The 113,554-nt window shown below is 70.8% G+C and carries 97 protein-coding genes and 15 pseudogenes (1 of these 112 running past the window's edge); 43 read left to right on the top strand and 69 right to left on the bottom strand.

Annotated features, from left to right (window positions below):
• Positions 1–771 precede the first annotated feature (771 nt).
• The 6 genes and pseudogenes from ACIGFK_RS04580 to ACIGFK_RS04555 all read left to right on the top strand — a co-directional run bounded on the left by ACIGFK_RS04580 (position 772) and on the right by ACIGFK_RS04555 (position 5,796).
• A complete protein-coding gene (locus tag ACIGFK_RS04580) occupies positions 772–1,863 on the top strand; it encodes an endonuclease/exonuclease/phosphatase family protein (protein ID WP_376655882.1) in 1,092 nt (363 codons plus the stop codon).
• A 628-nt stretch (positions 1,864–2,491) separates the two neighbouring features.
• Positions 2,492–2,803 (top strand): pentapeptide repeat-containing protein, encoded by a 312-nt coding sequence (locus ACIGFK_RS04575; RefSeq protein WP_376655907.1) that lies wholly within the window; start codon positions 2,492–2,494, stop codon positions 2,801–2,803.
• Positions 2,804–2,886: 83 nt separating this feature from the next.
• Positions 2,887–3,086, top strand: a pseudogene (locus ACIGFK_RS04570) (transposase); the annotation flags it as partial.
• 285 nt (positions 3,087–3,371) lie between these two features.
• Positions 3,372–3,635, top strand: coding sequence for an ABC transporter permease (locus ACIGFK_RS04565; RefSeq protein ID WP_376655883.1), 264 nt, complete (start codon positions 3,372–3,374; stop codon positions 3,633–3,635).
• A gap of 13 nt (positions 3,636–3,648) precedes the next feature.
• Positions 3,649–4,401, top strand: coding sequence for a hypothetical protein (locus tag ACIGFK_RS04560; RefSeq protein WP_376655884.1), 753 nt, complete (start codon positions 3,649–3,651; stop codon positions 4,399–4,401).
• Between the two features lie 6 nt (positions 4,402–4,407).
• Positions 4,408–5,796 carry a hypothetical protein gene (locus ACIGFK_RS04555; protein WP_376655885.1) on the top strand — a complete coding sequence of 463 codons (1,389 nt, stop codon included), beginning with the start codon at positions 4,408–4,410 and terminating at the stop codon, positions 5,794–5,796.
• A 68-nt stretch (positions 5,797–5,864) separates the two neighbouring features.
• On the opposite strand, the gene ACIGFK_RS04550 is transcribed toward ACIGFK_RS04555, so the two are convergent.
• From ACIGFK_RS04550 to ACIGFK_RS04535, 4 genes are all read right to left on the bottom strand, one after another.
• Positions 5,865–6,950, bottom strand: a complete 1,086-nt coding sequence (locus ACIGFK_RS04550) for a M14 family metallopeptidase (protein WP_376655886.1) — start codon at positions 6,948–6,950, stop codon at positions 5,865–5,867.
• A gap of 10 nt (positions 6,951–6,960) precedes the next feature.
• Positions 6,961–7,278 (bottom strand): hypothetical protein, encoded by a 318-nt coding sequence (locus tag ACIGFK_RS04545; protein WP_376655887.1) that lies wholly within the window; start codon positions 7,276–7,278, stop codon positions 6,961–6,963.
• Positions 7,279–7,335: 57 nt separating this feature from the next.
• On the bottom strand, positions 7,336–8,073 hold the full coding sequence (locus ACIGFK_RS04540; RefSeq protein ID WP_400050505.1) for a TetR/AcrR family transcriptional regulator: 738 nt from the start codon (positions 8,071–8,073) through the stop codon (positions 7,336–7,338).
• Positions 8,074–8,779: 706 nt separating this feature from the next.
• On the bottom strand, positions 8,780–10,006 hold the full coding sequence (locus ACIGFK_RS04535) for a saccharopine dehydrogenase family protein (protein ID WP_386463857.1): 1,227 nt from the start codon (positions 10,004–10,006) through the stop codon (positions 8,780–8,782).
• A gap of 113 nt (positions 10,007–10,119) precedes the next feature.
• Between ACIGFK_RS04535 and ACIGFK_RS04530 the strand changes: the two genes are divergently transcribed.
• Positions 10,120–10,830, top strand: a complete 711-nt coding sequence (locus tag ACIGFK_RS04530) for a TetR/AcrR family transcriptional regulator (RefSeq protein ID WP_376655890.1) — start codon at positions 10,120–10,122, stop codon at positions 10,828–10,830.
• A 524-nt stretch (positions 10,831–11,354) separates the two neighbouring features.
• Here ACIGFK_RS04530 and ACIGFK_RS04525 read toward each other — a convergent pair.
• From ACIGFK_RS04525 to ACIGFK_RS04515, 3 genes and pseudogenes are all read right to left on the bottom strand, one after another.
• On the bottom strand, positions 11,355–14,825 hold the full coding sequence (locus tag ACIGFK_RS04525; protein WP_400050502.1) for a protein kinase: 3,471 nt from the start codon (positions 14,823–14,825) through the stop codon (positions 11,355–11,357).
• Positions 14,826–14,911: 86 nt separating this feature from the next.
• Positions 14,912–15,172: pseudogene (locus ACIGFK_RS04520) on the bottom strand (NUDIX domain-containing protein); the annotation flags it as partial.
• An 8-nt stretch (positions 15,173–15,180) separates the two neighbouring features.
• Positions 15,181–15,650, bottom strand: a pseudogene (locus ACIGFK_RS04515) (XRE family transcriptional regulator); the annotation flags it as partial.
• A gap of 75 nt (positions 15,651–15,725) precedes the next feature.
• Between ACIGFK_RS04515 and ACIGFK_RS04510 the strand changes: the two are divergent.
• Positions 15,726–15,950, top strand: a complete 225-nt coding sequence (locus ACIGFK_RS04510; RefSeq protein WP_386463958.1) for a GNAT family N-acetyltransferase — start codon at positions 15,726–15,728, stop codon at positions 15,948–15,950.
• A gap of 527 nt (positions 15,951–16,477) precedes the next feature.
• Here the strand turns inward: ACIGFK_RS04510 and ACIGFK_RS04505 are convergent.
• From ACIGFK_RS04505 to ACIGFK_RS04455, 11 genes are all read right to left on the bottom strand, one after another.
• A complete protein-coding gene (locus ACIGFK_RS04505; RefSeq protein ID WP_400050500.1) occupies positions 16,478–17,224 on the bottom strand; it encodes a hypothetical protein in 747 nt (248 codons plus the stop codon).
• A 422-nt stretch (positions 17,225–17,646) separates the two neighbouring features.
• Positions 17,647–18,141 (bottom strand): hypothetical protein, encoded by a 495-nt coding sequence (locus tag ACIGFK_RS04500; protein WP_376655893.1) that lies wholly within the window; start codon positions 18,139–18,141, stop codon positions 17,647–17,649.
• A 395-nt stretch (positions 18,142–18,536) separates the two neighbouring features.
• Positions 18,537–21,038, bottom strand: coding sequence for an RICIN domain-containing protein (locus tag ACIGFK_RS04495; RefSeq protein ID WP_400050499.1), 2,502 nt, complete (start codon positions 21,036–21,038; stop codon positions 18,537–18,539).
• Between the two features lie 163 nt (positions 21,039–21,201).
• A complete protein-coding gene (locus ACIGFK_RS04490) occupies positions 21,202–22,038 on the bottom strand; it encodes a ketose-bisphosphate aldolase (protein WP_386463844.1) in 837 nt (278 codons plus the stop codon).
• Entirely contained in the window at positions 22,019–22,951 is a 933-nt protein-coding gene (locus ACIGFK_RS04485; protein ID WP_400050497.1) for a 1-phosphofructokinase family hexose kinase, read from the bottom strand. Before ACIGFK_RS04485 ends, ACIGFK_RS04490 begins: the two co-directional genes overlap by 20 nt.
• A complete protein-coding gene (locus ACIGFK_RS04480) occupies positions 22,948–23,937 on the bottom strand; it encodes an ROK family protein (RefSeq protein ID WP_400050496.1) in 990 nt (329 codons plus the stop codon). The genes ACIGFK_RS04485 and ACIGFK_RS04480 overlap by 4 nt, the downstream gene beginning before the upstream one ends.
• The gene (locus ACIGFK_RS04475; RefSeq protein WP_376655898.1) at positions 23,930–24,892 is read right to left on the bottom strand and encodes an SIS domain-containing protein; all 963 of its coding nucleotides are present in this window, start codon (positions 24,890–24,892) and stop codon (positions 23,930–23,932) included. The genes ACIGFK_RS04480 and ACIGFK_RS04475 overlap by 8 nt, the downstream gene beginning before the upstream one ends.
• Before the next feature lie 79 nt (positions 24,893–24,971).
• Positions 24,972–26,771 (bottom strand): beta-galactosidase, encoded by a 1,800-nt coding sequence (locus ACIGFK_RS04470; protein WP_376655909.1) that lies wholly within the window; start codon positions 26,769–26,771, stop codon positions 24,972–24,974.
• Positions 26,772–26,821: 50 nt separating this feature from the next.
• On the bottom strand, positions 26,822–27,727 hold the full coding sequence (locus ACIGFK_RS04465) for a carbohydrate ABC transporter permease (protein WP_400050495.1): 906 nt from the start codon (positions 27,725–27,727) through the stop codon (positions 26,822–26,824).
• Positions 27,724–28,542 (bottom strand): carbohydrate ABC transporter permease, encoded by an 819-nt coding sequence (locus tag ACIGFK_RS04460; protein ID WP_386463834.1) that lies wholly within the window; start codon positions 28,540–28,542, stop codon positions 27,724–27,726. Before ACIGFK_RS04460 ends, ACIGFK_RS04465 begins: the two co-directional genes overlap by 4 nt.
• Before the next feature lie 272 nt (positions 28,543–28,814).
• On the bottom strand, positions 28,815–30,110 hold the full coding sequence (locus tag ACIGFK_RS04455; protein WP_400050493.1) for an ABC transporter substrate-binding protein: 1,296 nt from the start codon (positions 30,108–30,110) through the stop codon (positions 28,815–28,817).
• A 232-nt stretch (positions 30,111–30,342) separates the two neighbouring features.
• Here ACIGFK_RS04455 and ACIGFK_RS04450 point away from each other — a divergent pair, with 232 nt between their 5' ends.
• Positions 30,343–31,377, top strand: a complete 1,035-nt coding sequence (locus ACIGFK_RS04450; RefSeq protein WP_376655903.1) for a LacI family DNA-binding transcriptional regulator — start codon at positions 30,343–30,345, stop codon at positions 31,375–31,377.
• A 748-nt stretch (positions 31,378–32,125) separates the two neighbouring features.
• Here the strand turns inward: ACIGFK_RS04450 and ACIGFK_RS04445 are convergent.
• Entirely contained in the window at positions 32,126–32,299 is a 174-nt protein-coding gene (locus ACIGFK_RS04445) for a hypothetical protein (protein WP_386463826.1), read from the bottom strand.
• A gap of 97 nt (positions 32,300–32,396) precedes the next feature.
• Positions 32,397–32,744 carry a hypothetical protein gene (locus ACIGFK_RS04440; RefSeq protein WP_400050598.1) on the bottom strand — a complete coding sequence of 116 codons (348 nt, stop codon included), beginning with the start codon at positions 32,742–32,744 and terminating at the stop codon, positions 32,397–32,399.
• Positions 32,745–32,780: 36 nt separating this feature from the next.
• Here ACIGFK_RS04440 and ACIGFK_RS04435 point away from each other — a divergent pair.
• Positions 32,781–32,909: pseudogene (locus tag ACIGFK_RS04435) on the top strand (IS701 family transposase); the annotation flags it as partial.
• 148 nt (positions 32,910–33,057) lie between these two features.
• Positions 33,058–33,394, top strand: a pseudogene (locus ACIGFK_RS04430) (transposase family protein); the annotation flags it as partial.
• Between the two features lie 65 nt (positions 33,395–33,459).
• Here the strand turns inward: ACIGFK_RS04430 and ACIGFK_RS04425 are convergent.
• Complete coding sequence (locus tag ACIGFK_RS04425; RefSeq protein ID WP_400050595.1) at positions 33,460–33,999, bottom strand: SMI1/KNR4 family protein; 540 nt, start codon at positions 33,997–33,999, stop codon at positions 33,460–33,462.
• A gap of 841 nt (positions 34,000–34,840) precedes the next feature.
• Here ACIGFK_RS04425 and ACIGFK_RS04420 point away from each other — a divergent pair.
• On the top strand, positions 34,841–34,987 hold the full coding sequence (locus ACIGFK_RS04420; RefSeq protein WP_400050490.1) for a hypothetical protein: 147 nt from the start codon (positions 34,841–34,843) through the stop codon (positions 34,985–34,987).
• A 230-nt stretch (positions 34,988–35,217) separates the two neighbouring features.
• Here the strand turns inward: ACIGFK_RS04420 and ACIGFK_RS04415 are convergent, their stop codons facing one another.
• The 24 genes and pseudogenes from ACIGFK_RS04415 to ACIGFK_RS04300 form a co-directional block, all read right to left on the bottom strand.
• Positions 35,218–36,441, bottom strand: coding sequence for an alpha/beta hydrolase family protein (locus tag ACIGFK_RS04415; protein WP_376658380.1), 1,224 nt, complete (start codon positions 36,439–36,441; stop codon positions 35,218–35,220).
• 385 nt (positions 36,442–36,826) lie between these two features.
• The gene (locus ACIGFK_RS04410) at positions 36,827–37,639 is read right to left on the bottom strand and encodes a DUF4253 domain-containing protein (protein WP_400050489.1); all 813 of its coding nucleotides are present in this window, start codon (positions 37,637–37,639) and stop codon (positions 36,827–36,829) included.
• 181 nt (positions 37,640–37,820) lie between these two features.
• Positions 37,821–38,253: pseudogene (locus ACIGFK_RS04405) on the bottom strand (leucine zipper domain-containing protein); the annotation flags it as partial.
• A gap of 109 nt (positions 38,254–38,362) precedes the next feature.
• Positions 38,363–40,291 carry a S41 family peptidase gene (locus ACIGFK_RS04400; protein WP_400050487.1) on the bottom strand — a complete coding sequence of 643 codons (1,929 nt, stop codon included), beginning with the start codon at positions 40,289–40,291 and terminating at the stop codon, positions 38,363–38,365.
• A gap of 405 nt (positions 40,292–40,696) precedes the next feature.
• Positions 40,697–40,915: a hypothetical protein gene (locus ACIGFK_RS04395; protein WP_376658378.1), complete on the bottom strand. Its 219-nt coding sequence runs from the start codon at positions 40,913–40,915 to the stop codon at positions 40,697–40,699.
• 1,137 nt (positions 40,916–42,052) lie between these two features.
• Complete coding sequence (locus ACIGFK_RS04390) at positions 42,053–43,006, bottom strand: NAD(P)/FAD-dependent oxidoreductase (RefSeq protein ID WP_400050485.1); 954 nt, start codon at positions 43,004–43,006, stop codon at positions 42,053–42,055.
• Positions 43,007–43,168: 162 nt separating this feature from the next.
• Positions 43,169–45,193 carry a LodA/GoxA family CTQ-dependent oxidase gene (locus tag ACIGFK_RS04385; protein ID WP_400050484.1) on the bottom strand — a complete coding sequence of 675 codons (2,025 nt, stop codon included), beginning with the start codon at positions 45,191–45,193 and terminating at the stop codon, positions 43,169–43,171.
• Between the two features lie 226 nt (positions 45,194–45,419).
• Positions 45,420–45,515, bottom strand: a pseudogene (locus tag ACIGFK_RS04380) (helix-turn-helix domain-containing protein); the annotation flags it as partial.
• A gap of 247 nt (positions 45,516–45,762) precedes the next feature.
• Positions 45,763–46,743, bottom strand: a complete 981-nt coding sequence (locus tag ACIGFK_RS04375; protein ID WP_400050482.1) for a hypothetical protein — start codon at positions 46,741–46,743, stop codon at positions 45,763–45,765.
• Positions 46,744–46,751: 8 nt separating this feature from the next.
• A complete protein-coding gene (locus tag ACIGFK_RS04370; RefSeq protein ID WP_400050481.1) occupies positions 46,752–48,662 on the bottom strand; it encodes a ferritin-like domain-containing protein in 1,911 nt (636 codons plus the stop codon).
• Between the two features lie 15 nt (positions 48,663–48,677).
• The gene (locus ACIGFK_RS04365; RefSeq protein ID WP_400050479.1) at positions 48,678–50,141 is read right to left on the bottom strand and encodes a radical SAM protein; all 1,464 of its coding nucleotides are present in this window, start codon (positions 50,139–50,141) and stop codon (positions 48,678–48,680) included.
• A complete protein-coding gene (locus ACIGFK_RS04360; protein WP_376658372.1) occupies positions 50,138–51,562 on the bottom strand; it encodes a hypothetical protein in 1,425 nt (474 codons plus the stop codon). The genes ACIGFK_RS04365 and ACIGFK_RS04360 overlap by 4 nt, the downstream gene beginning before the upstream one ends.
• 33 nt (positions 51,563–51,595) lie before the next feature.
• Complete coding sequence (locus tag ACIGFK_RS04355; RefSeq protein WP_400050477.1) at positions 51,596–52,825, bottom strand: Dyp-type peroxidase; 1,230 nt, start codon at positions 52,823–52,825, stop codon at positions 51,596–51,598.
• Entirely contained in the window at positions 52,822–54,087 is a 1,266-nt protein-coding gene (locus tag ACIGFK_RS04350; protein ID WP_400050475.1) for a hypothetical protein, read from the bottom strand. Before ACIGFK_RS04350 ends, ACIGFK_RS04355 begins: the two co-directional genes overlap by 4 nt.
• 116 nt (positions 54,088–54,203) lie before the next feature.
• A complete protein-coding gene (locus ACIGFK_RS04345; RefSeq protein WP_400050473.1) occupies positions 54,204–56,231 on the bottom strand; it encodes a S8 family serine peptidase in 2,028 nt (675 codons plus the stop codon).
• Positions 56,232–57,054: 823 nt separating this feature from the next.
• Positions 57,055–57,342: a helix-turn-helix domain-containing protein gene (locus ACIGFK_RS04340; RefSeq protein WP_400050594.1), complete on the bottom strand. Its 288-nt coding sequence runs from the start codon at positions 57,340–57,342 to the stop codon at positions 57,055–57,057.
• Positions 57,343–57,395: 53 nt separating this feature from the next.
• Complete coding sequence (locus tag ACIGFK_RS04335; protein ID WP_376658367.1) at positions 57,396–58,061, bottom strand: response regulator; 666 nt, start codon at positions 58,059–58,061, stop codon at positions 57,396–57,398.
• Positions 58,058–59,245: a sensor histidine kinase gene (locus ACIGFK_RS04330; protein WP_386463787.1), complete on the bottom strand. Its 1,188-nt coding sequence runs from the start codon at positions 59,243–59,245 to the stop codon at positions 58,058–58,060. Before ACIGFK_RS04330 ends, ACIGFK_RS04335 begins: the two co-directional genes overlap by 4 nt.
• 7 nt (positions 59,246–59,252) lie before the next feature.
• Entirely contained in the window at positions 59,253–59,915 is a 663-nt protein-coding gene (locus ACIGFK_RS04325; protein ID WP_386463784.1) for a DUF998 domain-containing protein, read from the bottom strand.
• A 275-nt stretch (positions 59,916–60,190) separates the two neighbouring features.
• Complete coding sequence (locus ACIGFK_RS04320; protein WP_400050471.1) at positions 60,191–60,364, bottom strand: hypothetical protein; 174 nt, start codon at positions 60,362–60,364, stop codon at positions 60,191–60,193.
• Between the two features lie 453 nt (positions 60,365–60,817).
• Positions 60,818–61,300 (bottom strand): lamin tail domain-containing protein, encoded by a 483-nt coding sequence (locus ACIGFK_RS04315; RefSeq protein ID WP_400050593.1) that lies wholly within the window; start codon positions 61,298–61,300, stop codon positions 60,818–60,820.
• A 496-nt stretch (positions 61,301–61,796) separates the two neighbouring features.
• The gene (locus ACIGFK_RS04310) at positions 61,797–62,231 is read right to left on the bottom strand and encodes a hypothetical protein (protein ID WP_400050469.1); all 435 of its coding nucleotides are present in this window, start codon (positions 62,229–62,231) and stop codon (positions 61,797–61,799) included.
• Positions 62,232–62,292: 61 nt separating this feature from the next.
• Positions 62,293–62,646, bottom strand: coding sequence for a VOC family protein (locus ACIGFK_RS04305; protein ID WP_386463780.1), 354 nt, complete (start codon positions 62,644–62,646; stop codon positions 62,293–62,295).
• Between the two features lie 73 nt (positions 62,647–62,719).
• Positions 62,720–63,823, bottom strand: coding sequence for a Glu/Leu/Phe/Val dehydrogenase dimerization domain-containing protein (locus ACIGFK_RS04300; protein ID WP_400050468.1), 1,104 nt, complete (start codon positions 63,821–63,823; stop codon positions 62,720–62,722).
• 78 nt (positions 63,824–63,901) lie between these two features.
• On the opposite strand from ACIGFK_RS04300, the gene ACIGFK_RS04295 reads away from it, so the two are divergent.
• The 5 genes and pseudogenes from ACIGFK_RS04295 (at position 63,902) to ACIGFK_RS04275 (ending at position 66,203) form a co-directional block, all read left to right on the top strand.
• On the top strand, positions 63,902–64,360 hold the full coding sequence (locus ACIGFK_RS04295) for an Lrp/AsnC family transcriptional regulator (protein ID WP_376658360.1): 459 nt from the start codon (positions 63,902–63,904) through the stop codon (positions 64,358–64,360).
• A 79-nt stretch (positions 64,361–64,439) separates the two neighbouring features.
• Positions 64,440–64,721: pseudogene (locus tag ACIGFK_RS04290) on the top strand (XRE family transcriptional regulator); the annotation flags it as partial.
• Positions 64,722–65,007: 286 nt separating this feature from the next.
• Positions 65,008–65,412 (top strand): annotated as a pseudogene (locus ACIGFK_RS04285) (glutamine synthetase); the annotation flags it as partial.
• Positions 65,413–65,524: 112 nt separating this feature from the next.
• Positions 65,525–65,920 (top strand): hypothetical protein, encoded by a 396-nt coding sequence (locus ACIGFK_RS04280; protein ID WP_376658359.1) that lies wholly within the window; start codon positions 65,525–65,527, stop codon positions 65,918–65,920.
• Positions 65,921–66,068: 148 nt separating this feature from the next.
• Positions 66,069–66,203, top strand: a complete 135-nt coding sequence (locus ACIGFK_RS04275; RefSeq protein ID WP_400050466.1) for a hypothetical protein — start codon at positions 66,069–66,071, stop codon at positions 66,201–66,203.
• 321 nt (positions 66,204–66,524) lie between these two features.
• Here the strand turns inward: ACIGFK_RS04275 and ACIGFK_RS04270 are convergent, their stop codons facing one another.
• Both ACIGFK_RS04270 and ACIGFK_RS04265 read right to left on the bottom strand, forming a co-directional pair.
• The gene (locus ACIGFK_RS04270) at positions 66,525–66,818 is read right to left on the bottom strand and encodes a putative quinol monooxygenase (RefSeq protein WP_400050464.1); all 294 of its coding nucleotides are present in this window, start codon (positions 66,816–66,818) and stop codon (positions 66,525–66,527) included.
• 321 nt (positions 66,819–67,139) lie between these two features.
• Positions 67,140–67,445, bottom strand: a complete 306-nt coding sequence (locus ACIGFK_RS04265) for a hypothetical protein (protein WP_376658356.1) — start codon at positions 67,443–67,445, stop codon at positions 67,140–67,142.
• A 302-nt stretch (positions 67,446–67,747) separates the two neighbouring features.
• On the opposite strand from ACIGFK_RS04265, the pseudogene ACIGFK_RS04260 reads away from it, so the two are divergent.
• Positions 67,748–68,623: pseudogene (locus tag ACIGFK_RS04260) on the top strand (IS5 family transposase).
• 70 nt (positions 68,624–68,693) lie between these two features.
• Entirely contained in the window at positions 68,694–69,353 is a 660-nt protein-coding gene (locus tag ACIGFK_RS04255; RefSeq protein ID WP_376658354.1) for a hypothetical protein, read from the top strand.
• Positions 69,354–69,822: 469 nt separating this feature from the next.
• On the opposite strand, the gene ACIGFK_RS04250 is transcribed toward ACIGFK_RS04255, so the two are convergent.
• The 3 genes from ACIGFK_RS04250 to ACIGFK_RS04240 all read right to left on the bottom strand — a co-directional run bounded on the left by ACIGFK_RS04250 (position 69,823) and on the right by ACIGFK_RS04240 (position 73,035).
• A complete protein-coding gene (locus ACIGFK_RS04250) occupies positions 69,823–70,371 on the bottom strand; it encodes a DUF1062 domain-containing protein (RefSeq protein WP_400050463.1) in 549 nt (182 codons plus the stop codon).
• A gap of 478 nt (positions 70,372–70,849) precedes the next feature.
• The gene (locus ACIGFK_RS04245; RefSeq protein ID WP_400050461.1) at positions 70,850–72,292 is read right to left on the bottom strand and encodes a carotenoid oxygenase family protein; all 1,443 of its coding nucleotides are present in this window, start codon (positions 72,290–72,292) and stop codon (positions 70,850–70,852) included.
• 164 nt (positions 72,293–72,456) lie between these two features.
• Positions 72,457–73,035, bottom strand: a complete 579-nt coding sequence (locus ACIGFK_RS04240) for a hypothetical protein (RefSeq protein WP_400050601.1) — start codon at positions 73,033–73,035, stop codon at positions 72,457–72,459.
• Between ACIGFK_RS04240 and ACIGFK_RS04235 the strand changes: the two genes are divergently transcribed.
• Positions 72,928–73,377 carry a hypothetical protein gene (locus tag ACIGFK_RS04235; RefSeq protein WP_400050592.1) on the top strand — a complete coding sequence of 150 codons (450 nt, stop codon included), beginning with the start codon at positions 72,928–72,930 and terminating at the stop codon, positions 73,375–73,377. The two genes, ACIGFK_RS04240 and ACIGFK_RS04235, sit on opposite strands and share 108 nt — an antisense overlap.
• 49 nt (positions 73,378–73,426) lie before the next feature.
• Positions 73,427–73,681, top strand: a complete 255-nt coding sequence (locus ACIGFK_RS04230) for a hypothetical protein (protein WP_376658347.1) — start codon at positions 73,427–73,429, stop codon at positions 73,679–73,681.
• A 59-nt stretch (positions 73,682–73,740) separates the two neighbouring features.
• Here the strand turns inward: ACIGFK_RS04230 and ACIGFK_RS04225 are convergent, their stop codons facing one another.
• Together ACIGFK_RS04225 and ACIGFK_RS04220 are read right to left on the bottom strand one after the other, a co-directional pair.
• On the bottom strand, positions 73,741–75,822 hold the full coding sequence (locus ACIGFK_RS04225; RefSeq protein ID WP_376658346.1) for a SpoIIE family protein phosphatase: 2,082 nt from the start codon (positions 75,820–75,822) through the stop codon (positions 73,741–73,743).
• 213 nt (positions 75,823–76,035) lie between these two features.
• Positions 76,036–76,501, bottom strand: a pseudogene (locus tag ACIGFK_RS04220) (class I SAM-dependent methyltransferase); the annotation flags it as partial.
• A gap of 753 nt (positions 76,502–77,254) precedes the next feature.
• Here ACIGFK_RS04220 and ACIGFK_RS04215 point away from each other — a divergent pair.
• Positions 77,255–77,992, top strand: a complete 738-nt coding sequence (locus ACIGFK_RS04215) for a protein kinase (protein ID WP_400050459.1) — start codon at positions 77,255–77,257, stop codon at positions 77,990–77,992.
• 916 nt (positions 77,993–78,908) lie between these two features.
• Positions 78,909–79,136, top strand: a complete 228-nt coding sequence (locus tag ACIGFK_RS04210) for a hypothetical protein (RefSeq protein WP_400050458.1) — start codon at positions 78,909–78,911, stop codon at positions 79,134–79,136.
• Positions 79,137–79,284: 148 nt separating this feature from the next.
• On the opposite strand, the gene ACIGFK_RS04205 is transcribed toward ACIGFK_RS04210, so the two are convergent.
• The 4 genes from ACIGFK_RS04205 to ACIGFK_RS04190 all read right to left on the bottom strand — a co-directional run bounded on the left by ACIGFK_RS04205 (position 79,285) and on the right by ACIGFK_RS04190 (position 85,509).
• The gene (locus ACIGFK_RS04205; protein ID WP_376658344.1) at positions 79,285–80,454 is read right to left on the bottom strand and encodes a tetratricopeptide repeat protein; all 1,170 of its coding nucleotides are present in this window, start codon (positions 80,452–80,454) and stop codon (positions 79,285–79,287) included.
• A 32-nt stretch (positions 80,455–80,486) separates the two neighbouring features.
• Positions 80,487–84,281 (bottom strand): hypothetical protein, encoded by a 3,795-nt coding sequence (locus ACIGFK_RS04200; RefSeq protein ID WP_400050456.1) that lies wholly within the window; start codon positions 84,279–84,281, stop codon positions 80,487–80,489.
• A 2-nt stretch (positions 84,282–84,283) separates the two neighbouring features.
• The gene (locus tag ACIGFK_RS04195; protein WP_376658342.1) at positions 84,284–84,754 is read right to left on the bottom strand and encodes a hypothetical protein; all 471 of its coding nucleotides are present in this window, start codon (positions 84,752–84,754) and stop codon (positions 84,284–84,286) included.
• 92 nt (positions 84,755–84,846) lie between these two features.
• Complete coding sequence (locus ACIGFK_RS04190) at positions 84,847–85,509, bottom strand: NADPH-dependent F420 reductase (protein WP_376658341.1); 663 nt, start codon at positions 85,507–85,509, stop codon at positions 84,847–84,849.
• Positions 85,510–85,775: 266 nt separating this feature from the next.
• Between ACIGFK_RS04190 and ACIGFK_RS04185 the strand changes: the two genes are divergently transcribed.
• A complete protein-coding gene (locus tag ACIGFK_RS04185) occupies positions 85,776–86,255 on the top strand; it encodes a hypothetical protein (RefSeq protein ID WP_376658340.1) in 480 nt (159 codons plus the stop codon).
• A gap of 55 nt (positions 86,256–86,310) precedes the next feature.
• On the opposite strand, the gene ACIGFK_RS04180 is transcribed toward ACIGFK_RS04185, so the two are convergent.
• The 8 genes and pseudogenes from ACIGFK_RS04180 to ACIGFK_RS04145 all read right to left on the bottom strand — a co-directional run bounded on the left by ACIGFK_RS04180 (position 86,311) and on the right by ACIGFK_RS04145 (position 94,847).
• Positions 86,311–86,676 carry an iron chaperone gene (locus tag ACIGFK_RS04180; RefSeq protein ID WP_376658339.1) on the bottom strand — a complete coding sequence of 122 codons (366 nt, stop codon included), beginning with the start codon at positions 86,674–86,676 and terminating at the stop codon, positions 86,311–86,313.
• A gap of 113 nt (positions 86,677–86,789) precedes the next feature.
• Positions 86,790–86,969 carry a DUF6480 family protein gene (locus ACIGFK_RS04175; protein WP_386463745.1) on the bottom strand — a complete coding sequence of 60 codons (180 nt, stop codon included), beginning with the start codon at positions 86,967–86,969 and terminating at the stop codon, positions 86,790–86,792.
• A gap of 23 nt (positions 86,970–86,992) precedes the next feature.
• Positions 86,993–87,721, bottom strand: coding sequence for an SDR family NAD(P)-dependent oxidoreductase (locus ACIGFK_RS04170; protein ID WP_400050454.1), 729 nt, complete (start codon positions 87,719–87,721; stop codon positions 86,993–86,995).
• Between the two features lie 7 nt (positions 87,722–87,728).
• Positions 87,729–88,268 (bottom strand): DUF4383 domain-containing protein, encoded by a 540-nt coding sequence (locus ACIGFK_RS04165; protein WP_400050453.1) that lies wholly within the window; start codon positions 88,266–88,268, stop codon positions 87,729–87,731.
• A gap of 196 nt (positions 88,269–88,464) precedes the next feature.
• The gene (locus ACIGFK_RS04160) at positions 88,465–88,962 is read right to left on the bottom strand and encodes a DUF427 domain-containing protein (protein WP_400050590.1); all 498 of its coding nucleotides are present in this window, start codon (positions 88,960–88,962) and stop codon (positions 88,465–88,467) included.
• A gap of 39 nt (positions 88,963–89,001) precedes the next feature.
• Positions 89,002–89,568, bottom strand: a pseudogene (locus ACIGFK_RS04155) (YihY/virulence factor BrkB family protein); the annotation flags it as partial.
• Between the two features lie 567 nt (positions 89,569–90,135).
• Positions 90,136–90,402, bottom strand: a complete 267-nt coding sequence (locus ACIGFK_RS04150; RefSeq protein ID WP_400050452.1) for a hypothetical protein — start codon at positions 90,400–90,402, stop codon at positions 90,136–90,138.
• A 323-nt stretch (positions 90,403–90,725) separates the two neighbouring features.
• Positions 90,726–94,847 (bottom strand): hypothetical protein, encoded by a 4,122-nt coding sequence (locus tag ACIGFK_RS04145; protein WP_400050450.1) that lies wholly within the window; start codon positions 94,845–94,847, stop codon positions 90,726–90,728.
• 1,119 nt (positions 94,848–95,966) lie between these two features.
• On the opposite strand from ACIGFK_RS04145, the gene ACIGFK_RS04140 reads away from it, so the two are divergent.
• The 4 genes from ACIGFK_RS04140 (at position 95,967) to ACIGFK_RS04125 (ending at position 98,929) form a co-directional block, all read left to right on the top strand.
• On the top strand, positions 95,967–97,031 hold the full coding sequence (locus tag ACIGFK_RS04140; protein WP_400050448.1) for a helix-turn-helix transcriptional regulator: 1,065 nt from the start codon (positions 95,967–95,969) through the stop codon (positions 97,029–97,031).
• Positions 97,032–97,212: 181 nt separating this feature from the next.
• Complete coding sequence (locus tag ACIGFK_RS04135) at positions 97,213–97,344, top strand: hypothetical protein (RefSeq protein ID WP_376658332.1); 132 nt, start codon at positions 97,213–97,215, stop codon at positions 97,342–97,344.
• Between the two features lie 57 nt (positions 97,345–97,401).
• Positions 97,402–97,794, top strand: a complete 393-nt coding sequence (locus ACIGFK_RS04130) for a hypothetical protein (RefSeq protein ID WP_376658331.1) — start codon at positions 97,402–97,404, stop codon at positions 97,792–97,794.
• 373 nt (positions 97,795–98,167) lie between these two features.
• Complete coding sequence (locus tag ACIGFK_RS04125) at positions 98,168–98,929, top strand: maleylpyruvate isomerase family mycothiol-dependent enzyme (protein ID WP_376658330.1); 762 nt, start codon at positions 98,168–98,170, stop codon at positions 98,927–98,929.
• Positions 98,930–99,260: 331 nt separating this feature from the next.
• Here ACIGFK_RS04125 and ACIGFK_RS04120 read toward each other — a convergent pair whose 3' ends face one another.
• The 4 genes from ACIGFK_RS04120 to ACIGFK_RS04105 all read right to left on the bottom strand — a co-directional run bounded on the left by ACIGFK_RS04120 (position 99,261) and on the right by ACIGFK_RS04105 (position 100,590).
• Positions 99,261–99,644 (bottom strand): VOC family protein, encoded by a 384-nt coding sequence (locus ACIGFK_RS04120; protein WP_376658329.1) that lies wholly within the window; start codon positions 99,642–99,644, stop codon positions 99,261–99,263.
• Between the two features lie 81 nt (positions 99,645–99,725).
• Entirely contained in the window at positions 99,726–100,055 is a 330-nt protein-coding gene (locus tag ACIGFK_RS04115; RefSeq protein ID WP_400050447.1) for a hypothetical protein, read from the bottom strand.
• Positions 100,052–100,342: a hypothetical protein gene (locus ACIGFK_RS04110; protein ID WP_400050445.1), complete on the bottom strand. Its 291-nt coding sequence runs from the start codon at positions 100,340–100,342 to the stop codon at positions 100,052–100,054. Before ACIGFK_RS04110 ends, ACIGFK_RS04115 begins: the two co-directional genes overlap by 4 nt.
• Positions 100,342–100,590, bottom strand: coding sequence for a hypothetical protein (locus tag ACIGFK_RS04105; RefSeq protein ID WP_376658326.1), 249 nt, complete (start codon positions 100,588–100,590; stop codon positions 100,342–100,344). The genes ACIGFK_RS04110 and ACIGFK_RS04105 overlap by 1 nt, the downstream gene beginning before the upstream one ends.
• Before the next feature lie 882 nt (positions 100,591–101,472).
• On the opposite strand from ACIGFK_RS04105, the pseudogene ACIGFK_RS04100 reads away from it, so the two are divergent.
• The 7 genes and pseudogenes from ACIGFK_RS04100 to ACIGFK_RS04070 all read left to right on the top strand — a co-directional run.
• A pseudogene (locus tag ACIGFK_RS04100) lies at positions 101,473–101,654 on the top strand (transposase); the annotation flags it as partial.
• A gap of 226 nt (positions 101,655–101,880) precedes the next feature.
• Complete coding sequence (locus tag ACIGFK_RS04095) at positions 101,881–103,284, top strand: AI-2E family transporter (protein WP_400050443.1); 1,404 nt, start codon at positions 101,881–101,883, stop codon at positions 103,282–103,284.
• 258 nt (positions 103,285–103,542) lie between these two features.
• Positions 103,543–103,845, top strand: a complete 303-nt coding sequence (locus ACIGFK_RS04090) for a hypothetical protein (RefSeq protein ID WP_400050441.1) — start codon at positions 103,543–103,545, stop codon at positions 103,843–103,845.
• A 346-nt stretch (positions 103,846–104,191) separates the two neighbouring features.
• Positions 104,192–104,590 carry an STAS domain-containing protein gene (locus ACIGFK_RS04085; RefSeq protein ID WP_386463938.1) on the top strand — a complete coding sequence of 133 codons (399 nt, stop codon included), beginning with the start codon at positions 104,192–104,194 and terminating at the stop codon, positions 104,588–104,590.
• A gap of 402 nt (positions 104,591–104,992) precedes the next feature.
• On the top strand, positions 104,993–105,166 hold the full coding sequence (locus ACIGFK_RS04080; RefSeq protein ID WP_376658323.1) for a CsbD family protein: 174 nt from the start codon (positions 104,993–104,995) through the stop codon (positions 105,164–105,166).
• A gap of 396 nt (positions 105,167–105,562) precedes the next feature.
• Positions 105,563–106,165: a hypothetical protein gene (locus ACIGFK_RS04075; protein ID WP_400050588.1), complete on the top strand. Its 603-nt coding sequence runs from the start codon at positions 105,563–105,565 to the stop codon at positions 106,163–106,165.
• Positions 106,166–106,280: 115 nt separating this feature from the next.
• Positions 106,281–106,478, top strand: a complete 198-nt coding sequence (locus ACIGFK_RS04070) for a hypothetical protein (protein WP_386463719.1) — start codon at positions 106,281–106,283, stop codon at positions 106,476–106,478.
• Between the two features lie 156 nt (positions 106,479–106,634).
• Here the strand turns inward: ACIGFK_RS04070 and ACIGFK_RS04065 are convergent.
• Positions 106,635–106,876, bottom strand: a pseudogene (locus tag ACIGFK_RS04065) (cysteine hydrolase); the annotation flags it as partial.
• Between ACIGFK_RS04065 and ACIGFK_RS04060 the strand changes: the two are divergent.
• The 8 genes and pseudogenes from ACIGFK_RS04060 to ACIGFK_RS04025 all read left to right on the top strand — a co-directional run.
• Positions 106,843–107,184 (top strand): hypothetical protein, encoded by a 342-nt coding sequence (locus tag ACIGFK_RS04060; RefSeq protein ID WP_400050438.1) that lies wholly within the window; start codon positions 106,843–106,845, stop codon positions 107,182–107,184. The pseudogene ACIGFK_RS04065 and the gene ACIGFK_RS04060 sit on opposite strands and share 34 nt — an antisense overlap.
• Before the next feature lie 21 nt (positions 107,185–107,205).
• Positions 107,206–107,607: a flavodoxin family protein gene (locus tag ACIGFK_RS04055; protein WP_400050437.1), complete on the top strand. Its 402-nt coding sequence runs from the start codon at positions 107,206–107,208 to the stop codon at positions 107,605–107,607.
• Between the two features lie 44 nt (positions 107,608–107,651).
• Positions 107,652–108,545 (top strand): SDR family oxidoreductase, encoded by an 894-nt coding sequence (locus tag ACIGFK_RS04050; protein ID WP_386463710.1) that lies wholly within the window; start codon positions 107,652–107,654, stop codon positions 108,543–108,545.
• A pseudogene (locus ACIGFK_RS04045) lies at positions 108,542–109,528 on the top strand (PHP domain-containing protein); the annotation flags it as partial. The gene ACIGFK_RS04050 and the pseudogene ACIGFK_RS04045, both read left to right, overlap by 4 nt.
• A 123-nt stretch (positions 109,529–109,651) precedes the next feature.
• On the top strand, positions 109,652–110,212 hold the full coding sequence (locus tag ACIGFK_RS04040; protein ID WP_386463933.1) for a hemerythrin domain-containing protein: 561 nt from the start codon (positions 109,652–109,654) through the stop codon (positions 110,210–110,212).
• A 385-nt stretch (positions 110,213–110,597) separates the two neighbouring features.
• Positions 110,598–111,710 (top strand): glutamate--cysteine ligase, encoded by a 1,113-nt coding sequence (locus ACIGFK_RS04035; protein WP_386463708.1) that lies wholly within the window; start codon positions 110,598–110,600, stop codon positions 111,708–111,710.
• Positions 111,711–112,752: 1,042 nt separating this feature from the next.
• Entirely contained in the window at positions 112,753–112,971 is a 219-nt protein-coding gene (locus tag ACIGFK_RS04030) for a hypothetical protein (protein ID WP_376656368.1), read from the top strand.
• Between the two features lie 227 nt (positions 112,972–113,198).
• A protein-coding gene (locus ACIGFK_RS04025) for a hypothetical protein (RefSeq protein WP_376656369.1) crosses the window boundary here: on the top strand, positions 113,199–113,554 show its 5' portion. The gene runs 151 nt beyond the window's last position; 356 of the gene's 507 nt are visible here — the first part of the coding sequence; its start codon is at positions 113,199–113,201; the stop codon falls past the right edge of the window.

The following is a 113,554-nucleotide window of genomic DNA, read 5'->3' as shown; positions in this document are numbered from 1 at the left end:
TCCCGGGGAACGGCTGACACGGCGCCAGAATCGCTCGTGAACCGCCTGACCCGTTTGGATCGCGCGGCGGTCACCGAGTCGAGGCCGGCGCCGGAGACCCGACTGCGCCGGACGTGCTCCGCCGTACTGACCGGCCGACGACATGCTCGACTGCTGCCGACTCGGCAGGAGATGAGGGACGCCTACGTGCCCGACCCCGCCTTCGACGTCTGGTGTGCCGGATCCCGGGAGGACCACCTCTCCGAGGACGAGGACTTCCAGAACGGGCTGGAGTGGGCGCCTCCTCGTGCGCATCGCAGAGCGCCTCGCCAGGGCCCGTACGCCCGCGTCGCCTCTCGCGTTGGACCTCGAGCCACTCGGACACACGGTGGCCGTTGCCGGTTTTTCTCGGGGAGTGCGTGAGCCGGGCACCGTTCATGTCCGGTTCGATCCGGCCGTAAGGGGTTCATGTGGGTCCAGAACATCGGGGACAGCGCCCGCCGGTCGGGACGGTCAGCGTCCGGCGGGTCGGGTTGCATGCCCCCACAGTCTCTGCGCCTGCGGTCCGAGGGCCCCCGGGCCCTTGCATCCGGCCGTCATCCGCCGCGTGTAGTCCAGGTCGGAACGATCCGTGGATGCCGCCTTCGGTGATCACCACGCGTCGGGTCAGCGGACTGCCGCGACCACGTCCCGCTCCGCGGCTGACGCCCCGGGTCTGCTCCCCGGGAGCAGACCTGCTCCGTTCGACAGCCATGGCACGCCGCCGGAGAATCGGATGTGGAAGGAGGGGCCATGGGAATCCGCATAGCCACATTCAACTGCGAAAACCTCTTCCGGCGGCCCACCGTCTTCGGTATCAGGAACGACCCTATACGCGACGCCGTACTAGAGGACTTCAGGAAACTTGTCGAAATCCTCGATCACGACACGTATACAGACGACGACAGGACAAAAATCATCGAGCTCCTCAAGAAGCACAGCGTCGATGTCTCCCAGGAAGTCTCCACCCAGACGATCCTGGTGAACGAGCCGCGCGGAGGGGCCCGGCTGCTCAAGGGCGAAGGCACCAACATCGCGGTCAGGGCCGAGGTCACGGGACGGTCCGCCTGGGTCGGCTGGGCCGAACTGGTCACGGGCGACCTCAGCTGGGACGCCGTCAAGAACACCGCCAGGGTGATCGCCGAGGTGAACGCCGACATACTGCTGACGGTCGAAGTCGAGGACCGACTCACCCTGCACCGCTTCAACGAACAGGTGCTGGCAGGTCTGTTCGAAGCGGAGCCGTATCCGTTCAACATGCTGATCGACGGCAACGACATTCGCGGCATCGACGTGGGGCTGTTCAGTCGGCACCCGATCACCTCCGTACGCTCGCACATCTTCGACAAGAAGAATTCCCGGGAAATCTTCAGCCGAGACTGCCCGGAATTCGAGATCGACATCGATGGCGAACCGCTCTGGCTCCTCGGGAACCACTTCAAGAGCAAGCGCGGGGGCGGAGGCGGCGACAAGCGCAAGCTCCAGGGCGAGCGCGTCGCACAGCTCTACCAGGCCGCGCTCGAGCGCTCGGCCCATGTCGTAGTCGCCGGGGACCTCAACGACACCCCGGGCAGCCCGCCGCTCAGCTTCCTCGAGGCAACCAGCCTGAAGGACGCAATGACCCACGACAGTTACGAGGGACCGCCCGGCACCCATGGAAGGTGCACGGACCCCGACGACAAGATCGACTACCTGATGTTCTCGCCGGAGCTGTTCGCCAAGGTGGACAAAGTCGAGGTAGAGCGGCGTGGAATCTTCGAGTTCGGCACGCCGTTCGACACCGTGACCGGACCCGGTGATCAGGCTTCCGACCACGCTGCCCTCGTCGCCGAACTCGACCTGTAAAGGCAGCCCAGCGCCACTCCGAGCCACCACCGCCCGACCCGCTCCTCCTGCCGGTACGGGCCCCGCGCGCCCGCGACCTCGTTCTCAACCATGCGGGCATGCACGCCCTGGTTGCCGAGCTGGTCCTGCCCGGCGAAGCGTCGACGTACGTCACGAACGCGACGGAAATCTCCCGAGAACAGTCGACCAGCTGGGCAGCGAGAATCTGGACGTGCGGATCGGTGCTCTCCACGCTCTGTGGCGACTCGCGAACCATTCGCCTCAAGGCCGTGAGGCGGTCATCTCGATCATGGCCGCGTTGCTTCGGACTCACTTGCCATGGCCTACGCCTTGGCAGGACTCCCCGTCAGCGGGTATCGCCAAACTCCCTGCCCCCGCTGGAGACCCGTGCCGCGGATGCCCAGGTGGCGCTCACCGCCCTCAGGGGTCCTGTGCCAGGAACGCAAGCCCGACCGGCTCAACGTCAGCTACACCGACCTGCCCCGGGCCGACTGCGACGGACTGTGGGTACATCGCATCGACTTCGACGGGGCCTGCCTGGAAGCGGCGAGCACCAACCAGGTCAACCTGACCAAGGCATCGCTGATCGCGACCAACATGCGGCACGTGGGGCTCGGGACGTACGTCGATCCTCCACCCGGGCCGATGCACAGAAGCCGACCAGCGCGGCGCTCGCATGGGCAGGGCCGACCTCGGCGACGCCGACTTCTCCGACGCCGACCTGCGGGAGGCCAACCTGCGCAAGGCGCGGGGCCGCGGCACCAAATTCACCGGCGCGGACGCCGGCAACTCGAGGAACGGCAAGCGGTCCAAAGCCTTCGTCACCGACGTTGGGCCGGTCGAGACGGAGGTGCCGCGGGACCGCGAGGGGTTCTGCACACCGCGCCGTTGCGCGGTGTGTCACCGGGTCCGGACGACGGACCGCCGATGGGGGGCTTGAGTACCGGCTCACCCGAGCCGGAAGAGCTCTCCACAGCATGGATGTGGCAGCTCGGTGCCGAGGCAAGGCCGGACGAAGGCCTGATGGAGGGCCAGCACGTGATCGACACCGCCGACATCGACACATTCCTCGGCCTGGACGTCGGCAAGGGCGAACACCACGCCACCGCCGTTGCACCGGCCGGGAAGAAGGCCTTCGACAAGCGCCTGCCCAACACCGGACCAGGCTCCGCGAGCTCTTCGCCGAACTGCAGGCCAGGCACGGAACCGTGCTGGTCGCGGTCGTCAACACCCCAGGCGGCAGAACCCCAGGCGCCCCCAATCGGTGCCCCAGCCGGAGGCTTCCGCGCCTGGAGTGACCAGATGTCCAACTTGCCCGGGGTTGACCTGAATCCTGTGTGAGGTGGAGACTTGTATACACACTACGTGTGCCTCGTAGGTGTACTCCGACCCCGGCCGCACCGCTCCACTCGGCGGCGGCGCGGCCGCGGGTCTCAGGCCCGATCCCATACCCCGAGCCGGTGCCCCGCGCAGGCGGCGCACCGGCACCGTCACGAGGGGAGGCCGCTATGGCCTTCCACGCCTTCCACCACGCGAGCACGCTCCGTCCGCGTTTCTGGGTGGAGATCGCCCTGGGAAGCCTGTCCGGAGTGCTCTTCCTGATCACGCTCATCTGGCCCGACTGGATCGAGCTCGTCTTCCACGTCGAGCCCGATGCCGGGAGCGGAGCGTTCGAATGGCTCATCGTGGCTGTCACGGCCTCGGCTGCCGTCCTGTGCGCCCTCGGCGCGCGGACCGAGTGGCGCAGAGCCCAAACGTCCGGGCCGGCGTGAAAGGAGCCTTTCCATGCCTGAGGAAGACACTGCTGTCACCGCACTGATCCGGAAGGCCCCTCTGAGTTTCCTTGGTACGGTCACCAAGCTCGGAGAAGCACGGATGGAAAGCGTGTCGGCCAACGACCGGACGGCCGTGGTCCAGGTGGACGAGGTACTGCACGCGCCCGACGCCTTCAGGCGGCTCGCGGGCAGCGAGGTCACCGTACAGTTGTCGGACGAGCTGGAACCGCCGGCCATCGGTGAGGCGGATGCGTTCTTCACCCAGGGAGCGGTCTACGGCGAAGGTCTCGCCGTCAAGGAAATCGGACGGCTGCCTGCCGACGCCGTCCAGGAGCACGTCTCCCTTGCCGCCAGGACGGCAGACGCGATGCCGTTCTCGGCGCTGCAGCGCGACATCCAGGACGCGGATATGGTCGCCCACGCCGACGACGCGGACGCGGTCGTGGTCGGCGTCGTTGTAGGACTTGAGCAGGTGGTCGGCGGCCAGTTCTCGGAGCACTCCCCCGACTGGTGGCTCGCGCAGCTCGACGTGGCGCACGTGGAGCAGGGAGAGGTCTCCCCAGGGCGGATCGCCGTGCTCTACCCCAACAGCCAGGACTTCCGCTGGTACACGGTGCCCAAGCCGAAGGCCGCCCAGGAGGGTATGTGGATCTTGCACGCCACGGAGGGTGACCTGCGCGAGCAGGCCGCGTTCCAGATCCTCCATCCCGATGACTACCAGCCGGTGCAGAGGCTCGAAACACTGCAGGCCGCACGGAGGTGAGCCCGCATGCCCACTCTCAAGGTCGTCAACATCACCCCCGTCGCGCTGAGCGGCGACACAACCCAGGACGGTGAGCCCAACCTCGCGGTGAACCCCGAACGACCGACGGACATGGCCGCGACCGCGTTCACTCCCGATCCGATGGGAGGTCCCTTCGCCCCGATCTACGTCTCGACCGACGGCGGTAACACCTGGGTGCTGAGAAGCATCGTCCCTGGTGGCGACGACGGCGTAGGCACTGGGGACATCTCGGTCAGTTTCGCGTCCAAGGGAGGTGCCCTCTACGCGGGCATCCTCAACGGCCAGGCCGCCGCACAGGGCATCACGCGCATGCAGATCCTGCGCTCGCCGAGCATCGCCTCCACGTCACCCATGGTCGTCCTCGTCTCGCGGGACAGGGAGGACCAACCGTGGGTTGTGGCCGGAAGTGTCAGCGTGAACGGCTTCATCCGCGACCGCGTCTACGTCGGCAGCAACGACTTCGGGCCGGGAACCGCCCAAACCGCGACCGTGGACGTCTCGGACAACGCCCGAACGGCACCGGCTCCGGCCGGGTTCACACCCACCCCGATCGAAAGGCGCGCGACGTCCGGTCAGGACGGGCCTCCGGTACGGATCGCCCTGCACCCGGGTGGAACCGTGTACGCGGCTTTCCAGAGCTGGACGAACAGGAGCGGCAACAACGTCACCTTCGACGTCGTGGTCACCCGTGACGACAACGGGGGCGTCGGGCCGAACCCCTTCCGCGATCTCACCGATGTGGCGGACACCGCCGTAGGTCAGCGCGTGGCAACGCAGCGGTTCCTGAAGTTCGACGCGCGCATGGGCCAGGAGCGCCTCGGCGGCGACCTGTCCATTGCGGTGGATCCCACGAATGCAGGCAGCGTCTGGGTCGCATGGTGTGACCGCGTCGGCGGGCCCACGGGGACGGACTACACCCTGCACGTGCGCCACTCGGCCGACCACGGCCAGACCTGGTCCGCCGATGTCCGCACCGTCACCGACGCCAAGAACCCTGCGCTGGCGGTGAACTCGGACTCACTGCTCGGACTCGCCTACCAGCAGTTCACGCAGGCGCAGTGGGTGACGGCGCTGGAACTGACCGCCGACGCCTGGCAGACCCCGGCGGAGCGCCAGGTACTGCACCAGGCACCCGCCGGTGTGCCCACGCGGCGGGGCCTGCCTTTCTTGGGCGACTACATGCGGCTGCTCTCGATCGACCGGGACTTCTACGGCGTCTTCTCGGGGAACAACACCCCCGACCACGCCAACTTCCCGGCGGGTGTGACGTATCAGCGCCACGCCGACTTCGTGCACCACCAGTTGCTCGACCTGGACAACATCACGACGGTGCCGCCGTCGATCGATCCGTTCTTCTACCACCGGGCGGCGTAGAAGCGCACAGCAGTGGTAGGGCGCCCGGTTTCGCGGGCGCCCTACCACTGTGCCGTTACTCCTACTGCCTACGGGCTGCTGCCGTTACTCAGTGCGGTGAGACAGAACTGCACCAGCCCGGCGTCAACGTCCATGATGATCCTTTCCATCTCCTGCCACGGAGGGTGGAAGCTCTCGCCCCACTCAACGGTGAAGGAGAGGATCTTGCCCTTCTCGTGGTCGGCGATGTGCCGGGAGTACGCATAGTCGTCGCTGGTCCCACTGGTCGGGTACAGGTGGAAGGCGGACATCGGCGTGTAGGTCCGGCCGCGTACGCCCTTCAGGCCCTTGCAGAACTCCTCGGCGAGCATGGTGGCGTTGGTGGCGTCGGTCTTTGCGATGAACTCCGCGTAAGCCGCATCACCAGCTATTCCGCGCAGGCCGTTGAAGGCAGCGTTACGGAAGTTCTTGGTCGGGTCGAGGGACTGGTTCTCGTCGTCGCCCCAGACGAAGAGCATGTCCTCCGAGTAGCTGTGCACGTCGACGAACCAGCGGGTCCGCGGGAACTCGTCGAACAGCCAGCGCACGTTGCGAGTCTCGGGCTCCGAGAAGGGGTGGGGGCCCTGGTACACCTGCACATCGCCGGGGTCGGCCGAGACCCGTGGTCCGGCCAGCGGGTTGAAGGCGGTGGCGAAATCAAAAAGGAAGTCGAAGTTGCGGTTGATATCGACGCCGATGCGGGTGGGGTCGCCCCCTGAGTTAGCCGGGTTGCGGTTCTTGCGCCACATCGGGTCGACGGTTTGGCTGTAGTGCCGACCATCCGGGTTGACGAGCGGGAAGACGACGAGATCCAGGTCGTCCAGGAGGCTCTTGACCTCGGCCGAGGTGAAGCTCGCACCGCCATAGCTGAGGCCCGCACCGTCGCGGTGTGCCTCCAGCAGGTCGGCCGCGAGCTCGACGAGGATCTCGCAGCTGCCCCATTCGCGTGCGTGCACGCCCCCGATGAGCACGACGCAGTCGCTGGATCCGGCGGGGCCGGTGCCGAGCCGCAGGGCGTGGCCTGCGCGGCCCTCAACCGAGGGTTCGGGCAGGTTGATGAGCTTGCATGCGGCCGGGAACGCGGTAGCCAGGCTGGTCACGGCGGACTCGACCTCGGTGATGTTCAAGTACGGCATGGCGGCCCTCCTAGGCGTCCTTCACCTTGAGGGCGAGACCGCGCGGAACCTCTTCCTCTGGGGCGAACCGGTCGCCCTCGCCCACCTCGGCCTGGCGGGCACGTCCGGTGGCCGCGGCGTCGTCGAGTGTCGTGACGGACACGCCGTCGCGCTCAAGGGCCGAGAGCTGCTCGGGAGTGACGTAGGCGTCGATGCTGAAACTGCCGTCGTCGCCCTCGCGGGGGCGGCCGCCGACGTCGGGACGGGCCTCGCGCAGAACGGCTCGCAGGGTTTCGGCGTCCTTGGCCGTGACGAGGACGCGGAGGATCTCGTAACGAGGAGTGGACATGGCGACCCCTTTCGGGCGCATCTATGTCTGCATTTGTTCCACGTGTACCTCGTATCCTCAGGGTGCGCTTCCGCCGTAGAACGAGTCAAGGGGCGGCTCGGCGATCCGGCTCAGCAAGCCGTCCAGACCCGTGACCAGCTCCCGCTCGTCGTCGTACTCGGCGAGCCGCGGGACGAGCGTGCGCAGCCGCGGGTACTCGGCGGCGGGCAGCCGGTGCAGGCCCAGGCGCAGGATGAGGTCCGGCTCCTCGGGGTTGTCGACCACCTGACGCTTGTCCACCAGGAGGCATCCGAGGTTCCAGGCCACGAAGGCGCGGTAGATCGTCAGCGTGGTGGCGTCGTCGAAGCCGGCCCGGCCGAGCACGGCGAGGATGTGCTCGGTGAGCTGAAGCAGCGGCGTCGGGCGCCGGGCCATGGGCACGCTGAGCGGACGCGTGGCCACTACGGGCAGGATTTCGGGGTGAGCGTGCACTGCGGAGGCGAAGGCTCGGGCGATCCGGCGCAGCTCGGCGCGCCAGTCGGCACCCGGGGAGCGAGCCTCGTCGGCCCCGGCTTCGGCGGAGGTGCGCAGCCGCTCGTTGACTTCGGCGAAGAAGGCCTCGACCAGACCGTCGAGCAGCGCTTCCTTGCCTGCGGTGTAGCGGTAGATGGCCATCGGCTCGACGCCTAGATCGGTGGCCAGGCGCCGCATGGTGAGCGCGGCAAGCCCGTCCCGGTCGACCAGCGCGACGGCCGCGGCGAGCACCACTGGCCGACTCAGCCGCCTCCGCTTCCCGGGACTGTCCCGTTCAACCATGTCGCACTCCCATCGCATGGTGGGGATACAAAGTAAATATAGTCCCTAATTGTACTAAATATCCTGTTTCATTGAGATGGTCGGTGAAGCGACTGCGAGCACGTGGGACTCGGGCCTTACGGGAGGCGAATCGGCTGGCCAGTTGCTGTGACCGGGACCGTCGCCGCGGCCGTACCGACTGCGAGTCGGCGATGGCAGCGGTCGGTTCCGGATCGCGGCCAGAGTCCTCACGGACCGGGCTGCGGAGCTGGTCGTGCAACTCGGCCGGCAGCCCCTTCGCGCCCCGGTGGCGGGCGAAGGCGTAGACACGGTCCCGCGCGGGGAAGTCGCCCGGCATCGCCAGCCAGGTGATGCCGCCCGCGTCGCGCATGTACCCGCTGTCGAGAGCGATCGTCAATTGCTCGTACGATCCGGTTGGGATGCCCCTGGCCGCGCACGGCACGAACTCCTGTCGCCATATTGCGGGCACTGCCGCAAGGTGTTCGTCGCTGAGCAGGATGCCGAGCAGGTGGGCGCCCGGGGAGGCCGGCTGGTCCAGGAGCGCGCGCCAGGTCTCCAGCAGCGTGCGAGGCCTGTCGTCGAGCGCGGCTCCCCACGGACAGCACCAGGGCGGTGGCCCGGTCCGGGTGCCGGGTGGCCGGGCATGGACCCCGGGCCGGGGCCGGCAGCCACCCGCTGCCGCCGGCCCGCGACGGCGGCGCTCCGATCAGCCCTGTTCGCGGGTGCCCCACGGGGAGCCGTACGCGGTCAGCAGGTCCAGGAACGGGCGCGGCGGAAGGGCCTCCGGTCCGAGTACGCCCGGCTCCGCCCAGACGCCGGCGGCCATGAGCTCGAGCGCCACAACCGGGTTGACCGCGGTCTGCCAGACCACGGCCTGTGAACCGTACTCGCGCATCGACCACTGGTTGTCCACCACGTGGTACAGGTACACCTCGCGCGACCGGCCGTCCTTGCTGCCCTTCACCCAGGTCCCCGCGCAGGTCTTGCCCGACATCCGCTCGCCCAGCGTGGCCGGGTCGGGCAGGCACGCCGCCACGACGTCGCGCGGCGAGACCCGTACCGGTGTGCCGTCCGCGCCTCGCACCGTGACCGGTTCGGTGGAGTCCAGGCCCAGCGCGTGCAGGGTCTTCAGCTTGCCGATGAAGTCCTCGCCCAGGCCGTACTTGAAGGTGACCCGTCGAGCGTCCACCCAGCGCGGGACCAGCAGCACCTCCTCGTGCTCGACGTTGACGCACTCGACCGGGCCGATGCCCTCAGGGAAGTCGAACACCTCCGGCTCGCTGAACGGCTCGGTGGTGAACCATCCACGGTCCCGTTCGTAGACCACCGGCGGGTTCAGGCACTCCTCGATCGTCGTCCAGATGCTGAAGGACGGGGCGAACTCGTGGCCCTCGACCGTCAGGTTCGCCCCGTCGCGGATTCCGATCTCCTCGATCTCGTCGAAGAGCTCGTCGGCCGCGTAACGGGCGAAGACGTCCGACAGGCCGGGCTCCACGCCCATGCCGACCAGAGCCAGCCGCCCCGACTTCTCCCAGGCCCCGGCCCGCTCGAACTGCTCGTCGCCGAGCTTGACCCCGCACTCCTCGTAGGGCTTGCCGGGGTGCGGCCGGGACAGGGACATGGCCATGTCCACGTAGTGGCTGTCCGCCGCGAGCGCCGCCTCGAACAACGGCATCACGAACCGCGGGTCCGTGGCGTTCAGCAGTACGTCGCACTGCTCCTCGGTCAGGAGCGCCGCCACCGCCGCCTGGTCCGAGGCATCGATGCGGCGCGCGCGGAACCGGCCGCCGGCCTCGCCGAGCGCGGCGACGGCCGCCTCGGCGCGGGCCAGGTCGTAGTCGGCGACCACGAAGCGGTCGAAGAAGTCCCGGCGGGCCGCGATCCGGGTGATCGCGGTACCGACGCCGCCGGCGCCCACAAGCAGAACACGCATGACGAAACCCTCTCTCGGTGAGGTCCGCGGAGATCCGCGCCTCATGGGAGGGATGAAAGCCGGGGGCGCGAGATAAGGTCAATGGTGTTGGCATAAGGAGAAGGCGGTGTCTTATGGCGAAGCCGGTGGTCCCCGAGGAAGCCCGCAGGCGCCGGCGTCCCACCCGGCAGGGCGTCGTCCTGTCCGAGCAGCTGATCGTCGAAACAGCCCTGCGCATGCTGCGCGAACACGGCAGCGCCGGCCTGTCCGCCCGCCGGCTCGGCGCCGCCCTCGGCGCCGACCCCAGCACCCTCTACCGGTACTTCGACGGCATGGACGCCCTCACCCTGGCCATCGGTGAGGAGCTCATCGGCCGGGCACTCGACGGCTGGGCGGTCACCGGCCAGTGGCGTCACGACCTGCGCGAACTGGGGGTCCGTATCCACAGCGCCTACCTTTCGCACCCGCAGGCCGCCGTGCTGACCGCCGGCCGGGTGACCGGTCGGCCCCGCGAGATCGCCGCCGACGAGGCCGTACTCGGCATCCTGCGCACCGCAGGCTTCCCCGACCCGGAGGCGGTTCTGATCTACCACGCCTTCATCGACCAGAGCCTGGCCTTCGCAGCCCTCGACGCCGGCGCCCTCGCCCTCTCCGAGGCTTCCCGAACCTCCGACGAGGGGCAGTGGGAGTCCACCTACGCCCGGCTGCCGGCCGACGAGTACCCGCACATCAACGCCAGCAGGCGACTGCTCGCCGAGCGGATGAACCACAGCGCCTACCCGGTCGCCCTGGACATGCTGCTCGCGAGCGCGGAGACGCGCCTCCAAGCGCTGCGAGCCGGCTGACCCGGCCACTCCCCCAGGACCTGGGGCGGCTGGGCCTTCAGCAGCGGCAGCGGCAGGCGGCTCTGGCGGGTCCCGAGTGAACGCAGTGTCCGCACTGGTCTGGGCAGCCCTGCCGGAGTTCATCGGCAGCCTGAGTGCCGGGCTCGTCCTCGCATGCGGTGCCTGGCTCGCCCGCAGAACACGAGCCGCTCGCCACTCACGGCATGACGACCCCGATCCTGGCCGAGACACGAGCCGCAACGTAACGGGGTGATCACCCGCTCACCGCCGTAGCGGTCCGCTCGTCGTGTTCGCGCAACATCCGCAGGACGGCGGCGGGCGAGGGGCTCGGTCCCTTCTGCGTACTGGTGGTGATGACGAGCCGCTCGGCGATGTCTCGCAGGATCCGCTGCCCACAGCGGGCTCCTCACCCGCCGCCCGCATGGGCCGGCCTGAGTGTCTGCCCCCTAGTTCGGCGCCCTGGATGAGTACGAGCCCGAGTACGGCGACTCACGCGGTCCGGGGCGGAGGAGGAAGGTTTCCAGTTAGGCGGTCGCGCCGTCGTGCCGGTCGGCTGGTTCGCAGGTGGCGAGTTCCCAGTCCAGCTCCCATCGCCGGATGGTCCCCGCGCTGTCACCGCTGAGTACGAAGCGGCCGTCGCGGGAGAGTGCGAGGGATGTCGGGTGGGCTTTTCCGGGGAACTCGAGGGAGCGCAGGCACGTGCCGCTCGTGACGTCCCAGACGCCGATCTCGCGCGTGTGGGTGGCGACCGCGAAGCGGCCGTCGGCGGTGAACCGGGCCTGTTTCGCCCAGCCTCCGAGTGCTTCGAGTTCTCGTACGCATTCCCCGGTCGCGGTGTCCCACAGCCGGAGCGGCCAGCTCGCCTGCCCGCTCGAGAGCGCGAAGCGGCCGTCGGCGCTGAGGCACAGCGCCGATACGCTCTCCGGGAACACCGACCCGGCTGTTTCCGGCGCGCGCAAGACGTGCCGGCATCGTCCGTCGGCCAGGTCCCACAGGCGGATCATCCCCCGGTCGGCCGAGGCGGCGAGGTGCCCGTCGGACCCGACGCACAGGGCGGTGACGCGGACCTCCTCGCGGCCGCCGCGTGACGGCGCGCCGTCCCCGCCCCTGAGGGTCGTCATGTGGCGGCCGGTTTCCAGGTCCCACAGCCGTACGCCGCCATCGGCGCCTCCGACCACCGCCAGCCGCCCGTCGGCGCCGAACCCCACGTGCGCGGCGCCCACGGGCCGTTCCCCCCGTACGCACCGCCGCCCGGTGGCGGGCTCCGGCACCAGGAGGTCCGGCAGCGCGTGCGTTCCGGGGAAGGTGTGGAGGCAGTCACCGGTGTCGAGCCGCCACAGGCGCACGACGCCGCTCCAGTCGCCGGACAGCAACCGCCGCCCGTCGGGACTCAGGCTCACCGAATCCACCTGGCTCGTATGCCCAGTGAGTACGCCCGTGCACGTGCCGCCCTCGACGTCCCACAGCCGGATCGTCCGGTCGGTACCGCCGGAGACCGCGGTCCGGCCGTCACCGGTGATGTCGATGGCGTTGACGTCCCGAGTGTGGCCGGTGAGGCCCCTCAGCGGCCAGGCGGCCCGCAGCCCCGTCCGTACCGAACGGCTGCCCAGGGCCCGCCAGGCGGACAGGACGTGCGGTGCCCGTTCGTGTCCCGGGGTGTCGCGTGCCTGCCTGAGCAGGCCGAGCGCCGCCGGAAGCCGGTCGGCCGCCATAGCCCGTTCCGCCTCGGCGACGATGGTGTCCACCCGCGCCCCGAGGCGGATCAGCTCGGACTGCGGGCGGGGGCGACAGAGAACCGGCGCGGCCCGGTAGCCGTGCGGCAGGTCCCACCGGCGCACCATGTTGTCGGCGCCGATGGACAGCGCGGACCGGCCGTCCGGGCTGAGCCGGACGGCCCGTACCCCGCCCTTGTGAGCCGTGAAGGTCCGGACACAGCGGCCGGTGTACCGGTCCCAGAAGCGCAGATGCGCCCCGTGGCCGGACAGCAGGAAACGCATGTCGGCGCTGAGGGAGGCGGTGTCCCCCGCCCGGGCGTCCTCCAGGGTGCCGACGCATCGACCGTCACCGAGATCCCACAGGCGAATCGGCCCGTCGAACGTCCCGGTGATCGCGAGGCGCCCGTCGGGACCGAAACCGATGGGGTACGCCAGTCCCGGCCCGTGGCCGGTCAACTCGTTCCGGGGACGGCAGTCTTCCAGATCCCACACCCTGATGGTGGGCTCGGACCCGGGCTCGCCGATCAGCGCCCAACGGCCGTCCGGGCTCACGTACGGCGAGCGGAGCCCGCCGGAGCTCGCCAGCGTCCCCCGGATCCGGTCCTCCCGGAGGTCCCACACGTGGGATCGGCCGTACCAGTCCGAGAAGACCGCGACCCGTCCTCCCAGGCCGAAGCAGACCGCTCCGGCCTTTGCCCGAATGACGCGCAGGCACCGGCCGTCGGTCAGGTCCCACAGCCGGACGGTGTCGTCCTGACCGGCGGAGACCGCGGACATACCGCTGAGGTCGACCGACCGCACCGGCCCGGTGTGCCCGGACAGCACCGTGAGGCACTGCCCGGTGCTCAGCTCCCACAGCCGCACCGTGCCGTCCGCCTCTCCGGTCAGCGCCCGCGTCGCGTCGTGGCTGAGGCGGATCGGCAGCTTGGTGCGCGGCGGCACGTTCTGGTGCCAGGGCATCTCACGCGTGCCGACACAACGGGCGTCGGTGATCTCACCGGAGTCGAGGGCGCGCAGCGTCGCCCGCACCTCGGGCTGCTCAGGCGCGGGGCCGCCCAGGAGTTCGCGGGCCGAGGTCAGGTCGCCGCGTTCCATGTGCACTTGGGCGAGCAGGTGCCGGGCCTGCCAGGTGTCGCCGGTGTCGGTACGGATCGTCTCGATCCCGGCGATGAGGTCCTGGTCCGAGGTCGCGCCGCGCCGCCATCGCCGCACCCCGGCGTTGTAGGTCGTCTCCAGGTGGCGCGGGTCGGCCGCCAGGGCCGCCGAGAACGCCGCGTCGGCATCGGCCTCACGATCGAGGTCCAGCAGCGACAGGGCACGGTTGTTCAGTTCGTCGGCGCGCAGATCGGCTGCCGCCGGGGCCGGGCGCGGGTACGTCTCGCCCGTCACCCGCCGGTAGATGCCGGCCAGCTGGTCGGCGACCTCGTCCATCGACGCGGGTCTGTTGCCGGGCCGTTCGTCCAGGCACCGCGCCAGCAGGGTGTGCAGGTACGGCGGCATGGGGGGCAAGCCCTGGTCGGACGGCCCTTCGGCGCGGTAGAGGTCGAGTACCTCGCCCGCCACTGCCCCGACCACCCAGGTCACCCCGCCGGTGAACATCTCCAGCACCGACACCGCGAAGCTGTAGATGTCGGTCCGCCGCCCCAGGGGGCGCCCTGCGGCCTGTTCCGGGGAGGCGTACGCGGGTGTGAGGCCGCCACCGGACACCACCAGGCTGACGCCCGGCGAGCCGTCGTCCGGCGCGGCAGGGACGGAACGGGCCCGGGCCAGTCCGAAGTCGGTGACCTTGGCCGTGCCGGCACCGTCCAGGAGCACGTTGGCCGGCTTGACGTCCTGGTGCACGAGTCCCCGGTCGTGCGCGTGCGCCAGTCCCCACGCGACCTGGATCGCCGTGTCCAGGATCCGTGCCTGGACCTCCTGCCGCCCGCCCTGGTACAGCCGGCGGTCGTCGATCCATTCACGCAGGCTGCCGCCCTCGACGTACTCGGCGAAGATCCTCGGAACACCCCCCAGCGTCCGGACGTAGTGGCAGGCACACACATGCGGGTGCAGCCCCAGCGAGACCCATGCCTCAGCCTCGGTGACGAACCGTTCGCGGTCGGCGGCACCCCGGAACCGCTCGGGCCGCGGGCTCTTGACCGCCAGGTCGACATCCCAGACCCGGTGCCGGACCTTGTACACCAGGCCCATCCCACCGTGGCCGTGCACGGCGCCCACCTCATAGAGCCCGGCGACGACATCACCGACCTGCCACAACCACGGGACCTCGGACGCACGCACGCTCACAGGTTCCCCCCACCCATGCCGACGACGGATCCTGGATCCTAACGCCCTTGTATGACCGGGGAGTTGTCCGGTCGGGCCTGTACGGCACTTCGGGGGTACCCGCCGACCAGGCTCGTGATCTCCACGTCGAGCCCGGTCTCCTCCTTGACCTCGCGCACGGCGGTGCCGGGCAGGGAGTCCGTGAGGTCCATCCCGCCGCCGGGAAGGGCCCAGAGGTCGTTGTCGCGGCGCCGTTGCAGCAGGATGCGACCCCGGTCATCCGTGACCACGGCGAACGCCGCCACCACCATGCTGTTCGGCACGGGCGCGTGGGGATCGTCGTAGTACTCGGAACGGGCCATCGGGTCGCTCACGCCTCCACGGGCCGGGCCGTCTCCCGCACTGCGGCAAAGCTGTCGGCGAGGTGTCGAACACGCCTCCGGCATCGTGCCGGCACAGGTGCCACACAGGCGCACCGTACGTGGGACACCGGCCAAGTGCCGGTAGCGCATGAGACCGAGCCGGCAGCGGGATTCGGTGCCGTGCCCGAACCTCTCCTCCTGCCGGACGTTCTCGCGGTCCGCGTCACCGCTGGCGATTCGGACCGTGCAGCCGTCCTCCGCGCGTTCCCGCAGGAGATCGTTCACGCGGGGGTACGCCTCGTGCAGGAACACCGCCGCGTGGACGCGTACGTCGATCCGCTGGCGCGCCGCGGCGGTGAGATCCACGACCACGGAGACGGGCAGGCCCCCAACGCTGGCCGTACAGCGCCACCAACTCCGGACTGACGGCCCGCGCAGCACGGGCCTGCCTGAGCGCCGGCCAGCCGGCACGAACGTCCAGACGACAAATCCGTCGGCCTCGCAGTACTCGACATGGACGACGCAGAGCCACGCCAGCGCCGCCCTCGACGCTGTGGTGGACCTCGCCTTCGGCGAACTCCCGATGTATCGGCTCACGACGGAAACCCACACCGACAACGCCCCCGCGCTCGCCGTCCTTGCCAAGTCCGGCTTCACCCCGGAAGGGATCAGCCGCGCCGCCTGCCTCCACCGCGGTCGCGGCCACGACCTCGCCGTGTTCTCGCTCCTCCGCCCCGAGTGGGAAGAGCTGAAACGTCCTCGTGCCTGGGATGCCTGACCCAGTAGAGAGCTTGTCCAACACTCAGCAGCGGTTCAGCTCATTGTCGAGTGCCCGCTGCTCGGCGCAGGTCGGGTGGTACCCGTTCCAGGCCCGCAGCGCGGCCTGCGCCTTCTCCACCGGCGAATCGCCGGAACAACCTGGTTCTCCTCAACCGGCTTCCTAGCTGGGGGACCAGGAGCGCGATGTCGAGCCAGGCCGCGCCCCGGTGGGCCAGGGCCCGGTCGACCAAGCGACGCCGTGGTCGGTCATGAGGAGGTTGTCGGAGCGGATGTCGCAGTGCAGCAGGGTGTCGCAGTGCATCGCCTGGTGGTGTTCCGCGGCCCGCTCGGCAACCAGGTGGTCGGCGAGCTCCGGTGCACCCGGGTAGGGGCATGGGGTGAGCGGAACGTGGAGCGCTGACGGCGTCCAGGATGATCGGGAGGTCGGGTCAGCCGAGCGCAACGTCGGGGCGGCGTCCCTGTACGTGCTCGAAGGCGAGGACGACCCCGTCGGTAGCCTCGAGGTCGACGAGCAGCCGCGGGCCGTCAGAAGGGAGGTTCGAGATCGCCGCGGCCATCGCTGTGCGGCCCGCAGTCCCAGGGCTCCTCCTGGAAGGGTTCAATGTCGGTGACGTCGTGGCCCCATGTCTCGAGGGCCTTCCATGCAACGCGGCGGTTGGAGTCGTCGCTGCTGGTGTCCAGGATGCGGCGCGCGTGCACGGCGAGGTGATCGTGGTGCCGGCCCAGCGCGGGGTGTTCGGCGAAGACGAGCGCGGCGAGGCCCGCGGCTTCGCGCACGTCCTCGTGACCGTCCTGGAGGAAGGGCACGACGGCTCGATAGAGCATCGGGCGCAGGTCCCGGAAGGCTGCCAGCGAGGTGTCGTGGGTGAGGAAGCCAGGGAAGTACTGCTCGGTGCGGTCGACGATCTCGTCGGAGGCGTCGAAGGCCGTGGAAGCCAGCCAGTTCATCAATGTCGCGCGGATGGGGACGTTCCGATACGGCCGGAGGGTCATGGCCGCCGGGTGGGCGAGGATACCGGCGACATACATGGCGACGGGGGCAGTGGCTTCGTAGATGCTGTTCTGGTGGCCGACCAGCTCCCTCAGTTCCGACAAAGCGGTGACCTGCACCTTGGGATCAGGCTCCAGCAACCGTGCCAGGACTTCGGGAAGGCGTTCTCCGTTCCCGAAAGCCGTCTGGAGCGAACCCCAATCAGTATCCGCCAGGACTGCCTGGAAGGGCGGCACATCAGGCTCGTGGGGCGCCCCGGCCTCGGAGCTGCTGTGGTTCACAGGCCAAATCTATGGGCTGTCCCGTAAATGATCTCCCAGTCACCGCAGCGCAGTGGCGCTCGGCCCACATCAGGCCGGTCACGCGAGGCCGTCCCGGACCTCGCGGGCGAGCTGCGCGTAGTGCTGGCGTGCAGCAGCAATCTGCTCACGGGCCTCGGAGCGCAGCACCTAGCGTTCACGGGCAAGCCGGGCCCGGGCAGCACGTGCGTCCGCCATGACGTCCTGGTCCGGATCCGGCTCGGCCTCTTCCGCGGCGATCAGCGCGCTGTAGGTGCCGACGGCCCGGTCCCCGCTTCGATCGCAGCCTCGTACGCGGCTGTTTCCTCGTTCGGCCAGTCGTACGGCTGGAGCTGGGTGAGGAGATGCGTGAGGGCAGAGCCAAATCCCGATATCCCCATCGGCCCCCGTGCAGGTGACCCGTATCAAGCGACGTCACGAAAGGTCTCGCCGTATACCCGGAAGGTAGGAGGCTCATCCGGGATCGGCCTTCCGGTCAGGTAGGCCGCGCAGACCCATTGGATGTGCCGGATAACCTCCAACGCGCAGCGGCTCAGTTCCTCGTCGGACACGCGGCCCTGATTGCGGGCCATATCCCTGAGGATCGACCCGGCATCCGAGAGTCGCTGGGTACTCTCCCTGCTGCTGGGGGTGAGGATCATGGAGTGCCGGAGGACTGCGCGCCCGGCGGTGTCGACTCGCTCGTAGAACTCTCGGGTCAGGACGGGCCCGCGGTCGCGGAGGAGCTGCCCGATCGCCGCATCAGCCAGATGGGCAGCCTCCCAAACCTCGGTCGCCCCGGCTTTGGCGAACGCGAACATGTCGTCTTTGCGCTTCATTCGCCGTTGCAGGTAGAGCCCGGGCCAGCCGACCAGCGCCCCGGCCACCGCACCCACGGTTGAGCCGACCACGATCTCCATGAGCGCCATTGGTCCCCCCGGCGTCATCGGGCCAAACCACCCGCCTCATGCCCCGCTTCCTCGGACATGATGCCTCGCACTGTTAGCGCCCCGCACGTCATTGACGTCAGGCCGTGAGAGTCGCGGGCGATGGAGTCGATGGCCTCGGTCGGATTGAGGTCGCACATCGGCGGGTACCGGAAGGGCTCCGGGTCGGGACCCCGGTTCTTTCTGCGGATGGAGTCCGCCCGATCGTTCCGGCAGGCAGCGGGACCAGCTCACGGACACCTTTCGGCGGAGGCCCGGTCGGCAGAGGGGAACGCGGCTCCAGCCGCGGCGGTCGGTCGACGTGTGGCGTGCGGAGACCTGCCGGGGCACCCGGGTGGGGCCGGGACCCCGGCAGGCCTGTCAAGGCCTCAGTTGATGGTCCACTGCTGGAGTGCGGTGCCGGTGTCGGGCTGCTGGGTGACGAGTGCGCCATTGGCGGAGGAGGCGGTGGTCAGGAGCAGTCCGCTCGCGGCGGAGGCGACCGTGTGGCTGCCGTTGGCCTGCCGGGTGATGTTCCAGCGCTGGTTGGCGCCGGCGGTGCAGGTCCACTGGATGATCTTCGCGCCGGCGCTGGTGGAGCCCCCTTCGACGTCGGCGCACAGGCCGGACTCGCTGTTCTTGAGCTGGTACGAGCCGTCGGTCTGCTGGGTGAAGGCCCACCTCTGGTTGGCGCCGCTGTTGGGAGACCAGGTGATGAGCTGGGTGCCGGGGGTGGTGCTGTGGCCGGGGTTGTCGAGTGCCTTGCCTCCGGCGGTGAGGGAGTGGACTCCGCCCAGGGCGGCGGTGACCGCCCAGGTGAACGTTGCCGAGCCGGCGGCGGTGCCGGAGGCTGCGGTGACCGTCACGGTCGAGGTTCCGGCGGTGGTGGGGGTGCCGGTGATCAGGCCGCCGGAGCTGATGCTCAGTCCGGCGGGCAGGCCGGTCGCCGTGAAGGTCACGGGCTTGCCGAGGGAATCGGTTGCCTGAAGCTGGAGGGAGACGGCCTTGTCCGTGGTGCCGGCCTGGTTGCCCGGGTTGGTGACCGTCACCGTTTCGGGTGCCTGGGCGACCGGGGTCAGTGTCAGGGTCTGCTCGGCGGCCGTGCGGGTGCCGCCGACCGCGTTGCCGGTGGTGTTGGTCCAGCTGCGGGTGGGCGTGGTCTCGGCGAGGCGGGTGGAGTCCTCGGAGAGACCGATGACGAGGCCGCTGTACCGATTGACGATCTTGTACGAGCCGGTGGAGGTGCCATCGGCGGGCGAGGTGCCGCGGATGAGGAACCACTGCTGGCCGACGGTGGGCCCGCCGGTTCCGGCCGCGGTGACGGTGGGCTTGGTGCCCCAGGCGCGGGTTGCCGTGGAGGTGGCGCCCACTCCGAGGAGCTGACCGGTGCCGGAGTTGGCCACGCGGTACGAGCCGTCGCCGTTCGAAGCGAAGGTCCACGACTCGAGGCCGGACCCGGTGGCTGCGGCGTTCGAGGTGGTGGCCGAGCTGCCGGGGACCTGCGCCAGGACCCGGCCGCCGGCGCTGCTGATGCGGTAGGCCTTGGAGGTGTCGACCGGCGCCGCGGGCTCGGTCGTGTCGATCGCGAGGTTGACGTACTCGCTGCTCGCTCCGCCGGAGCAGCCGAAGGAGCAGTACGAGCGGAAGTTCTTGCCGACGATCGTGGAGCCGGTCTTGTTGCCGCTGTCGAGGAACCATCGGTACCAGGAGGCGTTCTTGTAGCTGCCCGTGTCGCCGAGACGGAACCACTTCTGGGTGGTCAGGTCGGCGGTGGCGTAGATCTCCTGGGAGGCGTTGCCGCTCTGGTCGACCGCTTGGGGCTGGCCGATGTACAGGCCGAGGTGGGCGTTGTAGGTGATGTCCATGACGAACAGCGGGGATGTCGCGGGCATCAGGCCGGCGGCGATCTGCTGGCTCACTGAGCCGCTGTTGGCCGGGTCGTACTCCTTCGACGGCGGGGTGTATCCGGTCGTGCTCCCGGAGCCGACGGGGACCATGTTGCTCTCGCGGCCGCCGACGCCCGGCTCGGACCAGGCGCCGTCGTACCACTTCTGCCAGGAGCCGGGAGCCATCTTCGCCGAGATCGGAGCGCGGGCGACGTGCCCGTAGAACGCGGCCCAGCCGCCGCCCTTGTTCACGATGCGGGAGCCGTAGAACGCGTAGAAGTACCCGGAACCTGTGTCGACGAACAGCCGCTGGTCACCGGTGCCGTAGTGGAAGGTCTGCTGCGGGAAGGCGGCGCTGTCGCCGCGCTCGGTGCTGTAGTGCGAGGTGATGACGTGGTCCTTGATGGTCCACGTGCGGCCCTGGTCCTTGGAGACGGCGTAGTCGATGCCGTCGTAGTGCAGGCCGTCGGCGAACGGCTGCGGGGTGAACTCGTTGTGCACGAGTCCGTACCAGTCGCCGGTGTCCGGGTCGACCCAGACGCCCGCGAGGTCGCAGTAGTTCCGGTGCGCGTAGCCCGACCCCGCCGGGGCGGGCGTCGATTCGAGCCCGGTCGGGCTGTTGTTGCAGCGCCAAGTGGTGTCGTTGTTCCGGTCGTTGGAATTGGCCGGGTTGACCGCGTCGCTGATGGCGCCGGACCGGGTGGCGGTGTCGAGGTTCGTCCCGGTGAAGAACGTCCACTTGCGGGGGTCGTTGGCGCCGTAGAGCGCGTGGGCCTGCTGGAAGTAGAACGTGCCGTCCTTGTCGACGTAGGTGCCGGCGGGGGTGTCGTCAGGGTGCGTCCAGGAGCCCTTGGCTCCGACGGTGACGGTGTAGGCGGGGGCGGAGGCGGAGGCAGGGGCGGTCGACGCCGCGGATGCCGTGGGCATCAGCAGCGTGCTGCCGCCGGAGGCGACCAGCGCGGCGGCGGCGAGTGCGCCGGCCAGTCTGCTTCGAGGAGTGGTCACGGGTACTCCCTGATCCGAGGAGCCGAGTGGGGCGGCTCCTTCGATGGTCCGTCGTCCTTCGGGACGGCGGTTGTGCTCGGGACCGCGGTGACACGGCCCGAGTGCGGTGCTCCCGCGCCGGGCAGGACGACCCGGGGCGCGGGGCAGTGTGGGGGGCCGGTCCTCAGACGCCCGCCAGGACGTTGAGGAGGCGCGCGACTTCCGCCGCGACCTCCTCACGGGCAGGGCCGAGGTACTTGCGGGAGTCGCTGACCGCGGGCTGACGGTGGAGTTCGCGCCGGACGGTCGCGGAGAAGATGCCGTTGAGGTGGGTGGAGATGTTGACCTTCGTCATCCCCGCCGCCACGGCCTTGGCGAGGTCGCCGTCCGAGACGCCCGACGAACCGTGGAGGACCAGCGGCACGCGGGTGGCGCTGCGCAGGCGGGCGATCAGTCCGAAGTCCAGCACGGCGTCGCGGGTGGCCATCGCGTGGGAGCTGCCGACCGCCACCGCCAGGCAGTCCACCGCGGTCGCCTCGGCGAACTCCCGGGCCTCCCGCGGGTCGGTGCGGACGCCCGGAGCGTGCGCGCCGTCCTTGCCGCCCACCTCGCCGAGCTCCGCCTCGACGAGCACGTCGGCCCGGTGCCCGTACTCGGTGACCGCCCGGGTGGCCGCGACGTTCTGCCCGTACGGCAGCTTGGAGGCGTCGAACATCACGGACGTGAAACCGAGCCGAACGGCTTCGTGCACCAGGTCCACGGACTCGGCGTGGTCCAGATGGACGGCCACCGGCACCGTCGCCTGCTCGGCCAGCGCGAGTGCGGCGCGGCCGATCGGTGCGAGGGAGCCGTGGTAGCGGACGGTGTTCTCGCTGATCTGGAGGATCACGGGCAGGTCCGCCCGGTGCGCGCCGTCCACGATGGCTTCGGCGTGTTCGAGCTGGACGACGTTGAACGCTCCGACACCCCGGTTCCGGGCGTACGCGGGACCGATGATGTCGTCAGTGGCCGTCAAGGGCATGGGGCGTCTCCACACTCACGGTCGTACGGAACTGGTCGTAGAGGTCGCGGCGGAAATCGCCCGCGAGGGGTGCCGGGACGGCGGCCGCGGACAGCGCGACGGCATCCCGCAGGAGCTCCGGCCAGGGCGATCCGGCCGCGAGACCGGCGGCGAGCGCGGCGATGCAGGCGTCACCCGCGCCGGTCGGGTTGCCGCGCAGCCGGGCGGGCGGCACGGCGCGGTAGCGCGCTTCCCGGGTGACGGCGTGCAGGCCCTCGGGGCCGTCGGAGGCGACGACCGTCCGAGCGCCGCGCGCCTGGAGTTCCGCGGCCGCTTCGGCTACATCGGACCGGCCGGTGACCTCGCGGATCTCCGCCGCGTTCGGCTTGATGACGTCCGGGCCGGCGTCCAGGGCGGAGAGCAGCGCGGCGCCGCTGGTGTCGAGGACGGTCACGGCCCCGGCGTCACGGGCCGTCGCCACCAGTCCCGCGTAGCTGTCGCACGGCGGACCTGGTGGGAGGCTGCCGGCGAGAACGACGACGTCGGCCCGGGCGGCGAGTTCGGCGAACCGCCTGGTGAAGGCCCGCCACGACCGGGCGTCGACGTGCGGCCCGGGCGGGTTGAACACCGTGGCGTCCCCGCTTCGCTCCGAGACGAGGGTGACGGTCCTGCGGGATTCACCCCGTACGGGCACCAGTGCGTCCTTCACGCCGGACGCACGCAGGTCCTCGCGGAGGATCCGGCCGGTCGTACCTGCGACCAGCCCCGTGGCGAGCACCGGGTGGCCCAGTGCCGCCAGGACGCGCGCCACGTTGATGCCCTTGCCACCGGCCCGCTCGGCGGTCCGCCGGACGCGGTGGGAGGTGTGGGGGGTCACCTCGTCGACGAAGTGGGTGACGTCGAGGGCGGCGTTGAGGGTGACCGTGAGGATCACGGAGCTCCCCCCACCCGGTCGGCCACCCGCTCGGCCGGCCTGGCGGCTGCCGGGTCGGCGTCGGCGGCCGCCCAGCCGAGCAGGCCCGCTCCGAGGCAGCCGGCCTGCGCCCCGAGAGCCGCCCGCACCAGCTCCGGTCGGCGGTGACAGCTCAGACGGCGGTCGAGCGCGACGCGCAGCGGGTCGATCAGGAGGCCGCCGGCACGGGACAGGCCCCCTCCGACCACGATCACTTCCGGAGCGAGGACCGCGGCACACGCGGCAAACGCGTCCGCCAGGGCCTCGACCGCGCGGACCCATACGTGGCAGGCCGCCGGATCGGCACGGGCCACGAGCGCCGCGACCTCCTCGGCCCCCTCGACCTCGTGCCCCGACCGGGCGCTGTAGGCGGCTGCGATCGCACGGGCCGAGGCCACTGTCTCCAGGCAGCCCCTCCTGCCGCACGCGCACTGCCCGGTCCCGGCGGCGACCGTCAGGTGTCCGAGTTCTCCGGCGTATCCGCCGGCACGGAACGGACGGCCTTCGACCAGGAGGGCGGCGGAGATACCCGTACCGATGGCCACGAACAGGGCGTCGTCGAAGCCACGGGCCGCGCCGAGCCTGCTCTCCGCCATGCCGCCGGCGCGGACGTCGTGGCCGATCCGGACCGCGAGTCCCGTCGCGTCCGTGAGCAACGCGGCCAGGGGCAGGTCGCGCCAGCCGAGGTTGACCGAGTGCACGGCGCGCTGCAAGGGCTCGTCGACGATGCCCGGGACCACTACGCCGGCCGCGACGGGTTCCACGCCGACGCAGACCGCTTCGGACGCCAGGCCGCGCATCAGCCGAGTGATCGCGTCCACCGTGGCCTCGGGGCCCTGGTGTCGCGGGGTCGCGCCGCTCAGGGTCGTCAGCGGCCGCATGGTGCGGTCGAGGAGCGCGCCCTTCATCGACGTGCCACCGACGTCCAGAGCGATCACGCAGGTGCGGGTGCCGGCACGCTCAGGCATGCTCGCCGGCCAGCACCACGGAGCGGCTCAGGGCTCGGGGCCTGTCCGGGTCGAGGCCCCGCGCGCCGGCCACGTGGACGGCCAGGCGCTGGGCCCGTACGAGGTCGGCCAGCGGGTCCACGTCTCCCACCGCGCCGCCGGATTCGGCGAGGTAGGCGACACCGGTACGGGCGACGTCGGCGGCGAGGCCGTACGGTGCGGGGCCGAAGACCCAGGTGCCCCGGCCGGGGCCGGCGATGCTGATGGGGCCGTGGCGGTACTCCATCGCCGGGTACGCCTCCGTCCAGGCGCCGGCCGCCTCCCGCATCTTCAGCCCCGCCTCCAGCGCGAGGCCGTAGGCCCAGCCGTCGCCCAGGAAGGTGATCTGCTCCGCCGCGCACATCTCCTCGGGCAGCGGTGCGGCAACGGCCCGCTCGGCATCGGCGGCGGCCTGCGCGATCGTGCGCACTCCCCGGGGCAGCGGGCCCTGGCTCTCCAGGTGGGCCCGCAGAAGGGCGAGGGCCGTCGTGGCGAACCGGGTCTGCACGACCGACTGCTCGTCTGCGTAGGCGAGTTCGACGACGCCGTCGGCGACATCGGCCACCGGGGTGCCCGCGTCGGCGGTGACGGCGGTGACCGGCGCCTGCCCCCGCAGCTTCGCCAGCAGGTCCAGGACCTCGGTGGTGGTGCCCGAGCGGGTCAGTGCCACGATGCGGTCGTAGCGGCGGCCCACGGGGAACAGGGAGGCGGCGAAGGCATCCGTCTCGCCTTGACCGGCCTGCTCGCGCAGTTCGGCGTAGGCCAGGGCCATGAACCAGGACGTTCCGCAGCCGATGACGGCCACGCGCTCGCCGGTCCGGGGCAGGACGCCCCGGTGGCCGGTGACCGAGGCGGCCGCCCTGCGCCAACAGTCCGGTTGGGAGGCGATCTCCCGAGAAGTGTGGGAGGTGTACGCGGAGTCCGGGGAAGTGGACATCGGTGCTGGATTCCTTCGAGGCGTTGCGCGGTCGCTGAATCGACCACGCGAGGTGGCAGGTGGGAGGCGCGCCGGCGGATCAGTCGAAGGTCTCGACGTATTCCTCGCAGGGCCCGAGAGCGGGCGCGTCCACGAGGTCGACGCGGTGGCCGAAGCGGTCGAGTTCGAGGATCGTCAGGATGTTGTCCCCCGTGCGCAGCAGCGGACGGGGAAGGTACAGGGTCGTCTGCGGGCCCACCTCCCAGTAGCGGCCGAGCAGGGTGTCGTTGACCCAGACGAAGCCCTTGCCGAAGCCGGGCAGGGTCAGGAAGGTGTCGGCGGGCTCCTCGACGTACAGACGTGCGGTGGCGATGCCGCGGCAGTCGGCGGCCTCGGTGGCCGCGCCGGCGCGCATGAGGTCCTCGGCGGTCCATTCGTCCAGCGGCAGGGGGTACATGGACCATCCGTGGACGAGCCGCCGCTCCACGCGGACCCCGCCCAGGATGCCCTTGCCCTGTCCGAGCAGCGGGCCGTAGTTGATGCGTCCCTGGTTCTCCACCAGCACGTCGAGCTGGATCGCCGCGCCCGTGCCGGTGACGCCGAAGGACGCCGTCGGCCGGTCCAGGACGGTGACGAGGGTGCCGTCGACGAAGACCTGTGCGCGATCGTGCAGACCGGTGACCGTCACCTCGTGGGTGCCGGGCGGGATGACCGGGTGTGCGGTGTAGAGCACGAGGCCGGCGGCTTGTCCGAGCTCCTCGAAGCTCAGCGGGTTGGCGGCGTGCACGGGCGTCGACACCGACCTCAGCGCAGCCAGCAGCGCGGATCCGCGGTGGACCGGAAGGGTGGCGGGCTCCAGGAGGGGCGGGTCGTCCGGCGGAACGGGGACGGGCCGTGTGCTGTGGGGGGCGAGCTTGTCGCGCAGCGCGTGGAACTTGGGGGTGAGCGCGCCGTGCTCGGCCACGGGGGCGTCGGAGTCGTAGCTGGTGACGGTCGGCTGGAGGGCCATGCCGTCGTGGTTGGCGCCGGCCCACAGCCCGAAGTTGGTGCCGCCGTGTGCCATGTACAGGCTCAGCGACCCGCCTTGGGCCAGGATGCCCTCGACGTCGTCGGCGGCGCTCGAAGGGGACCGGACGTGGTGCTTCTCGCCCCAGTGGTCGAACCAGCCGTTCCAGAACTCGGCACAGAGGAAGGGCTCGCCGGCGCGGCGCGAGCGCAGCAGCCCGGCGGCCTGGTCGGGGCGTGAGCCGAACGTGGCGGCCGCCAGTTCACCGGGAAGGCTGCCGCCGTCGAGCATCAGCGGTGTGGGCCCGTCCGCGGTGAACAGCAGCTCGGAGACGCCGCGCGCCGCCAGGGCGTCGCGCAGCCAGCGCATGTAGGTGTGGTCGTCGCCGTAGCTGCCGTACTCGTTCTCGATCTGCACGGCCACGACCGGGCCGTCGTACGCCGCCTGATGGTCGGCGATGAGCGGGATCAGTACGTCGAACCAGCGTCCGACCTCGTCGAGGTACGCGCGGTGGCTGCTCCTGGGGCGCATGCCGGGCTGTCCGGTCAGCCAGGCGGGCAGGCCGCCGTTGTCCCATTCGGCGCAGATGTACGGGCCGGGGCGGACGATGACGTCCAGGCCGGTCTCCTCGGCGAGCCGGAGGAACCGCGGCAGGTCACGCCAGCCGTCGAAGCGGATGTCACCGCGCGTGCGCTCGTGGAAGTTCCACGGCACGTAGGTGTCCACGGTGTTCAGGCCGAGTGCGGCGACGCGCTGGAGGCGGTCGGCCCACTGCTCCGGGTGGACGCGGAAGTAGTGCAGGGAGCCGGACAGGACCCGGTGGGGCCGCCCGTGGCGCAGGAAGGTGCCGTCGGCCCAGCTCAGCACGGGTGGCTTGACCAGCGCATCGGCCACGGGGGCGGGGCGGGCGGTGCAGGGGGACCCGGTGGTGAGGGCGGGAGAGGTCACTTGACGGCTCCGGCGGTCATGCCCGCGCGCCAGAAGCGCTGGAGCGCGAGGAAGGCGATCAGAAGCGGGGCGATGGAGACCAGTGATCCGATGACGACGAGGGACGGGGGTACGGCGACGTGGCTGGCGTTCCAGGCGACGAGACCGACGGTGACCGGCTGCAGCCGGTCGTCTCCCAGGACCATGGCGGGCAGCAGGTAGTTGTTCCAGATCTCGACGAACTGGAACAGGAAGATCGTGACGAGCGCGGGGAGCATCATCCGTACCGCGATCGTGCGGAAGATGCGGAACTCACCCGCGCCGTCGAGGCGGCCGGCTTCGAGGACCTCGTCGGGCACGCTCTGCTCGGCGAAGACGCGCGCGAGGTAGACACCGAAGGGGCTGACGACGCTCGGAAGCAGGACCGCCAGAGGGTTGTCGATCAGGTGAACGCCCGAGAACATCAGGTACAGCGGCAGCGTGAACAGCACCTTGGGCACGAGGACGGCTGCCAGGACCAGGGAGAACAGCATCCCGCGGCCGGGGAAGTCGTACTTGGCCAGGGCGTAGCCGGTCAGGGCGGACAGGGCGGTGCCGATGAGCGCGCCGATGCCGCAGTACAGAACGCTGTTGAACATCCAGCGCCAGAAGATGCCGTCGTCCTGGCTGCTGAGCCGGGCGACGTTGTCGAACAGGCCGAAGCCGTCGAACCACAGGCCGCTGCCGCTGAACTGCTCCCCGAAGGGTTTGGTCGCCGACACCAGCAGCCACCACAGCGGGAAGAGGAAGTAGAACGCGGACAGGCCCAGCAGGGCGAGTACGGTGACGCGGCCGGCGGGGCGCGTACCGCGGCGGGGGCCGATCCGGGTGGGCGCGGGGGCGGGAACGGGGGTGGGGGTGGGGGTGGGGATCACCGTGGTCATGCCTGCTCTCCTCGGCGTGTCAGCTTGAAGAAGATGAGCGACACCACTCCCACAGCGACCGCGAGCAGGACCGACTGGGCCGCCGCGTAGGGGTAGTTGCCCGCCGCGACCGCGCTCTGAGCCGACATCAGAGGCGTGAAGGCGGAGGAGATCGAACCGCCGGAGACCGGCTGCAGGACGGTCGGCTCGTTGAACAGCTGGGCCGATCCGATGATCGAGAACACCGTGGTGAGCACCAGCGCGCCCCGTACCGCGGGGATCTTGATGCTCCAGGCGATCCGCAGGGCGGAGGCTCCGTCCATGCGGGCGGCTTCGAGTACCTCGGCGGGGATGGACTGCAGGGCCGCGTAGATGATGATCATGTTGTAGCCGGCCCAGCTCCAGGTGACGATGTTGGCCACCGACCACAACACGACGTCGTCGTCGAAGAACGGGATGGTGACGGAGAGCGGTTCGAGCAGCCGGTTGAGCGGGCTGGACGTCGAGGAGTACATGAACGACCACACGAGCGCGGCGCTGACGCCGGGAATCGCGTAGGGGATGAAGCTCGTCAGGCGGAAGAATCCCCGGCCCCGCGCCGACTTGGAGTCGATGAGCAGGGCCAGCGCCAGTGCCACTGCCAGCATGAGCGGCACCTGTACGACGCCGAACAGGGCCACGCGGCCGAGCGAGGCCGTGAACGAGCCGTCGTGAACGGCGCGCACGTAGTTGTCCAGAGGGGCGAAGACCTCCGTCGGGGCGGTCAGACCCAGCCCCGACCGGCGGACGGTGAAGAGGCTGCTGTAGGCCGCGTACAGGATCGGTGCGATGTACACGGCCAGGAACAGCGCGAAGAACGGGGCGCAGAAGAGCCATGGGCCCGGTCGTCGTGGGCGCCCGGAGAGGGCTCCGCGTGCGGGCCGGGACGGCGCGGCGGCCGCCGGGCGCCGTCCGGTTGCGCGTGCCGAAGGGGAGGCTTGGGTCACGAACGGGTCCTCACTGTGGTTCGCCCCGCCGGTCGGCGAGTCAACGGCGGGGCGACTGCTTGCACTTGCTGATGACGGGGCGGGGCGGGAGGGACCTGCCGCTCCCCGCCCGGGCGGCAGTGCTACGGGGCGACGGCCAGGCCCTGCTTGCGCATTTCGGCCAGGGTGGAGTCCTGAGCGTGGCCCAGCGCCTGCGCGATGGTGCCCTTTCCGGTCCACGCCTTGCCGAGACCGTCATTGAGATCCGCGACCGTGGAGGTCATCAGCGGGCCCCAGGTCCACTCGGGGTCGACGTCGGGCGTGGCCGCGGCGAAGACCTCGTAGATCTGCTGCCCGCCGAAGTAGGGGTCGGCCTTCAGCTGCGGCAGGTGGAGCAGATCGTTCGCGGCAGGATAGAGAGAAGCCTTCTCGACCAGCGCGCCGAACGCCTGCTTGTCCGTTCCCAGCCAGTGGGCGAACTCCCACGCGGCCGCGCTGTCCTCGCAGCCCTTGAGTACGGCCGTGGCCGATCCGCCGGCGTTGCCGACCTTCTTGTCGCCCTCCTGCCACTGCGGCATGGGGGCGACGGCCCACTGCCCGTTCCCGTCCTTGGCGCCGCCCTTGATGACTCCCGCCTGCCACACCGCCCCGACGACCGTGGCGATGTCGCCGTTGCCCAGCCCCGTGTACCACGCCTGGTCGTACATGGGGGCGCTGCTGATCAGGCCGTCGTTCGCGAGGCCCTGCCAGTAGTCCGCGACCTTCTTGTTCTCCGCGGAAGCCATGCTGACCTTCCAGGCGTCCTTGTCGACGCCGAACCACTCGGCCCCCGCCTGCCAGGCGAGCCCGGCGTAGTCGTAGTCGAGGTAGGGAGAAGAGATGAACCGCTTGGGGTCGGAGGCGTGGATCTTCTCCCCCACGGCGCGGTACTCGGCCCAGGTGGCCGGCGGCTTCAGACCGAGCGAGTCGAACAGCTTCTTGTTGTAGAAGAGGGCCATGGGGCCGGTGTCCACCGGAGCTCCGTAGACGGCCTTGCCGAGACTCACCGAGTTCCAGGCGGCGCTCTGGTACTCCTGCTTGGCGGAGCCGACGTGCTTCGACACGTCCTGGAGGGCGCCCTGGGCGGCGAAGCTGGGCATCGTCTCGTACCCCACCTGGGCCAGACAGGGCGCGTTGCCCGCCTTCACGGCATTCAGCATCTTCTGGTAGCCGCCCTTCGCCCCGGGCTGCACCGTCTGGTACGTGACCTTGATGTCCGGGTGGCCGGCGTTGAAGGCGTTGACGGCGTCCTCGTAGCCCGGGGCCCATCCCCAGAATGTTATCGATGCCTTTCCGGAGGCCGATGCGGCGCCGGAGCCCGATCCCGAGCAGCCGGTGGCCGCGAGGGCGAGGGTGAGGGCACCCGCCACTCCCGCAAGACGGATGAAACTACGCTTCACAGCTCCTCCTGAGTGCCGCGGCAGGCAACGGAGACGTCCTGCACGGGGGTCGCCTGTCCGACGGTGCATACCGGCGGTGTCGTCCGCCCGGTGCGCTGATGGCCGAAACTATGGCAGAGAATGTTATCGATGCCAATAGGCGGTAGCGACTGATGCCCTGACCGGCGAAACTGCACGTGAACAGCCATGTGAGCGATACCATTGACCAGGCAGGACAAGCGAAAGGGATCCCATGGTGAAGAGCGGTGACGCCAACAGCGGAGCGCGCCCCCCGGGCATGGTGGACGTCGCCCGGGTCGCCGGCGTGTCCGCGCAGACCGTCTCGCGTGCCCTCGCCGGGCACTCCAACGTGCAGGAGAAGACGCGCGCGAAGGTCCTGGCCGCGGTCGAACAGCTCGGCTACCGCCGCAACAACGCCGCCCGGATGCTCTCGTCGGGCCGGAGCCGGACCATCGGTGTCGTGACCCTCCAGACGAGCTTCTACTCCAGGGCCGCCGTCACCTCCGGCATCGAGAAGGCCGCTCATGAGGCCGGCTACTCCGTCAGCGCCGCCACCACCGCCTCGCTGGACACCTTCGCCATCGAGAACGCGCTCTCCCGGCTCGCCGACCAGGACGTCGAAGGGATCATCCTCTCGGTGCCCCTCATCCACACCAGCAGCAGGATCGAGCAGCTCACCCGCTCCACGCCCACCGTCACCATCGACGGCTCGCGCACCGAGGCGACCGAGGTCCTCGCCATCGACCAGGTCCAGGCCGCCCGCATCGCCACCCAGCACCTGCTGGACCTCGGACACGAGACGGTGTGGCACATCGCCGGCCCGGCGGAGTGGCTGGAATCGGCCCACCGCCGCGACGGCTGGCAGTCCGCCCTCGAAAGCGCGGGCCGAGCCGTCCCGCCACCGCTGGACGGGGACTGGTCACCCGCCTCGGGCTACCGCAACGGCCTGGTGCTCGCACGGATCCCGGACGTCACCGCCATCTTCGTCGCGAGCGACGAGATGGCCTTCGGGGTGATCAGGGCCCTGCACGAGGTGGGTCGGCGCGTACCGGACGACATCTCGGTCGTCGGATTCGACGACATCGAGCTCGCCGAGTACTGCTCGCCCTCCCTCACCACCATCGCCCAGCCGTTCCAGCACATGGGCACCCTCGCGGTGACCCATCTGCTCCGCCAGATCGACGCCCCTGGCGCCGTCCCCGAGCCGCGCTCGGTCGAACCGCGCCTCGTCGTACGTTCCAGCACGACGACCGCACCCGTTCGCTGAGCCCTGGCGCCGGCGGGGGCCTGCCCGGCACTCGTGCATGCGGCAGTACCAGCATGGCGAGCACGGAGTCGTCCTGACGGACGGAGACGGAGCCGTCCCACTCGGTCGGCCTGGTCACGTCACGCTGTCCGTGCGGGCTGGGCAGGAGAGCTGATCAGTGGGTCTGCTGCCGCGGGCGGCGGGTGCCACGGCAGGAGCCGGTGGTGACCGCTTCTGGTTCTGCTCGCGGGGTGCCGTCGTCGCGTGGGTGGGAGGTCTGCCTGTACTGGCGGGGCCGCCGCCTGCACCGTTGTCGTTGTAGACGCTCTCAGGGTCGGCGCGCCGAACCCGCGCCAGTCGGCGAACCGCCGCGATTCCACCACCGTTTCGCAGCACTCATGAAGCCGATCGACGAGCAGCACATCGCGCAGCCCGGCTTGGTGGTACTGAACATCACCGGCGGGGGCGCAGAGACCGTCCGCACCCGTCATGGCCGCACTGAAGGAACGCTGGGCGACCTCGGTCATCGGCCTTGTGCGCCGAAACTCCGGTGAGCCCGGGGTCCGGGCCGGATCCATGCCGACGTCCTGCGCCCGGGCCGGGAAGGTCTGCCCTCCGATGGCCGGCCGAACCGGCGCTCGTCCGCGCCTCCCGGGCCGTCACGGACCGGATTCTCTCTCGAAGGCAGCGGCCCCCAGGACCGAGCCACCGCCCGGTCCCGGCTCACCGAACGCCAAGATCCGGCTACCTTCTCCGTCCAGCGATGCGTCTACCGGGGGTCGCGCAGGCCGGTGCGGCGGACGGCCCGCTCGCCGAGGTGCAGGAAGGTACCGACGGGCAGTGCGTACAGCTCGAGACCGTGGGTGAGGATGTTCTCCCCGAGCTCTCCGGGGCCCAGTGGGTACCCGGTGGCGGTGAAATCGTCCAGGAGCTCGGCGGGCAATAGGCGGACCTGAGGGGCGCCGAGGCGACACGTGGCCAGCGTCGATCATCTCGCCCGAGATCGCCCACGCCGTCGCGGGCGTCGGCTCCTTCTCCGTCTACCCGAGTTCACCGAGACGGAGGGCATCCCTCATCTCGCTGAGCTTCGCGGTCATGGCCGGGGTCCGCTCCTGCGCTTGTTCAGCGAGTCGGAGGGCGTCGTCAATCTCGCTGAGCTTCACGGAGGACAGGACGGCCGCCCGCTCTATCAGGTCGTCCCGGGACACGGTGGTCAGCCACGTGCACGGGGTGAAGCCTGGACGCGGGAACGCGAGCCGCAGCACGCCTTCGAACGGCACCCCTTCATCGGCACCGACGGTCACTTCGATGCCCAGACCGCTGATGTCGACGCCCGCCGGAGCGACGACCTGCATCACCCGGATTCCGGACATGTCGTCTCCCGACAGCAGTACGACCAGCCTCTGCTCGTCGAACTGGGCCCCCTGCTCGGGCGGGCCAAGTGGGACGCCGACCAGGTCCGCGACGACGTGCGGGCCTACGTGGTGGAGCATCTGCGGGTCGGCCAGGCGGTTCTGGTCGTCGACGAGACCGGCGACGTGAAGACCTCGACCGCAAGACCGTCCGGCGGTTCCGCGACACCGACCTCGACCAGGTACTGGCCTCCGCCTGCGAACGTCGGCCGGTAGGAGTGCCGGCGCCGTTCAAGACGTACTTGAACATCCGATTCACTGAAAGCCCCGGCCAGGTCAACGGCGGCCACTCTCACCCGCGCTGCCCGGCCGCACCCACGACCTGACCGCTGCCCGCGCCCACCGCATCATCCGGATCTGCGAACGCCAGGGTGTCCCCGTGCTCGCCGACCGCGCCTGCATCGGGGCCGGCCCTTGGGTAACCACACCGATCAGACGGCTTCCCGGCCGGTACCTCACCACAACCCGGCAAACGATCAACCGAGCCCTGTCAGCGGCGCGAGCACCGGTCGAACGAAGCATCGCGCGACTCAAGTCCTGGAAGATCCTCCGCCCGGGCCCACTACAGCCCCAACCGGATGACCGTCATCGCCGCAGCCATCCTCACCCTGGAACGTCAACGCTGATGAATCTCATTGCCGTTCCAGGGTGAGGGCGGCTTGGCGATGGTCGTCACCCAGCTGGAACCGTCTCACGACCAGACGAGTCGACCTTCGGTGAACCGACAGACCGGGGAGCTTCCGTCGGCGACCCTCGTCAGCGTCTCCGCCACGGAGTCGAAATACTGGGCCATCGACTCGTACTCGCCCGTAAGCGTGGGATCACCCACGAACCAGCTGCCTACACGCCCGTCCCGCACATCGATGAACTTTCCCCTCCAGCCGTCCTGGTCCGACAGGAACGGGATCCACTCGTTACGCCAGAACGGATTGTCCGGCTGGTCCGGAGGGTCGAATCCCCACGACGTGGAGCGGTTCGCGTACAGCCTCTCCATCGCCCGGATACCCAGAAAGAAGCTTCCCTCGTCGGGGAACCCGTCGAAGCCGCAGCATGCCACTTCGTCGTCGGCCTCTTCCTCCGGCAGATCCAGATTGTTCTGCAACAGCCACGTCCGCAGATCCCCATGCAGAGCGATGCCCATCCGCTCCTCTGCTGCCGCGAGCATCTGTTCCGTAGCGGGCCCTGGCAGATCCGCGTGATCGGCCGGCGCGTGCTCCCGAAGAAGACTCATCACACGCGACCAACTCTCAGCCACACTCATCGCCCTCTGCCCTCTTCTGCAGGGATGTCTCCGTCCGCCTACGCCACTGCGGAGGTTGAGAAGTGCCGGCCGGAGAACCTTGCAGGGATAGTACTTCGAGCGTGCGTTCCATTCCTCCCCGTGATCGTCTGCCGCCCCGAAGCGCAGGGTCGGCCCCTCAGCGAAGTGACCGCCCGCGTACATCGAAGCCCTCACCGCACTCGGCATGGACTGGGCCACCCGATGACTGCCGGGCCATCACTCGAGTCTCAGGTGATGGCCCGGCAATCACTGCCGCTTGGCCACCGGCGTCACTCCGTGCACGGACTACCGAACGGTCTTCGCCCTGCGCCCGAGTGCCCCTGAGCGGGCCCTGACCCGACCCGGAAAGGCCCCTGACAGGGGCGCCCCATGGTCGACCGTGCACCTAACGTGACGACAGTGCCCCGGCCGGACCCGTCCCCCTGACACAACCGCTCTCTTCATGAGGAGGATCCATCCCGTTAGCAAGGGGCAGATCCGCGCTGCGGCGCATCGCCGCGCGTCCGGCGGTCATGGCCGTGGGAGCCGCCTTGGCCGTTGTCAGCGGCCTCGCCGCCGCTCCCACGGTCCACGCGTTGCCGTCCGCCACCGGTGCCCTGCGCTGGGCACCATGTGGCGACCCGGCGAAGCCGGGAGCCGAGTGCGCCACTCTTTCGGTGCCGGTCGACTGGGCCCACCCGGACGGGCCGCGACTCGACCTGGCCGTGGCGCGTCGCAAGGCCACCGCCCCAGGCGCGCGCGTCGGCTCGATGACGAGCGGCCCACGCCTGTGCAACCGTTTCGTCTTCTCGTGCTGCGTGCGGACGTCACCGCTCGCCTCGGCGAGAAGGACACCGCGACGTCCGCGCTCGCCGAGGCCACCGCAGTCCACCTCACTCCGGAGGAACAGGAGTCCGTACGCGACGACCTCGGGCGCCTCACGCAACTGCTGGGCTGAGGAACTGGTCACGGCCACTGGGTGACGGCCGCTACGAGGACGCATCTCGTAGCGGACCGCAAGTCACGCCTGGCTCCAGCGCCTCATCGCCTCGACCGTGTCCTCCGGCGTCGTGTTGAAGCACAGCCGGGCGGCGAGCACCGCCTCGTCGACGCCCTCGGGCATCCGTCTGCAGTAGCCCACGCTACGTAGTCCTGCCGCGGGGACCGCGGTGCTGCGGTCCCCGCGCCTCAGGGGAGGAACGTCACTGCCGGGAACGCCGGGGACGGCCCGTCGAGCAGATGCCCCCGACGGTGTCGCAGGTGCTCATCGAAAAACGCGAGCGGGTACGCCTGCTGGATCTTCACCGCCTGGTCGGGATCGAGGGTGCCGATCACGTCCCGGAGCTGCTGCGCACTCCATCCGAGCAGCTTCGCCACCTGCGGGAACAGCGCCTCGTTGTCGCCGTACGAGATGTGGACGGCGCCCTGCGCCTCGATGTTCAGCCGCCAGCCCCGCAGGTGCGACCAGAATGCGGCAGCCTCGGGATCCGTGGCCCGGGTGAACTCGGCGGACATCATCATGAACGGCCGGTCCAAGTCAGCGGCCAGTGGCGGGTTCATCTGCATCGGCCCGTCGAGGCTGAGCCCGGCCCGGATGCGCTTGTCCGCGAGCATGGCGCTCGCGGTGGCCGTCCCGCCCTTCGACCAGCCGAACGCCCCAATGCACCGTGGGTCGAGGGAGCCGAGCAGGCCGGCCGGCAGTTCCCTGTGGTCGACGTCGGGGTTGCACCCGGCGGCGAGCTGCTCGACGCAGTCGAGGACGAAGCGCAGGTCAGCGGCAAAGTCTCCGGGCAGCGTCGGCGCCTGCCTGTCGCGGACCGGGACGGCGATCCGGCCGTCGGGGAACTCGGTGTACGTGTCGTACTGGTGAGCCACCGTCACGACCGCGTATCCGTGGCTGGCGAGCTCTTGGACCACGCCGGTGTGGTCGCCCTGGTGGCTGTGCGCGCCGTGCGAGAACACGACGACGGGCAGCCGTCGACCCGACCGCCGCACTGGAGCACCCACGTGGCCGGCGGTGAACGGTCTCAGGGGGGCCAGAGCGCTGAACCCCACGTCGGCGAGGAACGCCTGAAACGCGCCGGACGGCATCCAGGGCGCCAGGGGGTAGCGCTCGACGTCTCGGGCGGGGTACCAGACGGTGGCCATCAGTTCGCGGAAGTTCCCGGGGCCCGCGATGTCGTCCGGACGCGACCGGTCGACGAGGTGCAGCTGGACCGTGCCCACCGGGTACGGCCCGGTCGGCGCGGGCAGCGTGAGTCGCGTCGCGACGGGGGCGGCCTCGGCTGGGTCCGCCCACGCGGGACCGGCAACAGCGGCCACCAGCGGTAAGGCGGCCCCGGCGGCCAGCGCGGCTCCCAGCATGCTGCGGCGCGTCATGCCGTTCCGGCTGATGGACGGTGTGGTGGTCATGTGCCCTCCTGTGGTGACGGATCGCCAACTGTGCCGCACCGGTGAGTCCGTGGGCACGGCAGAAAGTTGTCACGCGCCCCTCCCCCGCAGCATCGGCCCACCGATGTATTACTCGCGAGAGCATCGGTCCACGGGTTTACGCCCCGGGGCCGTTGCGGTCGGCGGTGTCGTCCGGTTGCGAGCCGATCCCGACCCCCGTGGTGCGATCCCTCGCCCCCGTGCCGGTGCACGACACGACCCGCGGATCGCTACCATTGCCTCCCGCGCGGGGTCGGCCTGCGGCTGTAGCCGGGGGCACCCCGAGGGGAATGGCCTCGGGGGGTCACGTCAGCCCTTGAAGATCGCTTCCCACCAGACAGTTGATCGCTTGCAGGGATGGGACGGATCAGTCCCACCAGAAGTCCCAGCGGTGGGCACCGGCGATCCGGTCCGCGTACGCGGTCAGTGTGTACGGTCTGGGGCCCTGCCAGATGTTGTCCGGACAGAACGCAAAGTGCTCGGCCGCGACCAGGAGAGCATCCCGCTCGCTCACCGGCGGTGCGGCAACACTGAGGTGGAGTGTGTCGAACCCCACTGCGACGGCACGGGCGCCGAACCGATGCTCCCAGTCGTGGAGGACTGCGGAGAGCTTCGCGGTGTCGTTGTCGTAGTTGCAGGGTCCGGACCAACCCGCGACCGTCAGTGCTTCGGCGCCGGACGCTGCGGCGACCAGCCCCAGACGTGTCTGTGGGCGTTCGGCGAGGAATGCCTGCACGAATTCGGAGGCCAGTTGATCGGGGTTCATTGCCGAATCCCGACCGGGCGCGAGGTCCGGCCAGGCCTGCCCGAAGGGGGCGGTGACAGCGAGGCGCCTTTTGACGTCGAGCCTGTCGTCGTCTTCATCGGCAGCCGTGTACGTCGCCCACCACTGCGCGAGGAGGTCGGCAGGGTCGTGGCTTGCCGGGGAGGACATCTGCTCGGGGAAGACCTCCCCGGACCCCCATGGGCGGAATTCGCCATCGTTCGGATCCAGCGCGTCGAGCAGCAGCGGCCACAGGCCTGAGCGTGGATGTTCGTCACGGATCCGCGTCCACAGCTCCGCGGATACGGTCTCGTCGCTCAGCCACAGGGCTTGGTCGTCTCCGTCACCTTCGTCGGATGTGACCAATCGGCCAGGCGGGAGGGGAACGGCAATGTTCGACAGCAGCTCAGGGTTCACGGGCGGATGCTAGCTGTGGGCTCTGACATGCTCGCGATCGCCCGCTCAGCCTCGGCGGCTGGCGTCCAGCCATCCGTCGCTGTTCCACATCGCATGCGACGGATATGACTTGCCGACCTCCAGGTGGTAGGTCGTGTCCACCCAGAACTCTCCTGCTCTCGCCCTGGATGGATAGGACGTACAGCTTTTTGACGTCGATGTGGACGAGTTCGCCGGGCCGTCCCCGTTCGAAGCGGCGGACGGGCTCGCCGGTGGCACGGTCGAGGGCTGCGAGTGGCGGCAGGCCGTGTCGGGTCAGGATGCGGTGGGCGGCCGAGGGTGCGAGCCTGTGCGGGCGGCAAGCCGCAGGGGCCCGATTCGGGACGCACGCCGCAGGCGCAGGACCTGGTCTTCCGCCTCGGCCGGTGTTCGGTGGGGCTGGTGATGGGGGCGACTGGTCCGGTCACTCATTCCGGCGACACCGAGCTGTCGGTAGCGGCGGGCCCGACTTGCGGCCGTGGTGTGGCTGACCTGAAAGCGCTCGGCGCCCGGCGGACAGGCCAGCCGTCGTCCACGACACAGCGAGCGAGCCGAAGTCGTCCGGTCTCGATCAGCGGGCCATTACGGTGGACCACGAGGGCCTCCTCGGATCAATGCAGGTGTCGCAATCCACACCGAACCCGGAGGCCCTCACCCATTTCAAGAACCCAGCACGCATGTCACCAACGTCCCGCGACAGCACACCTAGTTGAACTGCGCGGTCTTGCTGGCGACCAGCTGTCCGCCCGCGAAGCCCTCCACGCGGGCGGAGCGGGCCGCGGCCGCGTCGGGGACGGTGACGTCGGCCTGACCGTCGGACAGGTCGAGGGAGGCGCGCGGGCGCTGGTCGACGTAGACGTCCAACCGGTCGATGTTGGTGGCCTTGACCTTGAGCCGCAGGGCACCGTCGGTCGCGGCTGCGTCCGTGATGGACACTGCGTGCGGTTTCAGGCTCTTGAGGAGCTGCCCGGCCTTCTCGAACAGGTCGGCATTGCCCTGCAGCAGGTCCCGGCGGGTCATCCGGTAGGGCACGTCGGGACTGATCCCGAGATCCTCCACCGGTGTGCCGGAGTTGGCGCCGACGCGGAGGGTACGGCGGATCGCCACCCGCATGCCGGCTCCCTTGGGCAGCCGGACGTATGGTGTGCCGGGATCGTTCTTGAGGGCGTTGATCAGGTCCTTGTGCTCCCAGACGTTGGCGCCGCCCGCACCGGTGCTCTCGTCGGTGCCGAGTACGGGGCCAATCTGGTGGTCCTGGAAGCCGGCGGCGAAGATGTCGGTGGCCGAATAGCAGCGGGCGTTGGTGATCAGGACGACCGGGCCGAAGTACTGCTGGCCGATCTCGTTGGCGATCTCATCCGAGATGAGGGGCACGGCACTGGAGTAGGTCGCGCCGATCTCGAGAGCCTGCTCCATGGACGGCAGCCAGGCGCCCAGTTCCTCCGGGTTCTGGCGGCAGATCCGCAGGTTGAGCGGAGTGTTGACGAACTGCGCCGGCTCGGGGTTGATGTGGCGTGGGGTGAGGGTCTGCAGGGCGAACTCGGAGTTGATGACGTAGCCGCCGCCGTTGTCGCGGACGTCCAGGATCAATCCCTGGTCCGGCATCTTGCCGAGCAGATTGAGGTACTCGGGGAGGAACTCTTGCGGGGGGTGGTGGAACGTAAAGATCCGAAGGTAGCCGAAGGGACCGGCCGACGTCTGGATCTCCTGCGCCCGAAACACGTCGGGCAGCGAAGTGGAGATCTCGCCGGCATGCACCTCAGGGGCTGCCTCGCCCGCTTGGAGTGCCTGTTGGCGGGCGACGACCTTCGGTGCGAAGAGCATCACCTTGGCACGGTTGGTCTCGTCCATGTCGAGGTCCAGGCCCACGGGCTGCGCGAGTCCCGACGGTGCTTCCCCGGTGACGAATTTCGGGCGGCTGTCAACGATCCGCCAGACCTCGCGCAGCTCGCGCGCCGCGCCGTCGGCATCGACGTAACTGACGGTCACCCACTCTTCGAACGGGGGCAGGTGCATGGCGAGCGACCGTACGGTCAGCGACTGGATGCCGCGGCTGCGGCGAGCGGCCGCGTTGCTGCCGGCGAACCGAGCGGCGTGCAGGTCGACAGCATTGGCGATGGGGATCCCGCTCCAGTGGGTGATCTCAACGCCGCGTTCAAAGCCCGGGGCGGAGAATCCCTCTGCCAGATGGGTGACCACGAAGTGCTCCCCCTGGGCGTCCTCGTACCGCTCGACAAGGAACGGCAGGAAGGCGATCTTGCCTGCGTAGGGGGCGGGAAGCAGGTAGTTGGTGTGGAGGTCCCGCACCGAGTGGAAGATTTCCGACATCTCGGCGTGGAACAGCCACTCCAGGGGCTTGGTCTCCTCGGTCTGCCGCTCCAGTCGGCGGCGCAGCAGCCGCAGCCGCTGCACCGGGTTGACGGCGTGCATCGCGGCCTTGAGCGGCAGGTGGACGTAGTTCTGATCGAGCATGAGCACTGCCTGGTCGACGATGAGCAGGCGCTCAGCCAGTGTCAGGGTGCCGGCGCCCGCGAGGAAGTCGGGCAGTGCGGCGGCCGCGGCCAGGTGTTCCCTGACGGGTTCAGCGGCATGGGGGATGAAATCCGGGGCGGTGCTGACGACGGGGTCTGCCATGGTGCCTCCCGAGGCGGCGGGGTCTCCGGGGTTTTCCACCCTCAGTTATCGGGCGGTGCCCGCGCGCTGCTGAGCTGTTCGGCACTGTTTCGCCTGAAAGGACCCTCGCACCGGGACACGCCGGGCCCCACTGCGCCTTCCGTTGCGACGCCACCTCAAGGCGGGACGGTCCCGCTGGCGGGTCTTGCCGCCCGGCCCGGTCCGTGACCACTGTCCCGGTGTCCTGGTGCACCACACACGGCGACAACGCGAATCCGATGATGGCCTGACACCGTGGCGGCGGACTCCCCTGCGCCGCGCCGGCCCAGGGGCCCCGGCGCGCCGAGACGGAGGTTGCATTCTGCTGACCGGCACCGTCCGCGACTACACGAGAATCCGCTCCGCTCGTTCGAGGACTTTCAAACGCTACGGATCCTCCGGGTGGTGTTCATGGGGCCGGACTCTGGCGTGGTGCTTCGGGCTGAACTCGGCGTTATGCGCCTTAGCCGCCTGCTCAGCCTTCTGCTTGATCTCATACTTGGCGGGCATCACGACCTCGTTATCCTCCGGGCAGAATACGTCCCAGGCGGCCTCGAGAGTGTGAGCGCCGGCCTCGGCCCGGTCCGGTTCGTCGAGTTTTGACATCAGGGATCAACTCCTCCGAAGGCACGCTCGAAGAGGCGTGTTCCCAGTGTCCGTCCGCGGTCGGTGGCCGACCACTCGGCCACACCGTCCATACCGGCTCGGTTCCACCTGATGCCAACGCCTCGTCCTTCAGCCCTTACACCCTCCTCTCGTTCGGGGAGAACACGCCACCGGATCGAGCGGCGGCCGACCTTCGCACATTTGACCGACTGGCAGGCGCGGCCGCGGCGCGTGCGCGAGAAGGCAACGGCGGTGGGATGGTGCTCGGGCCCCAGTGGAGCCGATGTGGGCGTATGCCGGCGAGGCGGTCCTTGCCGCGCCCTGCTTGTTCAGCGCACCGGCCCTCGCGGCCCGCAACCCCGCCTACTTCGTCGCGTTCGACATCCTGCAGACCGAGGCCAGGAACTGCTCCAAGCCCTGTACCGGGACCGGCGCACCCGCCTGGAGGCACTGTTCACGGACGGCCGTTGCGCGACTTTGCGAGGCTCGTGGTGCTCCGACTGGCAGTTCGGCCTCCGACACCCCCGGCGGTCTCCTACACCGGATGGTGTCTGCGGAGCGGTGGTGTCGACGCGATGGGAGCAGGACCAGCGTGTCTGGAGGCCACGGCCGAACTCGAGATCGACCGCACAGGTTCAGCGAGCCAGCCAGAGAGTGGGCCAGGTAGTTCGCGCTTCCCCTGATGGCGGCGGGTGAGCCCCGCCCGCGCCCGAGCAGAGACCTCGGCCGCGCCGCTGCGGGTCTTCGCCGGGCGCCTGGCGGTCACCATCGAGCACCGTGTCGCCGACGTGTGGCTTTGTTCACGAGACTCGCCGACAGAGCCACACACAGTCTGACCAAGGCGGGCGCGGAGCAGTTCCGTGACTTCTACCTCGGGCAGCACAATCACACCATGCGCCCGGACAAGGTGGCCGTGAACCCGAAGAACGGCAAGCGCACGCTCAACGCGAGCGCGCTTCCCCGGGCACAACTCTTCCGCTGCTTCTCGAAGCACCTGGCCCGCAACCTCGCTGAACATCATCGGCGCCGCGTGGATCCAGTTCCGGGAGAGGAAGGTGTCCGCATCCGAGAACACAGGCCACCCGGGCCTGGAAGACCTGCTGTCGCCCGAGTTGTTTCCGTAGTCAGGGGGCGGGATCACCGGCTTCTCGCCGTTCCGTGCCTTCGCGACCAGAAGGTGCGGTCGGGCCAGCGGGATTCCTGCGTGTAGGCGATCCGGTGGGCGTCTGCATAGGCGGCTCGGGCAGTGGTGATCTTGGCTGTGTAGACCTCGAGGGCGCCTGGGGTGCCACGCAGGTGGGCGTCGATCGCCTGGCCCGCGCCGAGTCCGGTGTAGAGGGCGGTGAGGATGCCCTGGGAGGACAGCGGGTCGAAGGCTACGGCAGCGTCCCCCGCCGCGATCCAGCCGTCGCCGTGGACGTGGTCCAGATGGGCGCTGTGAGCGGGGGCACGACGGAGACAGCTCATGGTGCCGAATTCGTGGAGGCGGACGGTGGGCGCCACGTACCGGGCGGTGAGAAGACCGCGGCGGAAGTCCCCGGGGGTGAACAGGTCGGGGTCGGTGAAGTAGGAGACAAGTCGGCGGCGGGAGGGCAGCAGGGTCGTGTACCACCAGCCGTCGGGAGCAGACTGGACCAGGGAATGGCCGTCGGTGTCACCCGGCAGGGCGTCGAGGGTGAGGTGATGGGCGGTCAGCCGGTCCTCGACGTGTCTGCGTGCTCCGGCGGGGACTGCGATCGCGGCGCGGCGGCCGGTGGCGTCGACGATCCAATGGCAGGTGACGGTGCGCGGTCCTGTGTCGGTGGTACGCAGGGTGAGCCGCCAGGTGCCGTCGCCTCGGCGTACGGGTCGACGTACGGCGGTGTGTTCGGCCACGTCCACGCCAGCCTGGCGCGCAGCGGCGCGCAAGGCGCGGTCGAACAGCGGGCGGTCCAGGTGCCAGCCGTGGCCGTAGGGGTCGCGGATGAAGTCGACGGTGTGCAGTGCCGCGGAGCCCCAGGCGGAATGGTTGCCGTGGCACGGCAGGTGGTCTGTGGTCAGGACGGTGTCGGCGACCTGGAGGTCGTGCAGCAGCAGGCGTGCGACCGGCACGAGGGCCTCGCCGGTCTTCGGCGGTCCGGTCGCCGAGTCGGCGAGAAGTACCGTACGGCCTGCTCTGGACAGGGTGGGCGGCCACACAACCGGCTGGGCCGCCGCCCGCGACCACGACGTCGTAGTGGTTGCGTGGCGGGCCGTGCGTCGCCGTCGGGCGGGTCACTGGAATTCGCGGAGTGGGTCGAGCTTCTCCAGATAGCCGGCGGCGATCGCCGCCTCGTCGTGGCCGGTGCTGCGCATGGCCTCGGCGATGGCCTGGGTCACCAGGGCGGCCTCCACCCGTTCGGCCGGCAGCTCCCCGCTCCAAGTGCCGGCCTCCGCCGCCAGCAGGGGGCTGGCGGCCTGCGGGACCTGGACGTTGACGAGGTTGGCGTGGTCGGGCGCCCCTCGCAGTCGTTCGCCGGGAACGGACTCAACCTGGATGGATTCCGGGAACCTGCCGTCGCCGGCCGTGTACTGGTGGGTCTCCACGATGCCGAAGTCGGACCAATCGTCGATCATCTGGCGGCGCTGCTTGTTGAAGTCGGATCCGGTGAGACCGCGCAGCCACACGGCGCGCCGTTCGAAGGCGTGCTTTCTGGACTCCAGGTCAACGCCCGGGTCATTGACGATGTCGAAGTCCTCCCGCTTCAGCACGTGGTTGGGGACCTGAGCGGGCCAGAAGGTGGGCAGGTAGGGGCTGTAGCGCGGTCCCAGACCACTCAGCACTTGGTAGCCGGAGCGGCAGCTGGCTGCATCGCACTGCCAGGGCGCGGCCATCCATCGGGTGAGGTCTCCGGGGCCCTGCGCGTGCAACGGGCCGTCCTCGGACTTGACCTGCTGGTCGCTGAGAACGGCGCCATAGTCGCGCTCGGGGCTGCCCGGTGCGCGGTGCTGGATACGAAGGGGCTCGGCGTACATGGTCTTGCTCCGCACGGGCCAGGTGACTTCGCAGCCTGGGTGGAAGGCGTCCGCCGCGCAGTTCTCCAGCGCGGCCCGGTCGAGCAGGGCCGGCTGCTCCTGGACAGGTGCTTCGTCGACGTCTTCGTGGTGCTCGCGGAGCGGGCCGGGCTGGAATCGGCCCTCCGCCCAGCGGGTGAGCAGTCGGTCTTGGGTTGGGGAGAGCCTGATGTGCTGCCGTTCCGACGTGCCCTTGCCGCTGGACATCGCGTCGCCGTAGAGCCAGGGCCACGGCAGTGGTGACGTGCTGTCCCGTGCGTAGTCGCGCATCTGGACGTAAACCTGGCGGCGCAGCTCCTGGCTGCTGCCACCCGGGTCGGCGAGGCGTGCGCGCAAAGCGGGGTCGAGGAAGTCGTGCGGGCCCTTCCAGCCGAATTGGGTCGCGAAACCGTGGTTGGTCCACTGGAGTCCGCAGAACCTGCTGAGAATCGGCTCGATGTGGTCGGCGTAGGAGACGACGTCCTCGTCCGACAGGGTTTCCTCGGTGGCGAACACATCCTGGAGTACGTCGTAGAGGGTGCGGATGGTCTTGACACCGGGTGCGTAGTGCGGCGGGGCCACCACGACCCAGGCCGGCGTCGCCTTCCTCGTCTGCCCGCCGATCGTGACCTCCGCGGTCACGGGACCGTCGGAGACGTCGTCGTACCAGGTGTCGTTGTTGGTGACGCCGGTGATCGGCTTCTCGGGCGTGGTGTACGAGGCCGACTTCCCGTTGCCGCCGACGACCAGCAGCCGGCCGGTGGTTTCGGTGGAGATGCTCCCGAGCGGGACCTTGCGGCCCATGATTGTGCCGGTGTCGAAGGTGCCCACCTCGTCCAGCGAGGCGCGGACGGTGCGGACGCCAGGGTCGATGACGAGTTTGCGGCGCTCGGCGCCGGTCACGCCGGCGTTTCGCCTGCCTCGCTGTTCCGACGTGAGGGATACCGCTTCGGGGATGTCGAGCGGGATGTGGAAGCGATACCAGGCGGCCTTCTTGTTAGCGAGGTGTACCGACCAGCGGATCTCAGTCACGTCGGACTCGCCGAGCTTCAGCTCGCGGACGACCTCGCCCGCCCGGTCGTAGCCGTAGACCCGGAATCGAGCCGCCTGCTTGATGACCGCTCCGGAGGCGTCCTTGTGGGAACCGGGGGGAAACGGTTTCTGGTGCGGTGACTCGGGGCCGATGAACGGCGTCCCGGAACTGTTGCCGACCCTGGCGATACCGATCGCCGGATGAATCTTCACCTGCACAATCTGCTCGTCCATGTGGAGCCTTTCGGTCGGACAAACCGAAGCGAACATAGCCATGGGTGTGGATCTCTTCGCTGGTGGCGGGGCCGTTGCGGGAATCGCTTCACACAGTTGGGCGAGGTATGGGCAGCGGCATCAATTCAGCAATCGCACCTGGTTGCACCTGCTGGACATCGGTGAACAGGCCGCGCTGCTGACCGACGAGGTCGGGGATCGGCTGTTGGCGTACTGTCGGTGGTTGTTGCACCAGGGGCATGCGCCGGGCGGACAGCAACACCATCTGGGCCCGCCGCCAGGTAACCACTGGCCCAGCGCCCTTCCGGCCGATCCGGAGCAGCCGTCTGCCCTGGTCGTCATCATCCGTGTCCTACAGCCTGCTGACCGAGGAGTGGGTGGCGTCGTTGAGGAGCCGCTCAGGCCATGGCCGTCGGCGGTCCGTTAGGACGATGCGGCCGTCGGCGGTGCCGCCCTGTGGGCCCGTCGGGTTGGGGCCCGGTCTGGGCCGCCGCGACGGGCTTGGCGGGGCGGGCTGCGGATTTCTGTGATGAACGTGGATGCCCGGCACTTGACGGACCGGCCCCGGTTCACCGCGCCCAGCAGGCTTCGAGCTCGTGTTGCCACGCAGGAGAGGTGAAGGCCTGCGGATAGAGCCGGGCGCAGGTGGTGAGGTGGTCGTTGAAGGCGGTGCGCAGGCGGGTGGCATAGTGGGTGAGCAGGGGATCCAGCGGTGTTCCGGTGGCCTCTGCGTGGACGGTGGCCGTGGCGAGCAGGGCAGTCCGCAAGGCCTGGGCCGTGCCGGTGCCGCTGAGCGGGTCGAAGCGGATCGCGCCGGCGCCCACCAGGAGCCGTCCGGGCGCGGCCGGGGTGCGGTGCAGACGCGGAGCGGCGGGCAGGGACACGACCGCGGCGGGGGCATGGAGCAGGACCGGGGACAGGGCCGAGTCGGCGAGGAGCCGTTCCAGCAGTTCGGCGGGGCGGGCGGCGGGGCCGGGGATCATGGCTTGGAGCAGTGCGCGCCCGCCGCCCAGCGGAGTCAGGTGCAGCCAGGCAAGGTCGGTGCAGACCAGCAGCGCGGTCGTCCCGTCAGCGTCGGGGGCCAGAGGGGCCTCCCCTGCCAGGAGGTGGCGGCGCCCCGCCGTCCAGTGGTCGGGAGGCCCGGCAGCCGTGACCGTCCACCGCGGGATGCCGGGCGCCTCGCGGAGCGCGTCGGGGTAACGGACGGAGAGGCGGCCCAGGAGACGTTCGGCGAGTCGGGCGCCGTCCACCACGACGGCCGGCTGGGGGAGCCGCCGTCCCGTCGCCCCTCCCCCGGGCCCCCAGACGACCTGGCGGTGGGCCAGGCGATGGCAGTCCGACACGGGTTCGCCGCCCCAGAGCGCGTGCAGCAGGTCCAGCGTGGGCTCGTTGAGCAGCAGCGGGCGCGCGCCGGCCGCCGGACCGGCCGACCGGATGCTCACCCGGTGCCCGCGGGCCAGCAGCAGCCAGGCGCAGGTCAGTTCGGCCAGTCCGGTGCCGGCGATCACGACCGTCGCGGACGCGGAGGGGGTGGAAGGCGGCTCCAACACCCGCGTCGTCATCGCAGGCTGAACGCCGCGACCAGGGCGCGCGCTCCCTCCTCTTGCCGGTCCATCAGCTCTTGGAGGCTGCCGTCGCCCAGCGAACGGAGCGACTGCAGGACTCCGTTGACGGCGCGCGCGACGGCCTGCGGAGCATGGCCGTTCGACCGCGACAGAGCGAACTCAGGGGCGGGCGCGCCGAAGCGCGGGGCCACTCCGCGGCCGGCGAGGCTGTGGTTGAGCTCGTGCAGGTTCCGCATGGACCGTACCGCCTGCTCCCTGCGCAGCCCGCCCGCACTGTCACCCAGCTCCAGCGTGGCGCGCAACGCCCCCAGCACCATGGCGTAGTTGAGGTCCGCCAGGCGGAGCAGCTCGGTGTCCAGTGGATCGACCGAGGGCTCCAGAGGACGCAGGTAGCTGTCCGGGTCGAGGCCGGCCAGGTGCCCCTGGACCGCCATGAACCGGTGGTAGTGGTCGTCGCCCTCGTCGATGATGAGCTTGATCAGGTGGGCCAGCCGGTCGGCCTGCGGGAAGTCCTCCGGATGGTTCAAGATGGTCTGGTGCAGCCGCACGTACATCCCGTCGATGCCGTCCGGGTCGAGTTGGGCACTCGGCTTCTCCACGGCAATGAACCACTCCAACTGCTCTGCCGTGAGCCGCTCCAGCTTGAAGGTGCGTCCGGTCTGGCGCTGGATGACGAAGTGCTCGGTGGGCGGGTCGAGTTGGAGTGGGACGCCCAGCACGCCGAGGATCTCGTTGACCCACCGCAGATGGCGCATCTCGTCCTCGGCCACCGCGAAGACCTCCTGGGCGGCTGCGAAGATCCGCCGGACCGGGACGTCCTCGGGCGTGTCCTCCGGCAGGGACAGTGGGGCGTCGAGCGAGTAGTGGGCGTACAGGTATTCGAGACAGAGCGCGTGTTCCACGGTGGCGAGGCGGGTGATCTCCTCGATGACCTTCTGCCGGGGCATCCTCTCCAGGTCGAGCGGGGCCGGTACGCCCAGGGCGTCGTCCTCGCGGCCGTTGAGCACCACGGGCAGCACGTTCCAGTTCATGATCAGATCGGGGTGGTCGAGTTCCAGCGGGCCGCGTTCCAGGATGGTGGGCAGGTCCGGGGCGGGCGGCACGGTGGTGCGATCGCGGCGCTGGAAGTTGAGGTTGCGGTACTCGCCGCCGGATGTGGAGGAGATGTCCGGTTTGGAAGCGGCCCAGTAGTAGCAGCCGCACTCGCGGAAGTCGTACTGCCAGGGCGCGCACAGGCTGCGGGTGAGGTCGCCGGGCTGGTACACCATCGGGTCGATGACGCCGTCCTCGTCCAGATAGCGGGCCCGCTCGCCGGTCAGGATGGCTACTTCCAGCGTGCCGTCGTCGGTACGCTGCACCGCGCTCCGGCCCTCCGTCCGCCAGCTGTTGAGGCCGTCGGGAACCCAGAAGGCGCCGGGCGATCGCCGGCCGGAACCCCTGCCGACGACGATGGAGATGGTCCCTGGCAGCAGGTCGTGAACCCGCCGCCACAACCCCGGGCCGTCCAGGTCGACCGCGTGGAAGACAGGCGCCTCGCCCTCCTCCTGGTCCACGGTGGTGCGACCGCATACGGCCCACAGGTACAGCCTCTGTTCGTCCTCTCCCGAGGGGTCTCCCAGGTCGGCGTCGGTCATGCCCTGATCGCCGGCGACGCCGCCAGTCACGGCGAGCAGGCGGGATCCGGTGTCGTGGTGGAAGTCCACGGTGAGGCCGGGGAAGAACGCCTTGTCGAGGTTGCGCTGGTCGAACTCCAGCCCGGGAAAGCAGTTGTCGACACCGCTCTCGGGGCGGGAGCCCGACGGGTTGCCGCGGACCACGTGGGCGGCGCGGGCGGTGAGGTTGCGGGGGAAGATCTTCCCCTCGGGCGCGGAGAGGCCGGCGTCTCCCGGGATCGGCTGGTTCATGGTCGGCTCCTTGGGTCAGCGGGCCAGCGCGGCGGGGTGGCTCGGCAGGTCTGATACGGGTGAAAGGGCGAAGAACTCCGGTGCTTCCTGCATGAGCTCGACATAGGCGCGGAGGCAGAAGTCGAGCCAGCCGCGGATGTAGTCGCAGCCGGGCCGGCCGCGCCGGGCGACCTCGTGGTAGCAGCCGCCGCCGCACAGATAGCGGGCCCAGCAGGACCGGCACGGCTCCTGCCGGTCCACGTGCCGGGCGGCCAAGTGCCGCTCCCGGGCCGACCGGTCGGGACCGGTGGCCAGCGAGCCCATGGCGAAGGCCGGGTCGTCGACCAGCCGGTGGCAGGCGTACAGGCCGCCCTCGGCGGAGGCGCTCAGATAGCCGGCGCCGGCCCCGCACGGGTAGGGGCGGTGCCCGCCGGTGTGAAGCTCGTACATAGCGGTCTGGAAGTTCCCGAACGGGTAGGGGCGGCCCGCCGACAGCTCCCGGAGTGCGGACTCACCGCACTCGACCATTCCGTCGAGGAACCTGCCGAAGGCGCCGGCGTCGATCTCGTAGGCCGGATCCGGTGCGCTGACCACCGCCGCGAAGCCGACCTCGTCGAAGCCCAGCCCGATCCCGTGCTCCAAGATGTCCGGCAGCCGGCCCGTGTACGGCGTCACGCTGACCCGCGCCGACAGGTGCCGGGGACGCCCGTGCCGGTCCAGCACGGCGAGACCCGCGTGCAGCCGGTCGTACGCGCTGCCACCGCCGGGTGCCCGCCGCAGCGCGTCGTGTCCGGCGCGGTCGCCGTCCAGGCTGACGGCGACGGTGAAGGGATGCGCCGCGAAGAGCTCGGCGTCGGCGGGCCGGACAGTCGTCAGGTTGGTGGTGAGCGCGAAGCGGACCGGGTGCCCACTGCCCTCGCCCTCCCGGACCGCGTACCGGACCACCTCGTGGATCAGGTCCCGGGCGAGGAGGGGCTCGCCGCCCATGAAGCCGACCACCACCGGGGCTCCGGCCGCGGCTTCGGAGAGGAGGCGGTCCACAGCGGCGAACGCGGTCTCGCGGGACATGGCCCGGGCAGCGCCGCCGAAGCGGCCCTCGTCGGCATAGCAATGGCCGCAGCTGAGGTTGCAGGCCTGCATCACGTTGAGCGACAGCGAGGACAGGGGCGGTACCTCGGCCGGGGTACCGTCGATGCGCGGGGCGGTCGGTCGGGGCCCGACGCCCCACACGGGAAGGCCCAGGCCGGCGGCGAGAGCGGTGTCCTGCGCGGGGTCGTGCGCACGCGCGGCCCAGTGTTCGAGACGGGCTGCGGTGGCCTCCGGCAGATCGTAGATCCGGCTGCCGTCGGCGACGAACAAGTGGGCGCCGTGGGCGCTGCGGAAGACCCGGGTCTCGGCGCCGAGGCCGAGAGGCCCGGACCCCGGCTGCGGCTGTGCCTCCGATTCCGGTTGCGGTTCCGGTTCCGGCGGGCGGCGCCCGATCTGCAACAGGACGGTCACGTGCCCTCCTCCACGTTCTCCCGCAGCGACCGGACCCAGGCCGACAGGAGGTCGTACTGGCGGCGCGTCAGGTGCATGGGGTAGGCGTCGGAGCCGCGCACCGCTACCGGCATGCGCTGGTCGTACCACTCCGACTCGTCCACGGGGTCCCGGACGATCCGCCGGAAGAGATCGGGCTGTTCCCGGAACAGGTCCTCCAGGAACTCCAGTGCCACGAACCGGCGGTGCCGCCGGCGGCCGCGCTCGGTGAGGCCGAGCACCACCCCAGGCAGCGGATCCGGCGGGCTGAAGGTGCGTGCGCGGGCCTCGTCCTCGGACAGGCCCAGGCGCCGGGCCGTGCGCACATTCTCTCGGGTCGCGCGGTCGTTCTGGGCGTCGACGTTGACCGAGTCCATGGTCTCCAGGACCCGTTCGAACAGGTCGCGCACCTCCAGCGCCGTCCGTTCGGGGTCCGCGTCGATGTACGCCGGGTCGCTCACCTCGGCCCTCTTGACCCGGTCCGCCAGCCCGTCGGCGAGGGACGTGAAGGGCCGCCGGTCGGGCGCGAAGTCCGGCGGGGTGACGACGATCCTGGCGCGTGCGGTCAGGCCGCCGAGCGTGACGCCGACGAGGCCGTCGCACACGTCGTCGACGAGGCCGAGGCAGACACCGCCGTCCAAGGGCGTCGATCCGGCGAACAGCCCTTCCGGATTGGTCCGGGAGTCGGTGGCATTGGAGAGGGTGAACTTGCACCAAGCCGCGTCCGGCGCCAGGAACAGCCGTTCCGGGGGCAGGAGGTACCTCTCGGTACGGTCCCCGAGGTTGGTGGGGCCGTACACCGCGCCGGTGGCCGGGGTGAAGCGCAGCCGCAGCTCGGGGAAGCCGCCGCCCGGCCGAGGCAACTGGACGGAGCCGAGCGGCACATGGCGCCCCGGCGGTACGAGGGGCAGGGCCACCCCCTCGGGCGCCCGCCCTTCCAGCGGGTGCGGCCGGTGGTCGTCACCCAGCAGTTCGACGGCGGCTTCGATCCGGTCACCGGGCGAGCCGGTGCACTGGTGCGCCTTGAGGTTGGCGACGTCCACCGTCCACCGCACGTCGGCCAGGCCGAGGCCGAACTCGGCGAGGACCGCGACGGTGACCGGCTCACCGGTGTGGCGCTCCCCGTCGGCCGAGGTCCAGGTACCGTGCAGTTCGAAGAAGGGGCAGATGGGCCGGAAGCCGTTGACGTCCTTGAACCGGACGCGCTCGCCCGCGTCGGGTCGACGCTCCGTCAGGGTGCCGTCCTCGGAGACTTCGAGGGTGGGTGCGGGCACCACGGTGGTCTTGCCCGTGCCCCGGGGCGACAGGTCGCTCCGGCCATAATGGTAGTTGGGACAAGGGGTGGGGGACGGGCCCAGCCGCGCGAAGGCGAGGGGCGGGTGGAGCCAGATCCGTTCGATCATCGCGTGTCTCCGTTGCTCGGTGGAAGGGCCGGTTCAGCCGAAGACCTCGGCCCCCGGGTAGGGGGCGGCGTCGCGCACCGGCGGGACCAGGTACGTACCGCCGGCCCTGACGGACAGCAGCCGCTCGGCCGACGCCCCCGGCCCGGGCGGTCCGCCGAAGTTGACGCCGCCCAGCCAGCCGCGCTGGGTGAGAACGCGCAGTGTCCGGTCGGGGCTGTCCTGGAAGCCGACGAAGTTCAGCCCCACCCGGAAACCGGGCGCGGCGGGCACCGTCTCGAAGAACTCATAACCCTGCCGGAACACGCGCAGCGAGCCGGGCTGCCCCGGATCCGCGTCACCGGTCAGGTTGGCCCGGTGCACGTGGGAGGCGGCCAGCACCGGCTCGGAGACGGGTGCCGGCTGCAGGAACTCCTCGTTGCCCGTCTCGGTCACCTCCGTGGTCCCGGCGACCGGGCAGCCCGGGGCCGGCACGGGCCGACCCGCCGCGTCGACGCCGGTCAGCGGGGCTCCGGTGAGCTTGTCCCGGCCGACCAGCAATTCCTGCGCCGCCCGCGGGAGGGTGTGCCAATGGTCGAGGTCCACGGCGATCCGCAGGAACACCAGGTAGGTGCCGCCGACGGTCCAGGTGTCCTGGCCCGCGTCGGCCTCCCCGATGGCGACGACCCCTTCCCGGTCCCTGCTGCGGAGGTTGGACACGCCGTCGTGGAAGCCGATCCAGCTGCGCCCGTCCTCTCGCTGGAAGCCCGTGTGGACTCCCGCGATCTCCAGGACCGCCGCCCGGGTGTCGGGGTCGCGGTCGCCGCGCAGCAGCTTCCACAGCTCCACGACGGCGCGCGACACGGCGAGCTGGGTGCCGGCGGTGAGCTGGAGGCAGAACTCCTCTGTGGCGTCGTTGCGCACGATGTCCGGTGCGTACGGCAGTCCGCTGCCGACCAGCAGCGGCCCGCCTCCCGTGGGACGCGGGGAGCGGAACCGCAGGCGCGGTTCGAGCCCTGCCGGGCACGCCAGTTTCGCGCCGGGGACGTCAAAGGCCTTGGGCCCGAAACCGAGCAGGACTTCCAGGTTCCCGGCGTCCACGGGATGCCCGGGCAACTCGGCGACCCGGCCCTCGGCGAGGTCGCGCAGCATGGCGTTCACCGAGCGGAGGGCGCGGTCCACGGCGTGTGCGTCGGCCTCGGGGTCGGCCCGCAGGAAGACCAGTGCGAAGTGGGCGGGCGGGCGCCGGCCGGGACCGTGGTAGATGCCGGCCTGAAGAGTGCTCACCGTACGCCGCGCACACCGCGCGAGCCGACGGGCGAAGCGGGCGGCTGATGGGCTTGGTCGAACGCCTCCTTCAGCGGCGCCACAACGTTCTGGCACACGCTCGCGTCCCGGCAGCGGATCGGCGCGGGTGAGTCCGGCAGTTCCACGAAGTCCTGCTGCGGTACGGTCCGCCCCGGGCCCAGGGCAACAACCGGGCCCACCTGCACCTGGCGGGCAACTTGGTAACCACCGGTGACCGGCTCCTCCGTGTCACCCTCCACCATCGTGATTTCGTCGAGGAAGTGCGGGTCCTCGTCCCGCGGTCCGAACTCCAGCCGCTGGTGCAGTCCCTGCTGCCCCCGGCCCAGGCGAATCCACGGGTCGGGTACGGGGCCGCCGTCGAAGAGGAACACCTCCGAAGTGAACTGGTGGATGTACATGCCCAGCGGGTCCGCGAAGGACACGGTCCGGCCCTGGAAGGCGGCACCGGCCGCGGCGAGCGCGGCGGCGGGATCGGCGTGGCGGCAGGCAAGGGCGGCGAGCCCGGGCTGCTGACCGAAGATCTGGTCACGCCCGGCCGGTTCCAGGCCGCCCCCGGCGGTCCGCCGGGCGTAGGGACGGGCACCGAACATGACGATGTAGAGCAGGTCGTCGAGGCCGTTGATGGGGTGGGCCATGAACAGCGCGTTCACCGCGTTGAGGGATCCGGCCGGTTCCGGCGGGACCCCCGCCTCGACGAGGTCCTCGTGGAATCCGTTGCCGGTCAGCTGGCGGGCGAACGCCACCCGGCGTCCGGTCGGGTCGAGCTGCCCGGGGTCGGCGACCGCAGGGCCGTACAGTTCCTGCCAGCGGGGCTCGGAGCCGAGCATCCCGGTGATGATCCCGCGCAGCCGTTCGGGGTCGTGCTCCGCCAGCATCAGGTAGTACTCGGGCAGCTCGGTGGTGATCTGGACCCGCTTGGGGCGGACCCGGCCCTCGCTGTCGGTCGCGGTGATCACCGCGTATTCGCAGTACTCGTTGTGCAGAGCGCGCCGCCCGCGGACTCCCCAGTCGGAGAGTGCGCGGGCGGTGGTCTCATCAAGGCAGAACCCGGGCTCGGCCGGGTTGCCGAACCAGGTGACCGGTACGCGTTGGGCGGTGGCGGGGTTCTCGGGCTCCAGGGTGAAGTACCTGCTTCCCTGCTGCGTCTCCTGTTGGCGGAACTGGCGGTCGATCGCCTTGTTCCACAGGTCGAGCAGCGCGAGGGGCAGATCGTCGGCCAGTCCGGGCGCGGAGAAGGGCATGGGGGCACCTCTCGTAAGCGTGACACAGCGGGCGCATGCAGTTACCTAGCGTAGCAATTCATCACGCTGAGTGCTCGCACCACGCTGTCCGAACCGGCCCGAACCAGTCGTATCCGTCAGAGAACGCGCCAGGCGACGGCGTACGGCTGGGCGAACTGGGTGATCCGGAAGGCCCTGACGACGACCTCGGCCTCGCCGGCCGGGATGCTCTGCCAGTTGACCTGCTCGATGTTGTTGACACGGTCGAAACCGGAACCCGTGCCCATGTTGCCGTGGCGTTCCTGACCGCCCGCCCGGACGATCAGATCGAGGTCGTTCTGCAGGGCCTTGCCAGGGGGGTCCGTCCAAACGAGGGTGACCTTCAGGCGGGTCGCCCCTTGCGGGACCGTGATGTGGAAGACCCGCTCTTCTCCCTGGTCCAGCTCCTTGGCGTCGGTGAAGCCCGCCCGGCCGGCGTCGGTCGGCAGGACGACGGCCTGTCGGAGGTTGACGATGCCGAAGCCCGAGTTGTTGTTGGGGGAAGGGCCCGCCTCGGTGGGGACGTACTGGCCCTTCAGCTCGTCGGCACCGTTGATCAGCATGGCCTTGATGAGCGCCGCGCTGGGCTTGGGCGTGCCGTTCTTCACCAGCGTCTCGCGCAGCACCGCCACACATCCGGCGACCAGCGGGGTGGCCATGCTGGTGCCGCTCTCGAACACGTAGTCCGGGTCCGTGGAGAAGCTTGGCTGGCCGTTGGGTGACACGCGCGAGCGCGCTGAGAGGATGAGCGTGCCGGGAGCGACGACCGTGGGCGCGATCCGGCCTTCCTGGGTCGGGCCGCGGCTGCTGAAGGCCGCCATCCCGGCGGGGTTGTCCGCCATCCGATCGCCGTGGATGGGTGCGGCGGGGAAACGGGACAGCCCGCCCCTCAGCTGGTCGTACGTGGTGGGGATCTGGGGGCGGTCGCCCTCGCTGGCGCCCACGGTGATGATGTTCTTGGCCCCGCTCTCCCCGCTGACCGACCTCAGGTTGATGAGGCCGTCTCCGTCCCGGTCCTCGCCGCTGTTGCCCGCGGCGAAGAGGATGACGAAGTCCTTGTTCTGCCACACCATCTGATCGGCCTCGAACGCGGCCTGGTTGTAGGGCAGGCCGGGCTCGACCGGGCCCCACGAGTTGGTGTGGATCCGCGCCCCGTCCTCCAGGAAGGGCGGCTCGAACAGGTCGAGCAGGTTGTCGGGGATGCCGCGGAGCAGGCCGTCCTCGGTCATCACGGACTGGAGGACCAGTCTCGCTTCGGGGGCCGTGCCGGTGACGGTGCCCATCGACGCAGACGTCCCGTCGCCGAGGACCGAGCCCGCCACATGGGTGCCGTGCCCGTCGGGATCGTCCGTCCGCGCGGGACTCGTACGGCCCAGAGCGACGAGGCGCTTGACCCGGCCGGTGAAGGCGGGGTGCACATTGGTGGTGGACCCCTTGTCGAACCCCGTGTCGGCGACGCACACGATCTGGCCCTCGCCCCGGAACTTCGTGCCGTTGAGTGACACGTGGGCGTGCATGAGGTTCCCCGCCACGGTGTTGTACAGCACCCGCTCAGGGACTTCCTCGATCTCCTTCACCTCGTCGAGCGCGGCCAGGGCGGCCAGGTCCTCGTCGCGGACCGTCATGCGGATCTTGCCGCGCTCGGGTCGTACGCCGCCGACGCTGCCACCGGCTGCCGCCGCGATCCGGTCCCGCAGCCCGTCCTCGCTCGCTTGGACGTCCTCGTGCAGGACGACGTCGACGGTGCGGACCTCGGGACTCGCCGCACCGTCCATGGGCGCGACCAGCTCGGCGAGCCCCGTACGCAGCCGCGCCGACCGGAGCGACTGGCCGATCTTGAAGCCCTTGAAGTACACGTCCGCCCAGGCCACGAAGGGCAGGGCTCGCACGGCGTCCAGATCCGTGGGCCGGAAGCCGCACAGATAGGTATCGTCCGGAACGTATTCGTGGATCACCACCCCGAGCGCCGCGAGTTCTTCCTTCTCCTCGGCTGTGGGTGGGTGTGTGGTCTGGACCAATAGGTAGTTGGACGCGGTGGCGTCCTCCGACACCAGCGAGGCGGTTTCCAGCTCGTGGGCCTGGGCAAGCGGGTCCACTGTCACGCCGTTGATGGTGATACGGGACATGCCGAACTCCCGGAGAGTGGGGGTGATGGCGAAGGCGCGCACCGGGCGGTACATGGTGGCCTGCGCCACCCCCCGTGCCGGCACCCGCGCGCCGAGAGTCGGTCCGGACCCACGGCACACCGGGCTACGCGTTACTTCCGTTCGGCCAACACGCTAGGCGCGAGACCACCCGTCGGCACGTGGAGCCCAGGGGAAGCCCCCCATCCGGGCCCGATGTTGCTCCGAAGGGGCGCTCGCCCCCGTCTGCGCTTCCGGGGGCGTAATCGCAGAGGTCGTCGGCCATGCCGCAAGAGCTCGGGACGTCAGGCGGAGGCCGGCCAGCCGGCGGGCGGTCGGACCACACCGACCTGGCCGACAAGAACCGCGGAAGCCACCCGGAGGCCGAAGGTGATCTCCCCGGCCGGTACGGCGCGCTCCGCCCACGGCGTCCGCAGCCACAGCACGGCCGTCTCGGCGGCTTCCCCCCTCCCCCAGAGCCGTAGCCGTAGCGCGCCGTCCGGTTCCACTGCCGTCCACACCCTCCCCCCGAGTGCCGGTGTCGCCGTCCGACAGCCTGCCGGCAGCTCGGCGCCGCCCACCCGCATGGTGACCGCGGGCAACCCAAAGTCCCCGCGTACGGCCAGCAGGTGGCTCATCAAGAGCGCCCGATGCGGCGGCCCACCCCTCGCCGCTCACCTCCACCACCCTCCCACCGGCGGCGGGAAGGAGACCCACGAGGTCGGCGCTCAGGAGGCTGCTCGGCGGTGCCAGTTCAAGCAGCCAGAGCGCTCCCGCAACGTCACGGGCCGCCAGCCACAGGCCGTCCGGCGCGACCACCAGGGCGCTAGGTGTGCGTCTGCCGGAGCAGCCGGTTCAGGCCCAGCCGTTTGAGGATGCGGTAAACGGCGCAACAGGCGATGTCGATGTCGTGGTACCACTTGAGGTACATCTCGATCTTCATCGGACCGAAGTGGTAGTCCTGCCGAAGACAGGCGATCTTGTCCACGATGTCGGCGTCGGTGGCGTTCGGGCTGTGGTGCGGTGCGCTGGGGCGGTCGCGCAGCCCTTCGATGCCTTCTTCCTGGTAGCGCCAGTGCCACTTGTAGAAGCAGTCGGCGAAGGGGCACGGCAGATCTCCGTCACGGTCGGAGACCCATGTGCAACCAACGTCCGGGAGTTCTGTACCTAGCCGCCGACGCGGACTAGGCCCGTCTCGTAGGCGAGGATCACCAGTTGGGCTCGGTCGCGGACGCCGAGCTTTGCGATCGCGCGGGTGACGTGGGTCTTGGCGGTGAGCGGGCTTATGAAGAGCTGTGCGGCGATCTGGTCGTTGGACAGGCCGGTTGCGATCAGGCGGGTCACCTCGAGTTCCCGCGCGGTGAGCACGGCGAGTCGTTCGGCGGTGTCGGTGGGCGCTGCCGGGCGGTGCGCGAACTGTTCGATCACCCGTCGGGTCGCGCTCGGTGAGAGCAGCGCGTCGCCGGCTGCCACTGCCCGGACCGCGTGGCGCAGGTCGTCCGGTTCGATCTCCTTGGTGAGGAAGCCGCTCGCGCCCGCACGCAGGGCCGCGAAGACGTACTCGTCGGTCTCGAAGGTGGTGAGGACGATGACCCGGCAGTCGGCCAGTTCAGGGTCTTCGACGATCATCCGGGTGGCAGTGAGTCCGTCCGTGCCGGGCATGCGGATGTCCATCAGGACGACGTCGGGGCGGACGGCGCGGACGGACCGGACCGCCTCGTCACCCGTCCCCGCCTCACCCACCACCTCGATGTCCTCGGCCCGGGCGAGAAGACTGCTGAATCCGGCCCTCACCAGGGCCTGGTCGTCGGCGAGGAGCACCTTGATCGTCATGAGTGGAAGCCTGGCACGGGGATGGCGGCTCGCACGAGCCATCCGTCGCCCTGGTTGTGCGGTCCGGCGGAGAAGTCGCCGCCGAGTGCGCGGACCCGTTCGTCCATCCCGCGCACCCCGTGCCCGACCGCCCCGGGCGTCTGCGCGGCGGACCGGCCGTTGTCGGTGACGCTCACCTCCACCCGCCCGTGGACGAGCCGGACGGTGATGTCGGCCCGTGACGCCGCCGCGTGGCGGGCCGTGTTGGTGAGCGACTCCTGGACGATGCGGTGGACGGCGAGGGAAACTGGTGCGGGGACGGCGGCGAGGTCGCCGGCCGTCTCCAGCCGTATGTCCAGCTCCGCCGAGCGCATCCGGTCGACGAGCGCGGCGACCTCGGGGACCCCGGCCGCCGGGCCTTTCGGGGCCTCCCCGGGCGCGCGCAGCACGTGTACGAGTGCGCGGAGGTCCCGTACGGCCTCGGTACGGACCTGCTGGGCGGCAGTGAGCGCGACCCGCGCCTCCTGCGGTGAGTCGTCCAGGGCCTCGGCCGCGACCCGGAGCTGGATCCCGACAACGGTGAGGGTGTGCCCGACGACGTCGTGCAGTTCGCGGGCGATGTCGAGGCGGGCCTCCGCGATCCGTCGGCCGGTCTCCGCGTCCCGTTCCCGCGCGGCCCGCAGCAGGCGCTCGTCGAGTTCGCCGCGCCAGCGCAGCCGGTTGCGGTAGGCGGTCGCGGCGGCGAGGAGCACCGCCAGCCACAGCGCCTCGGCCCCCAGGGAGACGAGGACCTCCCGCGGGGTGGCGCCCTTGGCCGATGTTTCATAGGCCGCGGCGAAGGCCAGTCCGGCGAGCCCGACGCCGGCTGCCCACGGAAGGCCGGGGCGGCCGGGCCGGTCGTCGGAGGCCAGAGTGGCGTAGGCGGCCGAGACCGGCCACACCCAGCCGCCGTCGGTGAGTCCCGAGGTACGGAAGACAACCACGGCTTGCACACTCAGCAGCAGCACGGCCAGCGGCCACCGGCGGCGCGCCAGAAGGAGCAGGCCCAGCCACAGGGCCAGCGGCAAGGCTCCCGCAGCATCCAATCGGCCGCCGAACCGGGCGGTGCCTGCCAGGACCGCGACGACGGTGCCGGCCGCGAGGAGCCCGTCGATCAGCCGCGCCACGCGGGGGCCGGCAGGGGCGGGGACGGGGGGTCGGTCCATGCGCCGATCATGCACGAGGGCCCCACCCGTCCTCGTCGCGGGGGCGCGTCGCGGCCAGGGCGAGCGCAATCCACCCCAAGTCGACGGCGAGCACGAGGCGTTCGACAAGACCGACGAGCGTGGGGGCGCCGCCCCATCCCAGCGACGGACCGCCGTCCATCACGTCGATCAGGAAGACCGCAAGCACCGCCGTGGCAGCGACCGAGGCAAGAGTGGAGGCGTTCAGCGCCGTGCGCAGGTCCGTCCGCCGGGCCACGAGCGTCCCGCGCAGCAACACAGCGGCGGCCGGCAGGGCAGCGAAGGCGAGGAAGGCGGCGCTGCCGTGTACGAGTTCGGACAAGGAGGGGCGGCTCCAGTGACCGGGCGGGTCAGCAGGGAAGAGGGCCGCGACCAGAATGCCGGCCGCCCACACCACGAGCGCGGCCCTACCTGCCCTCCGGGTGGCGGCGCCCAGCCGTACCGCGAGGCCGGCGGAGGCGGCCCCAACGGCCAGCAGTGCCGCCGGGAGCAGCCAGCCGGCCGTGCCGTGCACGTACCGGCTCAGGGTCTCGCTCACCAGGTCGTACCCCGGGTTGAGCATCTCCACCGCTGCCATCGCCGAAGCCCCGGTGCCGATCAGGATGAGCGGAGCCCGTACTCCCGCCGCCGGTGCCGTGTTCGTCGCCGTCATGCCGTCCTCCTCGGTGTCGTTCCGGTGATCCAGAACCTACGGAGGGGACGGGAGCGGCCGCGTCGTCCCGATGCGGACATCCGCTCGTACCCCGGATGGTGTCGTCGTCCGGCCGGCTGCACCGTTTGGTGTACGCACCAGGGACAGCCGGGCCGCCACCAGCACCACCGCCACGACACCAGGACCGGCGTGGAGACGCGGAAGGCGATCGCACCAGCGCCCGCGGGCACGGACTCGAGGCCGGTGGACAGACCATGTCACGGTGGCAGAGCGGTCTATACGGTCCACGCACGCGGAGCCCGGCGGGTTTGGGTGATCCAGCGGACGAGGGCTGCGTGGGTTTCGTCGTCGAGCGACGACAGGATGTAGATGGCTTCCAGGTCACCGGGGAGTGGAGAAATGCCGGCGGCGGTCAGGGCCGCCTGCAAGTCCAGTCTCCGACGGTCCATGGGCGTAATGGACCAGGCCGGCCGTGGGTCGGACAGCGGCCCGTGAGCCGCCGCATGACCCTCCCCAGCAGAAGAACACTGCCAGTCCGTGTCACCTGGACGTCTCTGCGCCGGGGCAGCGTGGTTGGTCGGCAGGTCGGTGTCTGCGCCGGGGAAACGGTAGGGGTCCAGGTCCGACTGAGGGATCGTGACCTCGGACGGATCACAGTGCCATGGCTCCACGAAAAACCTTCCTGCATCGACTGCTTCCACATCGGCTCTGGGCACCGCCTGCAGCGGCGGTGGGGGCCCGCCGGAGCCGGGCCCGTCCCCGTCGAACACGGGGGACGGCCAGGCCGACGGGGGCGTGATCCGAGCCGGCCGGGCCGCCGGGCCGCGGCTGCTTGCCGCGGCACGCCGCTGCTGCTGGTGGCCGGCAGTCACGGTCCCCGACGGTGTGGCTGCCGGGCCGGATCAGCGGGGGTCGCGGTGTCCGTGGCGGCCCCAGGTCTCGGTGTCGACGACGCGGCCGCGGTCGTCGCGGAGGGTGGCGGTGTCGCGCTCGTCCCAGATCTGGTGGCGGCGGTCCTGGTAGACGTCGCGGTGGGTGTCGCGGCCCTGGCCGGTGTGGACCTTGACGCGGGAGTGTCCCTCGAGCCGGAGCCCGGCGAAGCGGTAGCGGTTGCCGTCACGGTCGGTGAGGGTGAAGCCGTGGAGGTTGACGGAGTGGCGGCCGGTGTTCTTCACCTCGACCCACTCGCGGTTCAGGGCGCGGTTGTCGCGTCCGCGGCTGCCGTGCTGGACGTCGCCGATGACGATCGAGGCGTACGCGCCGCGGTGGTCACGCCGGTCGTCGTCGTGGGCGACGGCCGGAACAGCGGCCGCCCCGATCAGTGCGCCGGCGGCCAGGACTGCGGCGACGGTGCGGCGGGTGGCGAGGGAAGCTGACACGCAGATGACTCCTTCAACGATCAGCCGGCCCGGCCTCGTGCCGGCCGGGCGGGCTCCGTGCGGTTCCCGGCGTCCTGCCGAGGGCCCACACTCTGGCCCGCACCCGCCACCAACCGCCACAACCCATGACGCCCGTTTCCCAATGCGGACATATCCGCAACTCTCCCTTGCATGCCGCAAGCGTCAATAGCCAGTTGACGCCGTCCGCCTGCCAAGCCGGAACAGCCCTGCCCGTATCGCAAAAAGGATTTCTCAGCCAGATAAGCAGCTCATTCACGACAGCCGGTGCTGTGCGCCGAATGCGCATACAGCTCCGTAACAAGCGCCTCCATCGCTTCCTCGAACCGATTTCCGCCACGCCGCGCAGACGTACGGGCGTGGCGGCTGTCCGACCGACACCACGCGCCCAGGGCCGGGAGCATGTCCGGGAAGCGGGCCGCCGAGCTGGAGAGAAGTGAACTGGCCGCCCGGTGCAGGCGCACTCTGACCCTGTGGCCCCGGATCAGTCTCCGGTGGAGCCCCAGAAGCACAGTTCTGCCGGGCGGCTGTCGTCTTCGTAAACGATCGTGCAGCAGCCGGAGCCTCGGTCGAACGGAGGGAACCAGCCGTCTCCGGCCCGCTTCAGCGCCTGCTCGACGACCTCCCGTCCGGGATGTGCCGTCCCGAACAGTTCGACGACTTCCGCCGTTTCGACCACCCTCACGTCACCAGGTTCCTCCATGTGTTCCTCGCAACGGACCACGCGCTCGACGTCCAGCACGGAATGCGCTGGCTCCTCCTCCAGCCAACCGCTCGCCGTCAGTGCGGCCAGCGTCTCGATCCCTGCTTCCCGGTAGTACTCGGCCTCCTGGGCGAAGACCGCCTCGCGAAGATCGTCCAATGCATCCTGCTCACGGTGCCGGAAAGGCGTGAAGTACGACCATCTGCTCGCTCCCATGTCCGCGGATCCTACGCACGGGCCTGCGACAGCAGCCCATAACCCGTCACCACGGCGCGGGTCAGTAGTACTGGGACAGGCAGAATTCGTGTTCTTCGGGATCGGCCATCACGACGACCACGCCCTCGTCGTAGTCGTGGCGTTCGCCGGTGAACCGGCCGCCGAGGGCGACGACCTGGGCGATGCCCTGGTCGATGTCGTCGACCACGACGTCGAGGTGCAGGCGCGCCTTGCCGTGTTTCGGCTCTGTGACAGGCTGGAAGACGAGGCGGGGCTGTGGGTCGCCGCGGTGGCCGAGGTATACCCAGCCAGGCTGGGACGGCCCCCTCTGGCGGTCAAGGAGGACGCTCCAGAAGGCCGCCACCCGTTCCACGTCGATGCAGTCGATGGTCACTCCGCCCCAGTGGTTCGCCATGTTGTCACCACTCCTTTTGTTGTCGCGTGGGATGTCGGCGGCTCGGACCCCATCGGCCCGGCAGCCCGCAAGGTCAGGGGCAGCGCTGCGGTGCGAGTCGGGTGCGAGGTACCTGGCGCACCCGTTGCTCGGCGAGTTGCCTGGCCGCGATCGCGGGCGTGGTCCGGTGGGTGCGGGCCCTGTGGAAGACCTGCCGGAGGGTGGCGGCTATGCCCTCGATGCGCTCGGTCAGCAGTTCCTCGGATTCGTGGCGCAGTTCGACACCGGTGGCGTGGATGACTCCGCCGGAGCTGACGACTACGTCCGGCGCCCAGAGGATGTCCCGTGCCGCAAGGAGGTTGGCGGTGGCCGGTTCGTCAAGTTGATTGTTGGCCGGGCCAGCGATGGCGGTGCACCGCAGCATCGGCACCGTGCGGGCGGTCAGCAGGCCGCCGAGCGCGGCCGGCACGAGGATGTCGACCTCTGCGGTGAGGGCGTCGGCCGGATCCACCCAGGTCGCGCCCAGTTCCTCGGCCAGGCTGCGTGTGGCTGGGTTGACGTCGGTCACGACGAGCCGTGCCCCGGCCCGGTCCAGGAGCCGGGCGACGTGGGCGCCGACCGCACCGAGGCCGATCACCCCGAAGGTCCGGCCGGCGAGATCCGGTGACCCGAAGGCCTCTTCGGCCACCGCGCTCAGGGCAGCCAGAGTGCCGCGCGCGGTGTGGAGGGAGGAGTCGCCACTGCCGCCGACCTCGACGGGGCGGCAGCAGAGGTGCGTGGTGCGTTCGCCGATCACGGCCATGTCGGCCGGGTTGCTTCCCACGTCCGGGCCTGCGATGTAGCGGCCGCCGAGCGATTCGATCGCGTCGCCGAGGTCGTGGAGGAGTGCCGTGCGCTCCCCTCCGGCGGGCCGGGCTGCGGTCGGGAGGGCGACGACTGCCTTTGCGCCGCCGTGTTCCAGGCCGGCCAGCGCGTTCTTCTCGGTCATCGCTGCCGCCAGCCGCAGCGCGTCAGCGATCGCGGCGGCAGGGTCGGCGTAGTGGGCGATCCGGCACCCACCGGCTGCCGGACCGAGAGCGGTCGAGTGGATCGCGACGGCGATCGCGAGTCCGCTGCGGCTGCCGCGTACGACCTGTACCAACTCGTGTGATGGATTCGGGATGTTGAGGGACAGAGCTTGCTCAAGTGCGACTGTCATGCCGTGAAGCTAGCCGTTCCGACAAGGCTAGGGGCTATCAGGCGAATAGAATTCGGCGCAGGGGGTCATACTCGCCGCATGGACGAACTTGATTCGGCGATCGTCCGGCATCTGCAGCGCGATGCACGGCAGACCAACCGCGACCTCGCCCGCACCCTCGGCATCGCCCCGTCGACCTGCCTGGAACGCATCCGTGCACTGCGCGCCCGCGGGGTCATCACCGGCTACCACGCCGCTGTCGACTCGGCCGCCCTGAACCGTCACGTCCAGGCGCTGATCCACTTTCAGATCCGCCCCCTCAGCCGGGCGGTCATCGAGGCGTTCAAGACCTATGCCGCTGCCCTGCCTGAGGTCAGCACGGTTTATGTCGTCACAGGCGGCGACGACATGATCGTGCACGTCTCCGTACCAAGCGTTGACTACCTCCATGGCTTCCTCATGGACAAGTTCACCGAGCGCCGCGAAGTCGTCGGATTTCGTACGTCTGTGATCTACCAACACACCCACAATCAGGTGCTCGCACCCCTCACGCCTTGACCCGCCAGGCTCGCCCCCGACCTGCGCATGCTCGTCAACGAGATCCGGGCATGACCAAAGGCCCCCTGCACACCCGCCCGCCACCGCCGCCGATCAGTTCGGGGACCCGGCTGCCCGGGTGTGGGTGCGCGGGCGGGCCGCCATCGCCCTCGGATACGAGGGCGCGTCCCTCGGGGTCGCCGACGTCCGCGCCGAACAGGCCCTGGCCCTGGCCGAACGGCCCTCGCTCGGGCGGCTCAACGCCATCTACGGCAAGGCCCACGCCGCCGCCCGCCGCGGCGACCACCCCACCGCGTTCGCGCTCGACAACCGGGGGCGGCGGGTCTTCGACGCGGCCGGCTCCCACGAGCAGACCTCCGACGCTGGACGCCGATTCCCACCCCGAGGCACGACACAGGGCCCACACCCGGGTACCGGACCTCGCAGCATGCCCGAGGGCCGCCGCCCCGCGAGGCGCTGCGGCCCTCGGCCTGCCCAGCGCTACGGGGCGGGGGTGAACTCCACCTCGGTGCCGTCGCATCCAGCCGCGATGTCCAGTCCCGCTCCACCTCGTCGGCCGCGAGCCCCCAGCGGAGCTTGGTCGCGGTCCACTCTGCCCCGTACCGGCACAACGCATCCGGCGACGGCGGCAGCCACTGTGCCGGATCATGCGCCTCATGCCCGATTACGGCCGACTGACCGCGCTCGCCGCTCAGCCCGGATGGGCCTGGGCACCGGTCAACCGGTTCGGCCAAGACGGGCAGCCACAGGCGGGCTGTCACCGCACCTTCGCCGCCCGCATGGTGCGGCAAACCCATGACAGGGGCCTCACACTGCAGATGGGCTTCGAAACCGAATGGACGGTGGCCGCCTTAGCCTCCGCCGTACCCAACCCTCCAAGGCAGCCGCCGGCGCAGCCGGACCGTACCGGCCCCGGGCCCGCGTACGGTATGGCCCGTCTCGCCGAATCGGGTCCCTACCTCCTCGCCATCGTCGAAGCCCTCACCCTCCAGGCAATCGACGTGCTGCAGATCCATCCCGAGTACGAGACCGGGCAGTACGAGGTCTCCACCGCTCCCGAAGACCCGCTGGCCGCCGCCGACACCGCCGTACTCGTCCGCCGCACGCGGAAGGTGAGTACCCGCGCCCTTCCCGTTCCCCCTCGGCGACCGCAACGCTTGGGTCATGCGCCCGAAGCGACTGAATCCCACCCCTGTCCTGCTCCTGTTCGTCGTCGCCGTCTCTGCATGGGCCGGCTGGCTGGGCTGGGACCAGCACCGCGACGTGCACCCCGATGGCTCGGTGACCGGCCCCTACGAGGCGTGGCAGGTGATCGGGCTGGTCCTGACCCTGTCGGCCGCCGTGGCCTGGGCGACCCTCCGCGGTCACGCCACGAGCGCCGTTCTCGGCGTGACGGCCGGTCTGACCGTTGCCTGCGCCTACGACTGGTCGGACGACTCCAGCGGCCTCTTCGCTCTGGGCGTGGTCATGGTCATGGGAGGCACCTTCGCCGCGACCTCCGCCCTCTCGGCCCTGATCACCCACATGACCCGCAACGACGACCGCCGCGGACGAGCGTGACCAAATGGACGGTCCAGCAGGTGAGGGTGGCCGGGCTCCACAACCCGAGGCGAGGCAGCCCCGTGTTCCGCCGGAGTCAGCGCCCCGGCAAACTCGCGCCCGCCGTGACACCGACAGCAGTCTGCCGCGCGCAGCCACTTTGCGGGCGGTGTCGTCGGACGTGAACGGGACGAGCGCCATCGGCTTCGTGCCTCGCGGCGGCGGTGGTGAGGTCGGCACCCGGCGCAGCCAGGTCGGGCAGCAGGCCGCCGTAGCCGCGGGCCAGGTGTACATGCCGCCGTAGAGGTGCCGTCGGCGGCGAGGGCGGCGATCAGTAGGGCGGTCACCGCCCGGACATCGGCCGCCGTCAGGCGGGCAGGGCCGTGGATGCCGGTGTCCTGGCGGGTGGAGGTGATGTCGCCACCGTAGGCGCGCAGGGGTGCGCGTGCCGCGCAGCGGGCCGGTCGCCGTGTCGCAGCGGTGCGCGTTGTCCTGGCAGTCGGCACAGTCGAACGGGGCCGTGAGGACGACCTGGGAGACAGCAGTCCCGGGCCCGGAGGCCGACGGCCGTTTTGCAGGGCCGCGAAGAAGGTGACGGGGGCTCAGATGGGTACTGGGGTACCTGTCACTCCGCAGCGGTGAACACGTGCTCGGCCGGCGGGCCGGCCAGCAATCCCGGACCCGCCGCGAGCGCCTCGGTCAGGTGCGGGCTCGACAGGTGCGCCTCGAACGCGGCGCGGTCCTCCCACTCCTCGAACACCAGCCATGCGCTCGGGTCCTCGGGGTGGACGTACGCCTGATAGCTGATGTTGCCCGTCTCGGCCCGCGACGGAGCGACCAAGGACAGGGCCTGCTCACGGACCTTTCCCTCTGCCCCGGGGGCGGCCTTGAGCAGGGCGATCGCGGTGACCTTGGGCATGGTGCGCTCCGTTCGACGCGTGGCTGGCGGGACGCGAGAGTGTATGTCTGCGCGCCGTACGGCACAACGGGCCGCCGCCCATACCCGCGCCGTCGGCTCTCAACTACCGCAGCACGCCCGTGCCCGGCGGCGCGGAGCGGCAGCCGCGCGCGTTCGAGCGGGTCGGCATGGTCGACGTACAGCGCGACAGGCGCCGGCAGGCCGCGGCCCCCGGCCGCACAGCGTGGTAGTGCGGCGGGAGCTCCGGCATGCAGGAGAGTTCCGAGAACGTGTGTGCCCGACGAGACGGGCCGGCCTCATCCTCCTCACCTGCGCAGCCGTTCACGGGTAGCGATTCGGTTCACCCGGGCGCTCGAAGGAGAACCCGCGTGGCCCCGGGGGTTCCGCGGCACCGTCGCACAGGCACGGCTGCCCCTCGCCCTCGACGAGGCCGCTGCCGTCGAGAAGGGGTTTGCCGTCGAAGCTCCGGCCGACAGAGCCGAACAGTTGCGTCCCGCGGGCGAGCCCCATCAGGCCCGCAACGACCTGCCTCGGCGGGACGGGGAGTCCGCCCGACACCAGGGGGACGAGCAGGAAGAGGTTTCTCTTCTCACGTGCATTCGGGCCGGTCCACAGCGCGACGATCACAGCGCACCGTCGGATTCGGGGATACATCCGCGGACGTAGTACGGCCTCGCAATGGGAGCGCCGGTGTAGTGCCAGAGAGCTGCAGCGACGGCGCTCTGCGCGCGGGAGAGGCAGCCCTCGGTACAGGTCAGTTGACCCATGACGGGCACTTCTGAACGCCTCGGCAGTAGGCCGTGATGACTCCGACCATCTCCTGTGCACCGGGCGCTTCGTACCGTCGTCGTCGGTGGTTCTGGCGTAGCGGACCTTGACCACTGGGGAGTGTTGCGAAAGTCGATCAAGGTCATGGATGATCACTCGCCGTGGGACGTGGAGATCTGACGAACGGCCAGTGGGCTCGGCTGGAGCCGTTGTTACCGCAGGGCAAGAAGCCCGGGCGTCCGCCGACGTGGACGCGGCGGCAACTGATCGACGGCATACGGTGGCGGACCCGGACCGGGGCGCCGTGGCGCGACCTGCCTGAGCGATACGGGCCCTGGGACCGGGCCTACGACCTGTTCCGGCGTTGGCAGCGCGACGGCACCTGGAAGCGCATCTTCGTGCACCTACGGGCCATGGCGCGACGCCAAGGGCCTGATCACGTGGGACGTCAGCGTGGACTCCACAATCGCTCGGGCCCATCAGCACGCCGCGGGGGCGCGTAAAAAGGGGCTTCCCAGAAAGAGCCTCCCGGCGGTGTCTTCAGCGAACCGGACGACCACGGCCTCGGGCGGTCGCGCGGCGGGCTGACCACCAAACTGCACCTGGCCGTGGAGCAGGGGCAGAAGCCACTGTCGCCGCTTGTCACGGCCGGCCAGCGCCACGACAGCCCGCAGTTCCAGCCGGTCCTGGAGGGCATCCGGGTACCCCGCACCGGCCCAGGCCGGCCGCGCACCAAGCCGGACAAGGTCCGCGCGGACAGACCCTACGGCTCCCGCGCCAACCGAGCCTACCTGCGCAGACTCGGGATCGGCTGCACGATCCCGGAGAAGGCCGACCAGGTCCGCAACCGCAAGAAGCTCGGCTCCCGTGGCGGGCGCCCGCCCAAGTTCGACAAGGACGACTACAAGGAGCGACACGCGGTGGAGTGCGGGATCAACCGCCTGAAACGCCACCGAGCCGTAGCCACGAGGTATGACGAGCTCGCCGTCCGCTACGAAGCGACCGTGCTGATCGCCGCCATCAACGAGTGTCTGTGACAAGCCAGAGCGGGAAGGTCCCGGAGAAAACCTTTCGAGGAGACCACTACTGGCCTGACATCCTGGTCAGATGCTGCTCAAACTGACCGGCTCCAGCTGTTCGGGCAAGACCACGCTCGCCTACTCCGTGGGCGAGCGGCTGGAGCGGGTCGCCGTGCACGACTTCGACGAGCTCGGCGTACCGGAAGGCGCCGACCGCCGGTGGCGCAACCGCATGACCGAGATGTGGGTGCGTCGCGCGCTGGAATACCAGGACCGTGGCGTCGACCTCCTGCTGACCGGGCAGTCCCCGATGGGAGAGGTCCTGGCCAGCCCTTCCGCCCCGCTACTGGACGGAATCGCGGTGTGTCTGGTCGACGTGTCCGACGAGGTCCGGCGCGGCAGGCTCACCATGCGCGACCCTGGCCGATGGCACGCTCCGGCGGTTGACGCCTTCCTCGGCTGGGCCGCCTGGCACCGCCAGCACGCCGAGGATCCCCAATACCGACCCGATGTCATCATCGACGACAGCTGGCCCCGTATGGCCTGGCACCGCTGGACCGGGTGGACGGCCGACGACCGACGATGGTGCACCCACCTGATCGACACCACGGATCAGCCCGTCGCGGAATCCGCAGATCAGGTTGAGCAATGGGTTACCCAACAGCGCGACGCGCTCCGCTCCGGCCATCTCGCCCTGTCGCAGGGCTGGTCAGACCAGACAACCGCCCGAGCCAATTACGGCTCCTGATCTACTTTCGCAACGCTCCCTAAATCGACCTGGCGGCCGTTCTTGATGGCAGAGCCCCAGTATTCGCCGTTGAGTGCGGCGCTGATGAGCCTGCAACTGGTGATGCCGTGCGGGCGGGAGAAGTGCTGCCATCGGAGTTCGCCGTTCCCCGTCCGTGTGGGGAAGCGGCGGTTGTCCCAGTCCGTCTGAACGCACCTCTCCGTGGTGCCCCGCGATGTGCGCGGAGCACGGCCGGAGCAACACCCGGGCAGGCTACGACAGCCGCCAGAGCAACCGTCCGCCCCAAGGGGAGCAGTGATCACCCATGCAGGGTCCCGCCCTCTGGCCTGCCCCTACACGAGTGACATGTGAATTCACCCGGATGCCGATCAGATGTCTCCGCCTGACCACCCCGGCCGTGGTCACCGCACGGCCGTCCAGGGGCCTGTCCGGCGGATCTCGCCGGACAGGCCCCTGCCCCCGGGAGGGGTCAGCGCTTGAGCGTGAAGGTGAAGTCCCCCGAGAGCTTGCCGCGCAGCCGGACCGCCGAGACGAGCTTCCCGTCCGTGATCAGTCTCCCGACCTCGGCCCGTGAAAGACGGCACCCCTCAGAGATCAACCGCATAGGCCGTACCGGGATCCGCGCTGCGAAGCGGACCGAGACGTCGATCACTTCCCGGTCCAGGTGATCCGATCCGCCGGTGTCGAGGCGCCAGGCGCCGTCCCAGTCAAGGGCGATGTGATTGCGGCGCTGCACGACCGGATCCTGGAGCAGTTCGGCTGCCAGGCCCGGGTCGTTGTCATGGAGCCGGTCCAGCAGCTCGGGTCGTACGGAGCGCACGTGCACCCGCTCCAGGACCGTGAGTTTCGCCGTGTCCCCGCACGCGGTGCAGAGCGCGAGGAGCCAGGCGTCGAGGAGCTTGTGGTTGGCGTTGACGCGGAATTTGCCGTTCGCCCGGAAGCGCTCGGACGCGCACGTGTGGCATCGGCGGAGAACGAGCGGCAGGCAGGTGGGAGCGACCACCCAGGTATTGAGCACAGAAGTACACCGGTTCCAGTGAGAAGACCGCAGCAGAAAGGAGCGCGGCGCACATGCGCGACGCGCGACGAATCAGCACTCGGGGGGTCTCACACGGTGTTCAACGGAACGCCCTTGCCTAGACGACTGGTCCGGCAGCACGGTAACGGCGCACAGCGGGGCGGCTCCACTGGTTTTGTGGCGGCCCATGCGGACGGGCCCGTCGCACGTGGTGTGCGAGACCGGCCACCGCCTCTGCGCGGCCATCGTCGACCGCCTGGCCCGTCTCGCCGTCGAGGCCGTCGAGGCTGCCGAGGCGCCGCATGCGGCCGCCGACCAGCTCCCAGACTCGCCCCGCTCCCCCGGGAACCGGGCACCGGGCCTACGGCGTCGCCCTCCGTCCCGTCTCCCACTTGCCGCGTGGGGGGCCTCGGCGCAAAGCGCCGGCGGTGGCCCACACCTGACCAGCAACCATGCACGGGCTCGTTGGGGCCGGGGTTCACTCCTCGGTGGGCAGCCAGCAGCCGTGCAGCCCGAGGGGCACCCGGACAGGAATGCGTACACGGGCCACCGGGCCCGAGGCGGGATCCTGGGCCGGGATGACCAGGAACCAGCTCGCCCCGTCGGTGCGATCGGTGGCGAAGGTCAGCCAGTACCCGCTCTCCTCGGAGCCGGAGGAATCCGCCGAGCCCGGTTCGGGGGCGAAGACCGGCTCGCCGACCGAGAGGTTCCCCGCCGGCCAGACGCGGGAGGTGCCCCGCTCGACGTCGCACCAGCGGACGGCGTCGTACTCGCCCGGCAGCAGGTCTGCACGACCGGTCTCGGTGGCCAGCGCGGTGTACCGGTGGCGCCGGCCGACGCGTCGGTCGTCGACGCGCGGGAACTCCACTCGGGCGTCGTCCAGCACCGTACGGGTCATGCTGCCCTCAACCGCGTCGATGCGCGCCCGTACCAGGCCACCGCTGATCGGTTCGCCCTCCTCCTCGGGCCCGCCGACCGTCAGCCGGCTCCACTGCACGTAGTCGAGGACCACCGGGGATTGCGTACCGGGGCCGTCGTCGTACGCGTTCACCGTGTGCCACACCCAGAACGCCTCGTCGCGCGCCCAGCGCGGCGGCCCGCCGTCGCGGGGGATCAGCACGACACGGGTGCCCTGTTCGGGGCGCCAGGCCAGGAAGGAACCACCGGACATGGCCGCGTCCAGGTCGAAGAAGGCCGGGGCGAGGACGAGGACGACGTAGCGACCCGTCAGCGCCATGTCGTGGATCATCATCGGACGGTCCACCCCGTCGACGGGGGTGGGCCCGCGGCTGACCGTGCCGCCGCGGTCGATGACGGACCAGGTCAGGTAGGGCGGCTCCAATCCGTAGCAGAAGACCACCATCTCTCCCGTGACCGGATCGGTCTTGGGGTGGGCGGTGATGCCCGCGGGCAGGGCGCCGCCGAAGTCCTCGCGGCCGAGCGTCGACAGTCCGTCGTCCACGCGGAAGGGGCAGGCTGACTCCGCGAGGGCCAGCAGGCGGCCGGCATGCCTGACCACGTTGATGTCCGGCATGTCCCGGAAGGTCGCGGCGAGCTGCGGTCCCACCTGGTCGCCGGTCGGCATGATCATCGACTCGAGGCCGCCCCACAGAGCGCGCCCGGCGCGCTCTTCGGCCTCGAGGGCGGGAGTGCGTACGAACCGGTTGCGGTAGCGGGCCCGGCCGCCGGAGATCCACACGCCGTGCAGCATTCCGTCGCCGTCGATGGGGTACAGGTAAGAGCCGATCGGGGTGAAGCGTGGATTGGGGCCGTTGCGCAGGTAGAGGCCGTCCAAGGCGTCCGGCAGCTCGCCCGTCACCTCGAGGTCTGCGACGTCGACCTCCTCGGACACGGGCGCGAAGGTCCCGAGGAGGTGGGGGACGCGGGTGGGGTCGAAGCGGGGTGGCACGTACGTGTTCACGGGACCTCCCGGGTGCGCGGTCCTGCTTCCGCTTCAGCGGGCTCGTAGGCCACCTTCCAGTGAAACGCGCTCCGGCGGCGCCTGCCAGCTGCTCCGGGCGGCCCGCGTTGCCGGTGCCGGGCCATGGAGGCGGTCGGGCCGGGACGGCACGGCGACGGACAGGGCTACCAGCGTGACGGGTCCACGGCCTCACCCACGGTCTGACCGGATATGCCGGCCCCTGGGCGTCCGGGTGCGTGCCGGTGCGACCGGGTCAGGGCCGGCAGCAGGCTGGACGGGCGGATCAGCAGCACGGCCAAGGCGGCGGGGCCCTCACCGGGCAGCGCGGCCACGGCCAGTTGGTCGTCGCGGACGAGCAGCTTGGGCGGGAAGCGACCGCAGCCGGCGGCCAGGAGGCTCGGGGCGGGGGGCCAGAGGACACCCATGCGGTGCGGCGTACGCTCGTCGGCAGGGGCACACCTGGTCGACACGGTGAGCTGGGGACGGACGAGACCGCGGGAGGAGCCATGACCGCGCTCGGTGACCTGATCGAGATCGACGACCGGACCGTGCTCGTACTGGGGCAGGAACTGGATGTCGAGCGCGATCAGCCAGACGTGGCCAACGCCCTGGTACACCGCCTCGGCGACACCCTGGTGCTCGTCGACACCGGTGTCACGGCGTCCTTCCGTGCGGCTCTGAAGGAGGCGACCACCCGGGTCCGGCCCTGGTCGCGTGTACTGCTTCTGACCACGCACGGTCATCCGGACCGCATCGCCAGCGACGGCCTGGCGGACGAGCTGGGCGTACCGGCCGAGCACTACGTCCCGGCCCCTGACCTCGACCAGATGCGGGACCCGGCGGCGCCCTGGTGCGGGCCTTCGACCGCATCGCCGGAGTGGTGCCGCTGCCCCCGTCCCGTGCGCTGGCCGACAAGCTCATGTCGCTCTTCCCGCCGATGCGGCCGTTCGGCGCCACGACTCGGACCTATGAGGAGCGCCCTCTGGAGCGAATTCGTATCGGCTCGCTGGCGTTCACCGGTTGGACCTTCGCCGACGGCGCGGTGCGCGTGCTGCGCAGCCAGGGGCACTGCGCCGGACACGTGATCGTGCACCTGAGCGACTGCGGAACCGAGGCGGTGTCCTACTTGGACGGGTGGCGGAGCAGGCAACTGCCCTGTGGGCGGCGGCACTCGGGCTGACCGAGGAGGGCGGGCAGGTCCGGCCGAGCGCGTTCACCACCCGCTGCACGGAAGCCGGCGCCGGCCTGAGGCTCAGCGAGGCCAACCCGAACCCGATGTTCAACGCCATGATGGCGGTCAACCAACTCCGTGAGCTCGGGCTACGACCGGAGAGCGACGCCGCCGACGCACCCTGGTCACGGCCGGCCCTTCAGAACCCGGTGGCGTAGGCCCGGGGTTGATACCCGCCCCGTCGGCGTGCTCACCGCCGGCCACGTCGTGGTGCGGGTCAGCCCGCGTGCTGTGCCCCGCCGATGCGGGCGACGAGGAGCGCGACGTCGTCGTCAGCCGATGCCGGAACGAGGTGCGTGATCAGCGCATCGCACAGGTGGTCCAGCTGTCGCTGCGGATGGGTGAGCAGCCTCGTCAGCTCCTCCAGCCGCTCGTCGAGGTCGCTGTTGCGGGCTTCGACGAGTCCGTCGGTGTAGAGCACGAGGAGACTGCCTGGAGCCACCGAAACCTCGGTGGGGGTGAAGGCGACGCCCCCGACGCCCAGGGGGACGCCGGGCGGGGTGTCCAGGATCCGGACCGTGCCGTCGGGGTGCACGAGTGCGGGCGGCGGGTGTCCGGCCCGGGTGACGGTGCAGCTTCCTGCGGCCGGGTCGCAGACGACGTACAGGAGGGTGGCCAGCATCGGCTCGGAGAGATCGGCGAGGGCGGCCTCCAGCTGGCGCAGGAGGCGCACCGGCCCGAGGTCCAGGCGTGCGAGAGCGCGTACGGAGGCGGACAGCCGGCCCATGACCGCGGCCGCCGCGATGCCGTGCCCCATGACGTCGCCGATGAGCAGGCCCACCTTGCCGTCGGCCAGGTGCAGGACGTCGTACCAGTCGCCGCCGACCTCGTTGACGTCGCTCGCGGAGAGGTAGCGGTGGCTGACCTCGATGCCCTTCGGCGGGGTGATGTGCTGCGGGAGCATGCTGCGCTGGAGGATGACCGCGGTCTCGTGCTCACGGTGGTAGAGCCGTGCGTTGTCGATGCTGAGCGCGGCGCGTGCCGTGAGTTCCCCGGCGAGCGTGACGTCTTCGGAGCCGAAGGGTCCCGTCGGGCGGGTGCGGTAGAACGTGGCGACGCCGAGCACCGTCTCCCTGGCCAGCAAGGGGGCCATGATGAACGAGTGCACTCCGACCGCGAGCAGTTGCGCGGGCTTGGCCGTGTGCAGGGCGGCAGGGGCGATGGCCTGCTGGTCGAGGCGGGCGATCAGGAAGGTCTGCCTCGCCGCGAGGGCCTGGGTGTAGGGCGCGGCCTCGGGGAAGGAGAGGGTCCTGCCGAGGGGGGCGAGGATGTCGGTCACCTCGGATCCGGAGAGCGGGGCCTTGCCCAGCCGCCGCAGTGCGACCCCGCCTCTCAGCCCCGCACCGGGCTCGTCCCCGTTCGCGAGTGCGTCCAGGACGTCCACGGTGACCGCGTCGGCGAGGCGCGGTACGGCGAGATCGGCGAGTTCCTGTGAGGTGCGCTCCAGGTCGAGACTGGAACCGACGCGCATGCTGGCCTCGCTGAGCAGGGCGAGCCTGCGGCGTCCCGCTTCGGCTTCCACGTGGTCGCGCTGCTGCTCGGTGATGTCGACGAGCGAGGCGATGACACCGATCGGCATCCGGGCGGGATCTTCGACCCGGACGTAGGAGCACGACCACACCCGGTCGTGCTCGGGTTCTGCCGGCGTCCGCCCGACGCGCCGGCGGTCCAGGACCGGCTGTCCCGTCGCCAGCACCTGCCGCATGGCCTCCTCCATCTCGTGGGCGTTCACCTCCGGGAGGATCTGGGCCAGGCGCCGCCCCACGTGTGCCGACTCCGGAAGACCGTTCATGGCTTCGAGTGCGGGGTTGACCTGCAGGAACCGTAGCTGCGTGTCCAGGATGGCGATGCCGACGGGCGATCGGTGGAACAGCCCGTCCCACACCGCCGAGGACCCCCGGATACGCCGTGCCGCGTGCGCATCGGCGGCGAAGACCAGTACCGTCGCCGCGCCGTGCTGCCGGTCGGCGACGGGAGCGGCCCAGATCTCCACCTCCAGCGGGTACCCGTCGCGGTGCCAGACGGTCACCGTGCCCATCACTCCCCGCCCTGTGGCCGCAGCCTCCCAGAGCGAGCGGCCCAGACTGCGGTCGGATCCCGGGTGGAGGAGGTCCGCGATGTTGTGGCCCAGCATCTGGTGCGGGGAATAGCCCAGCAGTTCCTGCGCCAGCTGGTTCCAGCGCACGATCGTCCCATCGGCGCTGGTGGCCACCAAGGCCACCGGCAGCGAGCCCAGCCATCCGCCCGCGGCCTGCGCGGCGCCGCTGATCAGCTCGTCGACCGGCATGTGCTCGTTCATCCGGCACCCGTACCCAAGGCCGTCCGTGTTCCCACGGATCCATCGTCTGCCGGTCCGCGTGACACCGCCTCCCGTCGGCCTCCCCGGCGCACTGCCCGCCGGCCCGAGGAACCGAACGTGGCCGGTCGACCACTCCTCGCTGACGGGCAGGCCCGCATCGAATATCCGTTCGATGCTTGGACCAAACGGCTTCGGGCCGTTCGACGCGGTCGCCTACCCGTCCGCGCGGGCCACGAGCACCGGCTGAAAGAAGCCCGCCTCCTCCGGCACCCGCCACCGGGTGTCGATGAACCCAGCCTCGGCTGCGAGGCGCGCCAGCCCGGTCCGGTCGAGCGCCCAGTAGGTCGTGCGGCGGACCCGGACGCGCCATTCCCCGTCTGCCGGGAGGAGTTGGAAGTGCTACAGGTCGTAGTGCTCGCCGTCGTCGTGCCAGAGCTGGAAGGTGATCGTCCGATCCCCGCCATCGGCTGCCTCATGGACTTGTGGGGGTGTCGAGGCCGGGCGGTCGCGCAGCAGGTCGTCGTACGGACGTGTACTGACCAGCAGTTGTCCGTCGGGACGCAGCACGCGGCGCATCTCGGCCAACGCGGTCTGCACATCCTGCGCTGTCAGCAGGTGGGGCAGCGAGTTGTCGGCACACGACCGTGTCGAACCGGCCGTCGGCGAACGGGAGGCGCCGCTATGTCGGGTAGCCGCGCGTCGCGAACAGCCCGCGCACCACCTCGGGATCCAGCACCGCGCCCCCCGGCCGCGACCCAGCGCAGGGCGCCTCCTCGGTGACCGTGTGGGTGCTGTAGGGGGTCTGGCACGCCCGGGTGCTGGGGCAGGCCCCCGCCTACGCCGCCGGGTTCCTCGTGGCCACCGTGTCCATGTCGGTGGTTCTCGGTGTCGCGCTCGAAGAGGCGGGCGGGTGGCGGCGGCTGCTGCTCGCGGGCGGCTTCCACGCCCTGGTCAACCTCGGGCTGCTCCTGTTCCTGGACGAGGAGTCGGGCGCGGTCCCGCCCATGGTCTGCTTCGGGCTGTCCTGCCTGGCGGCAGCCGGGGCCGGACGAACCCAAGGCGTGCCGCGCCACCCGTGGGGACCTGGACACCGCCCCGGTTGCGGCCGCCTACTCGCTACGGACCGTTCGGTGCAGGGATGGCACGGGCACATGCAGCAGCCGGACGGGGCAGGATGCGCGGTGAGGGGGCATGGCGGTGGGGCTACGAAGCGGGGATCCCCGCGGGGTGGGCAGCTACGGGTTGCTGGAGCGGCTGGACGAGGGAGGTATGGGGGAGGTGTTCCTGGGCCGCTCCCCCAGCGGCCGACGGGTCGCCGTGAAGCTGGTGCGCGCCGAGGTAGCGGCCGATCCCGGCTTCCGAGCCCGATTTCGCCGCGAGGTCGACGCCGCGAGGGCGGTCCCGGCAATCTGGACGGCACCCGTGGTGGACTGTGACCCCGAGGCGGAACGGCCGTGGGTGGCCAGCCAGTACATCGACGCACCGGACCTGGCGAGACTGGTGGGACGGGCCGCTGGCCCTCCCGGCGTTGCTGCTGCTGGGCGCGCAGCTCGCCGACGCGCCGGGGTACGTGCACCGAGCCGGCCTGGTCCACCGTGATCTGGAACCCGGGGACGTCCTGATGGCCGATGACGGTCCCCGTCTGATCGACTTCGGGATCGCCAAGGCAATCGAGCCCACGCCCGGCGTCACCACCCTGACCGGCAACCACGTGATCGGTACGCCCGGGTTCATGTCCCCGGAGCAGGTCACGGGACGCGTGGTGGGTCCGCCGTCCGACGTGTTCTCGCTGGCGGGCGTCCTGCTGTTCGCCGCGACCGGGACGGCGCCCTTCGGCCACGGCACGATCGAGACGCTCCTGTACCGGGTGGTCAACGAAGAACCCGACCTCGGCGGCTGCCCTCGGGAGCTGCGTACGCTGCTGGGCGAGTGTCTGGCGAAGAACCCGGCGGCCCGGCCGACGACGGAACGCCTCGTGGCGGCACCGACCGCGGGCACGCGAGCACCGGGGCACACGCCACCACCCGCCCCTCCCCCGCTGCCGGCGTCGGCCACTGCTCCGCTTACCGCCACGGACGATGCTCCTGCCGAAGACCGCGGCGCCGAACACCGGTCGCGTTCCGTGTCGTTCCGCAGGCAGCGCACAAAGGTGCGTTCCGTACAGACGTGACGATCGACGCGGACGGTGTCACCTGGGAGACGGGAATGCTGCCGGAAGGGACGCCCACCGGCCGCATCCCCTGGAAGGACATCACGAACGTGGGGTTCGTGACGCGGAACTGCAGTCTGAGGATCCGCGTCCGGCCCGAACTGGAACGGGATTACGGCGCCACAACTCTCTGGACCAAGAACCCCGCCGTGATCCTCGACCTGCACGCCGCACCCGAAATCTCACCACCAGGGGCACTGCCCGTCCCCGCCGGAGATACGGACGGGGTCGACCGCATGCGACTGGCCCGAGCGGCGATCCGGCAGCTGGCTCCGCCGAGGCTGCGCGGCTCCGCCCCCACTCCCAGGCCAGCGACGGACGCCACCCCGTGGAACAGCACGGCGACCGTGCTCACCAAGTCCGCCGCCGCCCGCCTGAGGCACCTCGTGCCCTTCGTCATGTGCACTGTGATGCCTTCGGTCGTCCCCTGGAGTACAACCCCATGGTCCCGCCCCTTCCTCGTGGTCTTCGCCGGCCTCGCTGCGCTGACGTACCTGTTGGGGCCAATGCGCGGACACCGCGTCACCTTCTTCGTCCACGGCATCACCGTCGACAGTCCCAAGCTGATACCAGGACGCAGGGCCAGAACCGTTGTGGCATGGGCGGACATCACCGAACTCACCTGGCCGGACGGCCTCTCGGAGGTGCCTGCCACGCTCCACCTCCTGCGCTCCGGCGCGGTGCCTCCCCTTCGGCAGCGCGGCGTGATCTCCCGACCACCGCGAATCGCCGCCTCCCCTGAGACACACGGGCACCCGGCCCGCAAGCGGCGGCGGGCCTGGTCGAGGCACTCAGCGAGAAGAAGACCGGTGAGAAAGCCGAGGGAAAGAACACCTGCCCCCGGACGTGCCCAACGCTGTCCGCGGGGCCAGCCGTCATGGCCGACCTCGGGCCGCTCGCCACCGTCCTGGCCGACGTGTCCGGCGCTCCCGCCGAAGGCTTCCGGGACCACGAGGTCGAACCTCCGCCGCCTCCCGCCACCCACGCCGCGATCCACCTGCCAGGCGACCCCGCCAGCAGTTGCCTTCTCCTTGCTGTGCTCCTCGCGGCAACGGTGCGCGTCGACGGCCCGACGCTGACGGAGCGGATCGCCCGGGGCGAGTAGACCCTGTCGGCCAGGACTGCCTCCGGCGTGATTCCGGGACGGCCGATCTGCCTGGGCGTATGGTCCGGCAGCAACGGCTCCATGCGTGCTCACCGGGCGTCAGTCAACGACACACCAGGCCAACGATCCGATGATCTGGAGAAACGGCCTAGGGAATGCTGCGCCTCAGCTGGTCGAGGTAGGTGCGCACCTCCGGGAGTTTGGGGTGGGTGGGGCCGCCGACGCGTTCCAGAGCGGCGATGAGCCGTTCGGTCGCCGCGACGGCCTCGTCGAGCCGCCCGGCCTGGTCGTAGCCGGAGATGAGGGAGACCAGCGCGTCCAGGGTCTGCACGTCGTCCGGGCCCAGGCTGTGCTCGCGCGCCGCGAGGGCCGCCTTCTGGTACGGCAGGGCCCGCTCCGGGCGGCCCGCGTCCAGGTGGGCGATCGCCAGGTTGTGGTAGGGGTAGGCGATCTCCTCACTGCGGGCTCCGTGGATGTGTTCGAAACCCTGGACGACCCGCTCGTAGCAGGCGATGGCCGCGTCGAGGTCCCCGGCGTCGTGGAGGAGGTGCGCCAGGTTGTCCACCCAGATGTAGGTGTTGAGGTGGTCGGGGCCGTAGAACCGCTCCTTGTCCGCGATGATCTCCCGGCACAGCGCGGTGGCATCGGCCAGCCTGCCGGCCTTGCGGTAGGCGGTGAACAGCTTCTGCTTGCGGGCCTCGAGCTTCTCCCCGCCCGGCGGCAGCAGGCGCCTGCTGCCGGCCACGGTCTCCTCCAGCAGGGCGATCGCCCGGTCGGCGCTGCCCGCAGCGGCGCAGGCGTCCGACAGCTTCTCTCGCCGGGCGAGGGTCTCCTCCTCGTCGCGGTCGGGGCTGCGCTCGCTGCCCTCCAGGGCCCGTTCCAGGAAGGGGACCGCCTCTGCGGGGCGCCGCGCCGACAGGTGCGCGGATCCGATCCCCTCCAGGGTGATCAGGGTGTCCCGGGCGTGCGGGCCCAGGCTCGCCGACTGGTGGCCCAGGTTCTCCAGCAGCAGCGGAATCGCCCGGTCCTGCATGTACGTGTCCCCGGGCGGTGCCGCGGCCGCCCAGGCGCACAGGATGAAGGCGTAGTTGTGACGCAGCCGCAGGACTTCCTCGTGGGCCGGACCCAGCCGCCGCTCCGCCTCCTGCAGTTGGTCGCGCATCCGCACGGGGGTGTCCGCGCCGAGGTGCATCGGTGCGTCGCCGTGGTCGGCCAGCCGCAGGTCGAGCGGATCCGGCGGAGTCTCGGGCTCCGGCAGCGGGTTCTGCGGGTTCCCGTGGCCCGCCGGGGTGTCCTTGGCGCGCTTCTTGCGGAACATCGCGGTCACTCTCCTCGGTCGGTGGCGGCCGGTCACCAGGGGGACGCGAGGTCCCGTACGAGCTCCAGCAGTTCCCCGATCGCGGCGTTCGGTGCCCGCCCGCCGTCGAGCCACGCGCTCAGGGCCGCCCGGTCGGCCGCGGTGAGCGAGGCGAGCGGACGTCCGGCGAAGGAGAGCGGGTCGCCCAGGTCGTGCACGGTGGAGCCGTGGAGCACGTGACAGCCGCCGGGCGGAGCGATCAGGAGGGGTGGGGTGCCTCCGGGCGGCCCGGCGAGCGGACGCGGCTCCGGCACGGGGTCCAAGGCCACCGCGTCGTGGAAGTGCGCCGTCCCCCCGCCCTGGGCGCGCCCGCCGACGACGCGCCAGGCCGGGATCGCGAACAGGTGCTCCAAGCGGGGTCCGGGAGCGTTCCATGCGGTCACCATGGTCTCCTCGGGCTCCTGCTCGAACAGGTAGACCCCGCCGGTGGAGGCCGCGGTCACGAACTCGTCGGGTGAGAGGAAAACGGCGGACTCGAGCGTGCCGTGCTGGTCGGGCAGACTGCGGCAGCCCTCGGCCGACAGCGGCTCCAGACCCGGGTCGGTGAGGATCAGGCGGCGGCCGTCGGCCAGCAGAAGCCGCTGCCCGGACGGGTCGACGGCATGGACGGTGCAGCGCTCCAGACCCAGGTCGCGCAGGTCGATCCGCTCCAGCGGGCGGCCCACGGCACCGACCAGGGCCACGGGTTCGCTCCACAGCAGGACGACGAACCCGCGGGCAGTGGCGAAGGTCCGGGCGCCCACGAGGTCCGGGCCGCCCGTCAGGTACTCCACCCCGCCCGGCCGGTACAGGACGAGTTCGGGAGCCAGCCACAGGTCCGTGCGCAGCGCGAGGACCGCGTCGGGCCCGAGACAGGCGACGGCGTCGGCGCCCACCCGGAGGTGGTCGGCCGACCAGAGCCGCGAGCGGGAGGCGAGATCGTACACGTCGATGCGGGTGGCGTACTCGCCGCGGGCGCGCCGCCTGCCCGGCGGCCGGTACGTCTCCCAGGTCATGGCGGTCGCCCCGGGGGCGAAGGAGACCCGGTCCGGTGCCACGGGACCGTCGCGGTGGGGCAGGCGCCACACCGCCCGCGCGGCCGCGGCCCGGGCGGTGCGTTCGGCGGCCTTCGGCCGGTGGCGGCGCGAGGTCAGCCGGGCGGCCAGACGACCGCCGGGACCGTCGTCGGGCGGGGCCCAGTGCTCGGGCGCGTGGCGGTGGGCGATCCGGATCGCGTCGGTGACGGGGACCCTGCGCATGAGGTCCCACAGCCCCTCCTGGTCGGCGGCCCGCACCAGTTGCCCGGCTGCCCCGTCGATCTCCGCCGGCGTGCCCCAGGGCAGCCGGTCGGCGCCGCGCCACTCCCGCAGGTAGAGGAGCGAACGGCCGATGGCGCCGCGTTCGGCTTCGGCGGCTGCGGCGTCGTCCGGGGCGAGAGCGAGGCGCTCCCGGTGCAGGGCGAGGCTCTCCTCGACGATCGCGGCGGCCTCGGTGTGCCGCTCCAGCGCGATGAGTTTGTCGGCCGCCTCGTCGAGCCGGGTCGCGAGGACGTCCCGGTAGTGGGCAGCGGCCTCGGCGAGCTGGCGGTAGAGGTGGACGGCCTCGAGCAGTGCGCCGACCGATTCGGCGTGCCGTCCGGCGTTCCACAGGTGCTGGCTCTGGATGCTGAGACTGCCGGCCAGATCGTCCCCGAAGCGCGCGGGGTCGAGCTCCGCCATCTGGCGCGCGGACGCCACCACCGTCCCGGCGCCCTCGGCCGCTTCCTCGTTGTGTCCGGACATCGCCAGCAGGTAGCCGTTCACCATCTCCAGGCGGTCCGCGTCCGGGGACATGGACCACCAGAGGAGGGGGTCGCGGTCCAGTAACCGGGCGAAGAGCCGTTCCGCCTCCGCCACGGACGCGTGGGCCTGTTCTTCGGCCCCGGTCCTCCAGAGCACGAAGGCCAGCCGGGTGTGCGCCTGGGCCAGGGCGCCCAGGACGGCCGGGTCCGCTCCGTCCTGCGGCATCAGCCCGATCGCCTCCTGGAGGAGGTCGACGCAGCGCTCGGCGGAAATCTCCTCCAGGAAGAGGCCACCGAGGTTGAGGAGGGCGTCGGCGTAGGCGGACCGGTGCGCCGGATCCTGCTCGGCAGCCTGCCGGGTGAGCTGTACGGCCTCTTCCATGTGCTCGAGTGCCTCGCCGCGGCGGCCCGCCTTGAGGTGGGCAGCGGCCAGCTCCGAGCGGAGCCGGGCACGTTCCAAGCCGTCCACGGCGCGTTCGAGTCGGTGGGTGGCGAGCCGTACGGCCAGTTCCCCGGCCCCGCTCTCCACCCGTACGTCGCCCGGCGGCAGATGGGGCTCGATGGCCTCCAGGACGTCGAGGTCCACGGAGTCGAGCAGGGCGATCGAGGTCAGTACGGAGCCGCCGCCGCGGACGGCGAGGGCGGGGTCGCGGCGCAGCAGCGGGAAGAGGACGGCGGGCCCGATGTGCGGCCAGCGTTCGGCCGCGGCGATGAGGAAGGTGAGGGCGCGGGGTGTCCAGGCGGGGGCGGCGCCTCCGTCGCGCCGGAGGACGCGCGTGGTCGCGGTGACGGACCACAGGTCGGCCGGGTAGGCGGTGACGGGGCTGCCGGGGAGGGTGAGGGCGAGGTAGTCCTCGGCGAGCCGGTCGGGGAGCAGCGGCTCGAGTACGTGGGCGGCCGCCGGGTCGGTGGGCGGGTAGTGGACGGCGTGGGCGGTCAGGGCCCGGTCGGACGGGGTGCTCAGGAGGAGCCGGTCCAGGAGGGGGCGGGCGGCATCGCGGCGCATCGGGCCGGTGAGGACGGCGGTGAAGACGGTGCGTGCGAGGTCGAGGGCGCGGCGGTCGCCGTCCTCGGGCCCCGCGCCGCCGGAACCGCCCGTGTCGTGCTCGCCCGGCCGGCGCCAGTTGTCGTGTTCACGGTCGAGCAGGTACGCGGTCATCCCGGCGAGGCCGGCGGGCGGTTCCCGGCCGCCGGCCCGGGCGTCGACGGCGACGAGCGCGGCCATGTGGACGGCGAGGGTCAGCCCGAAGTCGGGACGGGCGAGGTCCTCGTACGGCGGGCGCAGCCCGACGAGGGCGGAGGGGTCGGGGTAGTGGGCGGCGAAGCTGCGGCGGGCGGCCTCGAACATCCGGCTGCGTTCGCCCTGCCGGCCGGAGAGCGGGTCCAGGGGCTGGTCGGAGAGGTCGGTGGCGCGCCGCTGCCGGGTCAGCTGTGCGCGCAGGGCGGGCCAGGGCCGTACCGAGCGGGCGATGAGGAGGACCCGGGCGGGGAGGTCACCGAGGAGCAGGCCGTTGTGGAACAGCCACCTGAGGTGGGCGTCCGGCCAGCGGTCGGCGTAGTCGACGAGCAGCAGCACCCCGGTGCGGTGGCCGGTGCGCAGATCCTGGCTGCCCTCGGCGGGCGGGTGGGTGTCGGTGCCGTGCACGGCGTCCACGACGAGCCAGCCCGCGTCGGCGCAGTCGGCGGCGAAGCGGGCGGCGAGGCGGGACTTGCCCGCGCCGCCGGGTCCGTGCAGCCAGCGCACGGCCGACCGGTCGGGCTGATCGCGCCACTCCCGCAGCCGGGCCAGCTCCGCTTCGCGGCCGGTGAACTCCACGATCTCGCTGCGGGCGTCGAGCATGCGGCTGGGCTGGGCGCGCAGCCAGGCCGAGTCTCGCCGCAGGGTGTCGGCGGCGCCGTGCGGGTCGCGCGCGTAGAGCAGGTAGACGGGGGTGCCGTCGCCGAAGACGTGGATGTCGGCACCGATGGTGCCGTAGGCGAAGCCGGCGACGGCGCGGACTTCCTGGTGGACCTCGTCAGGGAGGTCCACGGTCAGCCGGTCCCCTCCGCGCCTTCGTCGGCGGGCGGTGGCAGCTGCCCTTCGGCCGCCTGGTGGTAGTGGAGGTTGCCGCCCTGCACGGCGAAGAGAGTGCCGTGGTCCCGTGCGGTGTTCGACTGTGTCCACACCTGCCGCTCGGCCGGCAGCCCGCTCTGGACGCGGGCGACCAGCTCGCGCAATTCGCTCTCGCTGTCGGGGTGTTCCTCCAGCAGCAGGAGGAGACGCCGACGCCATACGGGGAGCAGTTCCGCCCGGATCTCGTCCGCTCCGGCCGGCTCGGCGCGCCCGACGAGCAGGGCGTCCTCGTCGAGCTGCGCCCCGACGAGCTCCCCGCGGGCCTCTCCGCCGCGCCCGAAGAGCCGCACGACCCCGCCGCGGGCACCCTGCCAGACGTCGGTGGCCATGGCTCCGATCAGCGCGGTGGCGCCCGCGCCGGCGAGTGCCGTCAGTGACTCAGCCAACATCCGTCCTCCTGGGTCCGATGCGCCGGGGAGCCCTCGGGTTGCCGAACTCCCCTTGCCTGCGCCCAGATTAGCCCGGGCAGGAAGCGCCGTCCTCAGCCGCGGAAGGCGGCAGGCCGTTCCGGGGAGGCCGCGGCGAGTGCCTTGGTGACCCCGTCGACTCCCTCCCGGAGCCCGTAGACGGGGGTGTCGGGCTGCTGGCGCCAGGAGTCGTCGATGCCGCCGGCGTCGACGGTGTCGAAGCCGAGTTCGTCGATGAGGGCGCGGACGGCCTTCTTCGCGGCCTCGTCGTCGCCCGCGACGGGCAGTGCCATGCGGTCGGGGGCTCCGGCCGGGCGGTGCCGGTCGAGGATGTCCTGGGCGTAGGTTCCGTTGAAGGCCTTGATCACGCGGTGCCCGAGCTGCCGCTCGGTCCACCGGCTCTCGGTCAGCCCCTCGTCCTCGACGCCGGCGATCCGGCCGTCGCGCTGCTGCGGGTAGTAGTTGTTGGTGTCGATGACAGTGAACCCTTCGGCGGCCTCGTCGAAGAGGCCCGCGGGCAGGTCCGGCACGTTCTTGAAGGGGATGGTGACCACGACGATCTCGGCGCCCCGCGCCGCTTCGCCGACGGTGACGGGGATGGCCCCGGTCTCCTCGGCGAGCGCGGCCAGGGTCTGGGGGCCGCGCGAGTTCGCCACGGACACGTCGTGCCCGAGGGCCGTGAGCCGGCGGGTCAGGTTGCCGCCGATGTTTCCTGCGCCGATGATGCCGATCTTCATGAGCTCTCCCGTGCGTCCGGAATCGGGTGGTGCGCCGGTACGAACTCCCGCGAGCGGTGCGGCATTCCGTCCCGGAGCGCGCATCCTCCGGACGGGCGACGCGATCGGGCCGATGTGCGAGGCCGGGCGGCGCGCAGGAGACCGCTGACCTGGCCCGCACCACCAGACGGCGTAACATTTCGGCCATTTCACGCATTCCGCGAACCGGACGGGGCCGGGTCGGCGTCGCTCAGTGCAGTCACTCAGCACGGGGAAAGGCTCGGCCCATGTTCAAGCTCCCGTCCAGGCGCACCGCCGCCGTTGCTCTCGCCGCCACCGCCGCACTCACGCTCGCCGTCGTCACCACCGCCTCCGCGTCCGGGGGCGGTTCCGCGCCGGAGGCGGACTCCGCCGCCGCGGCCCCCGCCGTATCCGGCAGCCCCGAGGCCGCCTTCACCCGCATCGCGGACTTCTACGGCGCCTACGCCGACGCGGTCTACGACGGCGACGGGGCGGCGGCCGAGCGGCTGCGCTCCTCCTACCTCTCCCCCGCCCTCCGGACGGAACTGGCGAAGTGGGAGGAGGCCAACCACGCCGACGGGGTGCTGCGCGCCCAGAACGTGCCGCTGCGGTGGAACGTCACCTCCACGGGCAGCGGCACGGGCAGGACCAACGCCACGGTCACCCTGACCTGGGGCGGTGACACGACGCAGGTCTTCGTCCAGGCGGACCTGGCCACCCGGAAGATCGTGTCCATCAGGGACTGAAACCAAGGGGCGGCGCGCTTCGTGCCCGGATGGACATCCGCGATGCCTGCCGGTGTCAGCAGACCTTGCCGGGCCGGGCCGCAGTGGCCTTGAGCAGGTCCCGCAACAGGCCGAAGTCGATGCTCGCGGGCTTGCGGAACCGCAGGCAGCCCTTGCCCATGTCGTGTCCGGCCAGCCGTTCCTCGAATGCCCCACGGACGTCACTGCGCATGAGATAGAAGGAGACGTACTGTTTCTGGCTGGCAAACGCGATCTCGCAAGCGCCGTCCCGCTCGTATGCGGGCATTCCGTATGCCATGACCTCGTTGAAACCGGCCAGCTCCTCCCGGCACAGCTGCCGCACCTTGGTCAGTGCGGCCTTGCGTTCCTCAGGAACCTCGGCCAGGTAGCCGTCGACGTCGCTCGCCTCGCTCTGCACCATTCCATGAGGTTATGCCGGATTCAGAGCCCCTATCAACACTGCTGGGCACGCTCCTCCCTCCGCAGGACCGGGCGCAGTGCGATGCGCAACCGCCGGTTGCCCGGCTTGCCGTCTCACCAGCCCGCGATGCGGACGATGAAGAAGGCGGCCACCATCACGGCCCCGAGGGCGATGAGGACGAGGAAGACCGAGGGGTGCTCCCACATCCCCCCGTCGGGGCGTTCCGGATGAGCGGATGCCGTCGAGCCTTCCACTTCCGGCGTTTCTTCGGGCGGTACCTTCGGTGCGGACATGATTTCTCCCATGAGCGTGGTCGTCAGCCGGGCGGCGAGGTCGAGGGTGCGAATGGCCCGCGCCGGCGCGTGCGTGCCGTCCCTCCCGGCACAGGGCCGTCGAGATGCCCGAGCAGGTCGCCGAGGAGGCTTCGTACGTGTGTGGCGGGATCCGCTCCCCGTTGCAGGGGCGGCGGGCTGCCGACCACGGCCCGGGAACCGAAACCGGTGTCCAGGTGGGGAAGCCGGGCGTCCACCACGACTACGCGCCTCCTGCGGACCTCTCGCGCCAGGACGCCCAGCCAGCAGGCCAGCGCGGCTTTCGATGCGGCGTAGTCCGCGGTCCCGGTCAGCGGGGCGTTGACGATCGCCCCGGTCACGGCTGCGAGGAAGCCGCCGTCGCGGACCACGGGTACGGCGCCTCTGAGTACGGCCATGGGGCACAGGGCATTGACGGTCATGAGGTGTTCGGCGGCCGCGTTCGGCACGCCGGCGGCCGGCCCGAAGCCCGCGACCCCGATGGTGACGAGGACTCCGTCGAGGCCGCCGAGCGCGGAGAGCGCCCAGGGGCCCGAAGCGGCACAGGCGTCCAGATCGTAGGCGTCGAGGATGCGAGTCGGGCAGCCCGTGGTGGCGGCCAGGCCGGAGAGGCTCCTGCGGTTCCGTCCGGTCAGTGCGAGGCGGACGCCGCGACCGAGGAACTCGTGCACGGCCAGCCGGCCCACTTCACCGGTCGCCCCCACCACCAGCACCCGTGCCGATTCGCCGGACATGGCGGCCTCAGCGCTCCGGCAACCCGGCCGGCGGGCGGTCTGCGGCACCCGCCCGGCGGTAGGAGGCAGCCGGCTCGCGTGCGGCCTGCTCGGGGTGGCGCCGACGCCAGTAGGGGTTGTCGTGAGGCAGTCCGCCGCTGACACGGCCGTACATCCCGAACGTCATGACCAGGAGGCCCATCAGGAAGCTGAAGATGACGTTGGACATGCCGAAGTCCAGGATGTTGCCGCGACGGCCGATGAGGAACAAGTGGACGAAGCCGCTCGCCACGAAGATCACTCCGACTGCGGTGTTGACCGTCGAGGCGAGGTTTCCCCCGACTGCCGCGCCGGCCATCAGGAGGAGTCCGAAGAGCACCGAGATCGTGCTCAGCAGTCCGTTGGTGGACAGGCCCGCGATGCGCTGTCCGTCCGTACTGAACGCCTCCAGGCCGCCGGCGAAGCCGAGGCAGCCGAAGACGAGGAGGATGAGCCCGCACAGGCCGGCGCCGAACCGGTAGACGCGGCTGAGGGGGTGGTCCACGGGCAGTTCGTCTGTCAGGCGCATGGGGGCTCCAGGAGGATCGCGTCGTCACGTCCCGAGGCACCCAGCATGACCAGCGCCACCGGAGGGGGAAACTCGCACCGTTTCCGCATTGTTTCATCCGAAATAGCCATGACTGCGCGACCGCCCCGGCCGGGCAGCCGCAGGTGGGGCAGCGGTGGGCGCAGTCGAAGATGGCGCTGGGGGCCTGCAGTCCAGCTCACCGACCGGCGCTGCCCGCACCGCCTTTGAAGGGCCCCAGGATTTCGCCGGTGATCCAGCCGCCGTAGAAGTCGCCGGGCTGGGCCTTCACGCGCTCGCCTCCGACCGTGCAAAGGTCCACTCGACCCGCATAGAAGGCGAAGTGGCGGGCGATGCTCAGGTATCCCGCCAAGGGGTCCTCATAGCTCCAGGCGACGTCGCGCACCGTGTGCCCGTCCATCACCAGCGTCCAGTACGTGGCCACCCCCTTCCATTCGCAGGCAGTCACCCGCTGCGCACGCGACAACAGATCGCTGCGCACGTCGTCATGCGGCACGTAGAACACAGGGGGGTGGCTCGTTTCCAGGACACGCCGGCAGGACCATGAGTCCGCCAGCGTCACTCCCCGATGCACTATCACCACGTGCCGTGCATCCGGCTCCACACGCGGTGGTCGCGGATATTCCCAGACCGATTCCGTCGGCAGCGGCCCGAGGGAGTGCCGAGCGTCGCTCATCGCATGCACCTCCACGACCTCTTCCGCGGTGCCGGTGCCGGCGGATGCGACGGCTCGGGCCGGGCCCCCGGTGAAAACCACGATCAGCCCGCTCGCGCAGGCAAGGAGCATGAGCGTGACCGTCAGTGCGAAGCGGAGCGGAAGGATCTTCCACACCGAGCGGCCTTCGGGCACGTCGTAAACGGCGTTGGAGGCACGGATGAACGCCGCGACGTAGCCGGACGCGGACCACAGGGCCACGACCAGGCCGACGATCGCGACCACCGATCAGACGCCGCTGCGCCCCTGAAGCTGCGTCACGGTGTCACTGAGCACGTCCCGTACCGAATCCGGCGCCGGCTTCCGCAGGTTCTCCAGCACCCGCTTTGCCGTCGACTCACCGGCGATACCCAGCAGGGACACGAGTACCAGCAGGGCGGGGAAGACGGCCAGGACCCCGTAGTGGGTGAGAGCCGCCGCGCGGTCGGCCAACTCGTCGGACCCGAATTCCTTCACCGTGCCGCGCAGCACCGCTCGCCAAGCCCGTTTCGGCAATTCGGTGGGCCGATCGGGGCCGTGTTCGACTGCATGGTGGTCCCAGCCGGCGCCTGTCTCTGCCGGTCTCAGGACATCCTTCTTCCGATCCCGCAGACGCCTTCACGATGCGTTCATACCGTGCGGCTTTCCGCATGATGGATCTCGATCGTCCGGGTCAGGTCGTGCTCGGCGACGGAGGACCGGTGGGCCATGTTGACTCGCTTCTGCGAGATGGCGGACCGACAGCCGGGCAGAGAGCGTGGTCCTCTGCCTCGAGGGGCAGGGGGTGACACCCCCTCGTTCCCGTGTGTTCCCTCGCGCGCATCCCAAACGGTGATTCCTCCGCCCTGGTGCGAGGAGGAGGCCCGCACCGGTTTTCGCGGTGCGCGCATGACCGGGCCCTGACCGGTGACACGACATCGATGACGAACGCACAGCGCCCTGGTACGGGACCGCGTCGCCCTCTCCTGCTGCTGCCGTTGCATAGGACGGCGTCAACCGCTTCCTGGCCGCACGGCTCAGTGGCGCCGCCACCGCGCTCTCGGACTGGCTGTCCACGGTGGCCACACGTCGCCCCGCCCCCCTCAGCGCACTTCGCGGCGGTCACCGTCGTGTCAGTATCTCCGGGCTGGCCGGGCAGGACAGGCCCGGCGACGGTCACCAGCCCTCGGCGGCAGCCTGCTCGGCCACTCGCGCAGGCCCGGAAACGTCAGCCGGCGGGTGCGTCACGGCAAGCGCGGCGAGGACACAAGCAGCAGCGAGCGCGGTCATCGCGTGCTGCACCACGACGGATCCGTGCGTCGGCGACCGCATGCCTGTCTCACCACGGCCGCGCTCACGCACGGCCAGGAAATGGGCGGTGTCGAGCCAGAACGCGTCGAGCAGCGCGGCCGGGTGGGCATCCTGGTCTGTGGGAACGAGCATGTCCCGCCCAACGGCCCGGGCCGGCCCAAAGTGGCAGGCCGAGGGAGGATCGTAGTGACATCGTCACCCTTTCACCGGGCCGTGGAGAGAACAGCGCTGCGTCCGGCCCCGGCCCGGAGGTGATGGCCGGGCCAAGTCCGGAACCGCACTGAGCGGACCTGTCCGCTGTCCCTTGCGGGGGACGCCTGTGGAGGGCGCGTCTCAGACACCCTCCACAGCGCCCATGGCCCCCACGCAGGGCGGGCGGTGCCTACTCATCACTCAGAGGCTCTCTGCCTTCCGGCGCGATGCCTGCACCCGTCAGACCCCCACATCGGAAGGCATCACGCCTTCGTTGCTGGCCGTGCGCACCTGTCCGCCCAGGCTCGAGTGAACCGCTCGTGCGCGGGTGCCGGGACCGCAGTGGGGGCTCCTGCCCGGGCGGCGGGTTTGGGGCGCGGGGCCTTCGCGGCGGTCAGCTCCTTGCGGACGGCGCGGTGATGGTCGATGGACCAGGAGTTCCAGCGGCGGACGGTGCGGTCGGCCGGGCGGTCGAAAGCGTGCAGCTGGAGCTGGAGGGCGGCCGCGTCACGGCTGACACCGAGAGCCGCCGCCACCTCGTCCACCAGGTCCGGGACGCTGAACAGCGGGTTGGTCTCGTACTGGCCAGGCGGAACGGGGGTGGTGGCGGACCGGTCCGCCAGCCTGCGCAGCGCGGTGAGCAGCCCGGCGGGCAGGTCCGTAAGCCCGCCGAGCAGGACGCGGGCACCTTGCGCGGCGGGGTCTGCTACCGGGCGTTCGGCGAGAGCCCAGGCGACAGCGGTGGCGGCGGCCTGCATGCCGTCGGCGTCCAGAGGCTTCTCGAGGCGGCCGGTGAGCAGGGCCGTGGCCCAGCTCTCCGGGAGTCCGTGGTCCGCGGCGAGGGCAGTGGCATGGCTGCCGTCGTCGGTGTACGGGGCGCCACCGAGCAGCTGGGTCCAGGCCATGGCCATGCGTTCCGCCGCCGCGGTCATCCCGCCGGGGGCCCAGAGCTCCGCCGGGTCGCCGGGCAGAGCGGCGGCGAGCACGGTGCGCCGGCCGGCCGGCCCGAGCCGTCGCCGGAACTCGTCGTACGCGTAGAGGGTGTTCTGGTCGGCCTTGTAGGGCTTGGAGCGGACCAGCTTGCGGTGCGCACCGTAGTCGTCGCTGCCGGCGAATCCGTCGAGGACCAGGGCGGCGATCGGGCGCGGCACCCCGGTGCGCCAGCGGAACAGGTCCACGGCCTCGTCGGGCACCGGCAGCGGGCCCTGTCCGGCGAGCAGGGCCAGCAGGTGGGGAAGCCGGGTGGTGTCATCGGCGGTGACGGTGTGCGTGGCCCACTCTTCGGCATCGGCGGGCACCGGATCGGCTGCTGGCTGGAGGAAGGGGGCGAGGCCGCTGCGGTCCGGGCCGGAGGCCACGGCGAAGCCGTCCGCGCGCAGTGCGGCGATCCGCTGCTCCGGGGCCCGGCCGGTCCGCCAGGAACTGTCTGCCTCCGCGAACGGCTGCCGGCTCCATACGCCGAGCAGTGCAGCGAGCGCCTGTCGGTGCTCGTCGGGGGTGGCCGCGACGACGGTCCGCCAGGCCACGGCATCGATCCGGCCGGTCAGCACCGCCCACTCGGCGGGCGGCGCGGGCAGGGCGAGCACCCGCACCTCGTCGTCGATCTCGCCGCGCAGGTACCGGCCGTCGGCGGCGACCGAGGTGAGGAGGGCGGGCTGTGGCTGCGGCTGTCGTTCCTCGTAGCCGCGCAGCTGGGGCAGCAGGCCGTGGAGGGCCGGGACGAGCCGGTTGTCCGGCGCCGGGTCGGGCAGGTCGACGACCGGCCCGGCCCGCATGACGGCGACCCGGTGGGACAGCTCCTGGCGGCGGCGCAGTACGTCGGCGGCGAGCCGGACGGCGCGGTCGACGCCCTCCTGGACCCGCGGGTCGGTCACTCCAGGCAGGGTGCGCCCGATGCCCTGGTGCAGCAGTTCGCGCACCGCACTGTCCGTGACCGTCCGCAGAACGCGGGACGAGGGCTCGTCGCGCGGGGTGAGGAAGTGCCAGAAGGCAGGTGGCGGCACCGGCCCGGCCAGTTCGCCCAGGGTGGCCCGGCTCCGGGTCCGGTGGCGGCTGCCGGGGAAGCCCTGGACCTGCCAGAGCAACGAGTTGTCGTCGGCGGCATGGCAGCGGATGGTGGTCCCTCCGGCCATGACGGCGTCCTCACCGCCGAGCGGCAGGGCAAGGATTCCCCACGGGCGACGGCCCCAGTTGTTGCTGCGGTAGGAAGCGGTGCGGCCGTCGACGGACTCCAGCACGAACTCGCGGGGCGAGGGACCCGCGTACGGGGTGCGGTAGTCGACCCGGCAACCGGTGAGTGTGCCGTCCTGGCCGAGCGGGGAGGGCGGGGCGCCGGGCGGCAGTGCGGCGAGGATGCGGTGGTCGGAGAAGGGCTTCATGCCGGGCGGGGACCGGTCGGGGTCGTGGAAGGCGGGCAGGGTGCGGTCGGCGGTGGGAACGCCGGTGGCCGGGTCGAGGCGGTTCCAGCCGCGGTGGTCCTTGCTGAACACCTCGGTGCTCCAGAAGGTGTGGCCGTCGTTCATCTGGTAGTCGCGGTGGCCGATGCCCTCGTGTCCGCCGGCCCGCAGGATGCACTCGCCGTCGAACCGGCCGCCCCCGTCCCGGGTTTCGAACTGGTAGCCGAGGCCGCCCTGGATGCTGCCGCCGTAGGGGCGCAGCCCGTACGTCTGCTCCGGTGCGAACTTTTCGCCGGGGTGGTCGGACCAGTAGGCGGTGTGGGAAGGGTTCTCCTCGTGCTCCTCGTTCCAGGCGACGAGGAACTGGCCGCCGACCCAGTGCACGGTGTGGCCGAGTGCGCCGTCGGGCAGTTCCAGTGTGTGGTCTGCGCGCAGCCCGGCGTGGTCGACGGCGAAGGCGCGGGTCTCGCCGTACACGGTGAGCACCGGCCAGGTGCAGGTGACGTGCACGGTTTCGTCGGGCCGGAACGCGGCGAGGGCCTGGTCCAGGGCGGGCCAGCCCAGCTCCTCGGGGAGCCCGGCACGCAGGGCGCGGGCCAGCGGGCCGGTGAGGTCGAGTGCGTCGAGAGCCTCCTCGATGCCGTCCAGGGCGATGGCGGTGGGCCGGTCCAGGAGGCCGCGCAGCTCGTCGACGGCCTCGTCGGCGGCGGCGAGTCCCCCGCCGCGCAAGGCGTCGAGCAGTTTCTCCACGCGGGCGTGCACCTCGGCCGTGATGCCCGGATTGTGCGGGAGCCGGCTGATGGCAGTGCCGCTGATCGCAGCGCCGCCACGGGTGCGGAGCCCGGCGTGCACGGTGCCTTCCAGCCGGGGGCCGAACACCGGGTCGGTGGCGAGTGCCTTGAGGTCGCGCTGGGAGTCCTCACCCCAGAACTCCAGGCTGATCGCAGCACCGGGGTCGTGGACGGGTACACCCTCGGCGAGGCAGAGGTCGAGGAGGTCGGCGTCCAGATGCGGCCACCGGTAGCGGTCCTCGTGCAGCCGGACCGGGGTGCCCTGCGCGCGCAGCAGCGGAGCGAACCGGCCCACCAGGTCCAAGAGTTCCGCGGGCATGGGCTGGCGGGTCACTCCACCGCCGCTGACCGTGCGGTGCGAGTATCCGGCGGCGTACCGGCGCAGCCAGTCGCCGAGGCCGCCCTCCGGGGTGATCCGCCCGGCCGCGGCCGCGTCTGCGGCACCGCACGCGATGAGCAGCCGGAGCCAGGCAGCCGCGTCGTTCTTCGACTCGGGAAACAGGTCGAGGAGGGCGGTGGCCTGCTCGTCGGCGGGCGGGTGGTCGCGAAGGGGGCCGGCTGCCGCTTCGAGCAGCCGGTCGGGTATGGCCTTGCCGCGGGCCGCGGCCAGTACCCTGCCCAGCACCCGGGCCTCCTCCTCGGTGCCGAGCCCGGCCGCACGGGCCGAGTCCCGGACCCGGCGGGCCAGATCGGCGGGAAGCTCGCCGGGGGACGCCGCCCAGGCGGTCAGCAGGCGGACGAACTCGTGGTGCGCGTCATCCGTTTCGAGGACACCGGCCAACCAGGCCGCCGCTCCGCTGAGTTCACTGGCAGGCAGGGCGCCGAAGCGGGCGAACAGCAGCTGATTCGCCCGCCGCCAGTCGGGATCGACCGGCAGAGCGTGGGTGCGCTCGGCGGCGCGGGCCTGCGCGTAGGCGCGGGCGGCGGAGCGGCGGTGCGTCTCCAGCATCCAATGACCGATGGTGTCCCAGAACCAGGGAAGGTGGGTGGTCGGCAGGCCCCGCGCCAGGCGCTCCGCGTCGTCCACGAACCGGCCGGGCTTCTCCCAGGACCGGTGCCGGCTGCTGCCCGCCCGTTCCAGCGTGTCGCGGGCGTCGGCTTCGACGCCCGGCCCCTGCGTACGTGCCCAGTCGGCGTACGTCTCGGAGATGCGGTGATTGGCTGGGAGTGGAACAGGAGTTCCGGTGTTGCTGGTCATACGTGTGATCTTGCCAGGCGGTTCTGACAGCGTGGACGCCGAACGGCCACCGCATGTTTCGCAGTCCGGCCAGCAGGGCTCCTGGCTCCAGCCGGGGTAACCGCCCAGCTTGATTCCCGGCGCGTCGGCGAGATGCGACGAGTACCGCAGCCCGGTCCGTTCCAGCAGTGCCTCGACACGGTCTTCGAGTGCGTCGCGGAGATCCCGGGGACGGTCGTTCCTCGGGTACTCGGTCACCTGCTCGGGGTGAACGACGCAGGGTGCCGGGCACCAGCCGTCGGGAAGCCCGGCCACCGACGGTGCGGGGGTCGCCTCCACGTCCCCGATCGACCGGGAGTCCCTCGAGTACACCTGGGGCAGCGGGTGACGGCAAGTGCCGTGCGCGTAGGGACACCAGAGGACTTGGAGCAGATCGGTGCCGTCCGGGAAGGGCAGGGTGGGTACGTCGTCCCGGCGGACTGCACGATGGGGGCCAGGGGGGCGGCAGGTTCGAGGTGGCTCGTGGTGTCCGCATCACAGTGCTCCGCGTCGCACGCCGGCCATGGTTCACCGGCCGGCCACAGCAGCGGGCCGCCGACCGAGCTGTCCCGGAACGTCGGAGAACCAGGACGTGGGTGCAGGCGGACGGACTCACGGCGGAGGGGAAGCAGCTCGGGGAAGAGGCTCTCCACGTCGACCGGACGGTCGGGTGTGTGACGGGACATGTGCCGAACTTTGGAACCGGGGTACGACAACCGGCCTCACCGGCCTCGCCGCGCTCTGGATCAGGGCACGGGATCCCCCGAAGAAGAGAGCCAGCTCAATGGTCGATCCGGATTCGAACTACTCCTCAAGGCGACCCCGCCTCTGTAACGCTCCGTTACGACTTTTCCAAGATCTGTGCCAGAACCGAGAACGGACAGCACCTCGACACCGGTTTCAGAGGCATTCGGGTGGCGCGCACCGAACGGGAGCGTGTGCGGCGAGCGGTCCGGGCGGGCAGGGCCCGGACCGCTCGCCGGTGGCCGGGCGACGGATCGCGCTCTCACTCGGCGTGATCGGTCATGTGTGGGGCGAGGCCCTTCGGGGTGCCCGGCCGCCCCGGGCCGCGCCCCGCACATGCGGGGATAATCGTGCGATATGGGCCTCACTTTCTTCGACGACAGGCGTCTGGCGGGTGACCTCTACGCGGCGGCGAGCCAGAGCACCGGCCCCGAGCAGGTCGGAGCGGGGATCTCGCGGGTGCTCGCCCCCATCGTGGCCCACGACGGGATGAGCCTGGTGGGGACCGACCCCGCGACCGGTCCAGGACTCGGCAGTTTCAGCTTCTGGCACGAGTACGATCCCGAGCTGGTCAGGGAGCTCGTCATGCACCGGCATCTGGGAGGCGGCCCGCAGCGTCCGGCGATCCCGACGCTCCTGCGGACCCCGGCCGTCGTCGTGGGGGCCGGAACGGACGGCTCGCCCGTGCCGGACCCGCGCATGGGGGAGATTCTCACCGCCCACGGGGCGAGTTCCGAGCTGCGTCTGCTGCTGCGGGACAGGCGGGGAGTGTGGGGAGCGCTCGGGCTGCTCCGCTGCGCGGGTGCTGCACCGTTCGGCCAGGACGACGCCGAGCGGGCGGCCCGGCTCGTACCGGCGCTGCTGACCGCCCTGCGCCGGTACGCGACCACCGGCCCGCTCTGCCCCGAGGTTCCGCCCATGTCGGCGGGCGTGATCACCGTCGGCCCCGACCACCGGATCACGGCGGTCAGCCCGCAGGCGCAGCTATGGCTGGACCAGTGGGCGGCGCACGCCATCCCCTCGTGGGTGCCGGAAGCCTTCCTCCTGTCGCTCTCCCTCGTCACCCGGGCGGAAGCCAGCCGGCAGGGCGGAGCGCCCCCTCTGGTGTGCGCGCCCCCGGCGGCCTGCGGTCGCTGGACCACTTGCCAGGGCCAGGTGCTCGACGCGGGCGCCACAGGCGATGTCGCCCTCGTCGTCCAGGGGGCGACCTGGGACCTCGTCCTGCCGTCCCTGTGCGCGTGGTACTCCCTCACCCCCCGCGAACGCGACGTCGTCACGCAGCTCCGCACGGGAGCCTCCGTCAAGCAGATCGCCCGCCGCCTCGACCTGTCCGCGTACACGGTCAACGACCACCTCAAGGCGGTCTTCCGCAAGACCGGAGCGGACGGACGCGACGAACTGAGCGCGGCGCTGACCCGCTGATCCGGTCAGCACCGGGGCCGCGCCTGACCCGGTCTGCCCCGGAGCCGTCCCTGATCTGTTCAGCCTCGCGGTGTTCCCGATGCGTTCCGTGCGGGGCCGCCCCGCTGATCCGCTGCCTCCTGGTCCGCCGTCCGTCCATCCCTGACATCAGGGGGTCGCAGCAACGTGGATCGCGCCCACCATGAGAGGGAAGACCGGTACCCACCCGGTCGGCTCGCACAGCGAGGCCGAGACGTTCTCCCTCGTCGAGCCGCCGGCGCGCACGGTCCGGTCCGTCGGAGATCCCCGTACGGGCATGGCGCACATGACGTGAGGGCCACGGACATGCCGCTGCCCTGCCGGGATCCCTGCTCACCGAAGGGACAAGGACATGACGCACAACACTCTTCGCGACCCCGCCACCGGGGACACGGCAAGCGACAGCAAGATGCAGGCTCGGGCCGAGGAAGCGGTCCCGTCCGCGGACGGGACCGCGGGCAAGGCCCTGCTGAATCCGGAGATGGCATCCCAATCCTTCGACATCAGGGGCCACGGAGTCTTCGAGCGGGTCCTGGACGTCCCCGCTTTCAAAGGCGCCTACGCCATGGTGCTCGGCTCCGTCACGGAATACAGCCGTGCCACCGACAAGCCCATCATGGGGTCCGCGGTCGTCACCCTCCACAGCCTGGTGGCCATGGACCGGGGGCAGGTGGGGGTCCGCGTGGGAGTGAACTGGCACGAGGACCTCGACATCAGGGTCACGCTGCTCTGGTTCATCACCTGAACCGGCTCACCTGACGGCACGACAGAAGGGGGCGCGGGTGACCGCGCCCCCGACGCCCGAGCACGGGCATCCGGGCCCCAAAGGGGGGATCACGTCGGCCCTGGACGGGGCACCCTCCCCCGAGGCTTGCGCACGGGCCGCCTGCGCCATCCATCCGGCCCCGGTGGGCGCGGGTCGTTCCGTGCGCGGGGTGGATCCGGCGCACCGGGGGGACCGGCTGGGGCAGCGGTAGCGAGGTCAATTGACTTCCTCACCCGTGGGGATTACCTTCGAGCAATACTTGATGACATGAACTATCCACACCCTTAAACTGTTCCGCTGCCCATCTGGTCCTGGGATGCCCGGGCGGGGCCGTCGAAGAAGGACATCAGTGATGAACCCCGCCCAGCACAGCGCGGCCGTGGCCACCGAAACCGCCAGATTCGTCGCCACGGTCAAGGCGGCCGACCTCTCCACCCCGGTGCCGTCCTGCCCGGGCTGGACCCTGGCCGACCTCACACAGCACACCGGCCACGTGCACCGTTGGTTCACCGAGCTGCTGCGCCGGCGCATTCAGCAGCCGCCGGCCAGCCGCGATGTGGACCTGCACCTGCCTGAGCAGCCCGACGGCTATCCGGACTGGCTGGCAGAGAGCGCCGCGGACGCCGCCGAAGTGTTCGCCGCAACCGACCTGGACGCACCGATGTGGGCGTGGGGGCTCGACCAGCACGCCCGGTTCTGGGTTCGCCGCATGCTCTTCGAGACCCTCGTCCACCGGGCCGACGCCGAACTCGCCCTCGGGCTCTCACCGCACATCGACCGCGATCTGGCGGTGGACGGCATCGGTGAATTCCTCACCAACCTGCCGTTCGCATCCCTCTTCGCGCCGCTGACCGCCGAACTGCGCGGCCCCGACCGCACCATTCGCTTCAGCTGTACGGATGCCGACGCGGACTGGCTGGTCCGCCTTCGCCCCGACGGCTTCGGGCTGGTCACCGACCGCATCGAGACCCGCACCGCAGACGCCATGGTCCAGGGAACGGCGGCGGACCTGCTCCTGCTCCTCTACGGCCGCCTCGACCACAAGAGCCGCGCCTTCCAGCTGGTGGGTGACCCGGACCTGCTCGCCCACTGGTTCACTCACTCGGCCTTCTAGAAGGAACGCAAGCGCGCCGGGGACGGATCCTCGACGTCCTTCTCGGACTCGATGTGCACGCCCATGCGGCTCCGCCTCATCATCACCGAGCCTCTGACGCTCGTCGGCGAGGGCGCCATCGCGCGCTCATACGGTGCGGGTCGTCAGCGTTCGCAGAGCATGCAGGCGCGCGGCGCCCCCCGTTGTCCATGAATCAAGTCCCCTGGTCCGTGCGGTCCCCCCAAGTCGGCGGGTCCCTACCGGAGCAGAAGTACGCCAAGACGTCACATCTGCTTCTGTCGGTGGAAGTTCACGGTCCGCATGCCCCGCCCCCGGGCACTGCCGGTGGGCGTCAGGACCCCATCGCAGCTCGGTCGGACTCGCTGCGAAGAACGCAGAATTCGTTGCCTTCGGGGTCGGCAAGGACTGCCCAGCCAGAGCCATCGGGATTCCGGTGGTCGGTGACCAAGGTGGCACCGAGGCCGAGCAGCCGTTCCACCTCCTGCTCACGCGATGTCTCAGGGCGCAGGCACAGATGGATCCGGTTCTTGATCTTCTTGGGCTCGGGCACCTGGTTGAAGTACAGCACCGGGCCCTCCGCGAGCAGCACCTGAGTCTCCCGGTCGCCCGGTTCGTCCTCCGGATGCAGTGGCCGGCCGGTCACGCTGCTCCAGAAGCGGGCCAGTTCATAGGCATCCGCACAGTCAATCGCCACGTTCTGCACTATCGAAACCATGCACGCCAGCCTTCCTCACTTCCACCCCGGACGCCACCCGTCCCAGCACGGCGATGAGGAGACGCCCCGCCTGCCACCCCGTCAGGAACCGGAGCGGATCGCTTGGTCCCAGGCACCGGGGCTGCGGTGGTGGTTGCTCTGCCCGGCGGCGAGCACATGGCGCCGTTCGGCAAGGTGCTCGGTGCCGGCCGGAAGGTCCAGCCCGTCGAGGAGGGCCGGTGCGGCGCCCGGCTCGAGGTCGCCGTAGACATCGTGGAAGCCGGCCCGGAGGCCCCGGAAGAGCGCGGGGTGCAGGACGGGCAGCCGCATCGCGGTGCGGTACGTCGTCTCCTTCACGGCCCAGCACACCGGCCCCGAGCACTCCAGGACCCGGCGGGCCCGCCGGAGCAGGCCCTCCGACGGTTCGGTCACGATCCGGTCGATGTCACTGCCGAGCACTTCGCCGAAGGCCCTCGCGGACGTGGTGCGGTCCTCGAACCAGTCCCCTCCAGCACGTCGGAGACCCCCTCCGTGAGCGTGGCACGGCTGGCGTGGTTCTCCAGGAAGACCGTGACCACCTCATCCGGGTGGGCCTTGAGGAAGTCCACGATCCTGATGAGCCCGCCGCGGAAGGTCTCGTGGCACTGGAACGTGGAGTGGCACATCATCACGTCGTGGTTGCCCTCTGCGTCGTAGGCGATGTCGTAGGTGTCGAGCATCAGCCCGCGCACGCCGTCGTCGAGCTGCGGGGGATGTCGCGCAGCTGGTTCCGCGGGGGTATCGCCCCCGAGTCCGCGTACGAGTTGTGGGTGGTCAGCGACGCCCACTGGTCGAGGCGGGCATCTCCGTACGCCCTGCCGGACGCCGCCACCGCGGCCGTCGGGGTGGGCAGCATCGCGGCCAGTAAGAGCAGCGAGAGGACGGGTAGGGGCAGCCTTCGCAGCACGCGGAAGCCTCTTGCAAGCATGTCGTTCCCCAGGGCCAGGACGGTCGCCGTTGAACCGGAGCGGGCGTGCGGTACCGGTTGCCGGGCGGCGGAGTGAGGGGCGGCCCGGAGCACCGTGATGCCCGGGGGCCCGGCCCCACCGTCCGTTCCGCGTCGAGCCAACACGGTCGGCACGGGGCCGGACCATGCGGTTCCACCGGCAGAAACAGGCCCCGCCATGAACCGAACCGGAGCGCAGCCCAGGTGAGGACGGCCGGCACCCGTCGTCCGCGCTGTGCTGCGCTGGAGCATCTGCTCAGCAGATAGGCGGCCCGGTGGTGCTGCCCGGCAGGGTCGGGCACCGGGCCTGGCCCACGCACGCCATATCGGTGAGATCGTGCTCCTGCAGACGCCGCGGAGTCGTCCGGCATCTCGGTGGAGGTGGAGGCGACCGAGTCTCCGAAGTCGCCTACGAGTCCATCCTTGCCAGGGGTGAAGACATTCGAGACGCTCGACGCCCAGCCATGGGCGACCCGGGCCTGCACCGAACTCCGGGCCAGTGGGGAGACCCTGGACCCCCGACAGCCATACGGCCGCACTGCTCAGCCGACTCGGCCCACCCGGCTGCTCCTGTCATCCAGGGCCAAGAGCGCTCAGTCGGGTCACCGGTCCTGACCCAGGAGGGGCGGGGGTTCGGTGCGGTTGGTGATGCCGAGCTTGGGGAAGGCCCGGTAGAGAGGTGGCCGACGGTGTGGGGGCTCAGGCAGAGCTGGGTGGCGATCTGGCGGTTGGCGGCGCCCGTGGCGGCGAGCCGTACGACTTCGCGTCCCTGGAGGCGGCGGGCCGGTGCCGCGTCGTCGTCCGGGGCGCCCTGAGCAGTCAGTGCCTCCTCCACCAGCCCGAGGCGGACACCGATCGGCTCTCTGGCAGGCATACCTGCGTCGTTTCGACGTCGAGCACACCTTCCGCCTGTTCCGCACACTCTCGGCTGGACCCGTCCGAAGATCCGCACCCCCGAGGCAGCGGACCGATGGTCCTGGCTGGTCCTCGCGGCCTGCATCCAGCTGCGACTGTCCCGGCCACTCGCAGCCGACCGGCGTCGCCCATAGGAGAGGCCGTCTCCTGGGACAGACCAACGACGGCTGCTCACCAGTGGCGAGGCCGCAGCCCTCAAGCTGCTCGAGTCCATCAGGGCACCGACCGCGCTCGAACCGGCGACCGGCGACCGGCGACCTGCGACCGGCGACCGGCGACCGGCGGAATCCCCGTTCCGGTCGTCTGATCACCGCGAAACAGGGCAGACGGACAAGCGGGGCGGAAGGAGGCCCGAGGATGTCCGGGATCCGTGACCTGCTCGGCCGCGCGAGAAGCACCGCGAGGACGCTCGGCGAGCGGCGGGCACGGACACTTGCCCGTCGTGACGCCGAGGAGGCGGCCGAGCTGCGGGAGCGGGCGGCGCGGGTCCCCTACCCGGCTCGGGCCCGTGCACCGGACCCGGCCGGTGCGGTGCCCCGGAGCATGCGGGTCGCAGCCGAGGTCGCCTGGCGGTTCCTGGTGCTGGCAGCCGCCGTGTGGGTCGTGATGCGGGTGATCGGCTCCGTCCGGCTGGTCGCGCTGGCCTTCGTCGCCGCGCTGCTGATCACCGCGCTGCTCCAGCCGACAGTCGCCCGGCTGCATCGCCGGGGGCTCCCCCAGGGGCTCGCCACCGTCGTCACGGCGCTCTGCGGGTTCCTGGTGCTCGGACTGCTCGGCTGGTTCGCCGTATGGCAAGTGCTCGACAATCTGGACAGCCTGTCAGGGCGGCTCCAAGAAGGCATCGCGGAACTGAAGCGGTGGCTCCTGAACAGCCCCTTCCATGTGACCGAGCAGCAGATCAACGACGTCACCGGGCGCCTGAGTGACGCGATCGGCAGCAGCACCAGCGAGATCACCTCGACCGGGCTGCGGGGGGTGACCGTCCTGATCGAGGTCATCACCGGCACCCTCCTGGCGATGTTCGTCACGCTCTTCCTGCTGTACGACGGCAGGCGCATCTGGGACTGGACGCTGAGGCTGATGCCGGCGGCCGTGCGGCCCGGGATCGCCGGAGCGGGCCCGCCAGCCTGGCGGACGCTCACCGCCTACATCCGCGGAACGTTGGTCGTCGCTCTGATCGACGCGGTGTTCATCGGGGTCGGGATCTACTTCCTCGGGGTTCCGCTCGCCGTCCCCATCGCCGTTGTGATCTTCCTGGCCTCGTTCGTGCCGCTGATCGGCGCCATCGCCTCCGGCGCGCTCGCCGTGATTGTCGCGCTGGTCACCGAGGGCGTTTTCACCGCGCTGATGACCCTGATGGTGGTGCTCCTCGTCCAACAGATCGAGGGGCACATCCTGCAACCCTTCATCCTGGGGCGGGCCGTGCGGATCCACCCGCTGGCCGTGGCCCTGTCCGTCGCCACCGGCGGACTGATAGCAGGTATCGGTGGAGCAGTCGTCGCCGTCCCGCTGGTGGCCGTCGCCAACACGATGATCGCGCACCTGCGGGACCACGCGGGCGAGGACGGGGGGCCGGCACCGGAACCAGACGCCCCACCGGAGGCGACACCAGAGCCGGAAAGGGACCTCGGGCTTCCTGCGGCGCCCGTGGATCCCGCAGAGGCCGGGAAGTCCGTGGAACCCGGCGCCCCGGCCGTCGAACCGGAGCCCGCCCGGCGAGCTGGGCCACCAGAGATGCGGCCGACCGATGCCGCGGAGTGAACCATGGTCCGTCTTCGGGCTCACCCTCCGGGTGCTGGGCGCAGGGGGCATGCCGTCGCCAGTCAACCTGACCTGGAGTGCTGTGTTCCCCTTGGTATGCAGAAAGCGGTGATCGATGATCGCCGCGAGGTCATCCAGAGCGGCACGCAGCACAGCCGCCGCGATCCTGACGTCGGAGTGGCGGGCGGCTGATGCCTGATCCGCCAGTTTCATGGCGCCCGGGAGCCGGCGGGCGAGCGAGATGGCGTCGTCACCGTCGTGGAAGTAGTACGACTCGGCGTACTGCAGGAAGCCGACGCCGACCACACTGATGTCGGACGCCAGGCTGTCGAGGATTTCGGCACCGGCATCGGCGTCGACGTGGTCCGTCGTGGGGTGGGTGCGGACCAGATGCGCGATCCGCAGAGCGAGGGCGCGGCGGCGGCCCAAAGCCGGGAAGGTGCCGAGTGTGCAGGCCACGGTCGCGCTCAGCAGCGCGAAGCCGGACAGGGCCTCCTCCAGCGGGGCAGCGATCGTGAGCCAGCCCGCGGCGGGAGCGCTGTCTCCCAAGCGGCGCCGTGATGGCGTCTTCGGCAAGCGCCACGCCGCGGTCATGACCAGGCGGCGCAGGCCCCCGTGGCGGGTCGGGTGGATTCCTCCAGGTGGTCCAGGACCCTCGTAGCGGAGCCTCCTGGTCTCCACACCTGACTGACTATCAGCGGACCGTGCGCAGTGAGCGGCGACTCCCCCGGGGGCCAGCCACTGCGGCGGCCCGGCTCAGGAGCGCTGATCGAACTGTCTGTCTCGCCTCCGAAGCAGCGCAGGCGCCCCCTTCAGCGCGCCGCGCACCAGCCCCACGCCGTGCCGCGCCAGGATGGGGCCCCGTGGGTACGGAGCCTGCGGGGACGGGAGCAGAACCTTGATCGACGTGGAAGTCCAGCACTGCGGCAGCCAGATTTTGATCAGCGCCCAAGGAGAGCTCGACGAAGGGGCTGGAGAGGTGCTCCAGCGCGCGCTGGACCACGTGACCCTGGTCGAGCACGACCTCCTGGTGGACCTACACGCCGTCACGGCCATGGACGTCAACGGCCTGATGCAGCTCTTGATCCTGCACCGGAGCGCAGAGCACATGCACCTACGGGTCCAGGTCACCGGCTGGCAGCCCCAGCCCCAGCAGTGCATGGCCACCGTCGCAGGCATCCCCGGGGCCAGAGCGGGCACCGCCGAGCGCTACGCCCTCGCAGGGTTCCGCCGACTCCTCGAGCACAAGGCACAACGCGCACGCGAACACTCCGATTTCGCCGATGGCGGGCTCCCCCGCATCTGACTACACCTTCGCGGCTCAGCACCGAGCAAACCGTCAGCCCGCTGGCCTCCCGGGAGTGCGGGAAGCCCAACCACCGACTCAACACCAGCACGACTTCCCGTGCGGGCCGTCACCCGGTGAGGCGACGCCCGCCTGCCGTCATGGCGCGAGGCCGACGCGTGAGGGAGCCGGCGTCGGACCCAGGTCTCGGTGTCGATGGTGCGGCCGCCGTTCTGCTTGGTCTCTTACAGCGCGGCAGGCGGAGCGCCCGATCACGCCGCCCAGGGGGCAGGGTGTACATGCGGGATCTGGCCGGTCCCGGCCGCAATCGGGTGCCGGGGGTGGTCCCCGTGCGTTTAGCCGGAGACCCATCGGTCATACGGGGTCTGTAAGACCTTCCGATCGAGCAGGGAGTGATCAGCTGTGTCTGGTGAGCAGAAGGCCAAGGCGAAGGGCGAGCAGACCAAGGGCAAGCTCAAGGAGACCGCCGGCCGCCTGACGGGCAATGAGCGGATGGCTGCCGAGGGCCGTACGGAACAGGCCAAGGGTGATGCGCGTGAGGCCAAGGAGAAGATTAAGGACGTGTTCAAGCACTGACCCTCACGCCATCAGGGCCGGGACCGCGGCGCGGTCCCGGCCCTGATGCATGCCGGCGCCCAGCCGGCTCGGTCAGGTGGCGGGCCGGGGCCGGCGCGGTTCTGCCTGGCCGAAGAGGAGGGGGTAGCCGCCGGGGAGTTGGCGCAGGATCCGGGCGAGGAGGTCGGGGTCTGTCAGGCATGTGACAACGACGAGTGCGGCGCCGGTGTCCCGGCGGGCCGTGGCCGGGATGGCGCCGGTCCGGGCGGCCAGGACCTGGTGGACGGCCTCGTCGGCGCGTCGGCGGGTGGGGTAGGCGCCCTCGTAGAGTCTGAGCGCAGCGCGGGCTTCCGCCGGGGGCCCGTGGGGGTCTCAGAGGCATAGGACGAGGTACGCCGCCCTGCTCCCGTACCCGGACTGACAGCTGCCGTTCGGCTTCGGACCAGCGACCCCAACACGGCCGGCCGGCGCCGGGCGCGCCACGGCAGCGGGTTCCGCTACCTCGGCGTGGACGACCGCCCGCTGTCCGCGCGGGAGCTCGTGGACGAACAGGCCCACGCGGTGGTCCGGGCCCTGGTCAGGCGCAAGGACACGGGCCCAAGACTCTTCGCGTACTGGGAGCACAGGGCATGGCACGAGGTCCACGCCGAGGACCTCAACGCCTACCTGCGGGTACGGTCGTGCCGGGACGTGACGGCGAAGGACTTTCGGACCTGGTACGCCACCGTACTGGCCGCGGTGGCCCTGGCCGTATCCGAGGGCACGGCCGACGCGTCGCACGCCCGCCGCGGCAGGGTCGAAACCCGCGCGGTGCACGAGGTCAGCGACTACCTGGGCAACACACCCGCCGTCTGCAGGTCGTCCTGCATCGACCCCCGTGTCGTCGAGCTCTATGAAGACGGACAGACCATCGCTCCGACCCTCGGCGCCCTGGGCGAGCACGGGCTCGTGGGCCGGCCCGCCACCCAGGGGGCAGTGGAGCTTGCCGTACTGAAGGTCTTGCGGGCAGGCAAGCCGTGATGACCGGGCGTCTAATGATGAGTGCCTCGATGGGAGCGGCCGATCCTCCCAAGCCAGGTGGACTACGGGGGCAGCCGCGGACCATGGGGTTGCGGCCATTGAGAGGAGTGCCGTCATGGGCGGTATGGAGTACAAGAAGCAGCGGCCGGGGAAGGGCCGGGAGGAGCAGGAGCGCATGCAGCGCCCCGGGCAGGATTCCCGCTCGCGCCAGGAAGGCAAGAGTCCTGAGGAACTGCGCCTCCGGGACGAGGAGGCGAGCGGGACGCGCCGGGAGCACAAGGAGGAGGAGGACAGGCGCGACAACGAGTCCTGACTCCGCAGGCGCACGGCTCCCCCGGCCCCGGTTCTTCTGGCCTCCGGTCGGCCGCGTGCCTGCCGTCCAGAGACACGTCGCGCCGACTGCCGCAGCCGCCATGACCTCGGTCGAGGCCGATGCTCCGGGTGACGTCATGGGGAAACACCGTCAGCCTCACGAAGCGGTCTCGAACGTGATCTCGGCGCTCGGGAGCAGCTCGGCCGCCATGTGCCGTTCCATCATGCGCAGGGCTGCCTCAGCGAGGCCGGCGTCGATGTGAGCGACCGCGTCGAGGGCGACGACGTCGAGGTGTCGGATGTGCACTGCTCGGTCACCTGCCCGCACAGCACCACCCGTTGAACCCCAAGCTGCCCCAGCAGGTATGCAAGCGGCGTTTCGAGTCGAAGCGCTGCCCGGCCCCACCGGCACCGACTTCTTCCGCCGTGCCGGTGTGGGTGGCACCAAAATCGGCAGTAGCAGGAAAGACGATCCCGCCCAGGTCGCGAAGCAAGGGCTCGACGCCCTGTTCTCGGGCAAGGACAAGGTCATGGCCGGATCGCTCAAGACCTGGGCGCAGGGCATGGCCAACAAGCGCCTTCCCGACAGCCTGAAGGCGGAAGGCCACCGCCGGATGGCTGACCCGGCTCAGCCGACCAGTAGCCGCCCCCGCGCAGCACCGGACGCGGGTCGGCCGGTCTCACCGCAAACGCGGGGTACATCGTGATGATCCGGGTAGCCGCACGACATGGACACCACGACCGAAACCACGCCGCTGCGCGCCGTCGCGCCAGTCTGCACGCTTTCGCCGTCGCCGAAGCGGTCCAGCTCCCAGTTGCTGGCCGAGCGGACCATGGCCGCCCCGGCCGATCACGGCGTCGCGGGAACCGTGATCCGGATCGCCGACCACGACGTCAAACCGGGCGTAGAGGTCGACATGGGTGGCGGTGATGCCTGGCCGCAGATCCGCGACACGATCCTGGGCTGCGACATCCTGGTCCTGTCCACGCCCATCCGGCTCGGCCACCCCACCAGCATCGCCCGGCGGGTCCTGGAACGCCTCGACGCCGAACTCGGATTCCCCCTCGCCGTGAACACCGCGCACCTCGCGCGCCGCCTCAAGGCCTCCGCCTACCCGCCCTCTTCCTGACCGCCGCCCCGTGTGACATGTGATCGCGCCGGAAGGAGACCGACATGCCCGCCCATGAGCAGACCCGCCTCACCGACCCGGTATCCCTACATCCCCGTCCGCCCTTCCCCGAGCAGGACCAGGACCATCCCGGCTCCACCGAGGCGATGGATCCCCGCCCCGACCACGGCGAGGACACCTACCGCGGCCACGACCTGCTGCACGGCCGCAAGGCGCTGGTCACCGGAGGGGACTCCGGGATCGGCCGTGCCGTCTGCCTCGCCTTCGCACGAGAGGGCGCCGACGTCGTCTTCACCCATCTGCCCGAGGAATCCGACGAGGCCGAGGAGACCGCCCGCCTGATCCGCAGGGCCGGCCGCACCGCGGTACCGGTCGCGTGCGACATCCGGCACGAAGGCGAGTGCACGGCCCTGGTCGAGAAGACAGTGGGCGAGCTGGGCGGCATCGACCTGCTCGTCAACAACGCCGCCTACCAGATGGCCCAGCCCGACGGGATCGAGTCGATCACCACCGAGCAGTTCGACCGGGTGATGAAGACCAACCTGTACGGGATGTTCTGGCTCACCAAGGCCGCGCTGGCCCACATGCCGCGCGGCGGATCCGTGATCAACACGGCTTCCGTGCAGGGCTACCAGCCCAGCCCGCACCTCCTCGACTACGCCATGACCAAGTCCGCGATCATCTCCTTCACGCACAGCCTGGCCCAGATGCTCGCCGAGCGCGGCATCCGGGCCAACGCCGTCGCTCCCGGACCGGTCTGGACCCCGCTGATCCCCGCGACCATGCCCGACCCCACCAAGTTCGGCGAGCAGTCACCGCTGGGCCGGCCCGCACAGCCTGCCGAGATGGCACCCGCGTACGTCTTCCTCGCCTCCGACCGGGCCTCCTACATCACCGGTGAGATCGTCAACGCCACCGGCGGAACCCCCCTGCCGTGACCCCGGACGAAGCCCTGCGCCAGATCGCCTTCCTCCTCGAATGGCGCGGCGCGTCCCCCTACCGGGTACGGGCCTTCCACACGGCCGCCGACGCCGCGCGCGACCTGGAGCCGGGCCCGGTGGACAGCGCCCGGGCCAAAGGGCTGCGCGGGGTGGGCCCGGTGACAGCGGAGGTGATCGCGCAGGCATCGACCGGGGCGGTCCCGGGCTACCTCGCCCGCCTGCGGGCCGAAACCGGCCCGGCGGCGCGCGCCGGATGGGACCTGGCGGCCGCGAGCACCGGAGACTGCCACCTGCACTCCGACTGGTCCGACGGCGGCAGCCCCATCGAGGACATGGCCGACGCCGCCCGAGCCCTGGGCCACCGATGGGCCGTGCTGACCGACCACTCGCCGCGGCTGACGATCGCCCACGGTCTGAGCCCCGACCGGCTCAGGCGCCAGTTGGAGGCCGTGGCCGCCGTCAACGGCAGGCTGGGCCCGCACTTCCGACTGCTGACCGGCATCGAGTGCGACATCCTCGAAGACGGCTCGCTGGACCAGGAGGAAGACCTCCTCGACAGCCTCGACATCGTCGTGGCATCCGTGCACTCCAAACTCCGCTCCGAGCCCGAACCGATGACCGCCCGCCTACTGGCCGCGGTGCGCAACCCACGTGTCGACGTCCTGGGGCACTGCACGGGACGGATCATCACCGGTAGGGGCCGCCCGCAGTCCCGCTTCGACGCCGAGGCCGTGTTCGCCGCGTGCGCGGCATCCGGCACGGCCGTGGAGATCAACTGCCGGCCTGAGCGACGCGACCCCCCGGACGACCTGCTCGCGCAGGCCGCCGCTGCGGGCTGCCGGTTCGCCGTGGACACCGACGCCCACGCCCCCGAACAACTGCACTGGCAAAGTACGGGCTACGCACGCGCGGCACGCGCCGACCTGGGAGCGGACCGGCTGATCACGACCTGGTCGCTCGAGCAGCTGCTGACAGCGGGAAGCGGTAGACACGGGCGCCTTCGAACGGGTGAGACGCATCGTGCGGCCGAGCGCATCCAGGTCTGGCGGGGAAGCGATCGGATCGGGCCTGAGCGGTCCGACCTGAGCACACACGGAGGCGTCATGGGACACGGCGGGAATGTGATCGACGAGCTGATGGCCGACCACCGGGAGGTGGAGGAGATGTTCGCCCGGATCCAGGCCATGACCGGCAGCGGGCAGGAGCTTCGCGATCTCATCGACGAGATCACCATCGAGCTGGTGCGCCACTCGGTCGCCGAGGAGCAGTACCTCTATCCGGCGGTGCGCGAACACGTCGAGGGTGGCGGGCCGATGGCCGACAAAGAGATCGAGGACCACGGCCGCGTCGAGAAGATGCTCAAACGACTGGAGAAGATGAGTACCGACGATGCGCAGATGAGCCCGCTCCTGCAGCAGCTCATGGATGAGGTCGCCGCCCACGTCCAGGACGAGGAGACGAGCCTCTTCCCGATGCTGAGGCGGGCCTGCACCCCGCAGCAGCTGGACGATCTCGGTGACAAGATCCGCCGGGCCAAGACGTTGGCACCCACCCGGCCGCACCCGGCCGCACCGAGCTCCCCGACGGCCAGCAAGCTCCTCGCACCGGGCGCCGGCCTGGTGGACCGGGCGCGCGATTTCGTGACCGGTCGCGGCAGGTCCTGAGCCACGCCCCGAAGGCGGGCCCTCAGGTGTGCGCCTCTGTGATCGGCCCTTGGAGGGGGCACCCTGGGCTTGTCGGTATCCCCGCAGCTGCCCAGTGGTCCCCCACCGATACGACGCTTGACATGCGAGCGGATGCCCGAAGGGAGGGGCCGGTCGACAGCCTGCCAAGTCCCCGAGGGGCCGCCCGCACCGCTTGAGGAGCCGGGTCCATGGCCTGACACGCCCGACAGCCCACCGCTGTGCACGACCGCTTCCCGACGTCTCAGGTGTGCCCGCCCAGCAACACGCGGGGCGGACCTACGGCGGGACCCACAAGCCCGGTCGTGGCCCACCGGACAGTGACGCGCACTGAGCGCACGACGCCGATGAAGGGAGCGTGACGGGCATGCGCAGCGTGGGAGTGGAGGAAGAGCTGCTGCTGGTCGACCCCGGGACGGGGGAGCCGCTCGCCCTTTCGGCCGCCGTGATGTCGGCTGCCTCCCGCGAGGGGAACGGGGCGAATGCTCCGGTGGAGGGTGCCCTGGAGTCCGAGCTCAAGTGCGAGCAGGTGGAGTTCGCCACCCGGCCCGTCCTGCGGATGGGGGAACTGGCCGAGGAGATCGTCCGCTGGCGGGCCGAGGCGGCTCGGCACGCCGCCGACGCGGGCGGTGCGGTCGCCGCGCTGGCCACCTCGCCGCTGCCGGTGCGGCCGTCCACGGTGCCCAAAGAACGCTACCGCTGGGTAAGCCGGCAGTTCGGACTGACCGGCCAGGAGCAGCTCACCTGCGGCTGTCACGTTCACGTGTCCGTCGCCTCGGACGACGAGGGCGTGGGCGTCCTCGACCGCATCCGCCCGTGGCTGCCCGTCCTGACTGCGCTCAGTGCCAATTCACCGTTTTGGCAGGGCCAGGACAGCGCCTACGCCAGCTACCGCAGCCGGGTCTGGAACCGCCTGCCCTCAGCCGGGCCCACCGACGTCTTCGGCAGCGCGGAGCACTATCACCGGCAGGTGGGCGACATGCTCGCGACCGGCGTCCTGCGCGACGACGGGATGATCTATTTCGATGCCCGCCTGTCCGCCAGCTATCCCACGGTCGAGATCCGTGTCGCCGACGTCTGCCTCGAACCCGGTACGCCCGTCCTGCTCGCCTCCCTCGCCCGTGCCCTGGTGGAGACCGCCGCCCGCGACTGGCGTGCCGGCCTGCCGCCGGCCCGCATCGGCGTCGGCCTGCTGCGCCTCGCCGCCTGGCAGGCGGCCAAGTCGGGCCTGGACGGCCCGCTCCTCGACCCCCGGAGCATGAGCCCGGCCCCTCCGGCGGTGGTCCTCGACGTGCTCCTGGACCATGTACGGGCAGCCCTCGACGACCACGGCGACCTCGAACTCGCACGCGCAGGCGTTGCCCGCCTCCTCGAACGGGGCAACGGCGCCCGACTCCAGCGCCGCCTGCTGCACACCAGCGGTGACCTGCGCGCGGTGGTGGCCGAATGCACACGCCTGACCACGGCCCCCATCGCGTGACGGACCACCGGCATCGTCGCTACCCCCTTGGCGGCATGCCGGTGACTTTCTGGGTAGACGCCGTGTATGAACAACGCGATGCTCTGGGTGTTCTTGCTGGTCGGAGTGGCTGCCGTGGCGTTCCTGCTGATCGCGTTCGCCCGAGGACGTCGAATCCAGGCCCGCGACAGCGGCCCCTGCCCGCCTCCGGAGACGACCGCTGAACGGACGGACAGGAGGCCGGTACGGCCACGAAGAGGCGAGCGTGGAGGGGCAGGGGGCCGGACGAGGCAGCAGGGGAGGGATCTGAACGGCGCGGTGTGCGTCGGCCAGGTCCGGCTCTCACCTGAGAGAGGCGGTAGACCATGAGTGACAGCACCCCCGACCCGCGCCCGGCTCTGCTCCCCGATCTAGGAGCCGCTGTGGACGAGCACGGCAGGCCACCGGGAGTCCCGTCCCGGACCGGACCGGGCACCGGCCCCGCCGCCGATCCGGAGCGTGTGGACCGTAACCGCAGGCAGAAGCACGCGAAGGGCGAAGAACTCCCGCGGGATGAGGCCGGTCGCCCGTGACGCCCTGGCCGCGCCGCAGGCCGGTAACGATTGAGTCCGCCTCCCTGGCGACGCGTCCTCGGCGGACAGGACCCGCGTCCACCAGATGCTCGCCGCGAGGCCTCACGACGGCGTGGAGACCACCTGACAGGGGCGAGGACGCGCTACTGGTGGCGTGCGCACTGCTTGCCACCGCCTGCCAGCTCACACAGGGCCCGCCGGCCCGGACGGCAATCTCGGCGACGGCATGCTCACCATCGCCGTCACCGACCAGGCCACGGCCCGGCCGGTGCTCCGTGCGTGGCACCCGGACTCGCCGCACGGCCACGGCCTGCACATCGTCGACCGCGTCACCACCGGCTGGGGCGCGTCCCTGACCCTGGCGGCAAGACCGTCTGCGCCACTCTGCCGTTCGCCCCACTGGGGACGGAAGCGGGCCGGAGCGCCCCCGCCCTCACCCGCTCGGGTGCGAATGGGTGCTGTCGGAAGCAGTCAGGACAGAGGCTGTGCACATGACCGCCAAACTCATCGTCTACCCCCCGGATGAGCAGGGCTGGCGCCGGGTCCGCTACGACGGCGTCGCCATCGGGGTCGCTCACCGCCCGTCCGACATCCGCGGCTTCCTGGCTGCGGCTGGGCTGGAGAATGCCGAAGACGTGGACCTCACGGACCCGGACTTCGTGGAGTGGAGAGGTGCCGGCCCCGAGGACTGGGATCCCTCCCCGCACTGACGACCGCGCACCGAGCAGGCACGCGACTTCGTGACCGGCCACGGCAGGTTCAGAATTTCCCACTGGGGCGGCGGGGCCGCCGCCCCGGTCGTACGGTGACGTGCGTCATGCCGCAGGCCCGCCGCCTGCGGCTACGCTGGTCGGCCACGAGCGGAGCGGCGCAGCTTCGCGCCGCAGCTCGCGGACCCGGCACGGGCCCCGGCGAGCACGCCCCCGAGGAAGCCGCTGTGTCCGCCGATCTCGCACCTGTCATAGCCGCCGGCACACGCTGGCTACTGACCGCCTTCCCACCCTCCGCGGGCGCGTTCAGCCGGGCCCTGGCCGAAGCCCAGGCCCGGCAGGCCGTCACCCTCGCCACGGCCCTGCGGTACCCGACACCACTCGACGCGCAGCTGCTGCACCTGCTCGGCCCGGGCGGGAGCGCCCGCCTGGACTGGCTGACCGGCGCCGATCACGGCGGTGGCGACCCCGACGCCGACTGGCGGACCTGGGTGGACGAAACCGTCGTCAGCTGGGCCGCCTGCCTGCTCGCGGACCCCGCCCTCGCCGTACACGCCCACCACCTCGCCGACCCTGGCCAGGC

This window comes from Streptomyces sp. NPDC085524 (assembly GCF_044541755.1).
Taxonomy (GTDB): domain Bacteria; phylum Actinomycetota; class Actinomycetes; order Streptomycetales; family Streptomycetaceae; genus Streptomyces.
The sequence above is the reverse complement of the archived record's forward strand: the minus strand, read 5'-3'. Positions and strand labels throughout refer to the sequence as shown.

Bases quoted from the DNA above. Each gene is read 5' to 3' on its own strand.
- ACIGFK_RS04580 (WP_376655882.1), top strand. From the start codon at position 772: ATGGGAATCCGCATAGCCACATTCAACTGCGAAAACCTCTTCCGGCGG.
- ACIGFK_RS04565 (WP_376655883.1), top strand. From the start codon at position 3,372: ATGGCCTTCCACGCCTTCCACCACGCGAGCACGCTCCGTCCGCGTTTC.
- ACIGFK_RS04560 (WP_376655884.1), top strand. From the start codon at position 3,649: ATGCCTGAGGAAGACACTGCTGTCACCGCACTGATCCGGAAGGCCCCT.
- ACIGFK_RS04555 (WP_376655885.1), top strand. From the start codon at position 4,408: ATGCCCACTCTCAAGGTCGTCAACATCACCCCCGTCGCGCTGAGCGGC.
- ACIGFK_RS04550 (WP_376655886.1), bottom strand. From the start codon at position 6,950: ATGCCGTACTTGAACATCACCGAGGTCGAGTCCGCCGTGACCAGCCTG.
- ACIGFK_RS04545 (WP_376655887.1), bottom strand. From the start codon at position 7,278: ATGTCCACTCCTCGTTACGAGATCCTCCGCGTCCTCGTCACGGCCAAG.
- ACIGFK_RS04540 (WP_400050505.1), bottom strand. From the start codon at position 8,073: ATGGTTGAACGGGACAGTCCCGGGAAGCGGAGGCGGCTGAGTCGGCCA.
- ACIGFK_RS04535 (WP_386463857.1), bottom strand. From the start codon at position 10,006: ATGCGTGTTCTGCTTGTGGGCGCCGGCGGCGTCGGTACCGCGATCACC.
- ACIGFK_RS04530 (WP_376655890.1), top strand. From the start codon at position 10,120: ATGGCGAAGCCGGTGGTCCCCGAGGAAGCCCGCAGGCGCCGGCGTCCC.
- ACIGFK_RS04500 (WP_376655893.1), bottom strand. From the start codon at position 18,141: ATGGAGATCGTGGTCGGCTCAACCGTGGGTGCGGTGGCCGGGGCGCTG.
- ACIGFK_RS04490 (WP_386463844.1), bottom strand. From the start codon at position 22,038: ATGCCCTTGACGGCCACTGACGACATCATCGGTCCCGCGTACGCCCGG.
- ACIGFK_RS04480 (WP_400050496.1), bottom strand. From the start codon at position 23,937: ATGCCTGAGCGTGCCGGCACCCGCACCTGCGTGATCGCTCTGGACGTC.
- ACIGFK_RS04475 (WP_376655898.1), bottom strand. From the start codon at position 24,892: ATGTCCACTTCCCCGGACTCCGCGTACACCTCCCACACTTCTCGGGAG.
- ACIGFK_RS04465 (WP_400050495.1), bottom strand. From the start codon at position 27,727: ATGACCACGGTGATCCCCACCCCCACCCCCACCCCCGTTCCCGCCCCC.
- ACIGFK_RS04450 (WP_376655903.1), top strand. From the start codon at position 30,343: ATGGTGAAGAGCGGTGACGCCAACAGCGGAGCGCGCCCCCCGGGCATG.
- ACIGFK_RS04425 (WP_400050595.1), bottom strand. From the start codon at position 33,999: ATGAGTCTTCTTCGGGAGCACGCGCCGGCCGATCACGCGGATCTGCCA.
- ACIGFK_RS04415 (WP_376658380.1), bottom strand. From the start codon at position 36,441: ATGACCACCACACCGTCCATCAGCCGGAACGGCATGACGCGCCGCAGC.
- ACIGFK_RS04400 (WP_400050487.1), bottom strand. From the start codon at position 40,291: ATGGCAGACCCCGTCGTCAGCACCGCCCCGGATTTCATCCCCCATGCC.
- ACIGFK_RS04395 (WP_376658378.1), bottom strand. From the start codon at position 40,915: ATGTCAAAACTCGACGAACCGGACCGGGCCGAGGCCGGCGCTCACACT.
- ACIGFK_RS04385 (WP_400050484.1), bottom strand. From the start codon at position 45,193: ATGGACGAGCAGATTGTGCAGGTGAAGATTCATCCGGCGATCGGTATC.
- ACIGFK_RS04370 (WP_400050481.1), bottom strand. From the start codon at position 48,662: ATGAACCAGCCGATCCCGGGAGACGCCGGCCTCTCCGCGCCCGAGGGG.
- ACIGFK_RS04360 (WP_376658372.1), bottom strand. From the start codon at position 51,562: ATGATCGAACGGATCTGGCTCCACCCGCCCCTCGCCTTCGCGCGGCTG.
- ACIGFK_RS04350 (WP_400050475.1), bottom strand. From the start codon at position 54,087: ATGCCCTTCTCCGCGCCCGGACTGGCCGACGATCTGCCCCTCGCGCTG.
- ACIGFK_RS04345 (WP_400050473.1), bottom strand. From the start codon at position 56,231: ATGTCCCGTATCACCATCAACGGCGTGACAGTGGACCCGCTTGCCCAG.
- ACIGFK_RS04335 (WP_376658367.1), bottom strand. From the start codon at position 58,061: ATGACGATCAAGGTGCTCCTCGCCGACGACCAGGCCCTGGTGAGGGCC.
- ACIGFK_RS04330 (WP_386463787.1), bottom strand. From the start codon at position 59,245: ATGGACCGACCCCCCGTCCCCGCCCCTGCCGGCCCCCGCGTGGCGCGG.
- ACIGFK_RS04325 (WP_386463784.1), bottom strand. From the start codon at position 59,915: ATGACGGCGACGAACACGGCACCGGCGGCGGGAGTACGGGCTCCGCTC.
- ACIGFK_RS04320 (WP_400050471.1), bottom strand. From the start codon at position 60,364: ATGGACCGTCGGAGACTGGACTTGCAGGCGGCCCTGACCGCCGCCGGC.
- ACIGFK_RS04310 (WP_400050469.1), bottom strand. From the start codon at position 62,231: ATGGGAGCGAGCAGATGGTCGTACTTCACGCCTTTCCGGCACCGTGAG.
- ACIGFK_RS04305 (WP_386463780.1), bottom strand. From the start codon at position 62,646: ATGGCGAACCACTGGGGCGGAGTGACCATCGACTGCATCGACGTGGAA.
- ACIGFK_RS04300 (WP_400050468.1), bottom strand. From the start codon at position 63,823: ATGACAGTCGCACTTGAGCAAGCTCTGTCCCTCAACATCCCGAATCCA.
- ACIGFK_RS04295 (WP_376658360.1), top strand. From the start codon at position 63,902: ATGGACGAACTTGATTCGGCGATCGTCCGGCATCTGCAGCGCGATGCA.
- ACIGFK_RS04280 (WP_376658359.1), top strand. From the start codon at position 65,525: ATGCGCCCGAAGCGACTGAATCCCACCCCTGTCCTGCTCCTGTTCGTC.
- ACIGFK_RS04270 (WP_400050464.1), bottom strand. From the start codon at position 66,818: ATGCCCAAGGTCACCGCGATCGCCCTGCTCAAGGCCGCCCCCGGGGCA.
- ACIGFK_RS04255 (WP_376658354.1), top strand. From the start codon at position 68,694: ATGCTGCTCAAACTGACCGGCTCCAGCTGTTCGGGCAAGACCACGCTC.
- ACIGFK_RS04240 (WP_400050601.1), bottom strand. From the start codon at position 73,035: ATGACCGTGCGTGGTCAGAAGCAGTACACGCGACCAGGGCCGGACCCG.
- ACIGFK_RS04225 (WP_376658346.1), bottom strand. From the start codon at position 75,822: ATGAACGAGCACATGCCGGTCGACGAGCTGATCAGCGGCGCCGCGCAG.
- ACIGFK_RS04210 (WP_400050458.1), top strand. From the start codon at position 78,909: ATGGCCGACCTCGGGCCGCTCGCCACCGTCCTGGCCGACGTGTCCGGC.
- ACIGFK_RS04205 (WP_376658344.1), bottom strand. From the start codon at position 80,454: ATGTTCCGCAAGAAGCGCGCCAAGGACACCCCGGCGGGCCACGGGAAC.
- ACIGFK_RS04195 (WP_376658342.1), bottom strand. From the start codon at position 84,754: ATGTTGGCTGAGTCACTGACGGCACTCGCCGGCGCGGGCGCCACCGCG.
- ACIGFK_RS04190 (WP_376658341.1), bottom strand. From the start codon at position 85,509: ATGAAGATCGGCATCATCGGCGCAGGAAACATCGGCGGCAACCTGACC.
- ACIGFK_RS04185 (WP_376658340.1), top strand. From the start codon at position 85,776: ATGTTCAAGCTCCCGTCCAGGCGCACCGCCGCCGTTGCTCTCGCCGCC.
- ACIGFK_RS04180 (WP_376658339.1), bottom strand. From the start codon at position 86,676: ATGGTGCAGAGCGAGGCGAGCGACGTCGACGGCTACCTGGCCGAGGTT.
- ACIGFK_RS04175 (WP_386463745.1), bottom strand. From the start codon at position 86,969: ATGTCCGCACCGAAGGTACCGCCCGAAGAAACGCCGGAAGTGGAAGGC.
- ACIGFK_RS04170 (WP_400050454.1), bottom strand. From the start codon at position 87,721: ATGTCCGGCGAATCGGCACGGGTGCTGGTGGTGGGGGCGACCGGTGAA.
- ACIGFK_RS04165 (WP_400050453.1), bottom strand. From the start codon at position 88,268: ATGCGCCTGACAGACGAACTGCCCGTGGACCACCCCCTCAGCCGCGTC.
- ACIGFK_RS04160 (WP_400050590.1), bottom strand. From the start codon at position 88,962: ATGAGCGACGCTCGGCACTCCCTCGGGCCGCTGCCGACGGAATCGGTC.
- ACIGFK_RS04150 (WP_400050452.1), bottom strand. From the start codon at position 90,402: ATGCTCGTTCCCACAGACCAGGATGCCCACCCGGCCGCGCTGCTCGAC.
- ACIGFK_RS04145 (WP_400050450.1), bottom strand. From the start codon at position 94,847: ATGACCAGCAACACCGGAACTCCTGTTCCACTCCCAGCCAATCACCGC.
- ACIGFK_RS04140 (WP_400050448.1), top strand. From the start codon at position 95,967: ATGGGCCTCACTTTCTTCGACGACAGGCGTCTGGCGGGTGACCTCTAC.
- ACIGFK_RS04135 (WP_376658332.1), top strand. From the start codon at position 97,213: ATGAGAGGGAAGACCGGTACCCACCCGGTCGGCTCGCACAGCGAGGCC.
- ACIGFK_RS04130 (WP_376658331.1), top strand. From the start codon at position 97,402: ATGACGCACAACACTCTTCGCGACCCCGCCACCGGGGACACGGCAAGC.
- ACIGFK_RS04125 (WP_376658330.1), top strand. From the start codon at position 98,168: ATGAACCCCGCCCAGCACAGCGCGGCCGTGGCCACCGAAACCGCCAGA.
- ACIGFK_RS04120 (WP_376658329.1), bottom strand. From the start codon at position 99,644: ATGGTTTCGATAGTGCAGAACGTGGCGATTGACTGTGCGGATGCCTAT.
- ACIGFK_RS04110 (WP_400050445.1), bottom strand. From the start codon at position 100,342: ATGCTCGACACCTACGACATCGCCTACGACGCAGAGGGCAACCACGAC.
- ACIGFK_RS04105 (WP_376658326.1), bottom strand. From the start codon at position 100,590: ATGCTTGCAAGAGGCTTCCGCGTGCTGCGAAGGCTGCCCCTACCCGTC.
- ACIGFK_RS04095 (WP_400050443.1), top strand. From the start codon at position 101,881: ATGTCCGGGATCCGTGACCTGCTCGGCCGCGCGAGAAGCACCGCGAGG.
- ACIGFK_RS04070 (WP_386463719.1), top strand. From the start codon at position 106,281: ATGGGCGGTATGGAGTACAAGAAGCAGCGGCCGGGGAAGGGCCGGGAG.
- ACIGFK_RS04060 (WP_400050438.1), top strand. From the start codon at position 106,843: ATGCAAGCGGCGTTTCGAGTCGAAGCGCTGCCCGGCCCCACCGGCACC.
- ACIGFK_RS04055 (WP_400050437.1), top strand. From the start codon at position 107,206: ATGGACACCACGACCGAAACCACGCCGCTGCGCGCCGTCGCGCCAGTC.
- ACIGFK_RS04050 (WP_386463710.1), top strand. From the start codon at position 107,652: ATGCCCGCCCATGAGCAGACCCGCCTCACCGACCCGGTATCCCTACAT.
- ACIGFK_RS04040 (WP_386463933.1), top strand. From the start codon at position 109,652: ATGGGACACGGCGGGAATGTGATCGACGAGCTGATGGCCGACCACCGG.
- ACIGFK_RS04035 (WP_386463708.1), top strand. From the start codon at position 110,598: ATGCGCAGCGTGGGAGTGGAGGAAGAGCTGCTGCTGGTCGACCCCGGG.
- ACIGFK_RS04030 (WP_376656368.1), top strand. From the start codon at position 112,753: ATGACCGCCAAACTCATCGTCTACCCCCCGGATGAGCAGGGCTGGCGC.